At 60.1% G+C, this 115,343-nt stretch carries 94 protein-coding genes, 3 tRNA genes and 1 riboswitch (1 of these 98 running past the window's edge); of the genes, 64 read left to right on the forward strand and 33 right to left on the reverse strand.

Features of this window, described 5'->3' with window-relative positions; all coding sequences use genetic code 11:
- On the forward strand, positions 1–411 hold a 411-nt coding region (locus HMPREF2999_RS01035), incomplete at its 5' end, for a hypothetical protein (RefSeq protein WP_168165988.1).
- Positions 412–513: 102 nt separating this feature from the next.
- Here the strand turns inward: HMPREF2999_RS01035 and HMPREF2999_RS01040 are convergent.
- Positions 514–601: transfer RNA gene (locus tag HMPREF2999_RS01040), tRNA-Ser, on the reverse strand.
- A gap of 125 nt (positions 602–726) precedes the next feature.
- On the opposite strand from HMPREF2999_RS01040, the gene HMPREF2999_RS01045 reads away from it, so the two are divergent.
- The 3 genes from HMPREF2999_RS01045 (at position 727) to HMPREF2999_RS01055 (ending at position 3,724) form a co-directional block, all read left to right on the forward strand.
- Entirely contained in the window at positions 727–1,737 is a 1,011-nt protein-coding gene (locus HMPREF2999_RS01045) for an NAD(P)H-quinone oxidoreductase (RefSeq protein WP_070599646.1), read from the forward strand.
- Between the two features lie 248 nt (positions 1,738–1,985).
- A complete protein-coding gene (locus tag HMPREF2999_RS01050; protein ID WP_070674508.1) occupies positions 1,986–2,525 on the forward strand; it encodes a dehydrogenase in 540 nt (179 codons plus the stop codon).
- Positions 2,526–2,848: 323 nt separating this feature from the next.
- Entirely contained in the window at positions 2,849–3,724 is an 876-nt protein-coding gene (locus HMPREF2999_RS01055; protein ID WP_070674511.1) for an HpcH/HpaI aldolase/citrate lyase family protein, read from the forward strand.
- Between the two features lie 112 nt (positions 3,725–3,836).
- On the opposite strand, the gene HMPREF2999_RS01060 is transcribed toward HMPREF2999_RS01055, so the two are convergent.
- Entirely contained in the window at positions 3,837–4,103 is a 267-nt protein-coding gene (locus HMPREF2999_RS01060; protein ID WP_070674514.1) for a hypothetical protein, read from the reverse strand.
- A gap of 105 nt (positions 4,104–4,208) precedes the next feature.
- Positions 4,209–4,283, reverse strand: a tRNA-Thr gene (locus HMPREF2999_RS01065).
- A gap of 305 nt (positions 4,284–4,588) precedes the next feature.
- Here HMPREF2999_RS01065 and HMPREF2999_RS01070 point away from each other — a divergent pair.
- Positions 4,589–5,353: a DsbA family protein gene (locus HMPREF2999_RS01070; RefSeq protein ID WP_070674517.1), complete on the forward strand. Its 765-nt coding sequence runs from the start codon at positions 4,589–4,591 to the stop codon at positions 5,351–5,353.
- On the forward strand, positions 5,353–6,141 hold the full coding sequence (locus tag HMPREF2999_RS01075) for a spermidine synthase (protein ID WP_070674520.1): 789 nt from the start codon (positions 5,353–5,355) through the stop codon (positions 6,139–6,141). The genes HMPREF2999_RS01070 and HMPREF2999_RS01075 overlap by 1 nt, the downstream gene beginning before the upstream one ends.
- A 122-nt stretch (positions 6,142–6,263) precedes the next feature.
- Here HMPREF2999_RS01075 and HMPREF2999_RS01080 read toward each other — a convergent pair whose 3' ends face one another.
- The 3 genes from HMPREF2999_RS01080 to HMPREF2999_RS01085 all read right to left on the reverse strand — a co-directional run bounded on the left by HMPREF2999_RS01080 (position 6,264) and on the right by HMPREF2999_RS01085 (position 7,899).
- Positions 6,264–6,500, reverse strand: coding sequence for a DMT family transporter (locus HMPREF2999_RS01080; RefSeq protein WP_070674523.1), 237 nt, complete (start codon positions 6,498–6,500; stop codon positions 6,264–6,266).
- 10 nt (positions 6,501–6,510) lie between these two features.
- Positions 6,511–6,636 carry a hypothetical protein gene (locus tag HMPREF2999_RS09635; protein ID WP_005504454.1) on the reverse strand — a complete coding sequence of 42 codons (126 nt, stop codon included), beginning with the start codon at positions 6,634–6,636 and terminating at the stop codon, positions 6,511–6,513.
- 201 nt (positions 6,637–6,837) lie between these two features.
- Entirely contained in the window at positions 6,838–7,899 is a 1,062-nt protein-coding gene (locus HMPREF2999_RS01085) for an EamA family transporter (RefSeq protein ID WP_070674526.1), read from the reverse strand.
- Positions 7,900–8,172: 273 nt separating this feature from the next.
- On the opposite strand from HMPREF2999_RS01085, the gene HMPREF2999_RS01090 reads away from it, so the two are divergent.
- Positions 8,173–9,054 carry a di- and tripeptidase gene (locus HMPREF2999_RS01090; protein ID WP_070674529.1) on the forward strand — a complete coding sequence of 294 codons (882 nt, stop codon included), beginning with the start codon at positions 8,173–8,175 and terminating at the stop codon, positions 9,052–9,054.
- Positions 9,055–9,172: 118 nt separating this feature from the next.
- Here HMPREF2999_RS01090 and purB read toward each other — a convergent pair whose 3' ends face one another.
- Positions 9,173–10,606, reverse strand: coding sequence for an adenylosuccinate lyase (purB, locus tag HMPREF2999_RS01095; protein ID WP_070674532.1), 1,434 nt, complete (start codon positions 10,604–10,606; stop codon positions 9,173–9,175).
- A 291-nt stretch (positions 10,607–10,897) separates the two neighbouring features.
- Between purB and HMPREF2999_RS01100 the strand changes: the two genes are divergently transcribed.
- The 7 genes from HMPREF2999_RS01100 to HMPREF2999_RS01125 all read left to right on the forward strand — a co-directional run bounded on the left by HMPREF2999_RS01100 (position 10,898) and on the right by HMPREF2999_RS01125 (position 19,455).
- Positions 10,898–11,491 carry an ABC transporter substrate-binding protein gene (locus HMPREF2999_RS01100; RefSeq protein WP_070674536.1) on the forward strand — a complete coding sequence of 198 codons (594 nt, stop codon included), beginning with the start codon at positions 10,898–10,900 and terminating at the stop codon, positions 11,489–11,491.
- Between the two features lie 19 nt (positions 11,492–11,510).
- On the forward strand, positions 11,511–13,604 hold the full coding sequence (locus HMPREF2999_RS01105) for an extensin (protein ID WP_246823053.1): 2,094 nt from the start codon (positions 11,511–11,513) through the stop codon (positions 13,602–13,604).
- A gap of 219 nt (positions 13,605–13,823) precedes the next feature.
- On the forward strand, positions 13,824–13,958 hold the full coding sequence (locus tag HMPREF2999_RS09640) for a hypothetical protein (protein ID WP_256370701.1): 135 nt from the start codon (positions 13,824–13,826) through the stop codon (positions 13,956–13,958).
- A gap of 236 nt (positions 13,959–14,194) precedes the next feature.
- Positions 14,195–15,322 (forward strand): histidinol-phosphate transaminase, encoded by a 1,128-nt coding sequence (locus HMPREF2999_RS01110; protein ID WP_070674539.1) that lies wholly within the window; start codon positions 14,195–14,197, stop codon positions 15,320–15,322.
- Between the two features lie 402 nt (positions 15,323–15,724).
- Complete coding sequence (locus tag HMPREF2999_RS01115) at positions 15,725–16,891, forward strand: thiamine pyrophosphate-dependent enzyme (RefSeq protein WP_070674542.1); 1,167 nt, start codon at positions 15,725–15,727, stop codon at positions 16,889–16,891.
- A gap of 2 nt (positions 16,892–16,893) precedes the next feature.
- Positions 16,894–17,880: an alpha-ketoacid dehydrogenase subunit beta gene (locus tag HMPREF2999_RS01120; protein ID WP_005504472.1), complete on the forward strand. Its 987-nt coding sequence runs from the start codon at positions 16,894–16,896 to the stop codon at positions 17,878–17,880.
- A gap of 99 nt (positions 17,881–17,979) precedes the next feature.
- Positions 17,980–19,455 (forward strand): dihydrolipoamide acetyltransferase family protein, encoded by a 1,476-nt coding sequence (locus tag HMPREF2999_RS01125; protein WP_070674545.1) that lies wholly within the window; start codon positions 17,980–17,982, stop codon positions 19,453–19,455.
- Between the two features lie 159 nt (positions 19,456–19,614).
- Here HMPREF2999_RS01125 and HMPREF2999_RS01130 read toward each other — a convergent pair whose 3' ends face one another.
- Positions 19,615–20,733, reverse strand: a complete 1,119-nt coding sequence (locus HMPREF2999_RS01130) for a hypothetical protein (protein WP_070697692.1) — start codon at positions 20,731–20,733, stop codon at positions 19,615–19,617.
- 33 nt (positions 20,734–20,766) lie between these two features.
- Positions 20,767–21,429, reverse strand: coding sequence for a sugar O-acetyltransferase (locus HMPREF2999_RS01135; protein WP_070674549.1), 663 nt, complete (start codon positions 21,427–21,429; stop codon positions 20,767–20,769).
- Positions 21,430–21,725: 296 nt separating this feature from the next.
- Here HMPREF2999_RS01135 and HMPREF2999_RS01140 point away from each other — a divergent pair, with 296 nt between their 5' ends.
- The 4 genes from HMPREF2999_RS01140 to HMPREF2999_RS01155 all read left to right on the forward strand — a co-directional run bounded on the left by HMPREF2999_RS01140 (position 21,726) and on the right by HMPREF2999_RS01155 (position 26,608).
- On the forward strand, positions 21,726–23,504 hold the full coding sequence (locus tag HMPREF2999_RS01140) for a long-chain-fatty-acid--CoA ligase (protein ID WP_083315060.1): 1,779 nt from the start codon (positions 21,726–21,728) through the stop codon (positions 23,502–23,504).
- Positions 23,505–23,826: 322 nt separating this feature from the next.
- Entirely contained in the window at positions 23,827–24,711 is an 885-nt protein-coding gene (locus HMPREF2999_RS01145) for a MetQ/NlpA family ABC transporter substrate-binding protein (RefSeq protein ID WP_070674552.1), read from the forward strand.
- Positions 24,712–24,856: 145 nt separating this feature from the next.
- The gene (locus HMPREF2999_RS01150; protein WP_070674554.1) at positions 24,857–25,912 is read left to right on the forward strand and encodes a methionine ABC transporter ATP-binding protein; all 1,056 of its coding nucleotides are present in this window, start codon (positions 24,857–24,859) and stop codon (positions 25,910–25,912) included.
- Entirely contained in the window at positions 25,913–26,608 is a 696-nt protein-coding gene (locus HMPREF2999_RS01155) for a methionine ABC transporter permease (RefSeq protein WP_070674557.1), read from the forward strand.
- A 135-nt stretch (positions 26,609–26,743) separates the two neighbouring features.
- Here HMPREF2999_RS01155 and HMPREF2999_RS01160 read toward each other — a convergent pair whose 3' ends face one another.
- The 3 genes from HMPREF2999_RS01160 to HMPREF2999_RS01170 form a co-directional block, all read right to left on the reverse strand.
- On the reverse strand, positions 26,744–27,508 hold the full coding sequence (locus HMPREF2999_RS01160; RefSeq protein ID WP_070674560.1) for an HAD family hydrolase: 765 nt from the start codon (positions 27,506–27,508) through the stop codon (positions 26,744–26,746).
- Positions 27,509–27,722: 214 nt separating this feature from the next.
- Positions 27,723–29,141, reverse strand: coding sequence for an FtsX-like permease family protein (locus HMPREF2999_RS01165; RefSeq protein ID WP_070674563.1), 1,419 nt, complete (start codon positions 29,139–29,141; stop codon positions 27,723–27,725).
- On the reverse strand, positions 29,141–30,109 hold the full coding sequence (locus HMPREF2999_RS01170; RefSeq protein ID WP_070674893.1) for an ABC transporter ATP-binding protein: 969 nt from the start codon (positions 30,107–30,109) through the stop codon (positions 29,141–29,143). The genes HMPREF2999_RS01165 and HMPREF2999_RS01170 overlap by 1 nt, the downstream gene beginning before the upstream one ends.
- Before the next feature lie 228 nt (positions 30,110–30,337).
- On the opposite strand from HMPREF2999_RS01170, the gene HMPREF2999_RS01175 reads away from it, so the two are divergent.
- The 8 genes from HMPREF2999_RS01175 to HMPREF2999_RS01210 all read left to right on the forward strand — a co-directional run bounded on the left by HMPREF2999_RS01175 (position 30,338) and on the right by HMPREF2999_RS01210 (position 41,269).
- On the forward strand, positions 30,338–31,627 hold the full coding sequence (locus HMPREF2999_RS01175) for a histidine phosphatase family protein (RefSeq protein WP_070674566.1): 1,290 nt from the start codon (positions 30,338–30,340) through the stop codon (positions 31,625–31,627).
- Positions 31,617–32,081 (forward strand): VanZ family protein, encoded by a 465-nt coding sequence (locus HMPREF2999_RS01180; protein WP_070674569.1) that lies wholly within the window; start codon positions 31,617–31,619, stop codon positions 32,079–32,081. The genes HMPREF2999_RS01175 and HMPREF2999_RS01180 overlap by 11 nt, the downstream gene beginning before the upstream one ends.
- Positions 32,082–32,481: 400 nt before the next feature.
- Entirely contained in the window at positions 32,482–33,273 is a 792-nt protein-coding gene (locus HMPREF2999_RS01185; protein ID WP_049353963.1) for a DeoR/GlpR family DNA-binding transcription regulator, read from the forward strand.
- Positions 33,273–34,223: a 1-phosphofructokinase family hexose kinase gene (locus HMPREF2999_RS01190; protein ID WP_005508167.1), complete on the forward strand. Its 951-nt coding sequence runs from the start codon at positions 33,273–33,275 to the stop codon at positions 34,221–34,223. Before HMPREF2999_RS01185 ends, HMPREF2999_RS01190 begins: the two co-directional genes overlap by 1 nt.
- Positions 34,224–34,402: 179 nt before the next feature.
- Complete coding sequence (locus HMPREF2999_RS01195) at positions 34,403–36,406, forward strand: PTS fructose transporter subunit IIABC (protein ID WP_070674572.1); 2,004 nt, start codon at positions 34,403–34,405, stop codon at positions 36,404–36,406.
- A gap of 100 nt (positions 36,407–36,506) precedes the next feature.
- Positions 36,507–38,201: a phosphoenolpyruvate--protein phosphotransferase gene (gene ptsP / locus HMPREF2999_RS01200; RefSeq protein ID WP_005504505.1), complete on the forward strand. Its 1,695-nt coding sequence runs from the start codon at positions 36,507–36,509 to the stop codon at positions 38,199–38,201.
- 234 nt (positions 38,202–38,435) lie between these two features.
- Positions 38,436–38,714, forward strand: a complete 279-nt coding sequence (locus tag HMPREF2999_RS01205; protein ID WP_005504506.1) for an HPr family phosphocarrier protein — start codon at positions 38,436–38,438, stop codon at positions 38,712–38,714.
- A 416-nt stretch (positions 38,715–39,130) separates the two neighbouring features.
- Complete coding sequence (locus tag HMPREF2999_RS01210) at positions 39,131–41,269, forward strand: threonine/serine exporter family protein (protein ID WP_070674575.1); 2,139 nt, start codon at positions 39,131–39,133, stop codon at positions 41,267–41,269.
- Between the two features lie 152 nt (positions 41,270–41,421).
- Here the strand turns inward: HMPREF2999_RS01210 and HMPREF2999_RS01215 are convergent, their stop codons facing one another.
- On the reverse strand, positions 41,422–42,093 hold the full coding sequence (locus HMPREF2999_RS01215) for a uracil-DNA glycosylase (protein WP_070642327.1): 672 nt from the start codon (positions 42,091–42,093) through the stop codon (positions 41,422–41,424).
- Between the two features lie 169 nt (positions 42,094–42,262).
- Between HMPREF2999_RS01215 and HMPREF2999_RS01220 the strand changes: the two genes are divergently transcribed.
- The 5 genes from HMPREF2999_RS01220 to HMPREF2999_RS01240 all read left to right on the forward strand — a co-directional run bounded on the left by HMPREF2999_RS01220 (position 42,263) and on the right by HMPREF2999_RS01240 (position 48,172).
- On the forward strand, positions 42,263–42,586 hold the full coding sequence (locus tag HMPREF2999_RS01220; protein WP_070633685.1) for a DUF3263 domain-containing protein: 324 nt from the start codon (positions 42,263–42,265) through the stop codon (positions 42,584–42,586).
- A 261-nt stretch (positions 42,587–42,847) separates the two neighbouring features.
- Complete coding sequence (locus tag HMPREF2999_RS01225) at positions 42,848–43,438, forward strand: LytR C-terminal domain-containing protein (protein WP_070674578.1); 591 nt, start codon at positions 42,848–42,850, stop codon at positions 43,436–43,438.
- A 397-nt stretch (positions 43,439–43,835) separates the two neighbouring features.
- Positions 43,836–45,458 (forward strand): chaperonin GroEL, encoded by a 1,623-nt coding sequence (gene groL, locus HMPREF2999_RS01230; protein WP_005504512.1) that lies wholly within the window; start codon positions 43,836–43,838, stop codon positions 45,456–45,458.
- Positions 45,459–45,665: 207 nt separating this feature from the next.
- Complete coding sequence (gene rlmC / locus HMPREF2999_RS01235; protein ID WP_070674581.1) at positions 45,666–46,802, forward strand: 23S rRNA (uracil(747)-C(5))-methyltransferase RlmC; 1,137 nt, start codon at positions 45,666–45,668, stop codon at positions 46,800–46,802.
- Positions 46,803–46,867: 65 nt separating this feature from the next.
- Positions 46,868–48,172 carry a hypothetical protein gene (locus HMPREF2999_RS01240; protein ID WP_141757025.1) on the forward strand — a complete coding sequence of 435 codons (1,305 nt, stop codon included), beginning with the start codon at positions 46,868–46,870 and terminating at the stop codon, positions 48,170–48,172.
- Positions 48,173–48,328: 156 nt separating this feature from the next.
- Here HMPREF2999_RS01240 and HMPREF2999_RS01245 read toward each other — a convergent pair whose 3' ends face one another.
- Positions 48,329–48,841: a mycothiol transferase gene (locus tag HMPREF2999_RS01245; protein ID WP_070674587.1), complete on the reverse strand. Its 513-nt coding sequence runs from the start codon at positions 48,839–48,841 to the stop codon at positions 48,329–48,331.
- 194 nt (positions 48,842–49,035) lie between these two features.
- On the opposite strand from HMPREF2999_RS01245, the gene HMPREF2999_RS01250 reads away from it, so the two are divergent.
- The 4 genes from HMPREF2999_RS01250 to HMPREF2999_RS01265 all read left to right on the forward strand — a co-directional run bounded on the left by HMPREF2999_RS01250 (position 49,036) and on the right by HMPREF2999_RS01265 (position 53,405).
- Positions 49,036–50,445 (forward strand): FAD-dependent oxidoreductase, encoded by a 1,410-nt coding sequence (locus HMPREF2999_RS01250; RefSeq protein ID WP_070674590.1) that lies wholly within the window; start codon positions 49,036–49,038, stop codon positions 50,443–50,445.
- A 306-nt stretch (positions 50,446–50,751) separates the two neighbouring features.
- Positions 50,752–51,453 carry an isochorismatase family protein gene (locus tag HMPREF2999_RS01255; protein WP_070674593.1) on the forward strand — a complete coding sequence of 234 codons (702 nt, stop codon included), beginning with the start codon at positions 50,752–50,754 and terminating at the stop codon, positions 51,451–51,453.
- Complete coding sequence (locus HMPREF2999_RS01260; protein WP_070507203.1) at positions 51,450–52,217, forward strand: SDR family oxidoreductase; 768 nt, start codon at positions 51,450–51,452, stop codon at positions 52,215–52,217. The genes HMPREF2999_RS01255 and HMPREF2999_RS01260 overlap by 4 nt, the downstream gene beginning before the upstream one ends.
- A gap of 84 nt (positions 52,218–52,301) precedes the next feature.
- On the forward strand, positions 52,302–53,405 hold the full coding sequence (locus tag HMPREF2999_RS01265; protein WP_070674596.1) for an isochorismate synthase: 1,104 nt from the start codon (positions 52,302–52,304) through the stop codon (positions 53,403–53,405).
- 108 nt (positions 53,406–53,513) lie between these two features.
- Here the strand turns inward: HMPREF2999_RS01265 and HMPREF2999_RS01270 are convergent, their stop codons facing one another.
- Positions 53,514–54,518 (reverse strand): 4'-phosphopantetheinyl transferase family protein, encoded by a 1,005-nt coding sequence (locus tag HMPREF2999_RS01270; RefSeq protein ID WP_070674599.1) that lies wholly within the window; start codon positions 54,516–54,518, stop codon positions 53,514–53,516.
- Between the two features lie 175 nt (positions 54,519–54,693).
- On the opposite strand from HMPREF2999_RS01270, the gene HMPREF2999_RS01275 reads away from it, so the two are divergent.
- A complete protein-coding gene (locus HMPREF2999_RS01275) occupies positions 54,694–56,142 on the forward strand; it encodes an RNase H family protein (RefSeq protein ID WP_070674602.1) in 1,449 nt (482 codons plus the stop codon).
- Positions 56,143–56,375: 233 nt separating this feature from the next.
- Here the strand turns inward: HMPREF2999_RS01275 and HMPREF2999_RS01280 are convergent, their stop codons facing one another.
- The 4 genes from HMPREF2999_RS01280 to HMPREF2999_RS01295 all read right to left on the reverse strand — a co-directional run bounded on the left by HMPREF2999_RS01280 (position 56,376) and on the right by HMPREF2999_RS01295 (position 59,618).
- Positions 56,376–56,666: a WXG100 family type VII secretion target gene (locus HMPREF2999_RS01280; protein WP_005504526.1), complete on the reverse strand. Its 291-nt coding sequence runs from the start codon at positions 56,664–56,666 to the stop codon at positions 56,376–56,378.
- Between the two features lie 398 nt (positions 56,667–57,064).
- Positions 57,065–58,564 carry a sensor histidine kinase gene (locus HMPREF2999_RS01285; RefSeq protein ID WP_070674607.1) on the reverse strand — a complete coding sequence of 500 codons (1,500 nt, stop codon included), beginning with the start codon at positions 58,562–58,564 and terminating at the stop codon, positions 57,065–57,067.
- Position 58,565: 1 nt separating this feature from the next.
- The gene (locus HMPREF2999_RS01290; RefSeq protein WP_070674610.1) at positions 58,566–59,270 is read right to left on the reverse strand and encodes a response regulator transcription factor; all 705 of its coding nucleotides are present in this window, start codon (positions 59,268–59,270) and stop codon (positions 58,566–58,568) included.
- A gap of 75 nt (positions 59,271–59,345) precedes the next feature.
- Complete coding sequence (locus tag HMPREF2999_RS01295) at positions 59,346–59,618, reverse strand: hypothetical protein (RefSeq protein ID WP_005504529.1); 273 nt, start codon at positions 59,616–59,618, stop codon at positions 59,346–59,348.
- A gap of 141 nt (positions 59,619–59,759) precedes the next feature.
- Between HMPREF2999_RS01295 and HMPREF2999_RS01300 the strand changes: the two genes are divergently transcribed.
- The 3 genes from HMPREF2999_RS01300 (at position 59,760) to HMPREF2999_RS01310 (ending at position 62,896) form a co-directional block, all read left to right on the forward strand.
- Positions 59,760–60,524, forward strand: coding sequence for a DUF3027 domain-containing protein (locus tag HMPREF2999_RS01300; protein ID WP_246823054.1), 765 nt, complete (start codon positions 59,760–59,762; stop codon positions 60,522–60,524).
- 208 nt (positions 60,525–60,732) lie between these two features.
- The gene (locus tag HMPREF2999_RS01305; RefSeq protein WP_070674616.1) at positions 60,733–61,437 is read left to right on the forward strand and encodes an iron-dependent transcriptional repressor DtxR; all 705 of its coding nucleotides are present in this window, start codon (positions 60,733–60,735) and stop codon (positions 61,435–61,437) included.
- A 609-nt stretch (positions 61,438–62,046) separates the two neighbouring features.
- Positions 62,047–62,206, forward strand: a riboswitch (cyclic di-AMP (ydaO/yuaA leader).
- Complete coding sequence (locus HMPREF2999_RS01310) at positions 62,207–62,896, forward strand: C40 family peptidase (protein WP_070674619.1); 690 nt, start codon at positions 62,207–62,209, stop codon at positions 62,894–62,896.
- A 167-nt stretch (positions 62,897–63,063) separates the two neighbouring features.
- Here HMPREF2999_RS01310 and HMPREF2999_RS01315 read toward each other — a convergent pair whose 3' ends face one another.
- Positions 63,064–64,092 carry a DUF4031 domain-containing protein gene (locus tag HMPREF2999_RS01315; protein WP_070674622.1) on the reverse strand — a complete coding sequence of 343 codons (1,029 nt, stop codon included), beginning with the start codon at positions 64,090–64,092 and terminating at the stop codon, positions 63,064–63,066.
- 105 nt (positions 64,093–64,197) lie between these two features.
- Here HMPREF2999_RS01315 and HMPREF2999_RS01320 point away from each other — a divergent pair.
- Positions 64,198–64,270: transfer RNA gene (locus tag HMPREF2999_RS01320), tRNA-Arg, on the forward strand.
- Positions 64,271–64,380: 110 nt separating this feature from the next.
- Here HMPREF2999_RS01320 and HMPREF2999_RS01325 read toward each other — a convergent pair.
- Entirely contained in the window at positions 64,381–65,241 is an 861-nt protein-coding gene (locus HMPREF2999_RS01325) for a VOC family protein (protein WP_070674625.1), read from the reverse strand.
- 143 nt (positions 65,242–65,384) lie between these two features.
- On the opposite strand from HMPREF2999_RS01325, the gene HMPREF2999_RS01330 reads away from it, so the two are divergent.
- The 4 genes from HMPREF2999_RS01330 (at position 65,385) to HMPREF2999_RS01345 (ending at position 72,111) form a co-directional block, all read left to right on the forward strand.
- Positions 65,385–68,372: a UvrD-helicase domain-containing protein gene (locus tag HMPREF2999_RS01330; RefSeq protein ID WP_070674628.1), complete on the forward strand. Its 2,988-nt coding sequence runs from the start codon at positions 65,385–65,387 to the stop codon at positions 68,370–68,372.
- 461 nt (positions 68,373–68,833) lie between these two features.
- On the forward strand, positions 68,834–70,000 hold the full coding sequence (gene sucC, locus HMPREF2999_RS01335; protein WP_005504561.1) for an ADP-forming succinate--CoA ligase subunit beta: 1,167 nt from the start codon (positions 68,834–68,836) through the stop codon (positions 69,998–70,000).
- A 29-nt stretch (positions 70,001–70,029) separates the two neighbouring features.
- Positions 70,030–70,947 (forward strand): succinate--CoA ligase subunit alpha, encoded by a 918-nt coding sequence (gene sucD / locus HMPREF2999_RS01340; RefSeq protein WP_005508195.1) that lies wholly within the window; start codon positions 70,030–70,032, stop codon positions 70,945–70,947.
- A 237-nt stretch (positions 70,948–71,184) separates the two neighbouring features.
- On the forward strand, positions 71,185–72,111 hold the full coding sequence (locus tag HMPREF2999_RS01345; RefSeq protein WP_070674631.1) for an amino acid oxidase: 927 nt from the start codon (positions 71,185–71,187) through the stop codon (positions 72,109–72,111).
- Between the two features lie 161 nt (positions 72,112–72,272).
- Here HMPREF2999_RS01345 and HMPREF2999_RS01350 read toward each other — a convergent pair whose 3' ends face one another.
- The 4 genes from HMPREF2999_RS01350 to HMPREF2999_RS01365 form a co-directional block, all read right to left on the reverse strand.
- Positions 72,273–73,487, reverse strand: coding sequence for a VIT1/CCC1 transporter family protein (locus HMPREF2999_RS01350; protein WP_070674634.1), 1,215 nt, complete (start codon positions 73,485–73,487; stop codon positions 72,273–72,275).
- Between the two features lie 374 nt (positions 73,488–73,861).
- Positions 73,862–74,359: a Dps family protein gene (locus HMPREF2999_RS01355; protein WP_070674637.1), complete on the reverse strand. Its 498-nt coding sequence runs from the start codon at positions 74,357–74,359 to the stop codon at positions 73,862–73,864.
- A gap of 315 nt (positions 74,360–74,674) precedes the next feature.
- Entirely contained in the window at positions 74,675–75,331 is a 657-nt protein-coding gene (locus HMPREF2999_RS01360; RefSeq protein ID WP_070674640.1) for an HAD family hydrolase, read from the reverse strand.
- An 18-nt stretch (positions 75,332–75,349) separates the two neighbouring features.
- Positions 75,350–76,033 carry an NAD(P)-dependent oxidoreductase gene (locus HMPREF2999_RS01365; protein WP_070674643.1) on the reverse strand — a complete coding sequence of 228 codons (684 nt, stop codon included), beginning with the start codon at positions 76,031–76,033 and terminating at the stop codon, positions 75,350–75,352.
- A gap of 285 nt (positions 76,034–76,318) precedes the next feature.
- Between HMPREF2999_RS01365 and clpB the strand changes: the two genes are divergently transcribed.
- The 10 genes from clpB (at position 76,319) to HMPREF2999_RS01415 (ending at position 90,008) form a co-directional block, all read left to right on the forward strand.
- On the forward strand, positions 76,319–78,928 hold the full coding sequence (clpB, locus tag HMPREF2999_RS01370) for an ATP-dependent chaperone ClpB (protein WP_070697693.1): 2,610 nt from the start codon (positions 76,319–76,321) through the stop codon (positions 78,926–78,928).
- Between the two features lie 159 nt (positions 78,929–79,087).
- Positions 79,088–80,056 carry a Sir2 family NAD-dependent protein deacetylase gene (locus tag HMPREF2999_RS01375; RefSeq protein ID WP_070674649.1) on the forward strand — a complete coding sequence of 323 codons (969 nt, stop codon included), beginning with the start codon at positions 79,088–79,090 and terminating at the stop codon, positions 80,054–80,056.
- 153 nt (positions 80,057–80,209) lie between these two features.
- Positions 80,210–81,409: an excalibur calcium-binding domain-containing protein gene (locus tag HMPREF2999_RS01380; protein WP_070674652.1), complete on the forward strand. Its 1,200-nt coding sequence runs from the start codon at positions 80,210–80,212 to the stop codon at positions 81,407–81,409.
- A gap of 315 nt (positions 81,410–81,724) precedes the next feature.
- The gene (locus HMPREF2999_RS01385; protein ID WP_070674655.1) at positions 81,725–82,795 is read left to right on the forward strand and encodes an excalibur calcium-binding domain-containing protein; all 1,071 of its coding nucleotides are present in this window, start codon (positions 81,725–81,727) and stop codon (positions 82,793–82,795) included.
- Positions 82,796–83,109: 314 nt separating this feature from the next.
- Positions 83,110–83,826 (forward strand): DUF4956 domain-containing protein, encoded by a 717-nt coding sequence (locus tag HMPREF2999_RS01390; RefSeq protein WP_070674658.1) that lies wholly within the window; start codon positions 83,110–83,112, stop codon positions 83,824–83,826.
- Positions 83,827–83,944: 118 nt separating this feature from the next.
- On the forward strand, positions 83,945–84,865 hold the full coding sequence (locus tag HMPREF2999_RS01395; protein ID WP_070674661.1) for a polyphosphate polymerase domain-containing protein: 921 nt from the start codon (positions 83,945–83,947) through the stop codon (positions 84,863–84,865).
- Between the two features lie 227 nt (positions 84,866–85,092).
- A complete protein-coding gene (locus HMPREF2999_RS01400; RefSeq protein WP_070674664.1) occupies positions 85,093–86,799 on the forward strand; it encodes a carbohydrate-binding domain-containing protein in 1,707 nt (568 codons plus the stop codon).
- A 430-nt stretch (positions 86,800–87,229) separates the two neighbouring features.
- Positions 87,230–87,439 (forward strand): DUF3073 domain-containing protein, encoded by a 210-nt coding sequence (locus tag HMPREF2999_RS01405; protein ID WP_005504588.1) that lies wholly within the window; start codon positions 87,230–87,232, stop codon positions 87,437–87,439.
- Positions 87,440–87,747: 308 nt separating this feature from the next.
- Positions 87,748–88,818 (forward strand): phosphodiester glycosidase family protein, encoded by a 1,071-nt coding sequence (locus HMPREF2999_RS01410; protein ID WP_070674667.1) that lies wholly within the window; start codon positions 87,748–87,750, stop codon positions 88,816–88,818.
- Entirely contained in the window at positions 88,815–90,008 is a 1,194-nt protein-coding gene (locus HMPREF2999_RS01415; RefSeq protein ID WP_070674670.1) for a bifunctional glycosyltransferase family 2/GtrA family protein, read from the forward strand. The genes HMPREF2999_RS01410 and HMPREF2999_RS01415 overlap by 4 nt, the downstream gene beginning before the upstream one ends.
- Before the next feature lie 217 nt (positions 90,009–90,225).
- Here HMPREF2999_RS01415 and HMPREF2999_RS01420 read toward each other — a convergent pair whose 3' ends face one another.
- The gene (locus HMPREF2999_RS01420) at positions 90,226–91,944 is read right to left on the reverse strand and encodes a S8 family peptidase (RefSeq protein WP_070674673.1); all 1,719 of its coding nucleotides are present in this window, start codon (positions 91,942–91,944) and stop codon (positions 90,226–90,228) included.
- A 605-nt stretch (positions 91,945–92,549) separates the two neighbouring features.
- Here HMPREF2999_RS01420 and HMPREF2999_RS01425 point away from each other — a divergent pair.
- The gene (locus tag HMPREF2999_RS01425) at positions 92,550–94,493 is read left to right on the forward strand and encodes a S8 family peptidase (protein ID WP_070697694.1); all 1,944 of its coding nucleotides are present in this window, start codon (positions 92,550–92,552) and stop codon (positions 94,491–94,493) included.
- A 104-nt stretch (positions 94,494–94,597) separates the two neighbouring features.
- Here HMPREF2999_RS01425 and HMPREF2999_RS01430 read toward each other — a convergent pair whose 3' ends face one another.
- From HMPREF2999_RS01430 to HMPREF2999_RS01450, 5 genes are all read right to left on the reverse strand, one after another.
- The gene (locus tag HMPREF2999_RS01430) at positions 94,598–96,559 is read right to left on the reverse strand and encodes a S8 family peptidase (protein ID WP_070674679.1); all 1,962 of its coding nucleotides are present in this window, start codon (positions 96,557–96,559) and stop codon (positions 94,598–94,600) included.
- Between the two features lie 641 nt (positions 96,560–97,200).
- Positions 97,201–98,346, reverse strand: coding sequence for a phosphoribosylformylglycinamidine cyclo-ligase (purM, locus tag HMPREF2999_RS01435; protein WP_060824316.1), 1,146 nt, complete (start codon positions 98,344–98,346; stop codon positions 97,201–97,203).
- Positions 98,347–100,098: an amidophosphoribosyltransferase gene (gene purF / locus HMPREF2999_RS01440; protein ID WP_070674682.1), complete on the reverse strand. Its 1,752-nt coding sequence runs from the start codon at positions 100,096–100,098 to the stop codon at positions 98,347–98,349.
- Positions 100,099–100,338: 240 nt separating this feature from the next.
- The gene (locus tag HMPREF2999_RS01445) at positions 100,339–100,806 is read right to left on the reverse strand and encodes a sterol carrier family protein (protein WP_141757026.1); all 468 of its coding nucleotides are present in this window, start codon (positions 100,804–100,806) and stop codon (positions 100,339–100,341) included.
- 2 nt (positions 100,807–100,808) lie between these two features.
- On the reverse strand, positions 100,809–101,936 hold the full coding sequence (locus HMPREF2999_RS01450) for an asparaginase (RefSeq protein ID WP_070674685.1): 1,128 nt from the start codon (positions 101,934–101,936) through the stop codon (positions 100,809–100,811).
- Between the two features lie 570 nt (positions 101,937–102,506).
- Between HMPREF2999_RS01450 and HMPREF2999_RS09565 the strand changes: the two genes are divergently transcribed.
- The 7 genes from HMPREF2999_RS09565 (at position 102,507) to HMPREF2999_RS01485 (ending at position 109,997) form a co-directional block, all read left to right on the forward strand.
- Positions 102,507–102,848 carry a hypothetical protein gene (locus tag HMPREF2999_RS09565; RefSeq protein ID WP_171840176.1) on the forward strand — a complete coding sequence of 114 codons (342 nt, stop codon included), beginning with the start codon at positions 102,507–102,509 and terminating at the stop codon, positions 102,846–102,848.
- Between the two features lie 149 nt (positions 102,849–102,997).
- A complete protein-coding gene (gene purD / locus HMPREF2999_RS01460; protein WP_070674688.1) occupies positions 102,998–104,281 on the forward strand; it encodes a phosphoribosylamine--glycine ligase in 1,284 nt (427 codons plus the stop codon).
- A gap of 267 nt (positions 104,282–104,548) precedes the next feature.
- Positions 104,549–105,475, forward strand: coding sequence for a phosphoribosylaminoimidazolesuccinocarboxamide synthase (locus HMPREF2999_RS01465; RefSeq protein ID WP_005508230.1), 927 nt, complete (start codon positions 104,549–104,551; stop codon positions 105,473–105,475).
- 258 nt (positions 105,476–105,733) lie between these two features.
- Positions 105,734–106,636, forward strand: a complete 903-nt coding sequence (locus HMPREF2999_RS01470; protein WP_070674691.1) for an adenylate cyclase — start codon at positions 105,734–105,736, stop codon at positions 106,634–106,636.
- Between the two features lie 210 nt (positions 106,637–106,846).
- Entirely contained in the window at positions 106,847–108,061 is a 1,215-nt protein-coding gene (locus HMPREF2999_RS01475) for a peptidoglycan-binding domain-containing protein (RefSeq protein ID WP_070674694.1), read from the forward strand.
- A gap of 1 nt (position 108,062) precedes the next feature.
- Positions 108,063–108,839 (forward strand): ABC transporter ATP-binding protein, encoded by a 777-nt coding sequence (locus HMPREF2999_RS01480; RefSeq protein WP_070674697.1) that lies wholly within the window; start codon positions 108,063–108,065, stop codon positions 108,837–108,839.
- Positions 108,840–109,997 carry an ABC transporter permease gene (locus HMPREF2999_RS01485; protein ID WP_070674700.1) on the forward strand — a complete coding sequence of 386 codons (1,158 nt, stop codon included), beginning with the start codon at positions 108,840–108,842 and terminating at the stop codon, positions 109,995–109,997.
- A gap of 109 nt (positions 109,998–110,106) precedes the next feature.
- On the opposite strand, the gene HMPREF2999_RS01490 is transcribed toward HMPREF2999_RS01485, so the two are convergent.
- On the reverse strand, positions 110,107–110,970 hold the full coding sequence (locus HMPREF2999_RS01490; RefSeq protein WP_070674704.1) for a FadR/GntR family transcriptional regulator: 864 nt from the start codon (positions 110,968–110,970) through the stop codon (positions 110,107–110,109).
- 222 nt (positions 110,971–111,192) lie between these two features.
- Entirely contained in the window at positions 111,193–112,866 is a 1,674-nt protein-coding gene (locus tag HMPREF2999_RS01495; RefSeq protein ID WP_070674707.1) for an L-lactate permease, read from the reverse strand.
- Between the two features lie 843 nt (positions 112,867–113,709).
- Here HMPREF2999_RS01495 and HMPREF2999_RS01500 point away from each other — a divergent pair.
- Together HMPREF2999_RS01500 and HMPREF2999_RS01505 are read left to right on the forward strand one after the other, a co-directional pair.
- A complete protein-coding gene (locus HMPREF2999_RS01500) occupies positions 113,710–114,504 on the forward strand; it encodes a (Fe-S)-binding protein (protein WP_070674710.1) in 795 nt (264 codons plus the stop codon).
- Positions 114,505–114,520: 16 nt separating this feature from the next.
- Positions 114,521–115,343 carry the 5' portion of a lactate utilization protein B gene (locus tag HMPREF2999_RS01505; protein WP_070674713.1) on the forward strand. Its footprint extends 806 nt past the window's final position, so the window shows 823 of its 1,629 coding nt (coding positions 1–823); its start codon is at positions 114,521–114,523; its stop codon lies off the right edge, out of view.

The raw sequence follows: 115,343 nt of genomic DNA on the forward strand, positions 1-115,343 counted from the left end.
GATTACAACCCCGAATACGCCAAGCTCTACCAGGGAACGGGCAACGAGCAACTCGATGCTGACGATACGGACAATGAGTTGCTACCTGCGAGCGAGCTACCTCCCGACGTGCAGAGGGAACAAACCGGTAAAAGAGCAGCGAACTTCTCCCTACTTTTTGCCTTCCTCGGCCCGCTGTCCTTCGTTCTAGGGTTCTGGGGTTTTGTCCAAGGTCTTGAAGAAAGTGCTCTGCTGGTAGCTATCCTTGCCCCAATCCTGAACATTCTGGGCATCTGGCAGGGGTTCGTGGCACGACGGTACGGTGTCCGTGCCATCGGCGGTCTGATTCTCAACGGTCTGGGGCTATGCATTTTCATCGGTATTGCCGCCCTTATCATGCTGATTGTGAACGCATTGTCACACATCCACTAACGATGCTCCCGGTAACTCAAAATGGCGTATGCAAAGAGCCCCGCTCCTCAATACGAGGAACGGGGCTCTTTGCGCTCCACACGTGGAGCAGAAGCTAAAACGCGGATGGTAAGGGATTTGAACCCTTGAGACGGGGTTACCGCCTACTGGTTTTCAAGACCAGCTCCTTCGGCCGCTCGGACAACCATCCATACGCACCAGAGACCGGCATTTTATGGCAATACCGTGCCGCAGGGCACTACGAGATTATCTCATGCGATAAGCTTTCTGTAAATCGCGCACCAACGATGGTGCTTCCGGCAATGAGGAGGACTCATGAGAGCAATTATTGAGAACAGTCACGGTGGACCTGAGGCTCTGACAATCAGCGAAGTCCCCGCCCCCGTACCCCGATCCCACGAAGTTCTCATCCGTGTTCACGCCGCCGGAATCAACCGCGCCGACGCCCTGCAACGCCGCGGATTCTACCCGCCGCCCGCCGGCGCGAGCGCCATCTACGGCCTCGAAGTGGCCGGCGTTATCGAAGCGGTCGGTGAAGGTGCCTCCGTAGAGAACCGCGGAACCCCCGTCATGGCGCTCCTCGCTGGAGGCGGCTACGCCGACTACGTGACCGTACCGGTCGACCACGTGCTGCCCGTACCCGAACAGCTGAGCTTCGCCGAAGCCGCCGGTATTCCCGAAGTCGCGGCAACCGTCTACTCGAACCTGGTGCTCACCTGCGGTATGAGCATGAACCCCGCCGAAAACCTCAAGGAAGACGGCGAACCCGCGGTGGTGCTCATTCACGGCGGTACCGGCGGTATCGGTGTGCACGCCATCCAGCTGGCGCTCGCCGTAGGTACCCGCGTGTTCGCAACCGTGGGCACCGAGGAAAAAGCAGAATATGTGCGCTCACTAGGCGCGGAACCCATTATTTATACCGAACATTCGTTCTGTGAAGTTCTGCTGGCTGAAACTGGCGGACGCGGCGCTGACTACATCCTCGACGTCGTGGGCGGAAAGTACCTGGACGACAACCTGCACACCCTCGCCGACGGCGGGCACCTGTGCATTATCGGTCTGATGGGCGGTGCCAAAGCAGAAGTGAACCTGGGGTACATGCTCTCCCGCCGCCTGTCGGTGCACGCTACGAGCCTGCGCACCCGTTCGGATCAGCAGAAGGCTGAGATTCTGCGCGGTGTACGCGAACACGTGCTGCCGCTCATTGAATCCGGCAGGATTGGCGTGGGTCTGGACCGTATCTTCGACATGGAGGAGGCGGCTGCCGCCCACGAGTACTTCGACTCGGGTCAGCATCGCGGCAAGATTGTGCTGCGCATGGTCTAGAAATCGCTGTGCCCCCGCGGTGCTATTTTAGGCCGGCGCCATTTTAGGCTGGCGCTGCGGGGAGCGTCGCGTGAGCGGCGTGAAGAAAATCTGGGTTTGAAATAAACAGCTGACTGCTGACATCTCGTCACTAAAAGAAATTTAGGGTAACCTAAGCATAGGGAGGTTTGCGGGTCACCGCAGAGCCCATCACCGGCAACCTCCACCGACCAACAAACACGGCACACACACCACGCAGAGGAGGACATATGGGACTTAAAAGCTACCTGCAATCGCGCCGCGACGACGCCGAACTCGGCAAAGGCATCTGGCGCCGATCCCACGACCGGTTCATTCGCGGCATTGACCGCTTCCACCAGGTCCTCGAACGCCTAGCGGCAACCGATTCGTCCGCCTCCATGATTGAGCTCATCGTGCCGGACGCAAACGCGCTCGCCGACCTGATTCCGCGCGTGCGTGCAGTCGCTATGGAAGCGCACCGCCTCGCCCCCAGCGACGGCGATATTCCCGCCTCCCCGTTCGGCACCTACTCCGACCTGAACCGCGCCCTCTCCAAGGCAGGTAACGCCGTGGCACTCTGCGCCGAAGCGCTCGCCATGGCACGTTGCTTCGGCAACTGTGCCACCGGATGCGACCGCCAGGTGAGCGTGCACCGTCGCGTGGAAACCGTCATCCAGCACATTGAAGACGCCGAACGTCTGATTCAGCGCGCCCAGAAGGAAGCCGCCGGCGAGCTGACCTTCGACGACGGTATTCCGGTGGGCCGCACCCAACTGGTGGAAGCCTAATCGTAAACTTCTGAACTGCCCGCAGTATCCGCACCGGATGCTGCGGGCAGGTTCGTTGACAATGCAACCCAACCCGCACCCTGACCCGCGTCCGCCACGTGAGCAGGGCAAAGTCGAACGGTGACTAACAGGCGAGCTAGTTTGATGTGCACCTCAACAGGCGATACGCTTAAAGAAGGGGTGTAGGACACTTCTTATGCGGTTCCGTCACAATGGAGGTGACGACACAATGCGATGGTACGCGCGGAAGAACCGCAGACTTTTTCCTGCCCCTCTACGGCACAACCTAATGCACCAATAATTCACGGAAGAAGTCACACACCATGTTTGAATTCCACCGCAACGAGCGCGCACGTCAGCTGCGCCCCAGCCTCTCTCGTTCCTGGCTCCTCGTGCGCGCCAACTCCACCGAAGAAGTTTTTGAAGAAGCCTTCGAATCCGAGGCTGACTCCATCATCATCGACCTCGAAGACGGTTGCCCCGCTGAAGAGAAGGACGCAGCCCGCGAACAGGTCGTCCGTATGCTCAACTCCGGCGTCGTCGCATGGGTGCGAATCAACGCCATCACCACCGAACACTGGTGGAAGGACGTCAAGGCCCTCAAGAACGTGAAGGGCCTGCGAGGCGTCATGCTCGCCACCGCAGAGCACGCCACCGACATTGACCGCACCGCAGCCGAGCTGCCCCCCGGAACCCCCATCATCGCGCTGATCGAGTCCGCACTCGGCGTGCACCACTCCGTCGAAATTGCGCGCGCAATCGGCACTTTCCGCCTCGCATTCGGCGCAGGCGACTACCGCCGCGACACTGGCTCCTCCGCAACCCCCATGGCGCTCGCCTACGTGCGTTCGCAGCTGGTCATCGCCTCCACCCTGGGTGGTCTGCCCGGCCCCATCGACGGCCCGACCCTCGGCGCATACGGTGCCGACCTCTCCAAGGCATGCGGCTACGCGAACGACCACGGCATGACCGGTAAGATTACCCTCGACATCCGCCAGACCGAGACCATCAACGCCGCATTCTCCCCGAGCGAGATCGAAATCGAAGAAGCACACCAGATGCTCGACGTGCCTCTCGACGGCCCCCGCGACGGCTCCTACCTGCCGCGTTACCTGCGTGCAAAGAAGGTCAAGGAACTCGCCAAGGTTTACGGCCTGTGGGGCAAGACCGACAGCGACTTCCAGCGCGCATCCAAGTAAGGCGCTGGTCTAAAGTACACGCGTAAAAAGCCGCGCATCCGAACCCCGAACGGGGAACCGGATGCGCGGCTTTTGTATGCTCTAAAACCTCTGGCGCGCTACAACTTAGATGCTAGTTGCGGGGTGACTTACCGCCCGTCAACGCATGAGCACACACATACGAAGTTACCAAAGAAATCACAATCGGCACCAGGAACGAGGTGTCATCCTCATACACGGAACGGTAGAAGAACCACACCGCCAGGGAAACAACCAACGCCAGCACGTACACCAGCGCAAAACGCATCGTGGGGCTCATCGAACGCGAAGAACCCGCAGCGGTACGACCAGCCTGCGAACGATTCTGCAGGCGCTGAGTATTTGAGGAGTGAGAAGACATGAGAATCTCCTAAAGTTCGACGGTGACATCTTCGAGAAAACGACAACTCTCAGATGCTAAAAACCGCCGCAACACACCGGAAACCGGCACGCGTTACGGCGGATGTGGAGCCCCCAGTGGGATTCGAACCCACGACCTTTTCTTTACGAGGGAAATGCTCTACCCCTGAGCTATAGAGGCACATATGCTGTCATCCGTAGCCGCCTGAAAGCAACTGACGAACAGTGCATACCCCGCAATAGTACCAAAAAGGCGGGGGAGAGGCTAATTACTTTCAGCACCGAGACCACAGGCGCAAGTAGGCGCCAGGGATCCTATGGCGTGCACTGCATTCACCCCGCAAACCCGCCCGCAGATAGGGAATGTTCAGGGCAGAGGCATACAATAAACCCTATACCCACGGCGGCTGACAGCGCCTCACCGCGCCCAACAACCACTGGCACATCAACCACAGACGGCCGCCACCCATAGAGAGAGGAACCACCATGACTTCACCCCTCAACCGCCGCACCCTGCTACTGGGCGTAGTACCCGCCGCCGCCCTGGGGCTGAGCGCATGCGGTTCCAGCTCCTCCCAGTCTTCTTCGACCGCCTCGGCATCTGCGAGCGGCTCCGCAAGCGCATCCGCTACCTCGTCGAGCGCCACCGCGAGCGCTTCGGCATCCGCTGCCCCCTCGGGCTCGGCTACTGCTTCCGCGACCGCCGATGACGGCTACGTCGGCTACCGCCTCAACCGCGAAGTACCCGGCGCAGGCACCGCAACTCTGTACACCGACTACCAGTGCCCCTACTGCGCCAAGGCAGAACCCAAGTTCGAAGAAGCAGCCAAGAAGCTCGACGGCGTGCTGAACGTGACCGTGCGCCACATGCCGCTGAACATGCACGTCAACGCCGTACCCGCCGCCCTCGCCGTGGAAGCAGCCGAGGCGCAGGGTAAGCACCTCGAAATGGCGAACAAGCTCTTCAACACCCAGAACGACTGGAAGAACATCAAAGAGCGCGACAAGCTGCGCACCCTCTTCAACGACTACGCCAAGGAACTGGGCCTGAACGTCGAAGAATTCGACAAGGTCCTGCTCGCCTCCGACACCGTCAAGCCCATCCAGCGCGACTACGAGCACGCCGTGAAGATCGGTGTGAAGGGCACCCCCACTTTCGTCGTGAACGACAAGGTCGTTGAGGGTCTGGATTCTTCCTCCTCGGTGGATGACCTGGTCAGCACCTTCAAGCGTGAAGCTGGCGTGAAGTAGTGGCACACATTCAGCTCTCCGGCGGGCAGCGCGCCGAAATTCACCCCGACGGGTTCAGCGACCACGGCCACGTCCTCGAAATCGGTGGCGCCGAGCAGTCCCACGTGGACGTGCAGAACCCCGACTACGTGTTCTACGAGTACCTGCGCCGCATCGCAAACGCGGTGGATGCGCTCGCACCCGCCGGCGAACCCATCACCGCCGCACACCTGGGCGCCGGTGCGCTCACCCTCGTGCGCTATATTCAGGCAACCCGCCCCGGCTCCCGCCAGGTTGCCGTGGATATTGAACCCGAGCTCATGGGCTTCGTAACGGACCGCCTGCCGCTACCCGCCGGAACCGACTGCCAGCTGGTGGTCGGTGACGCCCGTGAGCAGCTGGCGAACCTGCCCGAACTGCTGGGCGTACCCGGCTTCGACGCGATCATTCTCGACATCTTCACCGGCATGGACGCACCCGCCCACCTGGCGAACCGCGACTTCTACCGCGAACTCAAGGACGCCCTGAGCGAGCGCGGCATGGTCGCCATCAACGTGGGGGACGACGCGGGTCTGCCCTTCTTCCAGCTGCAGGCAACCGCCATGCTGGAAGTCTTCGACCACGTGTGGTGTCTGTGCGAAAGCTCCATGCTCAGCGGGCAGAATGAGGGCAACCTCGTGCTGGTCGGTACCGCCCGTGAGCTGGACGAGGACACCCAGGACTGGCTGTACGCCCTGGGTCCGCATCCGGCGGAGGTGCTCACCACCGATGAGCTACGCGACCTGCTGAACAAGCTGGCTGAGAGCTAAACCTGACATACAAAACCGTTGAGGCGGGTACCAACCAGGTACCCGCCTCAACGGTTTTCTCTATGAGTTTTCTATAGGGGCTTCCTATACGCCGCGCGCCGTACGCCGGCAGAATTTGGATATTACTCAGGTAGTGGCACGGGGACGGGGTCCTTGCCGCCATCCTTCTGCTGGGGAGAACCACCCTTCGTGGTGGTCAGCGTAATGCCCACACTCGCAGTCATCAGCAGGAAAATTGCCACCCAACGAATCGGGCCGGTCTCCTGATTCAGCAGCGCCCAACCGGCAATCGCCGCAATAGCGGGCTCCATACTCATCAGCACACTAAATACGCGCTCCGGCAGGTTGCGCAGAGCCATCAGCTCCGCGCTATAGGGAATCACCAAACAGCGGGAAGAGCGTCACCGCGAACGCGGCACCGAACTGCAACGACGAGCAGGATATCAGCACAAACATAATGCCCAGCGCGGGGCGTTGAGATGAAGTATGCGGCATGATTCTCCTTCCTGCGCCTCACAAGGAGGCGGTGCGTCTCTCAAGGCGTACAGGTGACGTATCGATTCGGGCGGAGGGGGCAAGAACCTGACCAGCGCAGTTAAAGGCAGTTAAAGAGCGCACCCCCGGGCAACACGAGATACTATCCTACTCGTTACCCGGGGGTGCTAGAAACCGTTGATACGGCTACCGTTCAGCAGATTAGAGGCCCTTCGCCTCACGGTCAGCCTTAATCTGCGCAGCCGACGGAAGCGTAATGGAACTTGTTGCCATCTGCGCAATATCAACCGCGTGGGCATCCACCGCGCCGGGCAAGTAGCGATCGGGATCCTCCAAAGTGCCCTCCTCCTGCGCCTTCTTCTGTGCGCGAGCGTGAGAAATTGAAATGCCGATACTCGCAGCCACCAGCAGAGCAATAGCAACCCAGCGAACCAGGCCGGTAGCCTCACCAAGCATCACAATACCCACAGCCGCCGCAATCGCAGGCTCCAGGGACAGCACCACGCTATAAATATGCGCGGGCAACAGACGCAGCGAAGAAACCTCACCCAGTGCCGGCAGAGCAGAAGCCAGCAGACCCATCAGGCAGCCAATAGCCAGCAGGTTCACATCCTGAGTGACCTTCAGCAGGTTGTTGCCGCTAATAAGGAACGGGAACGGCAGAACCAGCAGAGTAGAGACAACGTTACCCATGACCATGCCGCCCATGCCCGGGATGAGTGCGCCCACCTTCTCAGTCGCCAGAATATAGGCGGCACGAGAAACAGCGGTCAGGACCGAGAAAATCACACCCATCAGGGCGAAATCTTCAGGCTTCGCCTGGGACTCAGCCGTCAGAATCGCCATGCCCGTAAAGGACAGCGCAATCCACACCAGGTCCAGCTTGCGGCGCGACATAACCGTCGCCAGCACCAGCGGACCCATAAACTCAATAGCCACCGCAATCGCCAGCGGAACCTGCTCAATCGCCACATAGAAGAACGCATTCGCACCGGTCAGGGCGACACCGAGAACAATGACCGTCATCCATTGTTGACGGGTCCACGAACGAATCTGCGGACGGAAGAACGCCCACAGCAGGATAGAAGAAGTCAACAGGCGCAGAGTCACCACGCCCCAAGGGCCCAAATCGCCCATCAGCTGCTTAGCAAGAGCCGCACCGAACTGCGCCGAAATAATCGCGCCGGTCGCGTACGCAACACCCAGCCCCTGAGTCGCCAGGGGAGAACGCGCAGCATTGGGCGTATGGGTGGAAGAAGTCATAGCAATCCTTATTAGTCCAGAAGAGGTGTCAGCCGCTATCTGTCATCAGGCGCGACCCCGAATCGTCGTGAAACAGGTCACGCACTATGCAAACAATGAATAGTGTGTAATCTAGGACAATTTTACGCGCTTTAAAATTGGGCGCAAATAGAGACCAAAACACCCTAACAACCCCTCAAAAACCTCCACGCCCTCGGTGAAATTTCACCCCCACACCCCACCCCAACCCCCTATATCCAGGAAATATTCACCAAGCCATGATTTACTGAGAGCATGCTTGACCCGAAGAAGTCTCTATTCGATGAAGACGGCAACCCCCGTCCCGCGCTAACCACCACCCTCGACAACGTACTGCGCATGCAACGACCGCTCGCGCTGTCCATCGTCAAAAAACTCCGTGAAGCGCACCCCGACGAAACCCCCGAACAAATCCACAAGCGCCTCGACCGCACCTACCTGCGCGACATCACCGCCATCGGCGGCGTCACCGGCGCATCCGCATTCGTGCCCGGCGTAGGTACCGTCACCTCCATGAGCCTGTCCGCGCTCGCAGTCGGCGGCTACCTCGAACGCACCGCCCTCTACGCCCAGGCAGTCGCAGAATTGCACGGCGTGCACGTACACGACGCCGAAACCGCCCGCTCCATGGTCATGGCAATCATGCTCGGCGACGAAGGCTCCCAGCTCATGAACACCGTGCTGCTGCAGACCGGTAAGGCAAACGGCGTCTCCAACAAGTGGGGCATGCTGCTCGGCAACTCCTCCGGCGGCAAGATGTTCAGCGTCGAGCGCACCATCCGCAATATGTTCATCCGCCGATTCCTCACCCGCCAGACCGGCGCACTGCTCGGCCGCGCCCTGCCCTTCGGCGTCGGTGCAGTCGTTGGCGGCGGCGCAAACCTGACCCTCGGCAAGGACGTCGTGCGCAACACCCGCCGTGCCTTCGGCGACGCACCCGCCTACTTCCCCGCAGAGCTCATGATTACCCCGCGCGCACCCCGCGTACAGGGCGGCGACGGCTCGGAAAGCTCCTCCGGCGTGGCTGGTGCCCTCCTCAAGGGCGTCAAGGACGCAGGAAAGGCGGCAGGCAAGGTCTTCACCCGCGGCAAGGGCAACGACACCGAAACCGGCCACCGCCGCATGCTCGGCCGCTAAACCCGCTGGTCATAAAACCAGAACATAAAAAGACCCAACACGCTAAAGACCCCGGATCCCTAAGTTAGGAATCCGGGGTCTTTAGTGTTTAGCTTTGTTGATTAGCGGGCGCTACAGGCTACGCGTTCTTCGCGTGATCCAGCAGCTGAGCCGCAATACCGTTGTAGGTGTGCGGAGTCAGCGCCGACAGACGCGCCTCAGCCTCAGGGGAGAGACCCAGAGTAGCCACGAACTCCTTCAGACGAGCGGCATCCACGCGGTGACCGCGAGTCAGCTCCTTCAGACGCTCGTACGGGTTCTCCATACCGGGAACACCCGCGATAGCCTCCGCACGCATCACCATCTGGATAGCCTCAGCCAGGACCTCCCAGTTGGAATCCAGGTCAGCGGAAATCACGTCGGTCGCAATATCCAGACGCTGCAGGCCCTTCACCACGTTAGAGATAGCCAGCACCGAGTGGCCGAACGCCACGCCAATGTTGCGCTGAGCCGAGGAGTCAGTCAGGTCGCGTTGCCAACGAGAAGTCACCAGGGTCGAACCCAGCGAATCCAGCAGAGCGTTGGAGAGCTCCAGGTTAGCCTCCGCATTCTCAAAACGAATCGGGTTCACCTTGTGCGGCATGGTGGACGAACCGGTCGCACCGGCCACCGGAATCTGGCGGAAGAAACCAATCGAAATGTAGCTCCACACATCGGTGCAGAGGTTGTGCAGCACGCGGTTGAAGTGTGCGATATCCGAGTACAGCTCGGCCTGCCAGTCGTGCGACTCAATCTGAGTGGTCAGCGGGTTCCAAGTCAGACCCAGGTGCTCCACAAAACCACGAGAAATCTTCTGCCAATCAGCGCTAGGCACCGATGCATAGTGAGCAGCGTAAGTGCCGGTCGCACCGTTAATCTTGCCCAGGAACTCGGTCGCCTTCACGTGCTTGACCTGGCGCTTCAGGCGGTAGGCGAGCACGCCCATCTCCTTGCCCAGGGTGGAGGGGGTTGCCGGCTGGCCGTGAGTGCGGCACAGCATCGGCACGTCGCGGCCGTCCTCAGCCAGATTCAGCAGAACCTCAATCAGCTCCTCAGCGGCGGGGATCCACACGTTCTCAACGGCGTCCTTGATACCCAGCGCGTAGGAGAGGTTGTTAATGTCTTCGGAGGTGCAGCCGAAGTGAACCAGCGGCACCAGGTGACCCAGGCCCAGGCCCTCCAGGCGGCGACCGATGTAGTACTCGACCGCCTTCACGTCGTGAACGGTGACTGCCTCAATCTCAGCCAGCTCCGCCACAGAATCAGCGTTGAAATCGGTCACGATGGCGCGCAGGCCCTTCTTCTGCTCCTCGCTCAGCGGGGACAGACCCGGCAGCACCTCGTGCTCGCACAGGTAAATGAACCACTCAACCTCAACGTGGATGCGGTCGCGGTTCAGAGCCGCCTCAGAAAGGTAGTTGGTCAGGGGCGCGGTTACGGATGCGTAGCGTCCGTCGAGGGGGCCCAGCGCAAGTTCGCCGGTGCCCAGGTCAATACGGCCAGAAGGCAAGAAGGTGTTATTGGTGTGAGACATAGCTCTATTTTTGCATGAATTCGCTGAAAAAAAGAGGCGGGAAGAGCATATGGACGTGAGAGGCGGCTCGGTTAGTTACAGAAATATGACAAAACGAGGTGCTGCGGAAGGGGTATTTTTCGGGTCTTGAGGGGTCAAAACGTGCGAATTTTTCGAAACAAGCCTGAGTTATCCACAGGTTGGCGTACTCAGCCTGCACGGTCACCGCGGCAGATTTAGCCTAAAACAAACCCGAACACAGGACAGAAATAGGCACACAAACAACCAGTCCAACCACCGAAAGGACGCCCCGTGAACACAATCGTCGACACCGCACCGCCTCCCGCACCCCAGCTGCCCCGCATCGAACCAACCGATATCCTCCGCGCAGCAGGACACATGGGCATCGGCACCGCCGCCGGCCACGCCCTCGCCGAACAGCTCATGGCAGCCGCCACCCTCGCCCGCGCCAAAGGCGCAGAACTCTCCCACAGGATGCGCACCGAAGCCCAAGAAATCCGCACCGCACACCAACGCGCCAACGAACTCAACGGCGACCACTGGGCATCCGAAGCCGGACGCGCCTACCGGCGACAACTCGAAGAACACCGCGAAAAAATCCGCAACCAAGCCGAACAAGCCGAAGGCACCGCCGCCATGATCGCCGCCGCCGGTGAAGAACTCGCCAACGACCTCACCGGCAAAGCGCAGGCTATCAAAGCCGCCGCCTCCGCCGTAGATAACCTACTCGGCAAACTCGCCGACGGTGCCGCCGACGCCCTCGAAAAACTCAACCCCGGCGAAATCATCGCCCGCTCAGGCGTGCAAAAAGCCCAGTCAACGCTCGATTCACTCATGCACGTGAACCTGCCCGACGGGCTGAGCTCGCTCATCCGAACCCACTAACCTCACCCCAGGAGACACCATGATTACCGGACCCACCGTTGCGCTCATCGGTGACCTCAGCGACTCTGCAGGGCCCACCGCAGGTACTATTAGCGTCGCCCTTGAAGAAATGCCCGCCATCGCTGACGGGCTCGATACTGTCAGCCGCACCTGCGCCGACCGCACCATGCCGATTCTCGGTATTGCCGCCGAAACCCGGTTCTTCCTCGGCATCAACGGACGCGCCCAGCAGGCTGCCGCTATTTGCGGTGGCCTCGCTGCAGAGCTCGGTATTAGCGCCGCAAAGTTCGGTGCCACCGCAGCCGCTGTCCGTGCCGCCCACAGCTCCTACCTGCAGGTTGAAAACACTGTCGCAGGCTGGTTCGAATCCATGGGCATCGCAAAGGACGGCAAGCTACCCGACGGACGCAGCACCCGAGACCACCTGCGCGGACTCATCGCTGGAGAACCTGGCGAAGCTAACTACCTCTTGAAGCTCACCATTCCCGAGCTTGGGTACTTCTCGGCATCTCGGACGCTACCGTATTCGCCTATCATTGCGGGTATTCTCTTCGGCGCTACCGCCTACTTTGACGCCAAGTGGAATCCCGAAATTGCTCGTCAGCGAACAATTGACCGCGTTGCAGACATGTTTGGTATTCCGCGAGGATTCGTTCGAAAGGTACTGGGTGGTGGCCTATTCGGCATCATTAAATCTGGAATCGATACCTATCTTGGTACTAAGGCTCATAATATTCGGACCGCTTCTGCCGACGAATACGGTATTGCTGCGCACCGCGGCGAGAAAAACCAGCTCTCTGTAGGCGCCAGCTCGGAACGTCTGATGGCAGCTGCTAAGGCGCAGGATCAAGAATTTGAGCGTTCCCGACAGAGTCCTTTGACCGCTGAACGTAGTGCCGTGCTCGTCACCGTCATGTATGAAGCAGGGCACGAAGGCGACCCTGCCCATGCCCTATACGTCGTGAGTATTCCGGGTACTAACTTTGATTCCTGGGGTGGATCTATCATAGATATCGTTGGTATCGGACGCGAAACATTGGGCAAAGATACTCTGGAGAACCCCGCCTATCAGATGGTTTTGCAAGCCCTCCGCGATGCTGGTGCTCCCAAGGGTGCTCGTGTGTACCTGGAAGGTTTCAGCCAGGGAGGCATGATTGCCCACAACATGGCGAATAGTACTGAAGTCGCCAAAGAAATCAACATTGTGGGTGTCTACGCTCAAGCCTCCCCACTACGAGGTCTACCGGCTAAACGCCGCGACTTTGGAGTGGACTACGTGGAAGGAGAAGGAGACCCGGTTCCTGACTCAGCAGTGAATCCTCTTGCCCAAATTTTCGGGGGAACTTGGCAGCCTGATGAACGCGATACGGTAATCACCGTCAATAACCCTGAACATCATGGTGAGAATTACCACGAGGCACTACAACGTGAAGGGCATAGTAGCAAGGTGCCTGGCGGCATGCACACCGCAATGGACGGTAAAGAGTATGTGCTGGGGGAACAGAAGGTAACCTCAGCCTCAAGCCTGCCGGACGGTATGCCTCCTGCTGCACGAAGCAGCATAACAGCCGGACGTATCGGAATCTACGGTCGCACTGCCTGGGATTCAGGAACTAGGCCTGGTGTCTTGGGTATAGCTGAGTTCGCTGATGGGCAGACAGGGGGGCATTTGGCTAAAGCAAAGCCTGCTGTGCAAGCCGGTATCGAAAATACTCGGCAGAAAATCGAAGATACCGTTGCAGATGCCCAGGTGGGCATGGAGATTGCCAAGCAGAGGGCCGAGGGTCTCCAGCGAGAAGCTGGAGAAACCGTACAGGCGGCTGCTAAGCAAATCCCCGCCGTCATCGAGGGCGTCAAAAAGACCATCCCTCACCCCGAGCCGACTCCGCAGGAATCTCAGAACCCGCAGCCTGCATGGCCCGAAATGCCTGTGCCGCAGATGCCCAAGGTGCCCCTCCTGCAGGGATACAACCCGCAGCATCTGCCGCCCGCCATCAAGATGCCGAGCGACCTGAGCCGCCCCGAGCCTGCCCCCATCAAGATGCCGAGCGACCTGAGCCGTCCGGAGCCTGCGCCCATCAAGATGCCCACTCGAATCGAGGCAGAGGGGTAGCTACCCCCTGCAGGTCTAATCCCGCCGGATATTCTGCCCAAACCTGCAGATCTGCATACGCACATCGAAAAGGCTGTTACTCAGCCAATTATCGATCAGCTGCAGCTCCCTAACGCTGGTTCTGCGCTCAGGGACCCGTTCACCGGGCCCCGACAGGGTGGAGACTACGACGGTAGCGAGTCGCTCATCCCGACTCTGCCGGATCTGAAACCTGCGCCCATGCTCCCGCCTAAGAGCATTGACCCCGGGTTCCTCGCGCCGACTCCGCCCGAGAACATCGACCCCGGGTTCCGCGCACCAGGTCCTCCCGAGGACCTGACTCCCATCGAGGAGCGTGAACCCCTGATGGTCTAAACACCGAGTCTAAAAGTACCAATCTCAAGGACTCGGTGGAGGGTGGAGGGGACGAGTAGAGTAGAGAAGAGAAAAGGAGGGGCGCTGCCGGGAACAACCCCGGCGGCGCCCCTCCATCTTTGCGTACAGCGCCCGCGGCTAGTATCTGCTGCCTGCACAGCTACAGTTTGCTCGCGACCTGCTCTCCAGGTGAGAAGCGTTAGCCTCCGAGCCGCCCGCAGGCACATACTGGAACCATGAGCCAGCCAGCCGAACACGCCAATATCCCGGTCCGCCCCGTCTTTAGCACCCTGCCCAGCTACGCGGCAGGCAAGCCGCCCGCACCCGTTGAAGGCCTCACCCAGTACAAGCTCTCCTCGAACGAGAACCCGCTGGGCCCCGTACCCGAGGTTGCGCGCGTCCTCGCAGAGTTTGCGACCGTGCACCGCTACCCCGACCCGCTCTCTACCGCCCTGCGCGACAAGCTCTCCGCCCGACTGGGCGTGGACGCTGACGACATCGTCACCGGTGCCGGAAGCCTCGGCGCGCTCAACCAAATCCTCAAAACCTTCGCCGGCGTAAACGCCGACGGCGTGCAGGACGAAGTCATCTACGCCTGGCGCTCCTTCGAGGCATACCCGATCCTCGTCGGCATTATGGGCGCTCGCAGCGTGCAGGTGCCGAACCTGCCCGACGGCTCACACGACCTGGACGCCATGGCGGCAGCTATCACCGACCGCACCCGCCTGATCCTGGTCTGCACCCCCAACAACCCGACCGGCCCCGCCGTCACCGAAAGTCAGATTCGTGCGTTCCTGGCGAAGGTGCCTGCCCACATCCCCGTGGTCATTGATGAGGCGTACTTCGAGTTCTGCGCCGCCTCCACCGTGCCGGACGGTGAAGAAGCCCCGCTGAACGGCATGGACATCTACCGCGACTACGAGAACGTCATCATTCTGCGCACCTTCTCCAAGGCGCAGGGCCTGGCGGGTCTGCGCGTGGGCTACTCGATTTCGCACCCGCAGATTACGCAGCACCTGCGCGTGGCGGCAACCCCGTTCGCCGTGACGGCGCTGGCTGAGGCGGCGGCTATCGCCTCCATCGAGCATGAGGGTGCAGTGATGGAGCGTGTGAGCCACCTGGTCGCTGAGCGTGAGCGCGTGACCGCTCGACTGCGGGAGCTGGGCTACGATTTCCCGAGCACTTACGCGAATTTTGTGTGGCTGCCCCTGGGGGAGCGCACGGGTGAGTTTGTGCAGCTGATGTCTGAGCATGCGCTGTCGGTGCGTGCGTTCGGTACCGAGGGCGTTCGCGTGAGCATTGGTGAGGTGGAGGCGAATGACCGTTTCCTCTCGCTCTGTGAGGTCTTCGCGAAGGGGCTCTAGAGCGTCTTGTGAAGGGGTGGGGGCACCCACTCGACCCTAATTGAACAATGTATTATTTTCCCTTGTCGAGGTTTGTTTGGGCTTTTCAAATGGTTCTCGCGCGGGAAAAATGATGGCCCGAAAAAGCTCTCAATAGTTAAATTAAACCTCCCATATATTCTCGAAAAAGAATATATGGGAGGTTTAATTTAATGATGTTCAAATAGTGAATGACAGGGCATAATACACTGCGTTATCAGCGTAACTGCCGCGAGATAAAGCCGAAAAGAGTAGACTGGTAACTATATATGCCCAGACCCTCACAGGCTTGCCGGAACACCTCAAACCTTGCACCATCAGGTGAAAGTTGAGACTAAAACCCAAGCCGCTGAGGGCCAAGCCCTCGTCACGTGTGGAGGTTAGATGCACGAGAACGACAAGTACCCCGGAGTGCCCGAACGCATCCAGCTCATGGATGAAAACGGCACCGTACACGAACACCCCACCTACAGCCGGTACATCGAAGACGTCAACGCAGACACCCTGCGCGAGGCATACCGCCTCATGTACACCACCCGCCGATTCGACGACGAGGCAACCGCCCTGCAGCGCCAGGGTCAGCTCGCCCTCTGGGTACCCAGCCGAGGCCAGGAAGCCGCACAGGTCGGCTCCGCACTCGCCTACGCACCCAACGACTACATCTTCCCTTCCTACCGCGAGCACGCCGTCGCCCTGACGCGTGGCGTGGACTTTCGCGACCTGATCACTATCTTCCGCGGCACCACCACCCACGGCTGGGACATGAAGGCACACAACTTCCACACCTACACCAAGGTGCTTGCCGCCCAGACCCTGCATGCAGTCGGCTACGCCATGGGTCTGAATTTCGACGCCGACATCGAGGCTGAAACCGGCACCCGCCGCGCCGGTCAGGGCCAGGCAACCGACCCCACCGAGGACACCCAGAAGCCCGCCGTGGCGGTCTACTTCGGTGACGGCTCCTCCACCGAGGGTGACGCGCACGAATCCATGGTTTTCGCCGCATCCTATAACGCGCCGGTGCTCTTCTTCGTGCAGAACAACCGCTGGGCTATCTCCGTGCCCTTCGAGGTGCAGTCCCGCGTGCCGGTGTCCACCCGCGCCGCAGGCTACGGCTTTGAAGGTATTCGCGTGGACGGCAACGACGTTCTCGCCGTGCTCGCCGCAACCCGCTACGCCATGGAGAAGATCCGCGCCGGTGAAGGTCCCGTGCTGATTGAAGCTGAGACCTACCGCCTCGGCCCGCACACCACCGCGGATGACCCCACCAAGTACCGCACCGATGCCGACCTGGAAGGCCCCCTGCGCCGTGACCCCATGTTGCGCCTTGAGAAGCACCTGCGTGAGCAGGGCTACGCCGACGATGCCTTCTTCGAAGAGGTTGCAGAATCTGCGCAGCAGGTCGCGAACGGCGTGCGTGAGGCAGTGCTGAACTCTGAGGTCGCCGACTTTGAGCGTTTCTTCGACCGCGTCTACGTGCAGGAGCATCAGCAGGTGGAAGACGACCGCGAGTTCTACCGTAACTACGTTGCAGGCTTTGAAGAGGAGTAAGCATGAGCGAGAAAATTGAACGTTTGACCCTCGCCAAGGCGATTACCCGCGGCCTGGAAGACGCCATGGAAGCCGACCGCACCGTCGTCATGCTCGGTGAGGATATCGGCAAGCTCGGCGGTGTGTACCGTGTGACCGAGGGTCTGCAGGCGCGCTTCGGCAACCGCCGCGTCATGGATGCGCCCCTGGGTGAGTCCGGCATTATCGGCACCTCCATCGGTATGGCGTTGCGTGGCTACCGCCCCGTGCCGGAGATCCAGTTCGACGGCTTCGTGTTCCCCGCCTACAACCAGATCACGAGCCAGCTGGCGAAGATCCACAACCGCACCGATAAGCAGTACACGGTGCCGGTGACTATCCGCATTCCGTACGGTGGCGTGATTGGTTCGGTGGAGCACCACTCCGAGTCCCCGGAGGCGCTGTTCGCCCACACCGCGGGTCTGCGTATTGTGACCCCCTCGACTCCGCACGAGGCGTACTGGATGACCCGCAAGGCGATTGAGTGCCCCGACCCGGTCATTATTTTTGAGCCGAAGCGCCGCTACTGGCTCAAGGGTGAAGTGGACTTTAGCGACACTTCCTTTGATCCGTTTAGCGCCCAGGTGGTGCGTGAGGGTACGGATGCGACCATCGTTGCGTACGGTCCGCTGGTTCCGGTTGCTCTGGCTGCTGCGGAGGCTGCCGTGGAGGATGGCCGCTCGATTGAGGTCATTGACCTGCGCTCGATTTCGCCGCTGGATGTGCCGACCGTTGCCGCTTCGGTGGCGAAGACTGGCCGCCTGATTATTGCGCACGAGGCGCCGACCTTCGGTGGTATGGGCGGTGAGCTGGCTGCGGCGATTACGGAGCGTTGCTTCTACAGCCTGCAGGCACCGGTGATTCGCGTGGGTGGCTACTACATGCCGTACCCGGTGTCCCGTGTTGAGGAAGAGTACGTGCCCGATATTGACCGTATTCTTGAGGCGGTCGACCGCGCTTTTGACTACTAGGCATTCCCTGATCTGACGTATCAGCGTGTTGCGCTATGGCGGGTTGCGAGCCCGCACAGAATATTCCATATAGGGTATATGCCCTAGTGAGAGGTAAAAATGTCCCAGATTTTCCCGCTCCCTGACGTGGGCGAAGGCCTGACCGAAGCAGAAATCCTCAGCTGGAAGGTGGCAGTCGGCACCGAGGTCGCCATCAACGACGTCCTCGTCGAAATTGAAACCGCAAAGAGCGTTGTGGAACTTCCTTCGCCCTTCGCCGGCACCGTCGAGGCGCTACTCGTTGCCGAAGGCGAAACCGTTGAGGTGGGCACCCCGATCATCAGCATCTCCGGTGGCGACAACGCACCCGCCACCCCGGCTGCACCCGCCGCGGCAGAGGCTGAGTCCGGCACCGCGCTGGTTGGTTCCGGCCCCAAGGCGGACGCTGTGAAGCGCCGCGCCCGCAAGCGCCCCGCCTCCGCAGCCCAGTCCGCACAGGCTGCTGCGGCACCGGTCGCACCGGCTGTTCAGGCACCCGTGGCGCACACCCCCGCCGACTCGGCAAACCGTAACCAGGGCCTGCTGAGCGAGCTGGCTGAGCGCGCCTCCCGCTTTGTGGAGAACACCCCGCTGAACTCGGTGGTGCAGCGTCTGGCGCCCGAGCCCGCAGCGGCTCCCGCGCCGACTTTGGCTCCCGAGCAGGTTCCGCACCGCCCGACCCTCGCGCCGCCTCCGGTGCGTCTTGCCGCAAAGGAGCTGGGTGTTGACCTGGCGAACGTGACCGCTACCGGTGCGCGCGGCCAGGTGACTAAGCAGGACCTCATGAACTATGTGGCGCACCTGAGCGACGTGCAGCATAGCGGCGCCCGCCAGCCGTTCTGGCAGCCCGCAGCCACCCCCGGTGACCGCATTGAGCGCATCCCGGTGCGTGGCGTGCGTAAGGCTACCGCGAAGGCGATGGTTTCTTCGGCGTTTAGCGCCCCGCACGTGTCCATCTTCGTGGATGTTGATGCCTCCCGCACCATGGAGTTCGTGAAGCGCTTGAAGAAGTCCCGCCACTTTGAGGGCGTGAAGGTCACCCCGCTGCTGGTGCTTGCCGCCGCGGTCATTTGGGCTGCTGAGCGTAACCCGCAGGTCAACGCGACCTGGACCGATAGCGAAATCCAGATTAAGCACTTCATGAACCTGGGTATTGCTGCGGCGACCCCGCGCGGCCTGATGGTTCCGAACATTAAGGACGCTCAGGAGCTGTCCCTGCGTGAGCTGGCTATTGCGCTGAACAACCTGACCACTCGCGCCCGTGAGGGTAAGACTCAGCCCGCTGAGATGGCGAACGGCACCCTGACCATTACGAACATCGGTTCGCTGGGTATTGATACGGGTACCCCGATTATTAACCCCGGTGAGGTGGCGATTGTTGCCTTCGGTACGATCAAGCAGAAGCCGTGGGTGGTTGATGGTGAGGTTATTCCTCGCTGGGTGACGACCCTGGGCGGCTCCTTCGATCACCGTGTGGTGGATGGCGACCTGTCGGCTCGCTTCATGGCTGATGTGGCTGCGATTCTTGAGGAGCCTGCATTGCTGCTGGACCACTAGGCGGCATATTTTGGCTAGTCAGTGTCGTATTGCTGGGTAGCTGAGGCCGTTTAGGATACAGATACTTAGATACAGAAAACCTCCGGTACCTTACGTAAGGTACCGGAGGTTTTCTGCACGTTTTATCCCTATCGCAACGAGGCGCAGATGCTTAGAAGCCTATGCGTCTTCGCGTGCCACCTGGTCGCTCGGGTACTTGTCCACGCGGCGGTGGTACAGGCGTCCGCACAGGCCGCCGAGGATAGCGCCGAGGAAGCTCAACGCCAGAACCAGCAGAACCGCGAGCAGACCGTTCGCGAAATCGCCCGCAATCAGCTTCTGCAGGGACAGGGACGCGACACCGTTCTGGAACAGCTGAGGCGCGAGGAAGGTCGCCAGGGACCCGATGATGAGCGCCATAATCTGCCAGAGCCACACGGCAATGCCCTGCTTCGCGCCGGCGAATCGTGCCATGCGTCCCGCCGCGTAACCGCCCACCAGGTAGGCGAAGAAGATGAGCACACTCAGCGCGACCGCGACCGGCACGGCGTTTGATGCGCCGCTGAAGAGGCGGGAGACCACCGAGGCGTACTCGATGGACTCGCTCTGACCGGTCAGGGTCAGCCACGACTGGATAGCCCACAGGCCACCGTCCATGAGGGAGATGGTGATTAGCCAGCCGAGCAAGCCGGGCAGCAGGTGCATGCGGGAGTAGCGGCTCTTCTGCATGGACAGTGCGGTTGCGGCGGTGAGGACGGGCTCTGCACCTGCCGCGCCTGCGGTACCGGCGGGGGTGGGGGTGACGAAGTGGTCATCATCCGCCGGATTAGCCTGCGGGGTACTGGGTGCCGCATGGGCGTTGCCGGGTGCGGGCACCTCGTAGCTTGCCGCAGCGGTAGGTGCGGTAGCGGGGGCAGGCGCGGTAGTGGGGGCTGCGCCGCCGCGCACATTGTCCGCGCTGGGAGTTACAGGCTTGTCGAGCCAGCTGAGGTTGTCGGTAGCGGGTTCGCCCAAGTCAGCACCGGATTCCGCGCCCTGTGAGGTAGCGCTGGGGGAGAGGAGCGGCTGGGTTGCGGTAGCCGCCTCGGTGAGGGGGCGGGTCGCATCCTGCGAGGACTGTGCCGAAGAGCTCGACTCGCGCGCCTTTTCGTGGGCGCGGCGTGCGGCGTTCAGGTCCTCATCGGTCAGAACCACGGTGGGGTCGTCGGAGGAGAATGCCGCCTCCCACAGGTCACTTTCGGTGGGGGAGGACGCCGCGGCGGCCGGGCGCTGCTGCGGGGTGTTGTTCTGTGCGTTCATTAAATCCTTTGGATTCTAGTCCTGGGTGCTGATTTAGCGGTTGCGGTCAGCGTAGAAGGCGCGTGCTTCTTCCAGGGCTTCTGCGGAGTAGGTGTGCGGGTATGCCGGGCGTTCGTTCTCGTCCAGAGTGCGGATGACGCGGCCGGGGTTGCCGACCACGAGGGAGTTAGCCGGGACGTCCTTGGTGACGACGGTGCCCGCGCCAATCACGGAGTTCTTGCCGATGGTCACACCGCCCAGGATGATGGCGCCGCCACCGATCCAGACGTTGTCTTCAACGGTGATGGGCTCGCCACCTTCCCAGTATGCGGCGCGGTCGACCGGGTTGAGCGGGTGGGTGGGGGTGAGGAACTGTACGTTGTTGCCGACGAGCACGGTGGAGCCGATGCGGATCGGGCAGACGTCCAGGAAGACACAGCCAAAGTTGAAGAAGGAGCCGTCACCAATGTAGGTGTTCACGCCGTAGTCGAAGCGTGCGCCGGGGCGGATGTGGGAGTGCTCGCCCAGGTGACCGAGGTGTTCACGGTAGACGTGCATTGCCTGTGCCTGCTCGCCGCGTGCGTAGTGTTCTTCGGCGAGGACGGTTGCAGCGTAAATACGCTTGAACTGTGCGGCGCATTCAGTGTCGGGCATGTAGACGGAACCGTTGGTCATGCGGTTGAAGGTCTCGCCGGTGGGGCGCTGCGGGGTGTGCATTAGTGGGCTCCTCCCAGAAGGTAGACTAGCGCGATGATGGCCATTCCGAACAGGATGACGACTCCTCCGGCGATAGCGAATCGTTTGGAAATTTCGCGGAGGAGCTTCTTGAACTGTTCGTCAGTGATGTCTTGCTGTCGTTTACTCATGCTTTAAGTATCCCAGAGTTGCTTGGGTTTACCTTAGTGTTTCGGCGTTTATTGCGGTATCTGGGGTGGGTGTACGGCGTGATTTTCAGTGTGGGAAGAAGCGCTGCTGAGTTGAAGCGTGAGGGTGTGGGAAGGCACAATCAATGCATGACTGAGGCTCAGAAGAACACGAACCTGCAGGATGCGGCGGCACCTGCATCCCCCGCTGGCGCGTCGGCTGGCACGTCTGCTGGCGCGCATCCGTTGGCGCATCGCCCCTGGTTGAAGAATTATTCTCCGTGGACTGCCCGCGATATTGAGCTACCCGAGACGTCGCTGAGCCACCTCATTGACGAGGCGGTTCGCACCGTACCCCACAAGGTAGCGCTGGAGTTCTTTGGGGCGACCACGACCTACGCCGAGTTGGGGGACCAGATTGAGCGTGCTGCGGAGGGTCTGCGTGTGGCGGGTGTGCAGGCGGGTGACCGTGTGGCGCTGATTTTGCCGAACTGCCCTCAGCATATTGCGGCGTTCTATGCGATTTTGCGCCTGGGCGCGATTGTGGTGGAGCATAACCCTCTGTACACGGGCGCGGAGTTGCGCCACATGTTTGAGGATCACGGCGCGAAGGTCGCGATTGTGTGGGATAAGATCGCCTCGCATATTACGGGTCTTCCGGCGGATATCCGCCCGAACCATATTTATTCGGTGAACATGATTTCTGCGATGCCTGCGCTGATGCGTACCGCGCTGAAGCTGCCGTTGAAGAGCGCGCGTGCTTCGCGTGAGAAGCTGACCGGTCCTGCGCCGGGTACGGTGTCGTGGGCTCAGCTGGTGAAGAGTGAGCGTATTGACCCGTCGCATCGCCGTCCGACGGCGCACGATATTGCGCTGCTGCAGTACACCTCGGGTACGACCGGCCTGCCCAAGGGCGTGATGCTCACGCACCGCAACCTGGAGTCTAACGGCCGTATGGGTGAGGCATGGATTAACCCGGGTGATGACGAGGTGATTTACTCGGTTCTGCCGCTGTTCCACGCGTACGGTATGACTCTGGGCGTGACGATTGCGTCGTTGTGCCGTGCCCGCCTGGTGCTGTTCCCGACCGTGGACATGGATCTGATTTTGAAGGCGATGAAGAAGACCCGCCCGACCATTCTTCCTGCGGTTCCGCCGGTGTATCGCCGTCTGATGGATGAGGCGAAGAAGCGCGGCGTGTCCCTGGAGGGTATCCGTTACGCGGTCTCCGGTGCGATGAACCTGCCGCCTGAGCTGGTTGCCGAGTGGGAGGAAGCGTCCGGCGGTTTCATGGTGGAAGGCTACGGCCTGACCGAGTGCGCGCCGTTGGTGTCCTGCAACCCGCTTAATGGCACTCGCCGTGCCGGTTTTATTGGTGTTCCGTTCCCCTCCACCGATATTCGCGTGGTGGACCCGGAAACCGGCGAGGACGTGCCCGAGGGTGAAGAGGGCGAGCTGTGGGTGAAGGGTCCTCAGCGTTTTGCCGGCTACTGGAAGCGTGAGGACGAGACGGCGAAGACCATCACCCCCGATGGTTGGTTGCGTACCGGCGATATTGTGCGACTGGACGAGGACTATTTCATTCAGATTGTCGACCGTATTAAGGAAGTTATTATTACCGGCGGTTTCAACGTCTCCCCGACGGAGGTTGAGGTCGCCCTCAAGCAGCACGACATGGTCGCGGATGCGGCGGTAGTCGGTATTCCGCTGCCCGCCGGTGGTGAGATGGTCGTTGCCGCTGTGGTTGCCGCCCCGGGCCGGGTGGTGCAGGAGCATACTCTGCGTGAGCACTGCTATTCGAAGGTGACCCGTTATAAGGTTCCGCGCCGCATCGTGGTGGTGGATGATCTGCCCCGTTCGATGCTGGGTAAGGTTCTGCGCCGTAAGGTGCGTGAGCAGCTGATTGCTTCGGGCGAGTTCGATCAGTAGGTTGATGCCCCGCCCGCCCGTAATGGGTGGACACTATGGACGCCGGCTTGGGTTTTGTACCCGAGCCGGCGTTTTGTGTGTGCCTGAATACACTGGCAATGACACCGTCAATGACGCTTTGTGACCTGGAAATAATCACCGCGTGACGAATTGTGACAAAATATGACGACCTTGACGTTCTGTGTCTCATGAATAGCCATTAACTTCCACACCCGCCCTTGTGCGTGCTGTAATTGTCCCATCATCATTCCCATCGGATGTGCTAGTACCAACGTGAGCACCCGGTGGAACGCATCATCATTCAACAGAAAGATTCATAGCCGTGAAGAAGTTTGCTGCTGCACTCGCAGTTGTCCCCATGGTCTTTGGCCTGGCAGCCTGCGGTTCCACCAACTCCTCCTCTTCCTCCTCTTCCGCATCCAAGAAGGTCACCATCGGTGTGGTTGGCTCTGAGAAGTTCAACAAGACCCTGAAGGAAGAAGCTAAGAAGCAGGGTATCGATATTGAGTTCAAGGAGTTCAGCGCTTACACCGAGCCGAACCCCGCACTGGACGCCGGTGACATCGATATGAACCGCTTCCAGCACATCGCGTACCTGTCCAACTACAACGTGAGCGCTAACAAGGACCTGCAGATTGTCGGCCCGACCGTCATCTACCCGATGGCTCTGTTCTCCAAGAAGCACTCCAAGTTGGCTGACATCCCCCAGGGTGGCGAGATCGTTATCCCGAACGACACCGTGAACGAAGCACGCGCGCTGAAGCTGCTGAAGACCAACGGTCTGGTTACCTTCAAGAACGCTGATGTTGACGCACCCACCATCGACGACGTGGACACCGCTAACTCCAAGGTGAAGGTCACTCCCGTCGACGCAACCCAGACCGTGGTTGGCATGGAGTCCGCTGACGGCGCAGTCGTCAACAACGACTTCCTCAAGGATGCAGGCCTGAAGCCCGCAGACGCCCTGGCTCAGGACGACCCCAAGACCGACCCCTCGGCAATCAAGTACGTGAACCTCTTCGTTGCTCAGAAGGACAAGGCTGACGACGAGACCTACAAGAAGATCGTTGAACTCTTCCACACCAAGCCCGTCATGGATGTTGTTCAGGAAGAGACCCGCGGCACCGCCGTTGAGGTCAACGTGAGCACCGACGAGCTGCGTCAGTCCCTGGCTAACGAAGAAGCCAAGCTGCGCGCCAAGAAGTAATCTTCTGAATACACGCCTCCTCTAGGCATACGCAAAGGCGGTAAGTCTAAGCACCCGATGCGGGTCACGACAGGCTTACCGTCCTTTGCGTAATGGCGTTAATGCCCTTTAGCGCCCCAACCACGACATTTACGGATACATATTTATGAGTGAACTGGCACAGAGCTTCGGCGACAGCACCTTGCCCATGGTGGTTCTGGACGGAGTCTCCAAGGTCTTCGGCAACGGCCCCAAGGCGGTAGTTGCTGTCGACAACGTCTCCCTCACCATTAATCGCGGTGAAATCTTTGCAATTATCGGCTACTCTGGCGCCGGTAAGTCTACCCTGGTCCGCCTCATCAACGGCCTGGAAACCACCACCAGCGGCACCCTGACCGTCGGTGGCTTCCAGATTTCCGGTAAGCGCGACTCCGAACTGCGTGAAGCACGCACCAACATCGGTATGATCTTCCAGCAGTTCAACCTGATGAACTCCCGCACCGTGCTCGGTAACGTCGAGTTCCCCCTGAAGATCGCCGGCTGGTCCAAGAAGGACCGCCGCGAACGCGCCCTGGAAATGCTGGAGTTCGTGGGTCTTGCCGACCGTGCAGGTCATTACCCGAACCAGCTTTCGGGCGGTCAGAAGCAGCGCGTGGGTATTGCTCGTGCGCTTGCGACCAACCCTGCCCTGCTGCTGGCTGATGAGTCCACCAGCGCGCTGGACCCGGAAACCACTCATGAAGTTCTTGCGCTCCTTAAGCGTGTGAACCGTGAACTGGGCGTGACCGTCGTGGTGATTACCCACGAGATGGACGTGGTCTCCAGCATCGCTGACCGTGTGGCCGTCATGGAGTCCGGCCGCGTGGTGGAGCAGGGCAACGTCTACGACGTCTTCTCCAACCCGCAGACCGATGTGGCAAAGCTGTTTGTGGCAACCACCGTCAAGCTTGCCCCCACCGGCAAGGAGGCGGCTGAGTTGCGCGCAAACCACAAGGGTTACCTCATCAACGTTGAAATCGTGGAGGGTAACCAGGAGCTCGGTAAGGTGCTGTCCTACCTGGGCGCCCGTAACGTCCGCTTCAACATTGTGGGCGGCGGTATTGAGACCCTGCAGGGCAAGGCGTACGGTACCCTCACCCTGGAACTCCTCGGCGAAATCACCAGCATTGATGCCGCCGTTGCTGAACTGAAAACCGTTGCCCGCGTGCAGGAGGTGCGCTAAATGTTTGCTACTACTCTTCCGCTGGCTGCGTCTAAGACGGACTGGTCCGAGTTCCTGCCCGAGAAGCTGCTCCCGGCTATCGGCGATACGTTCTACATGGTGTCTATCACCATGGTGTGCGCCGGTCTGGTTGGTCTGATTGTGGGTGCTCTGCTGTACACCACCCGTGAGGGCAACATCTTCCAGAACCGCTTTGTGTACACGGTCCTGAACATTCTGGTGAACGTGATTCGCCCGATTCCGTTCATTATTTTGATTGCGGCACTGGGCCCGCTGACGAGCGCCGTGGTGGGTACCCGCCTGGGCGTGAATGCGGCGGTCTTCGCGATGAGCTTCGGTGCTGCATTCGCTATTGCCCGTATCGTGGAGCAGAACATGGTCTCCATTGACCCGGGCGTGATTGAGGCGGCGCGTGCGATGGGCGCTTCAAAGCTGACCATCCTGTTCACCGTGATGATTCCGGAGGCGCTTGGCCCGCTGATCCTCGGTTACACCTTCCTCGTCATTGGCGTGGTGGATATGTCCGCTATGGCCGGTTACGTGGGTGCTGGCGGTCTGGGTAAGATCGCGATTGTGGACGGCTACCAGCGCTTTAACGATGAGATCACCTGGGCTGTTGTGGCGATTATTATCGTCCTGGTTCAGCTGGTTCAGTTCCTCGGTAACTTCCTGGCCAAGAAGGTTATGCGCCGATAGGCTCGTGCCCCTATAGGCACAGCTGATAAAGCATAGAAGACCCCCGGTCTGCTCCTTGAGGAGCGGGCCGGGGGTCTTTCTTGATACTGCCTATCAGGTGAGGCGGTGGCGCGGTGAGGCGTCTGCGGTACGTGCTTAGTTCTGCGCTGCCTCAGACTGCTGTGCCGCCTCAAGCTTGGCGATCCAGGTGCGTGCCGCCTCCCAGAGCTGCGGGTCATTGAACGAATCGAAGCGCCCAAAACCGGCCGGTGCCTTTGCCGGGTCGGTGCCTTCCGAAACGTAAATCATGACCTTCGTACCGGCGTCACGTGCCGCCTGCGCGCCCGCGGGGGAGTCCTCGAACGCCAGCACCTCGTGACCTTCAAAGCCGAGGCGACGTGCCGCCTCCAGGTACATGTCCGGGGCGGGCTTACCGGCCGGAACGTCGTTGCTGCTGACCCAGGTGCGCACCAGCGGGGCGTAACCGTAGCTTTCCATCTTCAGGGTCAGAATGTTCGCGGTGGAGTTCGACGCCACCGCAACCGGCATGTGCTCGCTCAGGAAGCCCAGGAACTTCTGCGCACCCTCAATCAGGTCCACGCCGGAGCTGATGACCTCGTGCTCGGTGGTGAGCAGATCCTTCATCACGCGTTCATGGTGTTCGGCGTACTCTGCGGAGGCGGTGTCCGGCTTCTGGCCGTTCTGCGCCTTGTAGGAGAGCAGTGCAAGCTCCTCGGCGACATCGGCTGCCGCCAGGCCGGTGAGGCGGTGCTCCACCTCTTCGGTGAAGGGAACAGACCAGCGGGCGAAAAGCTCACGCTGCACATCGTTCCAGACGGTCTCGGAGTCGAGGAGGACGCCGTCGCAGTCGAAGATTGCGCAGCGGGGGAACCAATCGGAGGGGACTATGTGTTCAAACATAATGCCAGTCTCTCACAGGGCTTTAGGCTATGGAAGCGGTGGCCCGGTGCGTGAGAAAACATGCAGAGCGCAAACCGGGTGAGGGCACAAAAGCACGCAGTATTAGCACGCAGTGTAAGCACGCGGCACAAACGTGGGCCACAAACGCGGACATGAAGAAACCCTCCCGCCGCGTCCAAAGCGGACGCAACGGGAGGGCAGAAGCTACAACAGCTTAGAGAGCGGACACCGGCTTATGGGTCACCTGACGCATAAACGGAATAGTCGCCAGCAGGCCCGCGTAGACCAGCGCCAGACCCAGCGCAATAGCGCCGAAGGTCAGACCGAACATCTTCGCCAGAACCTCACCGGGAAGACCCTGAGCCGCAATCAAAGCCGTCAGCGGCAGACCCAGTAGCGCAGAAATCACGCTGATGAGCACCAGCGGACCGAAGACCACGGTCAGGCGTGAAGCCTGCAGCAGCTTCGTGGGGGTACCCATCATATTCAGCGAAGAATACAGCGAACCACGCTCGTAAATGGCGGCGCTCTGGTTCAGCACTGCGGAGAGGGTGACCAGCAGGTACGAGAAGAACAGCATGAGCAGCATGCCCTGGAACATGTCCGCCATGATGGTCATGAAGGGGCCGGCGGCGGGACCGGCTTGCTTTGCGTCTTTGCTCATCTCACCCGCCAGAATCAGGATGGGACCGAAGAAGGTCACCAAGAAGGTCGACAGAGCCACACCCGAAACCTGACGCCACGCACCGCGCGGGGATTCCAGCACCGCACGATAACCCAGCAGAACCGACGCCTTCTGGGTCATACGCACACGAATCTTTGCGTACGCCCACACCAGGAAGGTGCCAATCCAGTCGATGGCAAGCATCATCAGCAAACCCGGCAGAGCAATGAAAACCGCCAGGTTCTTCATGGCGCTATCGGCACCGCCGTCCTGGAAGGGTGAGAACATGCTGAAGCCCTTGGAGGTCGATGCCAGAATCATCACGGCAATGATCAGAACAACACCGATACCCATGGCAATGTAACCTGCGGAGCCAGCCTTCGCGCGGGTACGCACACCCAGCGGGCTGATGCTGACCTTCGCCAAACCGAACAGGGAGCTTAGAGCCGCCAGGACCATACAGCCCAGGAAGCAGTAGAAAATCACGCTCACCGGCAGGAGCATATTCTCAGCACCCAGCGGAACGTTCATGAAGTGCAAAGCGCCAAAGGGGAAAATCAGCACCAGGTAAAGCAGCAGACCGATGACGAAACCCACAAGAGAGTACACCAGCGCGTCCGCAACGGACAGACCCACAATCAGGGTTGTGGAGGCACCAATCAGACGCAGGGACGCCAGACGCTCATCACGGCGGCGGGCACTCAAACGAGCAGCCGAAGCGCCCAGGGTAAAGAGCGGAACAATCAGCACCAGAGCGGCAACCCACGCCAAACCCATGTAGAGCTTCTGAATGCCCATCAGGTTAATCATTTCGTGGTCAACGTTGGCGTGCTCAAGCCAAGTACTCAGCGCCTGAACACCACCGGCAACCGTCAAAAACAGCGCCGAGGAGGCGGCAAAAGCCAGCACGGGAAGAATCGCCTGCGAACTCCATAGGGTTCGCTTGGCGAGTAGAGCATAGATTTGCATTATGCACCTGCCTGAGACTGAGCGCCGAGGTTCTGAGCACCGGGGTTCTGTGCGGGAACACCGCCCTGGTTATTGCGCTGGTCGCTCACAATCTGACCGTCCTGCAGGTACACCACGCGGGAGCACGCCGCCGCCACGTTCGGGTCGTGAGTAACCACCAGCAGAGTCTTACCCTGCTGCGGAATCATGGTCAGCAACAGAGCCATCACCTCACGCGCGGTCTTAGAGTCCAGCGCGCCGGTCGGCTCATCCGCGAAAGTCACGGGGGCGCCGTTCACCTGGGAGCGGGCAATCGCCACACGCTGAGCCTGACCACCGGACATCTCACCCATACGGCGGTCCAGCATCTGCCCCAGACCCAGACGGTTCAGCAAATCAGCCGAAATGGAACGCGCCTGCTGGCGGGGAACACCGGCAATCATCGCGGCGAGGGAGACGTTCTCCTCCGCGGTCAGCTCGGGAACCAGCAGACCCTGCTGGAACACGAAACCAAACGAGTTAGCGCGCAGGGAGGTACGCTCACGCTCGCTGAGGGACTCCACCGCCACCTGACCGGTGGGGCCATTGAACAGCACAGAACCGGCATCGAGCTTGATAATGCCCGAGAGCGCGTGCAGCAGGGTGGTCTTACCGGAACCGGAAGGACCCATAATCGCCACGGACTCGCCGGGGAAAATATCCAGGCTCACGTTACGCAGCACCGGGTTATTGCCGTACGACTTGTGCAGGTTACGGGCAGAAATAATCGCGCCGCGTGCGAAGGGCGCCTGCTGCATCTGCTGAGGTGCCTGAGCCGGGTAGCCCTGCTGGCCCTGATAGTAGCTCTGCTGGCCGGGCTGACCCTGCTGAGCGGAATACTGACCGGCAGGCTGCGCCGCCTGCGGAGGGGTCATTGAATAGGGGTTCTGAGCCTGGAACTGCGGGTTCTGGGTTTGAGGATGGTTCTGGGATTGAGGATTCTGCGTCATGACAACCTTCATTGGGTATGAACTAACGGAAGTACACTTCTATCATCTCAGCTTCTTGGCGGCTCACCCCTCCGTCTGGGGGCTGAAAAATATGGGAAAACCCTGAAAAAATTCGCCCGACCGGGCGCTCAACCACCCCGCAGCTCATACCGCGGTATGAGTGCGCTTCATGAGAGAATACGCCTCTTGCCCCCTTGAACTGCGCGGGGGCAATGCCATACTAGAAGGATGACCGACGCACAGAACACCCCCATCATCACTCCGGTAGCCGACCCCGAGGCAGGAACCCGCATCATCTTCCTACGCCACGGCCAGACCGACTGGAACATTGACCACCGCTTCCAGGGCGGCACCGACATCCCCCTCAACGACACCGGCAGGGAGCAGGTCCGCACCGCTATCGGTGCCCTGCAACAGGCCGCAGCTGAGGGCACCACCGTGGACGCTATCGTCTCCTCGCCCCTTTCCCGCGCCGTAGAAAGCGCCGAAATTGTAGCCGAAGGCCTGGGCGTACCCTACCGCGGTGCCGTTGACGGCTTCCAGGAACGTTCCTTTGGCGACCTGGAAGGACAGATCGCTACCCGCGAGCTGATCCTTGCCTCCCGCCAGTCCAATAACGCGTACAACGTGGAGCCGAAGAAGGACTTCCTCGCCCGCTCCCTCGCGGCGCTGAACCGCGTCCGCCGCGAATACGAGGGTCAGACTGTTGTGGTCGCCGCGCACGGCATGCTGATTGCCATGACCATGACCGCCCTGGTCGCTGAACGCCACCCCGAACTGCTCAACGAGGACGGCATCTACCCGATCCCCGTGAACGCTTCCCTCACCGAGGTGCCCCTGCAGTACCTGGACGACGCGATCGACCGCCTGGTCGTGCAGCATCTGGAACCTGAGCTGGGCCCCGAGGAAGTACCGGCGGGCGCCGAGAACACGACCCTCACCCTGATTCGCCACGGCCAGACCGACTGGAACAAGGCGAACCTGATGCAGGGTATCACCGACATTCCGCTCAATGACACCGGCCGCGAGCAGGCACGCACCACCGGCAAGAAGCTCGCCGATATGGGTCTGGAGTTTACCGTACTGGTGTCCTCGCCGCTGTCCCGCGCCCACGAGACCGCGCAACTGGTCGGTGAGCACTTCGACCTGCAGGTGCACAAGACCTACCCCGAGCTTGTGGAACGCGCCTACGGTGCCGGCGAAGGCCTGGACATTCCCGCCCCCGAACGCCGTGCCCCGGAACGCTACTACCCGAACGTGGAATCCGAACGTGACGTGTACATTCGTGCGGTGCGCACCCTGCGCAATATCGTGCGTGAACTCTCTGAAGCCTCGGGCGAACAGAAGATTATTGCCGTCAGCCACGGCAGCTTTATCCGCCGCGCCCTCTCCGCAGCGGCCGGTGAAGAATGGACCGTGACCGTGCCGAACGCCGAACCGCTCACGATTGACGTGCCGGGCCTGTTCGCGTGGGACTCGACCAAACAGTTTGACGAGGTGGGTCGCCTTGTTTGGTAAAGGTTGGTCTGGCGCTCGCGTATGGCGACTGATTCTCTGGCCCGTCACGGCACTGTACTGCGCGGTGGTGGCGAGTATCGTGTTCGCCCCCGTGCACGTGGACGATAACGAGATGGGCGGCCGCCTGGCGCAGCTACTGGATACCGGCCACGCCGAGGGGTGGCTGCCTGCGTTCATTACCTATTCGAGCATTGAGCAGCTTTCGAACGTCATCATGTTCATTCCGGGCGGTTTTCTTTTCGCCCTGCTACTCAAACCAAAGGCTCGCCTGCACGTGCTGTACTCGGGATTTTTGGTCAGCGCCTGCATTGAGACGATCCAGAGTTTCATGCCTGATCGTACCGGCGACCCGGTGGATGTGCTGATGAACGGTTCCGGTGCCCTGCTGGGCGCAGCGGGTGCTTTGGGTGTGCATCGTTGGCGTCGCGTGCGTCGCGAGCGTCAAGGTAAGTAAGGTTCTGTGCCCGGTGGAGGCGCTGGTTTCGAGGGTTCTCGCTGAGGATTTTCGGAGCTGGCGCCTCCACTTTTTACCCTGTGAGGGCGCCGTGTAGGTGTTGGACACTATGGGGATGGTGGGGGAGCGGGAAAACCCAACAGTTCATTAGGTCAAACAGACATAAACAGGCAGTGACCTCCGATATAGTGTGGTTTCTGTAGGGAACATTCGGGTAATATTCCGGTAAATACAGCGTTTTATATTGACTTGCCCACAAAAACCCACATAAAATCAAGTATTACCCTAAAGCGTTCTGTCGGTTCGCTGAAACCATGTCTCTCACGGTCCTGAAAGCCGAGCAGAATGCAGAAAAGAACGCACAGATTTCCTCCCACTAGCCCAAAGGAACACCAGATTTATGTTCGCAGAAGAACGCCGTGCCGAAATTGCAAAGCTTGTTGCCTCCGCACGTCGTGTCAACGGTGCTGACCTTGCGCGCCGTTACGATGTGACCATGGAGACCGTGCGTCGTGACCTCGCCGCACTGGAAGAAGCAGGTAAGCTCCGCCGTGTCCACGGTGGTGCTGTCACCATTGAGCAGTCCACCTCCCTGGAGTCCTCCATCTCCTCCCGACAGGGCATGAACACCCCCGAAAAGCGCCGCATCGCCACCAAGGCATACCAGATGCTGCGCGACTCCGAGGCGGGCTCCATCGTCCTGGACGCAGGCTCCACCATCGAAATTCTCGCCGACCACATCGGCGCTGAGAACTTCAGCCTCAAGACCGGCAATGACCGCATCGTCATCACCCATGCACTGCACATTGCAGTCAAGCTCGCCGAAGCCGAAGGCGTCACCCTCGAGCTGGTCGGTGGCCAGCTGCGCAAGATGACCTGGGCTGCTGTTGGTGCACGCGCCGCAGAGCACTTCGGCACCATGCGCCCCGACATTGCGTTCATCGGTGCCAATGGCATTGAAGCGCATTTCGGCATCTCCACCCCCGGCATGAACGAAGCCATTGTCAAGACCGCGATCTGCAAGTCTGCTCGTCGCGTGGTCTTGCTCTGTGACTCTGCGAAGTTCGGTCAGGAATCTCTGGTCCGCTTCGCTGGATTCGAGGATATTGACACCCTCATTACCGATCGCGAGCCCGAAGGTGCCCTCCGTCAGGCACTTGAGGCCGCAAACGTTGAGATTGTGATTGCCTAATGATTATTACTCTGACTGCAAACCCCAGCCTGGACCGCACCATTGAACTGGGTGCGCCTTTGGCTCACGGTGCCGTGCAGCGTGCTGTCGGTGCCGTACAGGATCCCGGCGGCAAGGGCGTGAATATTTCGCGTGCCCTGCAGGTTTCCGGTGTGCCGACCCTCGCCATTGTGCCCGGTGAAGCAACCGACCCGGTGCTGACCGCACTGCAGGCTGTGGACGTCGAGTTCGCTAACCTGCCCACCGGCGAGCCGATTCGTTCGAACATCACCGTGGTTGACCCGGACGGCACCACCACCAAGCTGAACGCCCCCGGCACCGTTTTTGATGCTGAACTACGTCAGAAGCTGGACGAGCTGGTGGTTGAGCGTTCCAAGGGTGCCGACTGGGTGGTTTTGGCTGGTTCGCTGCCTCCGGGTCTGGAACCGACCTACTACTCCGAGCTGGTTGCGGCACTGCGCGCCTCCGGCTACGAGGGCAAGATTGCTATTGATACCTCTGAGGCGCCGCTGATTGCGACCGTCGCCGGTGAGCACAAGCCCACCCTGATTAAGCCCAACTCGGAGGAGCTGGCTCAGCTGACCGGTAGCGATAACTGGGAGGAGCTGGAGGCTAGCCCCGAGCTGACCGCCCGCACCGCCCAGAAGCTGCTCGGCGACGGCATCGAGTACGTGCTTGCCACCCTCGGCGGCGGCGGTGCAGTGCTGGTCACTGAGCAGGGTATCTGGCATGCTGTGCATGAGCCGATTCAGGTTCGTAGCACTGTGGGTGCCGGTGACTCGTCGCTGTCTGGTTTCTTGATTGCTCACACCCGTGGTGAGGATGCCCCCGGTTGCCTGGTTCAGGCGGTAGCTCACGGTTCGGCTGCTGCTGCTCTGCCCGGTACTCGCATGCCTTCGCTGGAGCAGACCACTCCTGAGAAGGTCACTGTTCGTCAGCTGCAGCTCTAATTCGGGCTGTTTTCGCAACTCCAGCTTTTATTCTTAGAAGGGAATATAAGCTGGTTGCAGTACATATACGTACACACACATATACACAGGCACACTGCACACACTTTGAACTCATATAGGGGAGAAGCCCGGCACCGCTGAGCGAATCCCCGTCCTAAACACATACCCGAGGAGGGAATATGTCTGATCTGATCACCGCAGATCTCGTCCTGCTGGATGAGAACCTCGGCGAGACCCGATTCGACGTAATTGCCAAGCTCGCCCAGGCAGTCGTAAATGCCGGACGCGCTACCGACTTCGAGCAGCTCTACGCGGCTGCCGAGGCACGCGAATCCAAGACCGACACCGGTATCCCCGGCGGTATTGCGATTCCGCACTGCCGTAGCGCCGCCGTCACCGAGCCGACCCTGGCAATGGCACGCCCCAACCCGGCAGTTTCCTTCGGTGCAAAGGACGGCCCCGCCGACCTGATTTTCTTCATCGCTGCACCCGATGGTGCTGACCAGGCTCACCTGAAGCTGCTGTCCACTCTGGCACGCTCCCTGATGAAGAAGAGCTTCACTGCGTCCCTGCGCGAAGCCTCCTCGGCCGAAGAGATTGTTGAGCTGGTCAACGGTGCACTCGGCGTGGGCGAGAAGAAGGCAGAGGCTAAGCCCGCCGAGGCTGCGCCCGCCGCCGCACCTGCCGCCTCCGCTCAGGAAACCCCCGCCGCTCCGGTGAAGAAGATTGTTGCTGTGACCGCATGCCCCACCGGCATCGCTCACACCTACATGGCTGCGGACGCCCTCAAGTACGCTGCTGAAGAGCTCGGCTACGACCTGAAGGTTGAAACTCAGGGCTCCTCGGGTAATGAGAAGCTGACTCAGGCTGATATTGACGCCGCAGACGCCGTGATTTTCGCGGTGTCCGTGAACGTGCGTGAGCGTAACCGCTTCGCGGGTAAGCCCTTCGTTGAGTCTCCCGTCAAGCGCGGTATTGACGAGCCGAAGGAAATGATTGCGGAGGCTCTGGCTGAGGCTGAGAACCCCAACGGTGCACGCGTTGCCGCTGCCGCATCCAGCGGTGAGGATAGCGCAGGCGCTACCGAAGGCGCTTGGGGCTCGCGCATCTACAAGGCCGTGATGACCGGTATCTCTTACATGATTCCGTTCGTTGCTGCCGGCGGTATTCTGGTCGCCCTGGGCTTCGTTTTCGAGGCAATTACGGTGCCGAACCTTGGTGATGTGAACACCAAGGCGATTCTTGACTCGGCAACCCTGTTCAACCTCGGTGATGTGCACTGGACCCTGTACCTGGGTGCTGTTCTGCAGACCATCGGTGGTTTCGGTCTGAGCCTGATGGTTCCGGCTCTTGCCGCGTACATTGCGTACGGTTTGGCTCAGCGTCCCGGTATTGCTCCGGGCTTCATCGCCGGTTCGGTGGCTCTTGCGGTGAACGCGGGCTTCCTTGGCGGCATTGTTGGCGGTATTCTCGCCGGTCTGATTGCGTACGCTCTGGGCACCCTGAAGCTACCCCGCTGGCTTGGCTCGATGATGCCCGTGGTCATCACCCCGCTGGTGACTTCTCTGGTTGCCGGCCTGGCAATGTACCTGCTGCTCGGTGCGCCCCTGGCGTGGGTTATGACCACCCTGCAGGATTGGCTGACCTCCATGTCTGGTGGCTCCGCTCTGCTGCTGGGCCTGATCCTGGGTGCCATGATGGCTTCTGACCTGGGTGGCCCCATCAACAAGGCTGCTTACCTCTTCGCAACCGCTGGCTTGTCCTCGGGCGCGACCGTGAACCAGGAAATCATGGCTGCCGTCATTATTTCCGGTATGGTTCCGCCGCTGGCTATGGCTCTGGCAACCACCCTGCGTCCCAAGCTGTTCAACGAGAACGAGCGTGAGAACGGTAAGGCTGCGTGGCTGCTGGGTGCATCCTTCATCTCTGAGGGTGCTATTCCCTTCGCTTCGGCTGACCCGGTTCGCGTGATTCCTTCGACCATTGTTGGTGGTGCTATCGCCGGTGCAATCTCCATGGGTGCGCACGTGGCTTCCCCGGCTCCGCACGGTGGTATTTGGATTATTGGTCTGGCACAGAACCCGCTGATGTTCCTGGCGGCTGTTGTTGCCGGTACCGTCGTTTCGGCGCTGCTGTACGTGGTGCTGAAGTCCCTGGGTGCCCGCTCTAAGGCATCCGCGTAAAGGCCGTATAACCTCACCTTCATTTGATCGTCTGTTTGCAGGCATGAGCGTGAAAAAACACGTTACACTGTAGACAAACCACAGATAGGACATGAACTCTATGACTACCTACAAGGGCGTCGGCGTATACGCCGGCCGCGTTATTGGCCCCGTTCTTCAGATGCCTAAGCCCATCGAGGAACCCAAGGATGGTCTGCGTCTGAGCGGTGAGACCGCTGAGGCTGCAGCGCAGCGCATCAAGGACGCTTCGGTCCGCGTGAAGGAAGACCTGCTCGCTCGTGCAGAGCACGCTAGCCGTGACGGCAAGGCTGTTCTGAAGTCTACCTCTCAGATGGCTACCGACCGTGCACTGATTAAGAGCGCTATTAAGCTGGTTGAGACTCAGGAGATGGCGCCCGAGCGCGCAATCTGGGAGGCTGCAACCTCCTTCGCTGACCAGATGGCTGCCCTGGGTGGCTACATGGCTGAGCGCGTCACCGACATCCACGACGTGCGTGCCCGCATCGTTGCTGAGCTGACCGGCCAGCAGGCTCCCGGCATCCCCGTTTCTGATGAGCCGTTCATCCTGGCTGCTATTGACTTGGCACCGGCTGATACCGCGACTCTGGACCCCGAGAAGGTTATCGCTCTGATCACCTCTGACGGTGGCCCCCAGGCACACACCGCTATTCTGGCTCGCGGCCTGGGCCTGCCCGCTATTGTGGCGGCTAAGGGCGTGACCGAGATTGCTGACGGCACCGTCGTCTACGTGGAATCCAACGAAGGCATCGTTGATACCGAGCCGACTGACGCTGACCGTGAGGCAGCAATCAAGTACGCAAACCGTAAGCCCGTCGCTGACTTCGACGGTCAGGGTGTGCTGGCTGACGGCACCCGCGTTGAGCTGTACGCAAACGTTGGTGACGGCAAGTCCGCTGAGAAGGCTGCAAGCCTGAAGGCTGAGGGTGTTGGCCTGCTGCGCACCGAGTTCGGCTTCCTGGGCCACGACTCTGAGCCTTCTATCGAGACTCAGGCTAAGACCTACAAGTCCGTGTTTGACGCATTCCCCGGCAAGCACATTGTGGTTCGTACCCTGGACGCTGGCGCTGACAAGCCCCTGCCGTTCCTGAACGTGAACCCCGAAGAGAACCCCGCACTGGGTGTTCGCGGTTTCCGTACCGACTGGACCGTTCCGGGCGTTCTGACCCGCCAGCTGGAGGCTATCAAGGCTGCTTCTGAGGACTCCGACGCTGACATCTGGGTTATGGCTCCGATGATTTCGACCACCTCCGAGGCACGCAACTTCGCGAACATGCTCAAGGAGATCGGCCTGCCCGTTCACGGTGTGATGGTTGAGACCCCCGCAGCTGTGATGAACGCTGAGGCAATCCTGGGCGAGGTCGACTTCGTGTCCATTGGTACCAACGACCTGACCCAGTACACCATGGCGGCTGACCGTCTGCTGGGCGACCTGGCACACCTGAACAACCCCTGGCAGCCTGCAGTGCTGAAGATGATTAAGATGACCGTTGAGGGTGCTCAGCGTGCATCGGTCACCGCGGGTAAGAAGAAGTACGTGAGCGTCTGTGGTGAGGCTGCGGCTGACCCGGCTCTGGCTGTTGTTCTGATTGGTCTGGGTGTTGACACCCTGTCCATGAACGCTGGCGCTATCCCCGCTGTGGCTGCGGTTCTGAAGTCTGTGACCAAGGAGAAGGCACAGCAGATTGCGGCTATCGCTCTGCAGCAGATTTCTTCTGCTGAGGCGAAGGAGAGCGCACGCAAGGCTCTGCCGATTCTGGATGAGCTGGGCCTCTAAGCCTTAAAACGATTTCGGTGTTGCCTGCCGCTCCTTGATGGGGTGTGCTGGGCGGTGCCTGAGTCCATAAAAATGCCGGGTGTAGAGTTTTATTTCTGCATCCGGCATTTTTGGTACTTGTTAGCGTATGGCTGAACGGTACAATTTATAGAGTAAGGGCGGGTCCTGAAGCGCCCCGTTCATTTAGAATAGGTACTGATATATTTTCGGTTCCTTGATCAAAGGAGAAACATAATGGCAGAGCGCGAAGCCACTATTGCAAGCCGTGTTGGCCTGCACGCACGTCCGGCAGCTATCTTCGCTGAGGCAGCTGGCGACCTCCCCGTTGAGGTGACCATCGCTGCTAAGGGTGAGCCCGCAGATGAGGCTATGGACGCTGCATCGATTCTGTCCCTGATGTCCCTGGGTGCAAAGCACGGCGACGTTGTTGTCCTGCGCGCTGAGGGTGAAGGTGCTGAAGAGGCTCTGGACTCGCTGGTTAAGATCCTCGAGACCGACCACGACGCTGAGTAATTGACTTTCGCCTCTGAAGTGACCCCGAGCGGTGCGCTTCGGATGCTGTGAAGGCTACAGCCTTAAAGCGTGAATATCCCGTCACTTCGGTGGCGGGATATTTTTTTGTTATGAATAATTCATCTTTTATTGAGGTGTGAGTGGGGGTAGATGGGGGATATTTCTCTGCAAATCTTAATGTATATATAACCTTTATTTTTCCTCGAAAATAGCTCTAGAAATATCTCCCAAAATATCTTCTGTGCAGTAATGACCTGGATTTCTCTTCATATCAATGAACCTTACTGCCGTAAGTTCCGCAGAGCGCTTTTGCTCACAAAATCACCGGGCAGAAAAGTGATATTTCTGCTCTCCAGTGCTACCGCAGAATCGTGCCCTTGTTAGACTAAAAAGGCACTGTCTATCTGGGAGGGACATTGGCAGAATCGAGGAACACCCCCGCGACCCCCACATCGCGGGAAGCTTCGCATGCAGGCGAAGCAAACACTGCCGCAACGGAAGGAAGCGAGCAGAATACCACCGCTGGCTACATCGCCGGTAAACGCGGTTTTCCCCTGGTTTCACTAGACCAGGTCACCGACGAGAAATTGCGCCGCGTGCTGGCTCAGCATGCCGCCTCCGCGACAAGCCAGGAGGGCACCGTCGCTGCAGAAGCTGTCAGTGATGTACTGCAGGAAGCCGCAGTGGATATGGGTATCACCGCGCAGGAGCCAGTTGAGCTCACCAGTGACCCCGAACTGACCCCTAACGGCCACGGCGCGCGTACCGTCATTGACCCCTCCCTCGTGCCTGATGACGACCTGGATGCGTACCGTGAGGACCCTAACCCCGTCACATCCAGCAACTTGGTAACTGAGGCGGCGCTGACTCGCCCCTCCCAGCCGGTGCCCATGACCGGCATGATTCCGCAGGTGCCCAACTCTCACGCAGCCCGCCGCTTCGGCGCGGATCCTACCGCAATGCCGAAGACCGGGCCTGTCTCGATGCCCACCACCTCCGTACCGCTGGTTGAGGGCGGCTCTCGCGGCTTATTTGGGCGCGGTAGCGGTGGTCGCTGGGGTTCGCGTCGCTTCCGCTCCTTTGTGCGCACTGAGGAGGCGGCACCCGCCGCCCCGCGCGGTGCCCAGCGCATTGCGCAGCGCCAGTTCGTGCCGACTATCCGGTCTGACGAGCATGAGCGCCGTGAGGCGTTCCGCCGTGAGAAGGAGTACGCCCGCGATACCCTGAACTTCACTCTGCGCCTGGCGGAGGCGATGTTCCACTACGGTGCGGACGCAATGGACGTGGACTCGGCGATTATTGCGGTGTCTTCGGCGTACGGGCTGGACTCGGTGGAAGTCGACATTACGAACCAGTCGGTGACCATCAACTACACGTCGGACCCCGATATTTACATGGAATCCCGCATCGCCAAGCGCAATGCGAACGCTGACGAGCGCTTTACCCATACCCTGGTGCGTGTGGTGCGTTCCTCTACGGAGAACTACGAGGCGCTTTCTGAGGTGTACGGCCTGATTTATAAGATCACTCGGGGCGGTATGACTCTAGAAATCGCCGATTTGAAGCTGAACCAGATTACGCACCGGCCCAAGCCGTTCCCGCCTCTGGTAGTGTGGTTGGCGAACCTGGCGTGTGCCGGAACCCTGACGGCGGCGCTGGGTGCAAGCTTTGCGACGGCGTTGAGCGCGGCGATTATTTTTATTCCCGTGTACCTGCTGATTCAGTGGTTGAGTTCGATTGGTATTCCGGCGTTCTTCCGTATGGCTGCTAGTGCCGGTCTGATGACCTTCTTGGCGATTTGGCTGGGCGGTGAGGGATCCATTCTTTCGGTGTTGCAGCGTCAGGGGGAGGCGATTTCGGCGCCTCTGGTGGTGGCTGCGGGCATGATTATGTTCTTGCCAACGCCGCGTCTGGTGGGTGCCGTGCAGGACGCGATTAATGGCTTCCCGGTGACGGCTGCGGGTCGTTTCGTGTCTACGGGCATGAGCTTCTTGGGGCTGGTGGTTGGTATTGCGACCGCGGTGAGTGCGATCAATATTTTCAACGGCCCGACCCTGGATATTGAGCAGCTGCGTTTTGAGCCGACGACCCCGCTGGTGGCGTCGTTCTTCTTCCTGGTGGCGATTGCGACCTTTGCGATTACCTTGCAGACGAAGCTGGTGAAGGTCGGGTGGCTGATGGTCATTACGGGCTGCGGTCTGGCGGCGTATTACGGTTATGAGCTGCTTGCTGGCCCGAGTACTGGTCGCGGTCCGACGGCGTGTGCGGCGGTTGTGATTGGTGCGTTGAGCACATATTTTGCGTACCGTCTGCATGTGCCCCAGGCTATTTTCTCGATTCCTGCGATTACGTTCTTGCTGCCGGGTCTGTCGTTCTTCCGCGGCATGTATTTGTTGACGGTTGAGACGGACGTGATTCTGGGTATGCAGAATATGATTACGGCGGTTTCGATTGTGGTGGCGATGGCTTCGGGTGTTGCGTTGGGTAATTACACGATGCAGTATGCGCTACAGCGTTTTACGACTCCGCGAAATGTGGAACCGGCTGATTCTTAGCCGTTTTTCAAGGGTATATAGCCGATATTGCATATATTGGATGTTGGGAGGGGGCGGTAGCCTGCGAGGTGAACTCACAAGCTACCGCCCCTTCACTATGCCTATTGCGCCAGCTCTCATACTGGCTCTTATGTTGCGCCTAGCGGACCGTCCTAGCGAACCGTCCAATCCACCGGCTCCGCGCCCTGCTGTACCAGCAAAGAATTCACCGTCGAAAACGGGCGCGACCCAAAGAAACCACGACGAGCAGATAGCGGCGAAGGATGCGCCGACTCCACGCTCGGGTACGGCTGCAACATGGGTGCGCACTTGCGCGCATCCGCACCCCACAGCAGACCCACCAGCGGCTGGTTACGCGCCACCAGTGCACGGATAGCGCACTCGGTAATCTCCTCCCAACCCTTGCCGCGGTGCGAACCCGCATCAGACTCGCGCACCGTCAAAACCCTGTTGAGCAGCATGACGCCCTCATCAGCCCAACAGGACAGGTCGCCGTGATCAGCCGGGGCGATACCCAAATCGTCCTGCAGCTCCTTGTAAATATTGTTCAGTGAACGAGGCAACGGCATACCGCGGTGCACCGAGAACGACAGACCCATCGCATTGCCCGGAGTAGGGTAGGGGTCCTGGCCAATAATGAGGACCTTCACCTGGCTCATCGGGCGGCGGAACGCATTGAAAATATCGGCGGCAGGCGGGAAAGTACGGTACCCCGCCGCGTGCTCTTCACGCAGGAAAGCGCCCATGGCGTGAATCTGCTCTTCGACGGGGGCGAGTGCTGCCGCCCAATCCTCGCTCATAATGCTGCTGAGGGGCTGGTTCATGAATCTCCTCGGGAATCTCCTGATGCTGATGCGACCCGGACGGTGACGGAACCGGGCGCGGGATGAACGTTTCTCCTCTAGACTGAGTTTCTCTTCTAGACTAGGGGATGACGGATACACGCGCTAGGAGACGCCAGCCGCGGCAGGCGAGCTGCAGACAGGAGGGAACGTGTCAGAACGGGAACGAGCTGAAACCGCGCAGACCCAGCCGGAACAGCAGACCCAGCCGGAAGCACAGAACCAGCCGGAAGCACAGAACCAGCCGGAAGTAGGGAGCCAACCCGGTGGCCTGACCCCGGTGGAGCGCCGCATCCTTGAGGTGGAGCGCCGCCGCTTCAAGCACCAGGGCTCCAAAGAGAAGGCGATTATCGCCGCCGGATTCACGCCCATTGCCTACTACCAGCGCCTGAACGTGATGCTGGACGATGAGCGGGTACGCGCCGCAGCGCCGCAGATAATCGACGTTCTGCGCGCCCGCCGAGACACTGACTAGGGGCTCAAACTGGGAGAGCCGTGCGAGCTTTCCAACTCCTGCTTTTAGCCCTGCGCACCTCAAGTTCAACCAGAGATTGAACACTGTGCGGTGTCCGTCTCTTTCACAGCCGGTTGCGGGGCGTTCACGTTGGTTCTCGCTAGTTGAGACGGTACTCTAGGTACTAGAACACCAAGACCGCACCTTCCGCAGCCGCGCCCGCGCGCCCGGTAGGGCGGTACGGTACCAGCCGGTAAACAGAGACCCGTGAAATGAGGATAAATGAGCTACCCCCGCGACGAATTTGACGAGGTAGACGAAAACACCGCCCGCCGCGGAACCTACCGCGCGGTCAACGCTGACCCGGCAAAGAGCCCCAAGGGCGCTATCCCCCTGGTAGCTGCAGGCGTAGTTGGTCTGCTCATCGGCGGCGCAATGTACGTGTACGCGCCGCGCACCGCCTCCCCGCAGTATTCGGCGTCCACCGCGAAGAGTAGCTCCGCCCCCGCAAGCGCCTCTGCGTCCTCTGCGCCGGCTAAGGCTTCCGCCTCGGCAAGTGCTACGAAGACCGGTCTGGCTGAGTCCATCTCTGTGGCGGTCTACAATGCGGCGGCTCCGGCGGGTAGTGCATCTCGTGCGGCGGCTCTGCTGACCGGCTACACCATCAACGAGACGGCAAACTACACGGGTGCGGCACCGGCAACCAGCGTGGTCTACTACGCTGAGGGCTACCAGTCGCAGGCGCAGAGCATCGCCTCGAAGCTGGACATTTCGCAGGTGCGTCAGGCGACCGCCAACGTTGAGATGGGCAACCACGAGGTTATCGTGATTCTGTCGTCGGATTACACCGGCTCCGCTACTGCCGCGGAATAGGTTCAGGCGGTTGCCGGGGTGAGTCTAAGCCCGCGCCAGCTGTTTCAACCATAGTGACTTCTACTCAACCCCATCCGCGCAATTCCACTAATGCGCCGGGTGGGGTTGATGCTTTTAACACCCCTCCCGCACTCCCGGCGGGCACACCGGTAACGCCCCTTTTGACGGGGTTGATGAGCGCAGATTAAGCACTGGGCGATTAACCCTTCAACCTTGGGCTTAAACGTTTGCTCCATGCCGGTGCGGGTGCCACAATTGATGTAGCGTTCGGGTGTTTTATGCCCTACTCTGCCCGCGCCTCCGTAACGGGGGCGCTGTGGAGGGGCAACCACCCGATTTTAGATGTACCGCACCCGCAGGGGTGAAGGAAAAAATCCGATCGTCCAGGAGGACACTTATGGCAAAGCTCATTGCTTTTGACGAAGAGGCACGCCGCGGCCTTGAGCGCGGTTTGAACACCCTCGCCGATGCAGTGAAGGTGACCCTCGGCCCCCGCGGCCGCAACGTTGTGCTGGAGAAGGCGTGGGGCGCCCCCACCATCACCAACGACGGTGTCTCGATCGCGAAGGAAATCGAGCTGGAGGATCCGTACGAGAAGATTGGTGCGGAGCTCGTCAAGGAAGTTGCTAAGAAGACTGACGACATCGCAGGTGACGGTACCACCACCGCTACCGTTCTGGCTCAGGCACTGGTCCGCGAGGGCCTGCGCAACGTGGCTGCTGGCGCTGACCCGCTGAGCCTCAAGCGCGGCATTGAGAAGGCTGTTGAGGCTGTGACCGAGGCTCTGCTCTCCTCCGCGAAGGAAGTTGAGACCGAGGAAGAGATCGCTGCAACCGCGTCTATTTCCGCTGGCGACGCTGAGATCGGCAAGCTCATTGCTGAGGCAATGGAGAAGGTCGGCAAGGAAGGCGTCATCACCGTTGAGGACTCCAACACTTTCGGTCTGCACCTCGAACTGACTGAGGGTATGCGCTTCGACAAGGGCTTCCTGTCGGGTTACTTTGTGACCGACCCGGAGCGTCAGGAAGCAGTCCTGGAGGACCCCTACATCCTGGTTGTGAACCAGAAGATTTCGAACGTTAAGGACCTCGTTCCCGTCCTGGAGAAGGTCATGCAGTCCGGCAAGCCGCTGCTGATCGTTGCTGAGGACGTTGAGGGTGAGGCTCTGGCTCTGCTGGTGCTGAACAAGATGCGCGGCTCCATCAAGTCTGTTGCTGTGAAGGCTCCGGGCTTCGGTGACCGCCGTAAGGCTCAGATGGCTGATATCGCTATCCTGACCGGTGGCCAGGTCATTACCGAAGAGGTTGGCCTGTCCCTGGACGCAGCAACCCTGGACATGCTCGGTTCCGCCCGCAAGGTCGTTGTGACCAAGGACGAGACCACCATCATCGAGGGTGCAGGCGACGCAGCGGCTATCGAGGGTCGCGTTGCTCAGATTCGCGCAGAGATCGCTAACTCCGACTCTGACTACGACCGTGAGAAGCTGCAGGAGCGCCTGGCTAAGCTCGCCGGTGGCGTTGCTGTGCTGAAGGCTGGTGCCGCAACTGAGGTTGAGCTGAAGGAACGTAAGCACCGCATTGAGGATGCTGTGCGTAACGCTAAGGCTGCTGTTGAGGAGGGTATCGTCCCCGGTGGTGGCGTTGCTCTGATTCAGGCTGGCGTGAAGGTCTTCGACAAGCTGGAGCTGACCGGTGACGAGGCTACCGGTGCGAACATTGTGCGCGTGGCTATCGACGCACCGCTGAAGCAGATCGCTGCTAACGCTGGCCTGGAGCCGGGCGTTGTGGTTGATCGCGTTCGTTCCCTGCCTGCTGGTACCGGCCTGAACGCTGCAACCGGCGAGTACGAGGACCTGATGGCTGCCGGTATTGCTGACCCGGTGAAGGTGACCCGTTCGGCTCTGCAGAACGCTGCGTCTATTGCTGGTCTGTTCCTGACCACTGAGGCTGTTGTTGCGAACAAGCCGGAGCCCGCTGGTGCGGCTGCTCCCGGTGCGGACGGCATGGCAGGCATGATGTAGTAGAAATTTATCCCTGATGGGGTAAATTTCTACGGAATCCGTGGCACGCGAAGCGTGACCCGGTGGTGACCTAACGCTGGTACCCAAACCGGCGCAGGTCCACGCATCCGTATGAGGCGGGGGCGGCTACCCACAAAGGGTGGCTGCCCCCGCTTTTGTGTGCCCACGCGTCCTGTCCCGCCGGTGGAGGCGGTAGAATGGCTCCTTATGGAATGCGCCTATTTTCGTGATGACCTCTGCTCCTCCTGCCCCAGCATTGAGACCGCCTACACCGCGCAGGTGCAGGCGAAGCAGGAGCATGCCCGCGCCCTGCTTGCCGCCCACCCTCAGCTGCAGTGGCTGGACCCGGTGACCAGCGCGGAGGCCGGCTTCCGCAACAAGGCGAAGCTCGTGGTGGGCGGTTCGGCGAAGAACCCGACCCTCGGCATCGTGGATTACCGTACGGGCGCCTCCACTGATCTTGGCGAATGCCCGCTCTATATGGAGCCGATTCAGGCGGCTATTCCGGTGCTGCGTGAGCTGATTCAGCGCGCGAACCTGACCCCTTATGACATTCCGAATCGTCGCGGTGAGCTGAAGAATATTCTGGTGACTGCTTCGGCGGCGGGTGAGCTGATGGTGCGTTTCGTGCTGCGTTCGAAGAAGCTGCTGGTGCCGATTCGCCGCCAGATGGACTGGCTACAGGAGCGGTTGCCGAACCTGGCGGTGCTGTCGGTGAACCTGCTGCGTGAGCCGGTGGCGCGCGTTGAGGGTGATGAGGAGATTATCCTTTCGGAGCGTCAGACCCTGCCGATGCAGGTGAATGACCTGACCCTGCATTTGCGTCCGCAGAGCTTCTTCCAGACGAACACGAAGGTCGCTGAGGCGATGTACGCGCAGGGCCGCGAGTGGGTGCGTGAGGTGGCTCCGCGCTCGCTGTGGGACCTGTACTGCGGTGTGGGTGGTTTTGCTCTGCATGCCGCTTCGGTGATGGGCGGCGGCTCGGTGACGGGTATTGAGATTAGCGCGGAGGCAGTCGCTTCGGCGCAGCGCACGGTGGCTGAGTACGGCCTGGAGGGTGTGGACTTTTCGGCTCAGGATGCGCCGGAGTTCGCGGTGTCTTCGGGCACGGTGCCGCAGATGCTGGTGGTGAATCCGCCGCGCCGCGGCATTGGTGAGAGCTTGTGCGCGTGGATTGAGGGTTCGGGTATTGACCGTGTGGTGTATTCGAGCTGTAATGCGGTGACTTTGGCGAAGGACCTGGAGCGCATGCCTTCGTATGCGCCGGTGCAGGGCCGCGTGCTGGACATGTTCCCGCATACGGACCACTACGAGGTCATGGTGCTGCTGCAGCGGCAACTATGATATTAAAAAAATTTTGATAGACGAGTAATGTAATCATAATAAAGTTCGGGGGATGAATAATCTAAATGAGATTTCCAAGAGTTGTTAGGCTGGCTATACCTGTGGGTATATTATTGCTTGTTTTAAGTCTATTTTTGGGAAATGTAGAATTAGCTTGGTCTAATATTATATCCAGTCTTGGAATGAATTCTAGTAATTCCTCTTTATTTGAATTTATGCTACCTCTATTGCAGCCCCTGTCTATTTTATTTATATCTCTAGGATTGTATGAACTTATTCTAGTTGGTTTGGATACATTGTTTTTTTATATTTTTGACAGTAATTCCTGGAAGATGATTCTTAAAGGTCGTACTGAAATTGCTCTGTGGAGAGTGAGAATTACATATCGCTGGGATAAGTTGTATCGATTTTTGAGGCTGTGGTGGTTGCCTATCGCTACTGGAGGTGGGAATGAAGTTTGGAATGGCCTGCATGGAAAAGTGCTTCCTTCATGGTTAAGAAATATAGTTAAAGATATGCTGGTCTTGACTATATTTTTACTTTCGATTCATATCTATCTATCCCTGGGGGTAAATAATCCAATTAAGATTACAGGTAAAGATATTGTGGAAAATTTCCTGAACCTTAAGCTGGATGTGGCTGGGATTTTCTCGAGTCTGCCCCTTGCACTTACTATAATCACATTGCTACCAACTATTTTCTTCTTTTATTTCTATAGTCAAAAAAGAGATATTCGGAAGATTGTAAGTAAGGAGGGTAATAAGCGCCTTGAGGAATCTGTTCTACTGTATGAAGAATTAATGGCGTGGATTGATCAGAACCTGTATAGAATATCAGAAAACTATAACTGTGCTATTTTGAATCAGGAGCATATAGTTGAGTTGAGATTGAAGAAGGTTTTTTCAAACTACTCGTCAGTTAAAAAAGGTTATTCTTATGGAATTTCTAGAATCGATAATTATGGATTTCAAGATATTGATGGAGTGGAAGACATTTCGCAAATTGTTAATAGATTACGGGAGGATAGATTAATTGAATATTCTTGGTTGATTGCGGTACAAAAACATGATATTTGGCGCTTTTATATTGATTTGATACTCCTGGGCGATCCAAAGATTATTAATCGTATACTTTATACGCGTTCTGGAATGGTTGATGATATGTCCAGAAGATCCCGATTCTTGCAAGAAGCTACGGAAGAAATATTAGATGCAAGAAGAAAAGATTCACGTGATGATTTAGCACGGGAGATATATGCAAACCTTAAAAGAATATACGTATTGAAGCGTGGAAGTGATGCCATTAGGAAGTACCTTTACTCGTCAAGGACTGAGAAAGTTCTTGTAAGGGTTCTTCAAAAGGAAAAGTAGCGAGACACCTGACCTCAGATGGAAAATGTCATTCATGTCCATAAGCGAATATAAACTGGCCTCTTAGGAGAGACTACGTAAAAAGCGGTGGCGCCTCGGAAATAATCATCCGAGGCGCCACCACTTTTTTGTGCCGTTATTGATGAGCGCAAAATTTTAGCCCTGCGCCGCGAGAATACCCGCCGCGTACGCCGCCTGACCCACGTGCTGCGCCGCATCGTCAATCATGCTGACCAGGCGCACACCGCGGGTCACCGGTGGAGTCCAGGAGCGGTCAATAATCTCACTCAAATCAGCCTCACTCAGCGTCGCCGCGTAGTCCGCGAGCGCCTCGCCGGTCGCCACAAGGTACTCCACTAGAAGAGCCGAATCCTCAACCACAATCGAGCGTGCCTGCTCGGGGGTGTGGCCGTAACCCATGGTGTCGCCCAGCTCGCCCAGGTTGAAACGCTCCCTGAACCCCTGAGTCTCCCAGACCTGCGGCTGACCGCTCAGGGCAGAAAGCTGCATGTCCATCTGCCGTCCGGCGTGCCAGAGCAGCCACGCAATAGAGTTCGGGTGCCCGCCCGGATGCGCGTTCAAAGCCTCGGCTGACAGCCCCTTGACTGCCACGGCGGCTTCGATGCCGGGGCGGCTGGCGGCGTCACGCAGAATGTCGTGGGTTTTCATGGAATCCTCCTGAAGATGCTGGCTCCTCGCAGGGGCCGGGTAGTTTCAGTCTACGCCCGCGTGTTCGCCGCCTTGAAAGAGTCGCCTTGAAAGAGCCGGTTTGAAAGAAAAAATGTGGCGCACGGGAATAATACTCATTTCTTTCCGTTGAACTCTGTGAAGACATCATCATCTAAAATTCACAGGAGAATATTATGACCACCCCCGCTCAGCTGCACTTTGACATGGTCGTCATTGGCTTCGGCAAGGGCGGCAAGACCCTCGCTGGCGCATACGCCAAGACCGGCAAGAACGTTGCCCTCATCGAGCAGTCCTCAAACATGTACGGCGGCACCTGCATCAACATCGGTTGCGTACCCACCAAGGCGCTCGTGCACCGCGCCGACGAGTTCCGCGCCAGCGGCGAGCGCACCCTTGAAGAGGCAAACGCCGCCTACGAATCCGCCGTGGTTTTCCGTGACAAGCTGACCGGCATGATGCGCGCCAAGAACCGCGAGATCCTGCTGTCCAACGAGACCGCTAAGCTCATTGACGGTCACGCACGTTTCATCTCCGACACCGAGGTTGAGGTCACCGCGGGCGAGGACACCCTGCGCGTTACCGCCGACTACTTCATCATCAACACCGGTGCCGTGTCGGTTATCCCGCCGATTGAGGGCATCCGCGAATCTGAGCGTGTGCTCACCTCCACCGAGCTGCAGAAGCTCACCCCGCGCCCCAAGCGTCTGGGCATTATCGGTGGCGGCCCCATCGGTGTTGAGTTCGCCGGTATTTTCTCCTCCTACGGTACCGAGGTGACCATTCTGGACGGCGCACCCGCCCTCTTCGGCCGCTACGACGAGGATGTTGCCCAGGTTGCCCGCGAGATTATCGCAGACCAGGACACTACCGCTCACACCGGCGTGCGTGTGCAGTCCTTCAAGGACGGCGCTGACTCGGTGACCGTGACCTACCTCGACTCCGAGGGCGCTACCCAGCAGCTGGAGGTGGACTACGTGATGGTTGCGACCGGCCGCAAGCCCGCCACCGAGGGTCTGGGCCTGGAGAACACCAGCATCGAAACCAACGACCGCGGCGCAATTGTCGTGGATGAGCACCTGCGCAGCACCGTGCCGAACATCTTCGCGCTCGGTGACGTGAACGGCGGCCCGCAGTTCACCTACATCTCCATGGATGACTACCGTGTGGTGCTCTCCCAGCTGGTCGGTGACGGTTCCCGCTCCACCAAGGACCGCAAGGCAGTGGCTTCGACCATTTACATGAACCCGCCGCTGTCTTCCGTGGGCCTGACCGAGCGTGAGGCAATCGAGGCTGGCCACAAGGTGAAGGTCGCTTCGAAGCCGGTTGCCGCGGTTGCCGCGATGCCGCGTGCGAAGACCCAGGAGAACCCGCGCGGCATCATGAAGTTCGTGATTGACGCGCAGACCGACCAGATTCTGGGTGCCCAGCTGCTGGTAATCGAGTCCATGGAGGTTATTAACCTGGTGGCTCTGGCGATGCGCCACGGCATTACTGCTTCGCAGCTACGCGATGAGATTTACACTCACCCCTCGATCACTGAGGGCCTGAATGAGGTTCTTGCCGTCGCGGCGCCCGTGAACTAGTTGAACTAGAATCGCGTCTGGATTCGCGGTTCGTATAGCGTTTCTGCTTGTCTGAGTGCTTCCCTGCCCATTCCGCCCGTTGTGCTGTCAACGGGGGTGCGGGCAGGGAAGCATTTTTGTTAAGGCTCATATATACCTAGTCGCTAAGCATGCCCTAAGATGGTTATGAGATAAGCGCAAGCTCACCGGTTGGGTGGTCAGCGCGAGAGGGCTCGGAGGAGACACCCACTCGCGGCTACACCCACCACAGCGCACCGCCTGCGCCGCGCATACAACCGAAAACCAAAGGCACGAACCGGGAGAATCATGGCACTGCCCAAAATTAAGCCCTACACCTACGTCGACCGTGAACACAGCAATCGCGTGAGCTGGCCTGTGGACCCCTCCCGCGCTGTACTGCTCGTGCACGACATGCAGGTACACTTCGTCCAGGCTTTCGAAGGCGCCAACCTGGGTGAGGGTAACGATAACCCGGACGCACAGATTAACATCGCCATTCGGAACCTGCGCCGCCTCATTGACGCCGCCCACGCCGCCGGAATCCCGGTCTACTACACCGCGCAGCCGCCGCGCCAGAACCCCGAAGATCGCCGCCTGCTCATCGACTTCTGGGGCGACGGCCTGCAGAACGATGAGTCCGCCCGCGTGCTCGACGAACTGGCACCCACCGACCGCGACACCGTGCTGACCAAGTGGCGCTACTCCGCGTTCGTGCGCAGCCCCTTCGAGGACCTGCTCAAGGAGTCCGGTCGCGACCAGCTCATTATCGGCGGCGTGTACGCGCACATTGGCTGCCTGACCACCGCCCTGGAAGCGTTCATGCGTGACATTCAGCCGTTTATGGTTGCGGATGCGCTCGCCGACTTCTCGGAGGAGGAGCACCGCATAGCGTGCGAGTACGCTTCGGGTCGTTGCGCCCGCGTGCTGAACACCGCCGATGTACTCGCCGACCTGCAGTCCGCAGAAGGTGCTGAGAAGGCTGAGACTGCTGAGGAGGCGCGCGCATGAGCTGGGTCATTGTGACCGGCGCGAACGGTGGTATTGGTGAGGCAACCGTCCACCAGCTCATCAAGAACGGTTATTCGGTGTTTGCGGCTGACCTTGCAGAGCAGCCCATTGCCTCCTTCGGCACCTACGGGGACGCAATCTTCCGCTACCGCGCCGTAGACGTGACCAGCGAAGAGTCCGTCACCGCCCTCGCCAACGCTGTAGCGGCACTCGACGAACCCATCACCGGCGCGGTGCTCGCCGCGGGCATCGCCCACAGCCAGCCGCTACTGGAAACCAGTTTCGCCACATGGAAGCGTCTGCACGCGGTCAACTCCGACGGCGTGTTCCTGTGCCTGCGCGAATTCGCGCGCATCATGATTGACCAGCAGGAGTCCGACCCGGCGAACAGCCGCTCCCTGGTGACGGTCGCCTCCAACGCGGCACGTGTGCCCCGCGCGGAGTTTGGTGCCTACGGTGCATCGAAGGCGTCGGCGGCGCGCGTGAGTTCCAGCTTCGGTCTGCAGCTTGCCGCGCACGGTATTCGCGTGAATTCGGTCTGCCCCGGCACTACCCGAACCCCCATGGTGACCGATGCCTGGGAGGGGGAGGACCGCTCCGCCCTGCCGGTTGCCGGTAACCCGGAAACGTTCCGCCTGGGCATTCCGCTGCGCCGTATTGCCGACCCGGCGGATATTGCGGCGGTCAACGCTTTCCTCATTTCTGAGGCGGCACGCCACATCACCATGCAGGAGATTGTTGCCGACGGCGGTGCGACCCTCTAATGGCACCCCGCCTGTAATATACCCGCGCCCGCACTGCACTCTAAATGCTTCCGGCGCGAACCCCACACCACTGATAGAAGTACGATGACGAACCTTCCCGACTTTATCTTTGCCACCGGCACCCGCGTGCTCCGCGCCGCAGGTTCCATGACCCCCGTAACCTTCGAGAACGCCCAGGAGGAGGCGAAGCGCGCCGGCACCGCCGTCGTGGGCCTCATCCCCTTCGACCCGGAGGCCCCCGCCTACCTCTTCGTCCCCGAACGCTTCGAGGAAGAGGAGGTGCCCGTCCCCGAGCACACCGTGAAGCTGGCCGAGCCCGTGTCGGTGACCGGCCGCCAGAACGATTCGTTCCGCACCGCCGTGGCCACCGCCGTGGAGCGCATGAAGGCCGGCGAGCTGAGCAAGATCGTGCTCTCGCGCGTGCTTACCGCCCGCTACGCCCCCGGCGCGCTGGACCTCGATGCGTTGTACAGCAACCTGCGCGCCCAGCAGCGTTCCGCGTTCAACTTTGCGGTGCGCCTGCCCGACGGTGAGCGCGGCATGAACGGAAGCTACCTGATGGGCGCCTCCCCGGAGCTGGTGTTCCGCACCGAGGGCCGCGCCTTCAAGACCCACCCGCTTGCCGGTAGCGCCCCGCGCATTGCCGAGCCCGGTAGCGCCGAGGACGAGGCGATTCGTGACCGCCTGTTCGCCTCGCCGAAGGACCGCCACGAGCACGCCTACGTCATTAACGATATTGCCAAGCGCCTGGCCCCCATCGCCGAGGAGCTGAACGTACCGCAGGTGCCCTCGCTGCTGCAGACCCCGCAGCTTTGGCACCTGGCGACCCCCATCGACGGTGTGCTGAAGGAGGGTTTGACCTGCCTGGACGGTGCCCGCGCGATCCACCCGACTCCCGCGATTTGCGGTGCCCCCACTGAGAAGGCGCTGGAGCTGATTCGCCAGCTGGAGTCTTTCGAGCGCCGCTACTTTGGCGGCCTGGTCGGCTACATGGACGCCGAGGGTAACGGCGAGTGGGCGCTGGTGCTGCGTTGCGCCCAGGTCAGCCCGGACGAGGCGGTGCTGTACGCGGGCGCGGGTATTGTGGCTGAGTCCGACCCGGAGCTGGAGCACACGGAGACCGGCACGAAGCTCGGCAGCTTTGGCCGCGCCCTGGGCGTCGATACTCTGGGCGAAGACACCCCGTAGGCTTCTATCTTGAACGCCTTGACGAGGCAGAATAAAACGACGGAACGCGCTCGCTGGCATGGCGGGCGCGTTCCGTCGTTGTATCAGGTGTTCGGGGATTGAGCGCGGCTAATCGGTGAGCAGGCGCTTGAGCTCCAGGGGAGTAGCCACCGGCAGAAGCTGAGCCTCAACCTGCGCGGGCTCACCCTCAGCAGGGTTCTCCACCGCCAGGGCGATGAGCATCTTCTGCGCGTGCTCGGGGTTCTCCGCATCGGGGAGCGCCACGGGTACCCACTGCAGGCTAAAGCTTCGCTCGGCAGCCTCGCCACCCTGATTACCGCCCTGATTACCGACATGGGGCGCGCTAAAGGTAGCACGCGCGGTCAAGCTGTCCTGAGTCAGTACGCGCAGGGCGCCAGGCTCGGGGGTGCCACCGCCCAGAAGGTCCCCCGGGACCTCCTCGTTCATGGCAAGTTCGAGCGCATCCAGCAGGCCATCGGTGAGCTGCACCCGAACCAGGGACGGCACTACGCTCAGGCCGTGGCCGGTCGCCTTGAGTACCGCCTCCTTAGCGGTCCACAGCGCCACAGAGAGCAGGTGCAGTACGGGCGCGGGGCGTTCCTGCGCCACCCGCTCATAGAACGTGCGTTCTTCATCGGAGAGCGCCAGGCGCGCAAAACCGGAGAACAGACGCGCATCCAGGGTTTCAACATCCACGCCGAGCACCGCCGAGGAATTACGACTAAACGCACCCACCACCAGCGGATTCACCTGCGACATATTGAAATTTACGCCCGCAATACGCGGCTTGCCGTGCTTCTTACCGCTGGTGCACAGGGTGCAGGAACGATCCACCTCAATCTCAGAAGCGGCACTGGACGGCACATCCAGACGCGCCGCCGCCATGGCACGCATGAGCGCCTGAGTGCTCAGGTAGCTGACCGCCGCCGTGGAGGTCGGCAACTGCGCCGCATGCTGCTGCTCAGCAAGCCCCAGGTAGCTCAACCAGCTAAAACGCAGGGAACCGTACATCGTGCGGGTGGGAAGAGCGAAAATCTGCACGCGCTCGCTCGGGCGGGCGGTAGAGCGCTCCGGGCGCTGTGCGCTGGGTGTTTCGGGGGCAGAATAGCTCATAGGTTTAGTGTACCCGCCCGGCATTACGGCAATGGGCGCGTCTGAGGCTGCTTGAGGTTGTCCACAGCTGCGACCGCGCGCTACGCACCCTCGCCGCCTGTGCGGTAAAGTCATCACAGACATCATTACGGACTGCCGCCCGCACAATAGAGCGGCGGCGTAGAAAGAAGGTACCGTGAACAGCACGCAAGAGATCATTGCCGCCGCAGACGGCTCGGCGCTGGGCAACCCCGGACCGGCGGGCTGGGCATGGTATATCGACGACGACCACTGGGCGAGCGGAGGCTGGGCGCACGGCACCAACAATATGGGTGAGCTCAAGGCTGTCCTGGACCTGTTCGAGGCGACCGCATCCCGCCCAGAGGCGAAGCTGCGCGTGTACTGCGATAGCCAGTACGTCATTAACTCGCTGACCAAGTGGATGCCCGGCTGGAAGAAGAAGGGCTGGAAGAAATCCGATGGCAAGCCCGTGCTCAACCGCGACCTTCTGGAGGCGCTGGATCAGGCGCTGACCGGCCGCGACTACGAGTTCATTTGGGTGAAGGGCCACGCCGGTCACGAGCTCAACGAGAAGGCAGACTCCCTGGCGAATGGTGCTGCGCGCGCCTATCAGGAGGGTCGTGAACCCGCGCACGGCCCCGGCTTCGGCGCGTCTGCTGAACCCGCTACTGCGGCTGTGGAGCCTGCGGTTGTGGAAGCCCCGATTGTGAACGCTCCGTCCGCAGAACCTGCACTCTTGGACGTTGCCCTCCCTGAGGTTGCGCTCTCTGAGCCGGCGCCCTCCGAGTCTTCCGCGGACGCCCACCTGCCCGTACAGGAATTCACCGCAGCCGAGATTGAGAACGCCCAGCGCGGCGTGGAGAGCCTGCGCCTATCAGGTCTGCTGCGCCCCGCCTCCGCGGTGAACGCCCCCGATCCGGAGGCGGTTCGCACCCGCAAGGAACAGCTGGCGCTCGCGGCAGAGCGTGCCGCCGAGCGTGACGCAAAGGCGCTGGCGCGCCAGCAGGAGACCGCTCAGCAGGCATCCAACGCCGCGCAGGCGGAAGAAGAGGATGACCTGACCGGTCTGGAAGAGTTCGCGGGTATGGACCCGAATGATGTTGACCCGGCGGAACTGCTGGGTGAGACGGAAGAACATGCAGAAGAGCAGACGGTAAATCCGGCCGCGGAGCCCGTTCAGGATGCTCCCGCTCAGCCTGCTCCTTCCCAGCCCGCTGAGCCTGCGCCCGTTGCTCCCGCCGCGCCTGCCCCGAACCCCGTTGTCCCGAACCCGGTTGTCCTGAATCCTGAGGAAGCCGCCGCCGCAGAACAACTACTCGAAAGCCGCGGCTCCGTAATGGAGGCGGCGCAGCTGGAGTCCATGTTGCACGAGCGTCTGGTGTGGGTGACCGCCACCGGCAAGTCGGTGTCCCGCTCCTCGGTGCTGCAGTACCGCGAACGCGCCTTCACCCAGCAGGATGCCCCGCTCAAGCAGGGTGTGCAGGTGCTGGATTCTTCCAGCGTGCTGGTTATGGCGGCGGTTGCGACCGCGCGTGGTCGCGTGAGCCGTTCGAGCATCTGGCATTACGACGCTGAGCGCGGCCTGTGGCGTCTGCGTTTCCGTCAGGAGACCCCTGCTTCCTAAAGCCCGCCTCCTATAGCTCAGCTCCTAAGGAATGGGCTCTTGGGCGCAAAGATTTCCGTGCAATAAACCCCCGCCGCATCCTCACTTTCGAGGATGCGGCGGGGGTTTTCTCAATAGATGTTCGCCGCCTTCTGGCAAATCTGGCGGGCGGTGTGCTGTGCGGCCGGGACCTTTTAGCTGCCCGGTCTGCCGCCTGCCTGCGGGTGGGCCTTAGAATCTGTAGCCCTGACCCCTTAGCCGACGAACATGGAGGCGTTAGCCTGCTCGGTGTCTGCGTAGTTCACGCCTGCGCGGGTGAGCGCCTCGTTGATCTGGGTGATGGATGCTTCGACCTGGCGCTGAGTTGCGTGCCACTGGTCCAGCACGCCCTGGAAGTTAGCGGATGCGGAGCCGGTCCAGGAGCTCTGCAAATCGTGCAGGGATGCGGTCATACCGTTGACGTCTGCGGTGATGGATGCGACGTAGGATCGTGCCTGTGCGCTCTTGGCTGCGATGACTTCGGAATCGACATTGAACTGTGCCATGGTTTTTCTCCTTTGAGATTAGGTGGGGTGGGGCGGTTGCCCCGTGGTGGCGCTTGGGGTTTGGATCTCTGGAAGGGTTGAGTTCCTGACCGGAAGCTTGTTATCACTATATATTTCAAAATGCATCAAATGGGCTGAAAAATAATGATTTAATAAATCTGTGGATAAACCCGCCAGATTCACTCCAGCATCTCGAAAAAATCGAAAACCCACCCGAAAATGACGCCGCCATGACGCGCGCTCGGCTACTCCCGCTGTTCTTTAGCCTCGCAGCTTCTTCTCACTCGTGCTCTTGTTACTGGCGCCGCCGCGAGTTATCATGCCGCTTCCGGCGCACAGCAAAACCCCCGAACCGTAGAACACTCAAGTTCCACAATCCGGGGGTTTATGCATCAGCGCTACTTCATCAGCTGATCGTCCGAGACGGGCGGCGGGTAGAACGGCAAAGAAATCACGAAGGTAGCGCCGCCACCCTCGGTCTCTTCAATGTGAATCCTGCCCTCGTGCTGCTCGATAATCGCAGCCACAATGGACAGACCCAGACCCGTACCGCCGGTCTCACGCGAACGCGAGGTGTCGGTGCGGTAGAAACGCTCGAAGACGCGCTCGCGGTCCTCGCCGTGAATACCGGGGCCGTGGTCGCGCACCTCCAGCACGGACAGCGGGAAGCCGGGAACCTCTTCGCGCACGCCCACCGCAATCTCCAGGGGAGAGCCGTCGGGGGTGTAGCGCATGGCGTTGGTCAGCAGGTTCGCCACGACCTGACGCAGGCGTGATTCGTCGCCGAGCACGGTTGCGGAGGTCGGCGCCACCTCTTCGTTCAGACCCACCAGGGATACTGCACGGTCGGGTGCCGTAGCGTAGGCGTCGTTGCTAGCGTCCACCGCGAGGTTGAACAGGTCGAAGGGTGCCAGCTTGGATTCGCGGCGCTCATCGATACGCGCCAGGGTCAGCAGGTCTTCCACGAGCTGACCCATACGCTTGGACTCCGATTCGATGCGGCTCATCGCGGTAGCGACGGCCTCGTCGGTCGGTAGCGCTCCCTGACGGTACAGCTCCGAGTAGCCTCGAATACTGACCAGCGGGGTGCGTAGCTCATGCGAAGCGTCACCCACGAAGCGGCGCATTTTCGCCTCGCTCTTCTCGCGGGCTTTGAAGAGCATTTCAATCTGGGTGAGCATCGTGTTCAGCGAAACCGCGAGGTTACCGATCTCGTTGCTGGGGTTGTAGTCCTCAATACGCTGAGAGAGGTCACCGGCAGCGATCTTGGCGGCGGTCTGCTCCACGCGAGCCAGCGGCTCGAAGGTGCGGGTCACAATCACCCAGGTCATTGCAATCGCGGAGGCGAGGGTCGCCAAACCAAACGCGAAGGTCAGCACACCTACGAGGGCGACCACCTGGTTCGTTTGTTTCAGCGGCATGGCAATAACCATGGATGCTGCCTCCGTCAGCCCAGAAGAATCTTTCGATTCAATGGGTACGGCGAGCACGCGCCAATCGGAGGAGCTGCCCACCGAATTGACGGTGACCGCCTCTTCGTTTTGCTTGCGAACCTTCTCTTCGGTCCAGCCTTGCAGTGCCGGCTCGCTGAACTGTTCGCTGTCCTCGGACTTGAGCGAGTACAGTACGTTGCCGTCCTTGTCGAGCAGGTACAGGCGGTAGGTGCTCAGGGATTGTTCCTGATTGCCGGAGGGGCGCACGGTCGCCAGCTGCACGAGTGAGGGGGCGCTGTTCTTCATCTCTTCGTCCAGCTGGTGCACCATCTGGGCGCGCAGAGCGGAAATCGCTACCAGGCTCGTCACCGCAATGGAGAGGGCGATGAGCATGGAGGTGATGAGCACCAGCTGGGTGCGAAGGGAAAGAGACTGGGGGATCCGGTCGAGGGGTTTGAGCGCCACGTTAGCCTCGAGAACCGCGAATCATGTAGCCCACACCGCGCTTGGTGTGGATGAGCGGCTCGTGGTTTTCACGGTTGTTGTCGATCTTGCGGCGCAGGTACGAAATGTAGGACTCAACGATGGAGGAGTCGCCGTTGAAGTCGTACTCCCACACGTGGTCGAGAATCTGCGCCTTGGACAGCACACGGTTGGCGTTGAGCATCAGGTAGTGCAGCAGGTTGAACTCGGTGGGGGAGAGGTCAATCTCTTCGTCACCGAGGAACACTTCGTGGGTGTCCACGTTCAGGGTGAGGGCGTCAACGCGCAGTACGGCGTCGTCCTCTTCCTGGACGCTGCGGCTACGGCGCAGAATGGCGCGGATGCGGGCGATCACCTCGTCGAGGGAGAAGGGCTTGGTGACGTAGTCGTCACCACCGGCACCCAGACCAGTCACCTTGTCTTCGGTGGCGTCCTTTGCGGTCAGGAAGAGCACGGGGGTGGTGGTGCCGTTTTCGCGCAGGCGGCGGGTCACCTCGAAGCCGTCCATGCCGGGCATCATGACGTCCAGGACAATGAGGTCGGGGTTTTCGGCGTGCGCCTTTTCGAGGGCTTCGCGGCCGTTGCCGGCGGTAACTACTTCAAAACCGGCGAAACGCAGGGAGGTGGCGAGCAGTTCAAGAATGTTGAACTCGTCATCGACGACTAGGAGTTTTGCTTCAGTAGACATACTCTATCTTTCTCTCTGAATGGCAGGCTGTACTTGATAAGTGAATGATGTGTGTGAGCTTGCGGCTCAAAATCTTTATGCCTTGTTGCGGCGCATGACCGACAGGATGAGTGCGGCCATGAGGGCGATAAAGGCGACGGGGAGGAGGACCAGCGGAATCTGGCTCATGAGGGCGGGCGGCGCTGCCCCAACCCACTTCATCACGAGCATGGCGACTCCGGTGAGCAGGCAAATCAGGGCGAGAAGCGCACCTGCCGCGCCGAGCCAACGGATAGCTCCGGCATAGGGAAGGGGCGCGGGCGCCTGGTCTGCGGTACTGCGCGTGTCCTGTACGGGTTCATTACTCATAAATTTAACCGTATCAGCTCACACACAGCTGTTAATGGGGGAAGCCCCAGATTTAGCGGTTTGAGACTCAAATTCACAGCGTATGCGAAGCTTGGGGCGGGCGCCGCAATGTTTGCGCACGCGAGATGCTTTAATAGGGGTATGTCTGAACAGGTTATTGAACTGCTCCCCGAAACTACGCCCGCTACTGATGCGCCCGCAGAGTCCGTTGTGCCTTCTGCCGCGCCTGAGAGCACCGACGAGGGTAGCGCTGTACCTGCTGAGACTCAGCCCTCCGTGAACGCTAAGGAGACTGAGGCGGCTGATACGCCCGCTGAGGAATCTACCGCTGAGGAATCTGCTGCCGGGGAATCTGCTGCCGAAGAAACCGCACAGAACGAAGACTCCACCCCCGACCCCTTCACCCCGCTGGATGAAGAGGTGGGTGCCCCCTCCCTGGGTGTTCCGCACAAGCTGCGCCGCACCTCCAAGGTGGATGAGATTCTTGCCGCCGCCAAGGATGTGGCTTTGCAGGGCGTTCAGGAAATCGCCCCGGCACACGCTATCGGCCTGGTGCACCACGTGCGCGCCGAGGAAGAGCGTCTGAGCACTCACCTTTTCGAGTGCACCCTGCCCGGTTACCGCGGCTGGTTCTGGTTCGCGACCCTCTCGCGTGCGCCTCGCTCCCGCGTGGCAACGATCTGCGAGGTGGGCCTGCTGCCCGGCGACGATGCGCTCATCGCGCCGGATTGGGTTCCGTGGGCTGACCGCGTTCGCCCGGAAGACCTGGAGGAGAATGCCGCGCAGGAGAACGCAGAGTCTGCTGAAACCGCTGAGGCAGAGGAATCTGCTGAGCTTGCAGAGAACAAAGCGGAAGAGAACGAATCTGCCGTGGAAGAAACCGCTGAGGCTGAGTCCGCAGAGTAAGCCTACCGTCTACTCCTCTTAATAAGGGGTGGGTTAGCAAAAGCGTATATATAAGGTGTCTTGAGTCGTCCAATGAGTTTTCATTGGGCGACTCAATGACTTAAGCCGTGGCAAAAGCCGCTGAAAAAGTACATAATAGATTATTGAATAAGTAACGACTTAGGCAGTGCTATCTAAGTACTGTTGCGGTGAAAGCTGGGAGAGATATATGACAGACCTCATCGATACCACAGAGATGTATTTGCGCACCATCCTCGAACTGGAGGAAGAGGGCATTGTCCCCATGCGTGCGCGCATCGCTGAACGACTCGAGCACTCCGGCCCGACCGTTTCCCAGACTGTGGCACGCATGGAGAAGCACGGCCTGCTCACCGTTGAGCCGGACCGCCACCTCGAACTGACCGAGGAAGGTCGCCACAAGGCGGTCGAGGTAATGCGTAAGCACCGCCTGGCTGAGCGCCTGCTCTCCGACATCATTGGTCTGGAACTTGAGTACGTGCACGAAGAAGCATGCCGCTGGGAGCACGTCATGAGTGACAAGGTGGAGAAGCGCATCCTGGAGATGCTCAAGGACCCCAAGTTCTCCCCGTACGGCAACGCTATCCCCGGCCTGGAGGATTTGGGCCACACCAGTGAGAAGAACGACGAGCGCACCGTGCCCATGTCTCTGGCTGCGCGCGACTCCGGCCCCGAGGACCGTTTCACCATTTCTCGTTTCCCTGAGTCCATTCAGACTGACGTTGAGTTGCTGAAGTTGCTGGCTGACGCAGGTATTGTCTACGGCGCATCGGTGTCCGTGGTTGCCGGTGAGAACGATGACGTGATTGTTCACGCCGACGGTGAAGAGGACACCCTCTCCCTGGATATGGACGTGGCAAACGCGATTGTGGTCAAGCGCGGCGGCAACCTCTAAGCTCTCATTCTGAGAGTCCGCTAACCCAGTTCACGCTCTAAACGGTGGTATCGCCTTCCTTGGTGGAGGCGGTGCCACCGTTTTTGTGCGCGTGTTAGGGCTGCTCGGTCTTGCGGGGAGGTTTTGGGGAGCTGAGGTGCCTAGTGGGTGGGGTATTTCAGAGTTTGGTCATGTGCGCGGGCGCATATACTCCTCTCTCAGGGTTTTAGCAACTGCGCTTGAGTGCATTTTTCGGGTTTTTCGCTTAAATCTAAGGTTGAAACTGAGGGAAACGCCGATGTTTGAGCAATCTCTGAGAATGGACACTTAAGAGATAAGGGTCATTTTTAAGAGTTTTGAACCCTGTCCTTAAGGGGTGCTGGCGTATTAAAAGCGAATGTGCATCCTTGTGAAATGCCTAGTCAAGTGCCTTAAAAGGTAGATAAGGATTTCGTTGGGAGGGGGTCAAATGCCTGGGGTGCCAAGTTTTCCCCCCAGGGTGAAAGTCCAAAATTTAAGCCCGAATGAAGTGACAACTGGGAGTTTTCTGTGTATTCTCGTTTCTGTGCCCAAATCCTAATCGTAAGAGGGCACCGTCGAAGCGGTTCCGCTGAGTTCTGCCAACGCTTCGATGTACGTCTACCCAATATGGCAGAAGCGGGGGACCCAATCCCCAAGCTGGGATACGGCTTCTCAATCGAGAGGCCTCGGGGCTAAGTCACTTCGGTGGCCGAGCGAATCCATGCTCGAGCCCGACAGCTCACCTCGTCAGGCAATGGAGGAATTACCAATGGCTAAGAAGATCGTACGTACCGCAGGTGCAACCCTCGCAGCAGGCGCAATCCTGCTCGGCTCGACCGTTCCCGCGAACGCATTTGCACAGATCCCCGCTGCAGCTGATCTGTCCTACGACTACACCAACTACGAGTTCGACTACACCAGCTACAACACCCCCGCAACCACCTACGTTGCACCCCAGGCTCAGGCACAGCAGACCTACGTTGCTCCCGCAGCAGCTCCGGCACCCGCAGCTGAGACCACCTACGTAGCACCCCAGGCTGAGGCACAGCAGGCTTACGTTGCACCCGTTGCAGCTCCGGCACCCGCTGCTCCCGCAGCTTCCTCCGCTTCCACCGGTAACGCATCCCGCGACGCAATCGTTGCAACCGCAATGAGCGGCCTGGGCGGCGCATACGTTTGGGGCGGCAAGACCTTCGGTGCATGGGACTGCTCCGGCTTCACCTCTTGGGTTTTCGCTCAGCACGGCATCAAGCTGACCGCTTTCACCTACGCAATGAAGAACGAGCTGCGCCCGACCGCTAACCCCCAGCCCGGCGACATCGTCTTCCAGAACGGCTACAGCCACGTTGGTATCTACCTGGGCGACGGCAAGATGATCTCCGCTCTGAACCCCACCAACGGTACCCTGGTGCACCCCACCTCCTGGATGTCCGTTGACGGCTACTACACCGCTCTCTAAGCCTTAGCGCATAAGAGCTGGGTCTAGCCCAACATACTTCTCAAAAGGCGCCTACCCCACACGGGGTGGGCGCTTTTTGCGTACCCGAGAGATTCTATGAAAATACCGCCGAGAATGCGCCTTAGTACGGGTGCATTCTCGGCGGTATGTGTTTTAAGTGTATGCGGCTAGGACGCGAGAGCCTGCAGAAGCCCCTGCGGGTCCTGCGCCCACTCGCTGAGCTCTGCCTGCAGATTAGCCCGCGCGGGCTCCTCCCAAAGCTTGAGAGCCTGTTCGGAGAGGAAGATGCGCTCACGCCCCAGGATCGAACGCAGGAAGGTCGTACGACCGGTGCGGAACGCCTCATCGTCAAAATGGGAATACTCGCTACGCACCCCGCGCAGGTAGCGGCGGTAGCGTGTCGAATCAGCCGCCAGGATAGCCATATCGGCATCGAGGAAAAACTGAATATCCGCCCGCTCATAGCCCGCCGGTAGGTCGGCAGACTCGGGCAGCTCGTGGGTTGCCGTGGCACGCACCAGAAGGCTCACCATCTGCAGCTCGTCACCATCGAACAGGCCCGCGGTAACCAGCGACTCCAGGGAGGCGTTCGCCAGCTGCTCGCTACGGCGCTCATCCTCACCCGGCGCGCCCTCATAGACCGCGTCGTGGAACCACGCCGCCAGAACCAACGCCAGGGGAGTGGAACCCTGCGTGCGGTGTGCGTAGAGGCGGTCTAGATTGGCAAGCATCTGCGAAAGGTGCCCGCTGTGGTGGTAGGCGCGGTGCGGCTGCTCCCACGCCTGTAGCAGGCTCTCACCCAGCTCCGCCACCTGCGCCGTGAGTTGAGCTTGGCTCATGGCAGGAGCCTCCACATGCTTGAGGCGGGGTGTATTGAGACGGGGCGCAAACGCCGCCTCCCAGGCGCGCAGCAGACGCGGGCGGATCTTCTCGGGGCGTTCCTTCAGGGGAATCCGCAGACCGCTGGCAATGAGCGTGCGAGTCAGCTGTGCACCGCTGAGCTCCTTTGCGCCCGCCCGTACTAGATTCACGTAGAGGTGCGCCGGAACATCGTAGTGGTCGCGGTCGAAGGCGCGCTCACTGATGCCCGCTGCTGCGGCGAACTCGTGCAGTTCCGCCAGAGATGCATCGGAGATGAGGTGCGAGAAGACGGTGCCGTGTGCGGGCCAGGTGGGCGGGTCAATGTAGATGCTCATTCGTACATTGTAGGAGCGGTTCTGCCGCCGGGTGCGGTTGTCCTCAGGCGGTGAACACGGGCTGTACCGACTCGCGGTGCGGGGTGCTTTATACTGGATAGGTACGCCCTCGTAGCTCAGGGGATAGAGCACTTCTCTCCTAAAGAAGGTGTCGGACGTTCGAATCGTCTCGGGGGCACACAGAACCGGTAGTCACGCCGGTACGAGAAAACCGCCCGTCGCTTGCATTAGCAGGCGCGGGCGGTTTCTCTGTTTCTGCACGTAACGAGTACTCAAGAAAACACGTTGTTATAGCTGAGACAGGTCAATCTTGCCCATCAGCAGGATCTTCTCGCGAGCGGCCTTATCCGCCATCAGCTCAGCAATATTGTGCGGGACAACCTGCCAAGAAATACCCCAGCGATCTACACACCAGCCGCAACACTCCGCCTCAGGTATAGCCGAGAGCTGCTCCCAATAGTAATCAATCTCCTCCTGAGTACGGCACGAAAGAACTACCGAAACCCCCGGCGTGAATGTGAAATCGTGGAAAGTGCCGGAATCAGCAACCGCCATCCAGGTGCCGTGCAGGTTGAAGTCGGTAAACATGACCGCATCTGCCTCAAAGGGGCTACCTTCCGGATAGTGGTACAGGGTGCCGCGGCGGGCATCATCAAACATGGAAATCCAGCCGTTGGTGGCTTCCTCTGCATTGCCGTGATTCGTGCCGCCAAACATGAAAGAAGGCACGACGAAGGGTCGCGGGTCCCCTGCAGGATTGGTAAGCATCAGCTGCCAGGTCATACCAAAACGATCACGCACCCAGGCGTAGCGTGGGGAGAAAGGATACTCACCCAGTTCCATCAGCACACCGCCGGTACTTAGCTCTTCGTAGAGTTCATCGAGGTATGCTCGCGCTTGCGCCTCACCACCGAAGAGGAGCGGGTCAAAGTTTAGGATGCAACTGATGGACTGGTTCGGGACGTACCGGTCATCACCGTTAATGAGTGAGAGCTGGAAGCCATGGATGCTTAGAGCCGTCGTAAGTCCGGGTACTTGTTCAACGATAGAAGCATCGCGAAAAACCCTGGTATAGAACTGTGCGGCTTCGTCGGCTGAGCCATTGCACCATAGGGCTATTGAGAGGCTCGGAGGTAAGGTCTGGGTCATGCGGTCATCCTAGCATGACTATTCTGTCCCACCGGTGTGCCGTTGCCGATATAGGACGTGCGGCGGATGACCGAGCGGGTGGGAGCCGCGGAGTAAATGCGGTAGCATGGAATATCGAACGTGTATTCTAGGCAGCGAGGTAGATGATGAGCGACAAGCCCGAACAGCAGAAGCAGCCCTTCACCGAACAGGACGGCCTGTTCGCCGCCGAACTCGTCACCCCTGCAGTACCGGTAGCGGATGATGAGCCGCCCTTCGACCCCTACTACGACGTACCCCCTGCCGAGGACGACTACTACGCCCCTCCTATGGACGCCACAGTGATGGATGCTCCGGTGATGGAGGCGCCCGCACAGGACGTACCCGCTGTCCTGCCCACCGGTATGCCCGCCTACGGTGCCCCTGCTACCAGCGCGCCCGTTCCTGAACCCGGCGCACCCGCAGCCTTCACCGCCGCAGACCCGCTCGGCGACTTCATGCCGCCCGCCTACCGAGTCGGCGGCTACGGCGAGGACTTCGACCCCGCCGACCCCTACGGCGAACGCGCCCACAACCTCAACGCGGTGGACCCCGCCTCCCTCACCGCCGGACTCAACGAACGCCAGGAAGAAGCCGTGCTGCACTCCGGCTCGCCCCTGCTCATCGTCGCGGGCGCCGGCTCCGGCAAGACCCGCGTGCTCACCCACCGCATCGCCTACCTGCTCGCAACCCACCGCGCGACCCCCGGCCAGATTCTCGCCATCACCTTCACCAACAAGGCTGCCGCCGAAATGCGTGAACGTATCGAGGCGCTGGTCGGTCCGCGTGCCAAGCACATGTGGATTTCTACTTTCCACAGCTTCTGCGTGCGCGTGCTGCGCCGTGAGGCCGCCGCGCTGGGTCTGAAGTCTACCTTCACCATCTACGATTCGACCGACTCACAGCGCCTGCTGAGCCTGATCATTAAAGAGCTCAACCTGGACACCAAGAAGTTCACCGCCAAGGCCGTGGGCAACCGCATCTCCGCGCTGAAGAACGAGCTGGTCAGCGCCGAAGCGTACGCATCCCGCGTGGCGAGCGATAACCCGTACGAGAAGACCATCTCGCAGATCTACACCGTCTACACGCAGCGTCTGCGCGCCGCCAACTCCCTCGACTTTGACGACCTGATTGGCCGCACCGTCTTCTTGCTCAAGAAGTTCCCCGAAATCGCGAACTACTACCGCCGCAAGTTCCGCCACATCCTCGTGGACGAGTACCAGGACACCAACCACGCCCAGTACCAGCTGGTGCGTGAACTGGTCGGCGCCCACACGAAGGCACCGGCTGACCGCGGCCCCTACCCGGACGCCGTGCCCCCCGCCGAGCTGACCGTGGTGGGTGACTCCGACCAGTCCATCTACGCCTTCCGCGGCGCCGATATCCGCAATATTACGGACTTCGAGAAGGACTACCCGAACGCCCACACGATCCTGCTGGAACAGAACTACCGTTCCACGCAGAACATCCTCTCCGCAGCGAATGCGGTCATTGAACGTAACCCCGACCGTCGCCCCAAGAAGCTGTGGACCGCCTCCGGTGCGGGTGCGAAGATTATCGGTTACGTTGCCGAATCCGAGCACGCCGAGGCACGCTACATCACCCGCGAAATTGACCACCTTGCCGATGAGCACGGCGTGCAGCCCGGTGACGTCGCAATCTTCTACCGCACCAACGCGCAGTCCCGAACCCTTGAGGACATGCTCATGCGTGCCGGCCTGCCCTACCGCGTGGTTGGTGGCACCCGCTTCTATGAGCGTAAGGAAATCAAGGACGCTCTGGCGTACCTGCGCGCCCTGAGCAACCCCGATGACGACGTGAACGTGCGCCGCATCCTCAACGAACCCAAACGCGGTATCGGCGCCAAATCTGAGTCCGTGGTGGCGGAGTACGCGAGTGCGAACCGCATCTCCTTCTACGCCGCCGCCCGCCAGGCAGCAGACATCCCCGGCCTGGGTGCCGCCGCGGTCAAGAAGTACGCCGAGTTCGTACGCCTCATGGACGACCTGGCGCAGATTGCCCGCACCGAACCCGCCGCAACCTGCCTGGAAGCGGTCCTGGAGCAGACCGGGTACCTGGCGGCTCTGCGCGCTTCCAAGGACATTCAGGATGAATCGCGCGTGGAGAACCTCTCCGAGCTACTTGACGCCATGGTCGAGTTCGAGACCGAGAACCCCGGCGCCGACCTGGAGCAGTTCCTCGAACACGTGGCTCTGGTCGCTGATGCCGACTCAATCCCGAACCGCCCCGCCAGTGCGGAGGGCGAGAACGCCTCCGCCGCACAGATTGCCGCCGAAGCCGCCGAGGCGAAGGCGCAGGGCATGGTCACCCTCATGACCCTGCACACCGCCAAGGGCCTGGAGTTCCCCGTGGTGTTCCTGACCGGCATGGAGCACGGTCTGTTCCCACATCAGCGTGCCCTGACCGATGAGAAGGAAATGAGCGAGGAACGCCGCCTGGCGTACGTGGGTCTGACCCGCGCCATGGAGCGCCTGTACCTGACCCGCTCGGAAACCCGCACCATGTGGGGTAAGAGCCAGTTCAACCCGCCCTCGCCCTTCCTGGATGAGATTCCGGAGGAGCTCATCGAGTGGAAGCGCACCGCCGGTTTTTCGGGCTTTGGTGCCTCCGGTATGGGTGCGTATGGCGCTCGCGGTGGAGGTTCCTATGGCGGCAGCTCCTACGGTAACTCGTACGGTGGCGGCTATTCGGGTGGTTCTCGTTCCGGCTACGGTTCCGGCGGCTACTCGGGTGGTTACAGCTCGGGCGGCTATGGCTCGAGCGGGTACAGTTCCGGTGGCTCGCGCGGCTCATACGACCCCTACGAGTCTCGCCTCGCACGCCGCTCCGAGCCGTCCACCGCGGATATTAACGGCTCGGCAAGCTACGGGCTGGCGGCGGCCACCTCGAAGGTGACGAACCGTTCCCGTGTGCACCAGAGCAAGGAAATTCCGACCCTGGCGGTCGGCGATACCGTGCGCCATACCAAGTTCGGTGAGGGGCGCGTGCTCGCCGTTGAGGGTAGCGGCGATAAGACCGTGGCGAAGGTCCGTTTCGGTTCGGAAGAGAAGCGCCTGCTGCTGCGTTACGCGCCGCTGGAGAAGGTGAGCTAACGCGTCAGGCGTGCGAACCTAACAACGCCGATGGAGGGGCGGGTACCTGAGGGTGCCCGCCCCTCTTTTATGTGCTGTACCGGGCGTGTTGTCCGCCTGCTGAGAAGGTGGCCGGGGCTTTGCAGAGCACGGCGGTAAACGCCGCATTTTCGCCGGTATTTCGCGGCGGATCGGGGAGCGTGAGTTCGGGTTAGTTACCCGGTGCACAGCCTTTGGGTGGAATGTACCCAAAATATTTGTGAGCTGAGTCGCTAAAATCTCAGATTTGGGGCTCTGTGAGTGCGAGCTCACGCCGAATCCGATAGAGTAGAGACGAGAGAAATTCCCCGCGTCAATGATGCGTGTGCGCCGGGTGCGAGAGACCCCTATCGCACCGTACTGACCACACGGGGGAACCTCCTCTAATGAGACCAGGCCGAGTGCACCAGTACTCGGCACCACTTCGAAGAAGAAGGACACCTGTGGACCTTTTCGAATACCAGGCGCGCGAGCTCTTCGCAAAGCACGGTGTACCCGTGCTCAAGGGCATTGTTGCGACCACCCCTGAAGAAGCAAAGGCAGCAGCTGAGGAAATTGGCGGCCTGACCGTCATTAAGGCTCAGGTTAAGACCGGCGGCCGCGGTAAGGCTGGCGGCGTTAAGCTCGCAAAGTCCCCCGAAGAAGCTTACGAGCACGCTAAGGCAATTCTCGGCATGGACATCAAGGGCCACACCGTTCACCGCGTGCTGGTCGCTGACGGCGCAGACATCGCCGAAGAATACTACTTCTCCCTCCTGCTGGACCGCGCAAACCGCTCCTACCTGGCAATGTGCTCGGTAGAAGGCGGTATGGAAATTGAGCAGCTCGCTGCTGAGCGCCCCGAGGCACTGGCAAAGATCGAGGTTGACCCGCTGGTCGGCCTGGACCAGGCTAAGGCTGAGGAAATTGCTAAGGCAGCAGGTTTCTCCGCAGAACTGCAGGAGAAGGTTGTTCCCGTTCTCGTCAAGCTGGGCGAAGTCTACACCAAGGAAGATGCAACCCTGGTTGAGGTTAACCCCCTCGTTCTGACCCCCGAGGGCACCATCCTCGCCCTGGACGGCAAGGTCTCCCTGGACGACAACGCAGAATTCCGCCAGCCCGAGCACGAGGCTCTCGTGGACAAGTCCGCTGAGAACCCGCTGGAAGCTAAGGCAAAGCAGTTCGACCTGAACTACGTGAAGCTGGACGGCGAGGTCGGCATCGTTGGTAACGGTGCAGGTCTGGTTATGTCCACCCTGGACGTCGTTGCATACGCTGGTGAGAACCACGGCAACGTCAAGCCCGCAAACTTCCTTGATATTGGTGGCGGCGCGTCCGCTGAGGTTATGGCTGCCGGCCTGGAAATCATTCTGGGCGACGAGCAGGTCAAGAGCGTTTTCGTGAACGTCTTCGGCGGCATCACCGCATGTGACGCAGTGGCAGACGGTATTGTGAAGGCTCTGGAGATTCTGGGCGACGCAGCAACCAAGCCCCTGGTTGTGCGCCTGGACGGCAACAACGTTGCTGAGGGCCGCCGCATCCTCTCCGAGGCGAACCACCCGCTGGTTGTTCTGGCTGAGACCATGGACTCCGGCGCTGACAAGGCAGCAGAGCTCGCTCACAAGGCGTAATCGCCAGCAAAGGATTTCAAGGAAGTAATATGTCTATCTTTGTGAACAAGGACTCCAAGGTCATCGTTCAGGGCATCACCGGTGGCGAGGGTACCAAGCACACCGCACGCATGCTCGCAGCAGGCACCAACATTGTGGGCGGCGTGAACGCTCGCAAGGCTGGCACCACCGTCACCCACAAGGCGAAGGACGGCTCCGACATCGAGCTGAACGTGTACGGTTCCGTAGCTGAGGCTATGGAGAAGACCGGCGCGAACGTCTCCATCGTCTTCGTTCCCCCGGCCTTCACCAAGGCAGCAGTTCTCGAGGCTATCGAGGCTAAGATCGGCCTCGTCGTCGTCATCACCGAGGGCGTTCCGGTTCAGGACTCCGCAGAGTTCTGGGCAGCTGCTAAGGCATCCGTGGACGAGAACGGCAAGCAGATCACCCGCATCATCGGCCCCAACTGCCCCGGCATCATCTCCCCCGAGGAGTGCCTGGTTGGTATTATCCCGGCGAACATCACCGGCAAGGGCAAGATCGGTCTGGTCTCCAAGTCCGGTACCCTGACCTACCAGCTGATGTACGAACTGTCCGACATTGGTTTCACCACCGCTATCGGTATTGGTGGCGACCCCATCATCGGTACCACCCACATCGACGCTCTGGAAGCTTTCGAAGCTGACCCCGAGACCGAAGCAATCGTCATGATTGGTGAGATCGGTGGTGACGCTGAGGAGCGTGCTGCAGAGTACATCAAGGCAAACGTGACCAAGCCCGTCGTTGGTTACATTGCAGGCTTCACCGCTCCTGAGGGTAAGACCATGGGCCACGCAGGCGCTATTGTCTCCGGTTCCTCCGGTACCGCTCAGGCGAAGAAGGAAGCTCTGGAAGCAGCAGGCGTGAAGGTCGGTAAGACCCCCTCCGAGGCTGCAAACCTGATGCGCGAAATCTTCGCAGCGAAGTAAACAGCATAGTATTGCGGCAGATGCCGGTAGTCGAAAGACTGCCGGCATCTGTGCTTTTAACGTCCCCCGCTGGCACCCGCAAATATTGCACTAGAAAGTAAGCTTGTGCACACAGTGCCACAAAAAGATGTAAGTACGACCATAACCTTTGTATACTTGAGGACATCGAGCCTAGTCAGAATGATTCTCTAACCAGGTTTCAAGAAACACCACCACTCACAGGAGATCACTACACTCATGACCCAGCCTATCTCTCGCCGCACCATCGCCAAGGCAGGCGTCTGGTCCGCACCCGTCGTCGCAGCCTCCGCAGCAGTGCCCGCCTACGCAGCATCCAAGGAAACCCCCGGCGTGCAGTACGGCGTGTACGTCAGCGTGCAGAACAACGGCGGCTACGTCGGCTACGCATCCTCCAACAACACCGGCACCATCAACCCGGCAAGCCCCGAGGCACACTTCACCGCCTCCGGCACCCCCGACTCCGACATCAACTGGGACGACGCAACCTCCAAGCCCAAGAGCGCAACCTACGTTAACGGCGAAGGTAAGTTCACCCCCGTCACCAACTCCCAGACCGGCGCAAACGGCGCGTACATGTCCTCCAGCGGCTTCTGGTGGTCCGTACCGACCAAGGACACCGCAACCGGCACCGGCTACATCCCCGGTAGCAGCGTCACCCTCGCAGCGGGTGCGACCTTCGTGACCGAGGTTGAGTACACCGTCTCCGCCAGCGCCCAGTCGCTCACCAAATTCGGTAAGATCAACGGCCAGGCATGGGCCCCCTCCGGTCGCAAGCTGACCGGTAAGACCACCGAGCTTGTCGCATCGGCAAGCCAGGCAAAGTACCTGTCCGTCGCACAGACCGCCGGCACCTGGACCGCAGAAGTACCGACCGTCACCAAGAACTCCGACGGCACCTACACCTTCAAGGGCCGTATCGTCTACACCACCAGCAAGGCGTACACCATGAAGCAGTCCGGCACCAAGTACTACAGCCAGACTAACTTCATGCCGGCGCAGCTGCGCTTCCCGGCAGATAACGGCTGGGTCTCGTACAAGCAGACCTCCACCGTGCAGGTCGCAAACCTGACCTACTCCGGCAACGGCGCAACCGGTTCGGAGAGCGTTTCCGGTCAGGCCACCACCGCAGAGATTCACCCGTAATAGGGCAACCCCTCATGCAGGGTAAGAACATATAGAAAACCCCCAGCGGATGATTCACCCGCCGGGGGTTTTCTATGCCCAGGAAGCAACCTCCACAGGAGAGTGAAGAGCATTCCGTAATGGCTATATAGGCTTGTCTAAAGCATATTCAGGAATTGGAATTAGCTGACCGTCGTGCCGAACGCCAGACCCAGCAGGTAGGTTACGAACGCTGCGCCGAAACCAATTAGAATCTGGCGAATACCGCGCTTGAGCGGGGAAGCGCCCGAAAGCAGGCCCACCACGCCGCCGGTGAAGCCCAGCGCCGCACCCACAAACAGCAGGGACAGCACCATCGCGAACACGCCCGAAAAACCGAAAATATAGGGCAGAATCGGAACCAGTGCACCCGAAGCAAAGAACGCGAACGACGCAGCGGCGGCACCAATATCGGTACCCAAAGCCACATTCTCCTCACGATCCTCATCCTCGCGGTGAGACAGCGACGGATCGCAGTCACAATCCAGGTAGCCGAAGCGCTCCATCGCACGGTGATGCGCCGCGTCCGGCTCCATGCCGCGGGCACGGTAAATGAGCTCCAGCTCGTTCGAGTCCAAATCCAAATCGTGTGCAACACGCAGGGTCACCTGGGTCGGCTGGGAGGCATCCAGCAGTTCACGCTGAGAACGCACCGACACGAACTCACCCGCCGCCATCGACAGTGCACCCGCCAGCAGACCTGCAATACCCGAGAGCAGAACCATCGAGCTGGATGCGCCCGAGGCGGTAATACCCATAATCAACGCCAGGTTTGACACCAAACCGTCGTTAGCGCCAAAGACCGCCGCACGGAAATTACCCGATAGCTTCTCCCTGCCGCTGGTCGCCAGGGCACGGATAATTTCCTCGTGAATTGCCTCGTCAGCGGCCATTTCCTCGGTGGCGTCCGGATCCTCAGCGTAGGGGGATCGGGACTCAGCGCGCTGCGCCATCGCCAGAATAAACACCGAACCGAAGTTCTTCGCCAAGAACTGCAGCACCAGAGACTGCATGGACGGGCGCACGTGCACATTCGCGTGTTCGCCGAGCATATCACGCCAATGCTGCTGGTGACGCTTCTCCGCCTCGGCAACCTGCAGCAAGATTTCGCGGTCGGTGCCCTCGGCGCGGCGAGCCAGGTAACGGTAGATGCGTGCCTCCGACTCCTCGTCGGCCAGGTAGCGGCGCCAACGCTTAATCTGCGCGGGGGAGGGGGAAGTAACCGCACTGTGGCGGGTCGGCTTGTGCTCGGTCGCCTCAGCTGCGGTCCTTTCAGCCTCGGCCGCGTCAGCCTGAAGCTTCTCGGTCTGCTCACCGTACGTGTCTTCGCCGTGCTCGTTCGGGGCGTGCGTGCTCATATCTCTCTTTCCGCCGGATGCGGGTCGCGCCGGGTATCTCCCGGGCGCTCAATCATGCGTTCAATCTGTGTGTTCTGAGTTGATCAGTGAACCACTGTAGAGCACTCCGAACAGAAAATCTAGGACGGCCTAACCCGGTGTTAATGTTCGCCTCAACGTACTTTGTGATACCGCACGGACGAGGACTCAAGTGCCGGGAAAGGTAAAAGAGGTTGGGAATAAGCAGGGCAGCTTCGAGCATAAAAAGCTGGGCGGGTGCACCCTCCATAAGGAGAGCGCACCCGCCCGGCTTGTGACTCTAAAAGCTAACGCCTATATAACTTGCCGCCATAGGTAGGCTGCAGTTTAGAGGCTACAACTTAGATGGTTGCGGCTTAGATGTTGCCTTCGCCGTTCTCCAGGAACGCGCGGATGAACCACTGGAACTTCTCCAGCTCAGCGGTCTGACCGATCAGCAGGTCCTCGGTGACGGGGTCGGACTCACCGGCAAAAGCAATAGCCTTGCGGTGGGCCTCAATCACGCGGGTGTAGACGTCGTTCAGGGCACGCAGGTGAGCGGCGACGGGTGCGCGGCCAACTGCGTAGTCCTCGACGGTGCGCTGTGCGACCAGTGCGCCAGCCAGACCGTTGGGGGTTGCGCCCAGGGTTGCCATGCGCTCTGCGATGGCGTCGACGAACTCGCGGACGGTGTCGACCTGGGGGTCAATCATCTCGTGAACGGCGATGAAGCCGGGGCCGGTCACGTTCCAGTGAGCGTGCTTCAGCAGCAGGTGCAGGTCGTTCAGGTCGTGCAGACGTGCCTGGAGAACCTCGGAAATGCCCTTGCCTTCTTCGAGGGTCAGGCCGGGTGCGGTGTAGTTTGCGAATGCCATGATGGTCTCCTTCATGATGCTGTGATGCTTGTGGTTCGGTGGGGTTTGTCGCCCCGCCGAATCGTTATTATGAGTAAATCATTTTAAGGAACCGCTGTCAAGGTTATTTTGAGTAATTCGTAATAAATTGTCATCTGCGTGTCGCGCCGCACTTAAAAGCTTCTGCCCAAACGTGCCAGCCCCAAATGCCCGCGTGGCTCACCGCCCAGGCGCGCACAAAGGGTGGGATGCGCGATATCTCATCTTGTGCATCCCACCCTTTACGGTGAAGTGTATTCAGTTTTCTGTAGAGCTTTCAGTCTGCAAACTACGCGGCTACGCCAGCGCGCGAACCGCCTCCAGGGTCAGCTCCTCATGCTTGAGGCGCACGGTACCCAGCTCCGCCGGAACGTCCAGCTCGCCCGGCACAACAATCACGCGCATACCCGCCGCGGTCGCACTGCGCACGCCTGAAGGGGAATCCTCGAGAGCCACGCACTGAGTCGGGTCAACACCCAGACGCTCTGCCGCCAAAAGATAAGGCTGTGGGTCCGGCTTGGGGTTGGTGGTCTCATCGTTGCCAATAACCACTGAGAATGTGCCCTCGGGTGCCGCGTTCGCGGTGCGGCGAGCCACGGAGGTGGTGGCGTTCGTGACGATGGCGGCCGGAATCTGCGCATCGTGAACCTCCGAGAGGAAGCGCTCAATGCCGGGCAGGAATTCGACTGGCTGTTGTGCCAGGGCCTCGCGCACCTTCGCCACCAGTCGATCGTTAATCTCCTCGTCCGGCAGGTTCACGCCGCGCTCGCGTAGGCGATCCAAGGTGAACTGCATGGACAGGCCTAGGCAATCGAGGGTGTCCTGCTCAGTCCAGGTGCCGCCAAATTCTGCGGTGAGAGCAACCTTTGCGGCAGCCCATACGGGTTCGGTGTCGACGAGGGTTCCGTCGTGGTCGAAGAGAATGGCGGCGGGGAAGGTGTTCGTAGTCGTCATGTCATTAAGCCTACCGGTTTATTTCTGGCGCGAGCGTAGGGCAACGTCCCCAATCGTCACCAAAAAATCTGTGCCCGCGTTCTGGGGGTTCTTGGCGATAGTAAGCAGCGCATCGGCAACGTCTTCACGGGCAATCGTCGGAATGCCCGGAGTTCGCTCGACACTCGCCATATCAAACACCTTCACCCCGCCCTTACCTGGCTTATCGGTCAGCCTGCCCGGATGTGCACGCGAAATATACGGCTGATATTCGGCAACCAGGGCGTCTGCCTTAACCTTGTCGGTAAAAATGCCGCGCATGATGACCTTGCATACCAGGCGCATGGGCAGGGACGCGGTCCGTACCGTATCGCCCACACCGTAGGCGCTCATCAGAACGCAATGCTTCACGCCTGCGCCCGTGACCGCCTCCATGATGAGGGGTAGGCGCTCCTGCATGAACGTGGAGGAGAGAAATTCTCGCACCGTGGCTTTCTGTCCCAGGATGCTCACCATGACGTCCTGCCCGGAAGAAGCTTCGGCGAGTCGCTCGGCATCGTCCAGGGCTCCCGGAACGATAGTGAGATTTTGGTGCGCCCCCAAAAGTGTTAGCGCCTTGTCGGGGTTGCGCACGTAGGCGGTGACGGTGTGCCCCTCCTCTAGGGCTTTGCGGGTGAAGAGGTAACCGGTGCGGCCGGTTGCGCCTAGAGCCAGTATTTTCATGTGGGTCCCCATTTGTGACTGTGATTGTTGTGGGAACTCGCAAGCGCCCAGCCTTACATGTACCCAGCGTGGTCACTATAACAATAGGGCTTTTGGGTGGAGTTTTTGGCTGGAGTTGGTGCTTTCGCCGCTTTATTCGTGCGAAGAACCCTTAGCTGTTGCGGAAATTTTAATCTCAAAAAAACCTTGGTTAACCTCTTGTGTAGAATAATTGAGTGTAGTAGACTCAAGTTATGTAATGCAGGGGCGCATAGGATAAGCCCCTCGAAATACGAAAGGAACACCATGGACAACAAGTTCACCACCAAGAGTCAAGAAGTCATCTCGGCGGCAAATACTAACGCTCAAACCGCCGGCAACCCCACTATTGAAACCGCGCACATCCTCAAGGCCCTCATGGACCAGCGCGAAGGCGTCGCCGTAGCAGTCCTCAAGGCTGCAGGCCTGGATGTGGACGCTATCTCCGAGGCGGCATCCGCTGAAATCAAGAAGTTGCCGAAGGCATCCGGTGCCTCCGTGCAGAACGCTTCCCTCAGCCGTGCCGCGCTTTCCGCTCTGCAGGCAGCGCAGACCCGCGCCCAGGGCTTCGGAGATACCTACGTTTCTACCGAAATGATTCTGCTGGGCATTGCCAGCGGAACCGATAGCACCGCAACCGCAATGCACAAGCTCGGCGCTACCGCAGAGCTCATCGCACAGACCATTCCCAACGTCCGAGGAGACCGCACCGTGGACACCCCCGACCCCGAAGGCACCTTCCAGGCACTCGAAAAGTACGGTACCGACCTGACCGCTATTGCTCGCGCAGGCAAGCTCGACCCGGTCATCGGCCGTGACTCTGAGATTCGCCGCGTCGTGCAGGTGCTCTCCCGCCGAACCAAGAACAACCCCGTTCTGATTGGTGAGCCCGGCGTCGGTAAGACCGCCGTCGTGGAAGGCCTGGCACAGCGCATGGTTTCCGGCGACGTGCCCGAATCCCTGCGCGGCAAGACCCTGATTAGCCTGGACCTGGGCTCCATGGTCGCGGGCGCAAAGTACCGCGGTGAATTCGAGGAGCGCCTGAAGGCAGTCCTCGAAGAAATCAAGAAGTCCGAGGGTCAGATTGTGACCTTCATCGACGAAATTCACACCGTCGTCGGTGCTGGCGCATCCGAAGGCTCCATGGACGCAGGCAACATGCTCAAGCCCATGCTCGCCCGAGGCGAGTTGCGCCTGATCGGCGCGACCACCCTCGACGAGTACCGCGAGAATATCGAGAAGGACCCCGCACTGGAGCGCCGCTTCCAGCAGGTGTACGTGGGTGAGCCCAGCGTAGATGACACCATCGGTATTCTGCGTGGCCTGAAGGAACGCTACGAGGCACACCACAAGGTGCAGATCGCTGACTCCGCGCTGGTTGCCGCAGCAACCCTGTCTAACCGTTACATTCCCTCCCGTCAGCTGCCGGACAAGGCAATTGACCTGATTGACGAGGCAGCATCCCGCCTGCGCATGGAAATTGACTCCGCACCGGAGGAAATCGACCAGTTGCGCCGCGCTGTGGACCGCCTCACCATGGAGGAACTGGCACTTGCCGATGAGACCGACCCCGCATCCGTGGAGCGTCTGGAAGCGCTGCGCAAGGACATGGCTGACAAGAAGGAACAGCTCGACGCCCTCAACGCTCGTTGGGAGGCCGAGAAGGCTAGCCTGAACCGTGTGGGTGACATCAAGACCCAGATTGACGAGCTGCGTTCCCGCGCAGAGGTTGCACAGCGCGAGGGTAACCTCGCTGAGGCATCCCGCCTGCTGTACGGTGAGATTCCCGCAAAGCAGGCTGAGCTGGAAGAAGCACAGCGCGCCGAGGACACCGCCAAGAGCGAGTCCATGGTCTCCGAAGAGGTCACCGCGGACGATATTGCCGAGGTGATTTCCTCCTGGACCGGCATTCCCGCAGGTCGCATGATGCAGGGTGAGTCCGAGAAGCTGCTCGAAATGGAGAAGCGCATCGGTGCCCGCCTGATTGGTCAGGAAGCCGCAGTGGTCGCTGTCTCTGACGCTGTGCGCCGCGCCCGCGCCGGTATTTCCGACCCGAACCGCCCGATTGGTTCCTTCCTGTTCCTGGGCCCGACCGGTGTTGGTAAGACCGAGCTGGCTAAGGCACTGGCTGAGTTCCAGTTCGATGACGAGCGTGCCCTGGTGCGTATCGACATGAGCGAATACTCCGAGAAGCACACCGTTTCCCGCCTGGTCGGTGCCCCTCCCGGATACGTCGGCCACGAAGAGGGTGGTCAGCTGACCGAGGCTGTACGCCGTCGCCCCTACTCGGTGGTCCTGCTCGACGAGGTTGAGAAAGCACACCCCGAGGTCTTCGACATCCTGCTGCAGGTACTCGATGACGGCCGCCTGACCGACGGCCAGGGCCGCACCGTGGACTTCCGCAACGTCATCCTGATTCTGACCTCGAACCTCGGTTCGCAGTACCTGGTCAACCAGGACCTGCCCTTCGAGGAGCGCTCCGAGAAGGCACTGGAGGTTGTGCACCAGGCATTCCGCCCCGAGTTCCTCAACCGACTGGACGACATCATCATGTTCCAGCCCCTGTCGGCTGAGAACCTGGGCCAGATTGTGGGCCTGCAGATCAAGAGCATGGCTAAGCGCCTGGAGGACCGCCGCCTCACCCTGAACGTGACTGAGGCAGCCCTCGAGTGGCTGGGCAAGACCGGCTACGACCCGGCATTCGGTGCCCGCCCGCTGCGCCGCCTGGTTCAGCGCGAGATTGGCGACCGTCTGGCTCGCGGCATCCTCTCCGGTGCTATCCACGACGGTGACACCGTGACCGTGGACGTGAACCCGGACGTTGCTAGCGACGGCCTGTCGGTGACCTCCGAACGTGAGCAGAAGGCTGAGAACTAAACTCAACCGGCTGGGCGGACTTAGCCTGTGGCTGAGTTTGCACATTCGAAACCATAAGAAATAGGCTGTGGGGTACCCTCGAAAGGGGGTGCCCCACAGCCGTTTAACGCGTTAGAACCGCGCTGAACGGCACTAGTACACAGAGCATTGAGGAGAAGAATGGACCGCTGGACTGACCACCAGAACTTCGCCGCCGCCGGTGAGCAGCGCGAAGAAATCGCCTCCGTGCACCGTGCCGCAATCCGCTCGATTCAGCGCGTTGTCTCTGAGAACACCATCCCGCACGACGAAGAATACGCCTCCGCGGGTGTTGCCGAGCTGCTCAAGGCCGGTAAGGTTCTCGTGCTCACCGGCGCGGGAGTGAGCACCGAATCCGGCATCCCCGACTACCGCGGACCCGGCGGATCCCTGCACGACCACCGCCCCATGACCTACCAGGAATTCCGCTACGATGACGCCGCCCGCCAACGCTACTGGGCGCGCTCCTACGTGGGTTGGCGCCGCATGCGCCGCGCCGAACCGAACCGCGCCCACTATGCGCTCGCCGAGCTGGAGCAGCTGGGCGCCGTGAGCGGCGTGATTACGCAGAACGTGGATGGGCTGCACGCCCGCGCTGGAAGCTCCCGCCTGCTGGCGCTGCACGGTGACCTCTCCTGTATTGTGTGCCTGGACTGCGGGCAGGATGAGGGCCGCGAAAGCCTGGATGCGCGCCTGGACGCGGCGAACCCCGGCTACCTGGCGCGCCTTGAAGACGAAGACCTGCGCGTGAACCCTGACGGTGACGTGGAGCTGGACGAGCGCTATATCCGCGATTTTCAGATGGTGCCCTGCATTGCCTGCGGTTCGACCCGCCTCAAGCCGGATGTGGTGTACTTTGGCGAGTCCGTGCCCGCCGAACGCAAAGCACGCAAGGACGCCATGCTCGCCGAGTGCTCGGCGCTACTGGTGGTGGGTTCCTCGGTGGCGGTCATGAGCAGCTACAAGATTGTGCTGGAGGCTCTGCGCGCCGGCAAGCCGGTCGCCGTCATTAACGGTGGTCCGGGTCGTGCCGATGCGAAGGCAACCTACCTGTGGCGCAGTGGCGTGGGTGAGGCACTGGAACTCATGCTCGACGAGATTGACGACTAGGTAGCGCTAGCGCCCGGCGAATTTTGCCGCGCGTGCACTGACCTGTAGATGACCCGCTGTTAACTGCACGAAAGTGCTATTTTGTGTTGCAAGTCATTGCAAATAGCCCCTGGACAGGCGGATACGCCCACCACGCGGGGATAAAATGATGGGATGGACATTCGACACACTATCACTCGCTTCGGTGCCACCGCCCTGATTGGTTGCGGTCTGGCGGTCACCGCAATCCCCGCAACTTTCGCTCAGAACGGTGAAGAGTCCGTCACCCACGTCTACTCTGACAAGGCTGCTTCCCACATTTCTGAGGTCTGGTACAAGGGCGAAACCCTGAAGATTACCGGTGAGGGCTTCCTGACTCAGGACGGCACCTCCGGTTCCGTTATCGCCATTAAGCTGAACAAGGGCTCCGTCAAGATTGACGGCAAGGACTACCTGGAAGTTCAGGCTGATGAGAAGGGCAACTTCTCCGTCTCCATTCCCTGGCAGAGCGACCTGGACGAGCGCATCTCCGTGGACGTCTACCTGCTCTCCGGCTCCCTGAAGGACAACGACACCTCCCGCGGCGGTAAGGCTGCAACTGTGAAGATTGAGGCTCGTTCCGTTCAGGAAGCAACCCCCTCCGCTACTGCAACCGCTTCTGCAACTGCGAGCGCTTCGGCGTCCGTGACGGCTTCTCCTTCTGCGTCTGCTACCCCCTCCGCTACTCCTTCTGCTTCGGCTACTGCCGCTGATGAGGTTGTTGCCTCCGTGGATGCAAAGATTAAGGACCGCGCCGATGAGAAGGCTACCGCTTCGGTGAGCCCCTCGGCTACCGCATCGGCTTCCGCTTCTGTGGTGGCTACCCCCTCCGCTTCGGCAACTGCTTCTGCGAGCGCATCGGTTTCGGCTGCTGCTGATCAGAACGCAGCCGTTGCGAACGAGGCGAAGGATCAGCTGGGTGATTCCAGCTCCGCTACCGAGCAGGTGACCGCTTCTGCTGAGAGCACGCGCTTTGCGAACTGCGCAGAGGTCGCGGCTGCCGGCCTGGCACCCATTCACAAGAGCCACCCGGACTTCCGCCAGAAGTTCGACAACGACAAGAATGATTGGGGCTGCGAGGTTATTAACAGCGAGGTAACCGACGGTTCCTCCTCCAACAGCTCCTCGGGTTCTTCGTCCCGCAACTCTGGTGGTCTGGATAACCTGGGCGGCGACTCCTCCTCTTCGAGCAGCTACACTTCGAGCCGTGCTCAGCGCTCTTCCCTGGCTAACACCGGTGCTTCTAACGCCTTCACCGTTGCTGGTATGGGCCTGGTGGCTCTGGGCCTGGGTGTTGCTGGCGTGACCGCTGTGCGTAACCGCAAGAACTCCTAAAACTATCGTCACCGCCCGGTGCGGTGCGTGAGAGTCCCCTCTTCTGAACGCTTTTGAGCGTTTGGGCGGAGGGGATTCTTGCGTTTAAGGGGGTGGTTTTTGTTGGCGTGTTGTGTCGGTAGGATGGTGCGTGTACTTGCTGGTTTATTCAAGTCTCAATTGAGACTTTAGGGGTGCACTGCGGTGTAAAAGGTCTCTATAGTTCAACCACGCCTTCAATAAACCTTCAAGGAAACCCCGGTTTGTGAGTCAGGTCATGGCAAATTGGCGTCTTGGGAGCCGGTATCCCAAGCTTCGCTCGTTAGAATGGGGGGCATGAACATTCGAAACAACATCGCACGCATTGGTGCCACCGCCCTCATTGGCTGTGGCCTCGTTGCTACTTCCGTCCCCGCGACCTTCGCTGTTGAAGGCGCGGCTCAGACCGTTCACACCTACGCAGACTCTGCGCAGTTCCTTGCCCCCGACGTATGGGTTGAGGGTCAGGAACTGAACATTGCTGGTGAGGGCTTCAAGACCGCTGACGGCACCTCCGGTTCCGTTCTGGCACTGAAGCTGAACAAGGGCGCCGTTAAGATTAACGGTCAGGACTACCTGGAAATCCGCGCTGACGAGGCCGGCAACTTCTCCGTCGCTATCCCCTGGCAGGCAGAGCTGCACGGTAGCGTTTCCGTTGACATTTACCTGCTGTCCGGCTCCCTCAAGGATGGTGACGTTCCCCGTGGCGGTAAGGCAGCTACCGTGACCATTAAGGTCGCAGAGCAGCCCGCACCGGCTCCTTCGGAAGACCCCACCCCCGCTCCTTCTCAGGACCCGACTCCGGAACCCACCCAGGATCCCACTCCCGAGCCGTCCAAGGACGCAACCACTGAGCCGACCACCGAGGCTCCCAAGCCTGCTGACGAGACCTCCGCTCCCGCAGTTGAGGACGCTAAGGAAACCAAGCCCGCAGAGGACCAGAAGCCTGCCGAAGAGCAGAAGTCTGAGGATCAGAAGTCCGATGAGCAGAAGTCTGACAGCGAGCAGCACTTCCGTTTCCAGAACTGCGCCGACGTTGAGGCTGCAGGCCTGGCACCGATTCACAAGGATCACCCGGACTTCCGCCCGAAGTTCGACGCTGACGGTGACGGCATCGGTTGCGAGCAGCCCGTTGACTACGAGAACTCCAAGAAGTCTGACAGCGTTTCGCTGAGCTCCGGCTCGAATGACAACCTGGGTTCCGGCGACAACCTGGGCTCCGGTTCCTCGAACGCATCCTCCAAGAGCTCTTCTTCCCTGGCTAAGACCGGTGCATCCGGTGCAATGACTGCTGCTGGCCTGGGTCTGATTGCTCTGGGTGCAGGTGGCGCGACCATCGTGGCAACCCGTATGCGCAAGAAGGCTTAATAACGCCTAGTCGCTAAGCTATTAGCTACTTTTATGGGCTCCCTCCATATCGGAGGGGGCCCATTTTTTGTGCTTTTTGAGGCTGTGGGATGCTCCGTCAAGGACGCGAGAAAAGAGAAAAATTACGATTGAATAGCGCCACGATAAGGGTATTTATTAGAGACATATAACACTTATCTATAAGTTAAGGCGAGCACAGGGTAAACACAGGCTTGCACGGGAATCTAGATACTACAAAGAACGCACAGCCCGAAGCTGAAGAACAGACAGCAAAGAGCACCGCGAACATCACGACACGATACCTGGAGCACCCAATGACTATTCTGACCATGGCACTCGCCGACGCTATAGCCATCGCAGCTCTCTGCGCCCTCTACATGGTGCGGCACCGCAACCGCGAACTGATGATTTCCTACGCGGTCATCAACGCCGGCATCTTCACCGTCTCGGTGGCGCTGGTATCCGCCGGATCGAACGCATCCGCTATGGGTATGGGCCTCTTCGGTGTCCTGTCGATTATCCGATTGCGTTCCACCGCCTTGAGCCAGCGCGAGGTGGGTTACTACTTCGTGGCTCTCTCGGTCGGCATGATCGCAGGTGTGAACATTAGCCCGGCGTACATCGCCTTCGGCCTCATGGCTACCCTGGTCGCCCTGATCGCGGTCCTCGACTCGCGTAGCGCCCCGGTCTCTACCGATCAGACTCAGACCGTTACCGCCAATCGTGCGATCAGCGACGAGGAAGAGCTCAAGGCATACCTGAGCGCTCGCCTGGGTTACACCGTCACCTCGGTCAGCGTTACCGAGCTGGACATGGTGAACAACCTGACCCGCGCCACCGTCACCTACCAGCCCAAGGAACCCACCGAGGGCGGCACCCCCGCGGCAGTGGAGGGGGCACAGCCTGTAGCCGCTCAGCCAGTAGCACCGCAGATGACCGCAACCCGCCAGCCTGTAGCACCCACCGCCGAGGCACACGCCACGCTGGACACCCGGATGGTTCCGCTCCAGCGCACCCTGGTGGGCAAGTAAGACCAGTCGGTATAAAAGCCTCCGATTCACTCCAACTGCACAAACATCTCCGATACCCACGACACGCCGCCCCCAACGCACAGCACGCAGGGACGGCACCCCAGAAGGACGAAGACCCATGACGAACGCAGCCGCAAACATCATCCCCGCAGAGTGGAAGAGCATCAGCCTCGAAGCCATGAACGAGAAGGCAGCCATGCAGACCCGCGTGGACCGCAAGTACATTGTCGACGCAGAAACCGCCGCCAAGGTACTCTCCACGCTCGACGCAGACGCCTCCGTCATGGAAATCAAGGGCCAGCGCGACTTCGCCTACGACTCGGTCTACTTCGACACCCCGCAGATGCAGAGCTACCACTCGGCAGCCTACAGCCGCGACGACACCTTCAAGATCCGTACCCGTAGCTACCTGGACTCGGAACTGACCTTCCTGGAGGTCAAGACCGACGGTGAGCAGGATATGACCGTCAAGAAGCGTATCCCGTACACCTTCGAGAAGCGCGATACGCTCACCGCGGAAGGCCACGAGTACATCACCGCAGCACTCGGCGATATCCTCGCCGGCCCCGTGCACAAGCTGGAGGCGGTTCTGACCACCGGCTACCGCCGTACCACGGTCTTCCTGCCGCAGAGCGAGAAGAACCCGGTCGCCTCCCGTATGACCGTAGATAACGCCCTGACCTGGACTCCTCTGTCCGAGAACATCCTCATGGCGGGCGTGAACTACCGCAACTTCCACGGCAACCTGGTCGGCACCACCTACGGCCTGCCGAACGCGGTCATCATCGAAACCAAGTCCGGCGTAGAGCCCTCCGTGGCAGACCAGCACCTCTGGGATGCGGGCATCACCCCCGCGAAGATTTCCAAGTTTGCAACCGGTATGGCGGCGTTGAACCCGCAGCTGGCAAGCAACAAGTGGGAAGAAACCCTGAAGAACTGGATGCACCTGGAACCGGTCGACGGCACCCGCCTGAACGTGGATGACATGACCGAAGAGGATTACCAGAAGCTGCTGACCGAGCATTTCGCAGCCGCCTAAAACGGCAACCCGCCTAAACGGCAACCTGGGATGCGCGGGTAGGGTAGTGCACCTACCTTACCCGCACCCCCAGCCCCTCATCTATATCCCCCGAACCAAGCACAACATCGGCTTTATTCGCCCCACACAGGCAATAACCGCTCTCGCACATATTCACATTTCACATACGACTTACCCCTGTGGCGCTGGCTCTACGCGAGTAGTCACCCAAACACAAAGGAAAACCCGTGAAAAAGAGCAATATGATTAAGAGCGCAACCTCCATTACCCTCCTGGCAGCCTTGGCGTTGACCGGCTGCTCGGCAACCTCGGCATCGAATGCCAGCGCATCGAGCGCAACCAGTACCTCCGCTTCGAGCACTTCGGGCACCACGTCGAAGGTGGCAGACTCCTTCTCCACCGACGTGAAGAGCGGCGCGAAGCTCGCCGAGGACACCCACTACTCCGCAAAGGACGTCACCTGGGATTCCTCCAGCGAAGTTACTATCGATCTTTCTAACCCGACCGCGACTGACGGCGTGACCGTCAGCGATGGCGTCATCACCATCACCAAGGCGGGCAACTACAAGCTCACCGGCACCTACGAGGGCCAGATTAAGGTTGAGGCCGCCGACAGCGACATGGTCCGCCTGATCCTGGACAACGCGACGATCACCAACTCCACCGGCGCGGCAATCAACGTGGTTGAGGCTGATGAGGTCGTTATCTACACCGCCTCGGGTACCACCAACACCGTCTCTGACGGCTCCTCCTACTCGGATACCGCCAGCGGCAGCCCCGACGCAGCCATCTACTCCAAGAGTGACCTGACCCTTGCCGGCGAGGGCACCCTGAAGGTTGAAGGTAAGTACGAAGAGGGTATCCACACCACGGACGGCCTGGTCATTGCCTCCGGCACCCTGGAGGTGAACGCGGCAAACACCGGCATCAAGGGTAAGGACTACGTTGATATCCTGGACGGCACCATCACCGTGACCGCCACCAAGGACGGCATCAAGGCAACCAATGACACCGACGGCAACCGCGGCTGGGTACGCCTGAGCGGCGGTACCGTAAACATCTCCGCAGGTGACGACGGTTTCAAGGCCGAGCGCGTGCTTGAGATTTCGGGCGGTACCCTGAACATTACCCAGTCGAATGAGGGTATTGAGGCGCAGTACATCAACATCCTGGACGGCACCGTGAACGTGACCAGCTCGGATGACGGTATCAACGCCTCGTACAGCACCACCAGCACTAGCTCGACCGGTACCGAGTCGACTTCGACCTCCACCACGCAGACCACCCAGACTGCGCAGACCAACCAGACTGCACAGGGTAACGCTGCACAGGGCGGCCAGGCTGGTCAGGCTCCCTCGGGCGGCCAGGCACCCTCCGGTACCATGGGTCAGCCCCCGGCTGGCGGTGGCGCAGGCGGCGGTGCGGGCGGTGGCGGCGGCACCTTCGAGGTCGTCGACGCAACCATCAACATCACCGGCGGTACCGTCACCGTGAACGCGAACGGCGACGGCATCGACTCCAACGGTACGGCAGCCCTCTCGGGCGGCACCCTGGTCGTGAACGGCCCCTTCACCGGTGGTAACACCTCCCTGGACACCAACGGTGACCTGCTGCTCAACGGCACGACCGTGAGCGTGGCGAACTCCGGTGACATGTTCGAGGCGCCCGCAACCTCCTCCACCAGCGGCTACGTGAAGATTAGCAACGTATCGAACCTGAGCGCCGGCACCACCGTACAGGTGACCGACTCCTCCGGTACCGTGGTGGCGAACTACAAGGTGACGAACTCCAGCACCGCGTTGATCCTGGTCTCCAGCTCCAAGATCACCAAGGGCCAGAGCTACACCGTGTACACCACCACCGATAGCGTGGATGCCTCCAGCACCACCCTGGCTTCTAACGCCACCTCGCTCGGTTCTTTCACCGCAAGCTAGCAGCTCCTTCACTGCAAGCTAGTAGTTCCCTTGCCGCAAGCTAAGCGGTAGGAGCGGCCCTCCCTAAGCTCCGTGCGGGATGTCATGACCTGCACGGTACCCTCTCCGAACCCGGTCTTGTGAGTGAGCCGGTAGGAGAGACACTCGCCCCGCATTGGATGTAGCGATACGTCCGGTGCGGGGCTACGTGTTATCTAGGGAGTTATTATCTAGGGAGTAGGCGTCTGGGGTATAAAAGGCTACCGGTGCAAAATAAAACGGTTGTTCCGGTGCGAAGAAGTGCTCTGATACGTAAAATAGGTGCCGCTGAGCGAGACATTCAGGGCTGAAACAGGGTACTCTATAGTGTAGTAAAGACTGTTGAACGATCCGAGAGCGATGCGCCGCGCGTGCTGTTCGCCTCGGACAGGATGAAAGAGGGGGTCACGCCATGGGGCGCGGCCGTCAGAAGGCTAAAGCAACAAGGCAGGCTCGGGAGATGAAGTACTTCAGCCCCGAGACCGACTACAGCGCACTCGAGCGCGAGCTCAGCAGCGCGAAGAAAACTAAGTCCTCCGATTCGTCCCGCCGTCGCTATGACGACGAGGACGACTACTCGGCATACGCAGAAAAGTACGCGTCCTACGAGGATGAGGCATAGGAATACGCGGAATGATTCGGTGCATATCGACCGAACGTATTCGATAGATGATGAACCGGCTTGAGGCCCCGCACGGGGTGCTCAGCCGGTTTTTTCGTGCCTTCAGAGGTGTCTGTGGGCCGGGGTATCTGGCGCCCTCAAATGCTTGGTACACAAAGCCAATAAACATGTTTATACATGGGTGTGCATAGCATCTTCTGGTAATAAAGCATGGGCAGTAATAAAAAAGTTTGAAATGAATAAGCATACATAGCTTCTGCACAGCTTAGTCATGCCTGGCGCAGAGAATAGCCCGGCATTCTAGAGACATGAACAACGAACAGAACATGACTCAGAACATTGACCAGGCCTCCCAGACCGCAGCAGAACAAGCTAACGCAGCGCAAACCGCTGCAGAGCAGAAGCTAGCCAAGAAGAAGCTCACCCGTCGAATTTTCATCGGCGGCGGCCTCGGCGCACTCGCAGTAGTCGGCGGCGGCGCAGGCTGGGCATACAACCGCTACCTGGCAGAGCACACCGAAATCGAAGACACCACCGCCTACGAGGCGGCAGCAGCTCAGGCAAACGCAAGCGCCTCCGGCTCCGCCACCGCAGACCCCACCGAACTGACCGGAGTGAAGGTCAACGGCCAGAGCCTCACCGCTAACGAAGGCTCGATCACCATCACCTCCAACACCACCGGCAGCGGCTCGGATGCGGTCGTCTCCTTCGTAGCAGACATCAAGCTCGACAACGCAACCCTGCTGCGAAGCGCCTTCGCCAACAACAAGTTCGGCCAGAACATCATCGACACCCCCTCGAACATTGCCTCCGAACACAACGGCATCTGGGCGATCAACGGCGACTACTACGGCTTCCGTACCACCGGCATCGTGATCCGAAACGGTGTTGTCTACCGTGACTCCGGCGCTCGCGAGGGTTTGGCCTTCTACCGCGACGGCTCCGTCAAGCTCTACGACGAAACCGCAACCAACGCCCAGACCCTCGTCAACGAAGGCGTATGGAACACCCTCTCCTTCGGCCCCGCACTGGTCAAGGACTCCGCGGTTGTCGACGGCATCGACAGCGTCGAAGTGGACACCAACTTCGGTAACCACTCCATCCAGGGCTACCAGCCGCGAACCGGTGTGGGCGTGCTCGGCACCAACCACCTGGTCTTCATCGTGGTCGACGGCCGCTCCACCAACTACTCGCGCGGCGTGACCATGCCCGAGTTCGCTCAGATGTTCAAGGACCTCGGCTGCGTGAGCGCCTACAACCTGGACGGTGGTGGCTCCTCCGCCATGGTCTTCAACAACAAGCTGGTCAACCGCCCGCAGGGTGGCACCAAGGAACGTGGCACCAGCGACATTCTCTACATTGCAGGGAGCGCATCGTGATTATCCTGATACCAGCCTATAAGCCGGACCAATCACTGGTCCGCCTTGCCCGGGCCCTGCGCGAACAGGACCCGCATGCCGAAATCCTCGTGATTGACGACGGATCCGGCAGCGCCTACGCACCCATCTTTACCGAACTGCGCATCGACGGCGTGACCGTGCAGACCCACCCCGCCAACAGGGGCAAGGGTGCGGCACTGCGCACCGGCATCGCCTGGGCGAAAGCAAACCGCCCCGGCGAGGTCATCGTCACCGCCGACGCGGACGGCCAGCACCTACCTCGGGACATCTTCCGTGTGGGCGTGCGCACCGAAACCGCCGCGGTGGCAGGTCAGCGGAGCATCATCCTCGGCGTGCGTACCAAGCCCGACCCAAACGCCGGCGAAGAAGGCACCAAGGTGCCGCTGCGCTCCAAGATTGGCAACAGCACAACCGTAGGCTTCTTCGCCCTGGCGACCGGCGCTCGCGTGGCAGATACCCAGACCGGTCTGCGCGGCTTCACCCCGCAGATCCTGGACTGGCTGTTGCAGATTCCCGGCGATAAGTACGAGTACGAGTTCTCCATGCTGCTACGCGCAACCCGCGCAGACGTGGAACTGGTGCAGGTGCCCATCGTGAAGGTCTACGAGCCCGGCAACCCGACCAGCCACTTTAGGCCTCTGCAGGATTCGGCGCTCATTTACGCACCGCTGCTTGCCTTCTTGGCATCGTCTTTCCTGACCGGCTTCCTCGTGGATGCTATCGCCCTCTTCGTCCTGGTGGGCATGGGCGCTCCGCTACTGGCAGCCGTGGTCGGTGCCCGCATCATCTCGGCGCTGACGAACTTCACCGTCAACCGAATGCTCATGCACGACGGAGGCGCACGCCCCTCGGCATCCTCCTCGCTGGTACGGTACACCGTGCTGGCGGTGGGCATCCTCGCAGCCAACGCGGCTCTGATGGAAGCTTTGACCGGCCTGGGCGCGTCCCTGCTGGTCGCCAAGATCCTGACCGAACTGATTCTGATCCCGATCAGCTTCGCGGTCCAGCGCCGCTGGGTTTTTCTACCCACCCAGCGTCAGGAAAATACGCGAGAAAAGACTCAGGCAATCGCCGCCTCTTCCGGCTTGCGCGCGGTGAGCTACGAGTCCACTCGCATGGAGGCTGCCGGTATCCGTACCGGCGTGCGTGCCTCCCAGGTACGCCCCTAGCTCGTCTACCCTAGCGTCCAACAGGCTCGGGGCGTACCCCAAGATTTCTCCCACCTGTCAGTCGTGAGGGTGGGTGGGAGAAGCAAGCTGCAGCCCCAAAAGCCGCAGCATTCTGTTCACGAAAAACCCCCGCTGAAAACTCAACGGGGGCTTTTTGTATATATCGGCCTTTCAGAAGCCTATTGGCTCACCGGCTTCCGAGCTGGCAACATGCCGATTACTGACCGGGAATCAGGCCGTGAGCAGTAATCAGGAACGGCGGGTTGTGGTTAACAGCCGGGTTAGTTACGTAACCAACACGAGCCGCACGGGTCGGGTGCTTGGGTGCACGCTTCGGCCAGGGCTTTGCCTGCGGGTTCGGGTCCTTCTTGCCCTGCACCATAGCCAGTGCGCTCGCGGCGTTCACAATGCCGGAACCGCAACCGTTCACATCGCAGGTGAGCGGCTTGGAGCTCTGCTTCAGAATCTGCTTTGCACGCTCAGCGTTCAGCGAGGGATCCACGGACTTCATTAGAGCAATCACGCCAGCAACCTGGGGTGCCGCCATGGAGGTGCCGTCGTACTCGGTGTAGCCTGCGCCGGTGGACACGGTGGTACCCAGGTCCACGGTGGACATGATGTTGCTGCCGGGGGCGCTCACATCAACAATCTTGCCGTAGTTGGAGAAGTCGCTGCGCTTACCCTCCTGGTCGGTAGCGCCCACCACGATCGAACCGCCGCAGTTAGCCGGAGCAACCTTGGAAGCGTCCTGACCGTCGTTACCAGCTGCGACAACGAGAATCGCGCCGCGCTTGTTCACCTCAGCAATAGCCTTGGAGTAGGTTGCAGGGCAGGTGCCCTCGCCACCGAGGGAGAGGTTAATGATTTTGGCGGGGTTGGAGTTCGCAGGAACGCCCTCAACGGTGCCGCCGGCTGCCCAAACCATTGCATCCGCAATGTCGGAGTCGTAGCCACCGCACATGCCCAGGGCACGCACGGGCAGAATCTTGGTGGAGGGCGCCACGCCGACGATACCGCGCTTATTGTTCATGATCGCCGCGATGGAGCCGGCAACGTGGGTGCCGTGCCAGTTCGACTCGCTTGCCTCAGAGTCAGCATCGCAGACGCCCGCTTCTTCCCAATTGCCCTGGTCGGTCGGGTCGGAGTCGCGGCCGTTGCCGTCACGGGCAATGGAGGGCTCGGTGATGAAGTCGTAGCCGGGCAGGACGTTAGCGTCCAGGTCGGGGTGCTTGACGATGCCGGAGTCAATCACAGCAACGGTCACGCCGGCACCCTGGGTGGTCTTCCATGCCTCGGGCGCGGCCAGACCCTTGGTGCCGTGCAGGTTCCACTGCTGCGGGTAGAGGGTGTCGTTCGGCGCCACAACCTGGTTCGATGCCTGAGCAGCCTGAGCTACCTGAGCAACCTTGGAGGTCGCGGCGGTACGGGTGCGTGCGTTGGAGCGGCGCAGCAGGTCGGGCTCAACCGATGCGACGGAGGGGTTAGAGCTCAGCGCTGCCATGTACTTCTCTGCCTGCTCTGCGGTGAGCTTGGAGGAGAGGGTCACCACGGTTGCCTTCTGGGCGGTGGTGCGTACGTAGTTGGTCTTGATTTTGAAGAGGTCATCGACGCTCTTCACCTCGGAGGTGAGACCCTGGTAGAGGGCGTCGTTCCAGGTGGCGACCTGGGTGCCTGCGGGGCTTGCCCAGTTAATGCCGCCGGCGTTCAGAGCGCTATCGGTGTAGGTGATAACGAATCGGTTGAAGCCTGCCTTCTGCTGCTCGGAGCTGAGGGAGGAAATGGTGGTGTGCGCCTTGGCGCGCTCGGCTCCGTTAGCCTTGGCGGGGGCCGCGAAGGATGCAGGGGTGCCCAGGGTTGCGACGAGTGCTGCGGCGGTGCCCAGGCTCAGCGCGGTGCGTGCGACGCCGCGCGCTGAGGGGTGAGTGGTAAAAGACATCGGGGTCCTTTGCGTATGTGAGTGCCGGAAGCGGCAAGTGGGTTGGTCATCCACCCACATAAATGCACTTTTGAGAAAATATTTACATTCTTTTGCATATTTGCTTGTGAGAGCGAATGGAAAAAGAAAATGCACATCACTGCATTGATGTGTATTTTTCTCTAAACCCCCGTGCGGGAGTTCATCGGAAGTAGTTTATGTGGTGAGATATCGCTATCCTAGCACCTTTTTCTATGTTTGGCGGGGCTAAAACTCGATAGTGTGGCGTAAATAATGAGATTTTTCTTTCATGTAAATGCAGATAAAGAAATGCCTAGTCGGAATACTCTCGCGACTTAAAGTAGTGATTTAAGTTTTGCTCATCTATGCATAAAATGACCTGCATCACAAAGGTTATTTTATTCATAAAGTAACTGAAAAAGGGTGCTAGAGTATCTCACGGTGCGTACCCGTGCACGCACATTGTGGAACCACTTCACCGCACACAATATGCACCAACACCTCACTCTTCCGTATTCACTCGTACCGAGCACACGCCCTCAACGCGAGACGGCAACGCTACGCCGCATCGTGCGCACCCGGTACCACTCACCTCAAGGACGTCCATGCTTCGCATTGCTCGCCCCTCGCAGGCACGCTCCTCACAGCGTTCCCTGCTGAGCTTCGTCACCGCAACCTGCCTGCTCTCGGCAAGCGTGATCCCCGCCGTGGCGGCACCCACCGCGCAGGCTACCCACGCAACCCAGGCTTCTGTGGCGACACAGGCTTCTAACACCACCCAGTCCGCGCCCGTGGCATACAACCGCTTCATCATCACTTACACCGATGAGGCGAAGAACGCCGCCTCCGCTGACGCCACCGCAGATCAGATTGACTGGTCCGCGGCCGCCGGCACCCAGCAGGCAACCTGGAACGACGCACTCTACGCGGGTATCACCTCCGAGGTGCAGAGCATTGACGAGCTGCTGAACATTAAGACCAGCTACGTCCGCTCCACCGCGCTGGATGCCAGCGTGGTCACCACCTCCGCGGAGCTCACCCCCGCTCAGGCCCAGCAGTACATGGACGCCCTGAGCGCGAACTCCAAGGTCGCCTCCGTGTCGCCAGATATGCGCCGCTACGCCACCGTGGATAACACCTCGGAGACCGTCAAGATCAACGACCCGAAGATGAACCGCATGTGGTCCCTCACCGGTGAGAAGGGCGTCTCCGCGTTGGAGGCGTGGGGCACCACCCGTGGCAAGGGTGTGACCGTGGCGGTGCTAGACTCCGGCATTACCGCCCACCCGGACCTGGACGCTAACGTGCTGCCCGGCTACGACTTCATTGCCGAGTCGGCGTTCTCCAACGACGGTAACGGCCGCGACTCCGACCCGACCGATGCCGGCAACTGGACCGTAGACAACCAGTGCTTCACCGGTTCGAAGGCGACCGCCTCCGACTGGCATGGCACCCACGTGGCGGGCACCATTGCTGCTATCGCCAACAATAACGAGGGCATTGCCGGTGTGGCACCCGAGGCGAAGATTGTGCCCGTGCGCGTTCTGGGCGCCTGCGGCGGCTTCGACTCGGACATCACCGACGGTATTATTTGGGCTGCCGGCGGTAGCGTGCGCGGCGTTCCGGCAAACCAGAACCCCGCCCAGGTTATTAACATGTCCATCGGTAGTGAGGGCACCTGCACCACCCCGTACCGTCAGGCGATTGCTCAGGCGAACAAGCGCGGCTCCATTGTGGTCGTCGCAGCGGGTAACAACAACTTTGATGCCTCGAAGTCCAGCCCCGGCAACTGCGAGGACGTCATCAACGTGGGCGCAACCGATAAGAACGGCAAGCGCTCCTACTTCTCCAACTACGGCTCCCGTGTGGACGTGAGCGCACCCGGTGGCGACCGCCGCTACTGGGGCGGCGGTATTCTCTCCACCCTGAACGCCGGTAAGACTGCTCCCGGTAAGGCTGACTACGCCGAGTACCAGGGCACTTCCATGGCGGCACCGCATGTTGCCGGTATTGTGGCGCTCATGAAGGCGGTCGACCCGAAGCTGACGTACGCCCAGGCGAAGAAGGCCCTGCAGTCCACCTCTCAGAGCGTTGAGTGCGACCAGTCCGCGTGCGGTTCCGGCATTGTGAATGCGGCGCGCGCGGTTCAGCAGGTCCGCTCCGACCGCGAGGCTGCGGATGCTGCCGCGGCTGAGGCAGCACGCAAGAAGGCTGAGGAGGAGGCCGCACGTAAGAAGGCGGCTGAAGAGGCGGCACGCAAGAAGGCTGAAGAGGACGCTAAGCGTCAGCAGGCCCCTGCACCGAAGGTAACCCCTGCACCGAAGGTAACCCCTGCACCGAAGGTGACCCCGGCTCCGAAGGCCAGGACCCGCCCGTCCCGCCCGGTGACTCGCCCCTCCTACCCGTCGCGTCCGCGTCACGGCCACACCCCGCGTTACCGCTCCTGGTACGGTGGTGCATCTGCGAACACCTACCCGAGCAGTACTTACCCGAACAATGGCTACCTGAACAATGGTTACTTGGGCTTCGCGACCGGTAATCACCGCTAGTCAAAACTGATTTTAGATACGAAAAGCCCCCGATGAGTTCTCTCATCGGGGGCTTTTACTATGCGCTGTCGACTGGGCCTGGTGCGAAGCCGGTAGCGGATAGCTTATTGTTCATTGACCTCGCGGGGCTTCTGGGCGGGGTTGGTGACCAGCGGTTCGTCCTGGGTGATGGGCTCGGCGTCACCGTTCAGGTCGTAAACCTGGGCATCTTCGGGGATTGCCATGGCGGGAGCGCCGGGAATCCGGTCGTAGTCACCGGTGAGGCTCTCGCCGTTGGCTCCTGCCGTGAGAGCTTCTGTGGTTGCTTTGGCTGCCTCGGCGGCGGCGGCTCTATCGGCAATCTTGGTGTTAGACGCGCCTGCGCTCAGTCCCTTAGAGATCACCTTGATCGTCTTGCGCGGTCGTAGGTAGGTCACCCTACCGTTCGCGTCCAGGTTTCCAGCCTGTTTAGCCAGTTTGAAGCTGTTGATAATGCCTCGTCCACAGAAGTACTTATCGCATTTGATGCGGTTCGTCCCCATGAGAGTAAACGCCTCCTCGACCTGCTTAGTGGTCATGGAGGTGCCGTTGACCAGCTGCTGCGCCAGCAGAGCGGAGACGTGCGGTGCCGACATGGAGGTGCCGCTCTCATAGTCGTAGCTGAACTTAGTATTATCAGGGCGGTCGAGGCTGTTCATGGACAGGGTGAGGATGTTTTCACCCGGTGCCAAGATGTTAACCCTCGTGCCGTAGTTCGAGAATGATGCTCGCGTGCCAGCCTTAGTGGTTGCGCCAACCGTGATGACGCCCATGCAGTTGGCGGGCGCGTACTTGGAGGCCTCCGTGTTGCCGTTACCCGCTGCTGCGACCACGATTGCGCCCTTGGAGCGTGCAATGTTGATGGCGCGCTGGTAAGCGGCGGGGCACTGGGTTACGGTGCCGATGGACATGTTGATAATCTTGGCGGGGTAGGTGTTATCAGGCACCCCGTCGACGTGTCCGCCGGCTGCCCAGATGATGGCGTCGGCAATGTCTGAGGTGCGGCCACCGCATCGGCCCAGCACGCGCACGGGCTGCACACGGGCGAGGTCGGCGGTACCAACCATGCCCATGCCGTTGTTGCCGCGGGCGCCGATAATGCCGGCAACGCTGGTGCCGTGCCAGGTGGAGGTGTGGGCGTTCGCTTGATCCTTGCAGAGGTTGTAGGGCGCGTAGTCGCCTTCATCCTTGGGGTTGGGGTCGCGGCCGTCGCCGTCGCGGGCGCTGAGGGGGTCGCTGACGAAGTCGTAGCCGTTCGCCATGCCGGTGACCAGGTCGGGGTGCGGTACGTAGCCGGTGTCGAGTACGGCGACCTTCACGTATGCGCCGCGGCGCAGGCGTGCGTTACCGGTGTTCTGAACGCCGGTGGTGGGGTTGGTGAGGTTCCACTGCTTGCTGTACTGCGGGTCGTTGTACTGGAAGGTGATGTCGCCTTCTGCGGCGGGGTAGTTGATGTAGTCGGGTTCGACGGAGGCTACGTCCGGGTCGGAGGCGACCTTCGCCATGAACTCCTTCGCCTCGTTTTTGTTGAGGGTTTTGGAGGTCTGGATGACGGCGTCATCGGTGGAGGTACTGCGCAGGATTTGAGTGTCAACGTTCAGAGATTCACTGGCAACATCAACGGTGTCTTTAACGTCATTAGCAATGTCTTGGATTGCATCCCGATTGCCTTCGTTCTGCTGCTTACGCTGCTTGGCTTCGTCGGTGTAGGTGACGATGAATCGGTCGAAGTTCTGCTGGGGAAGCGTGCCGGGGGCTGCCGCGGTGGGGGTGGTGGGGCGTGCTACGCCGTTGCGTGTGAGGGTGAGGGGGCTGACGGGGCCTTCAATCTGGGGCGCTGCCTGAGCTGCTGCCAGGATGGCTTCGTCGCTGGGTGCCTGCGCGAGGACGGCGGGTAGGTCGCCTCCGAAGAGGAGTGCGCCGGCGGCGAGCAGGCTCAGTGCTGCGCGTGCGGGGCGCTTGCGGCGGCGGTTATCGATGCAGTGGTTATCGATGCGGGGGCGAGGAGGTGTTTCGGTGCGCTGCGCACCGATGTATGGAAGCCTCATCTGGTTCTCCTGATGTAGGTGGTATGCGAACTGTGTGATGTGTACTGGTGTTTCCGTCTGTAGGTGCACGAGGTGCGCATAGGGTTTTTGCGGGGCGGCAAAGGGGCCTGTTTTTGGGCGCGCTGAAGTAATGAATGGGGTGAGGGAATAGTGTTTTGTAGACCCTTTTTCGTACCGAAAGAACCCTTTTTGGACGGTGTGCAACGTACATTTCTAAGGTATCACTTCAAGGTGAACTTGAGGGATTTTTGAGGTGCTTTTCACGGGTTAATGTGCAGAAAATCAACCTCTGGAGGCTGAATAGCGCCCAATGATTGAGAGTTTATGTAAGTAAAGCTTGAGGGTTGGAATATGCGAGGTAGGATATGCGGCACCTCTTGCTGACAGGGGAGAAAAATAAATGTTTTAACACTATGGTGTAAGCACTAGAATGCATTAAAAATGCAGTTGATAGCAAAAAATAAAAATAGCCCAAAATACGCGTGAAAATAAATAAAAAGCTGGCATCAAACACACGGGACAGCACGCCCCGCCGGTAGACACACAAAGACCGGGGCGGCCACCGCATGGGTGACCGCCCCGGTCTATAGAATCATCAGCACCAGCAAGCTGGCGCTCGCTACCTACTGGAGAAAGCGTCCTTAGGAAGCGTAGGAGCCCAGCAGGCGAACCGCGCCGCCGTCCACGCCCTTAGCGCCCTGCACGTAATCGGGGTTGTTAGCCTCGGGCTCACCGGCGGCAACAACGTCACCCATAATCCAGGAGGGGATACCGCGGTCGTTCAGACGCTTGGTAGCAGCCTCAGCCACGGAGGGGTCAACGATAGCGATCATGCCCACGCCCAGGTTCAGGGTGCGCTCCAGGTCGGCAAGGGGCACGTTGCCCAGCGAACCAATCAGGGAGAAGATGGCGGGAATCTGCCAGGTGGAGCGGTCCACGCGACCCTCCAGGCCCTGGGGCAGAACGCGAGCCAGGTTAGCAGCCAGGCCGCCGCCGGTCACGTGCGAGAAGCCGCGTACACCGCTGCCGGTGGTGCCGTCTTCGCCGTTGACGGGGAATGCTGCCGCCAGGTCCAGGCAGTCTGCAGCGTACACGCGGGTGGGTTCGAGCAGTTCTTCACCGATGGTGCGGCCCAGCTCGTCCACCTGGCGCTCCAGACCCCAGCCGGCAACGTTCAGAACCTTGCGGACCAGGGAGTAGCCGTTGGAGTGAATACCGGAGGATGCCATAGCAATCAGCACGTCGCCCTCACGCACGCGGTCCGGGCCGAGCAGCTCGTCAGCCTCAACCAGACCGGTTGCCGCGCCCGCAACATCGTACTCGTCTTCTGCGAGCAGGCCGGGGTGCTCAGCGGTTTCGCCGCCAACCAGGGCGGTGCCAGCCTGAGCACATGCGCCAGCGATACCGCGCACAATGTCAGCGATACGCTCGGGCACGACCTTGCCGGTGGCAATGTAGTCGGTCATGAACAGCGGCTTAGCGCCGCACACGACGATGTCGTCCACGACCATGCCGACCAGGTCGTAACCGATGGTGTCGTGAATATCGAGTGCCTGCGCAATAGCGACCTTGGTGCCCACACCGTCAGTGGAGGTGGCAAGGTAGGGCTTGCGGTACTTGACCAGCTCGGAGACGTCGTACAGGCCCGCGAAGCCGCCCACGCCACCAACGACGGAGGAGTTGTGGGTCGCCTTGATAGCGCCCTTCATCAGCTCAACGGCGCGATCGCCAGCCTCTACGTCAACACCTGCGCTCGCGTAGGTTACGGTGGTGGTGTTCTCGCTCATTTAGGATTCCTTCGGGGTAGTGGTAGCGGAGGAGTTTGCGGGGGTGCGGTCCTGCTCGGTGAGCAGTGCCTCGAGGTCGGCGTCGGGGCCGGGGTTGCACATGCCCATACCGGCATCGTCTGCGGCAACCTGTACTGCGGAGGCGTCGAACTTCGTCTCGAGAGTTTCGGTGCCTTCGCGGGTTTCGATGGAGACAGCCTCGGCGTGCTCGGGCTTGGAGGGGACGGGGCGTTCCACGGTCACCTCTGCCGCCTTACCGGCGAGGGGGCCGCCCTTGCCCTTCTCTTCGGAGTCGAAGAGGGACTTGCCGCGTCGTTCCTCGCTGGGCAGCTCAATCGGGTATTCGCCGGTGAAGCATGCGGTACACATGTTTTCGGCGGGCTGCTCGGTAGCTGCCATCATGCCGTCCTGGGAGATGAAGCCGAGGGAATCGGCACCCAGGGAGGAAGCGATTTCGTCCACGGACAGGCCGTTCGCAATCAGCTCTGCGCGGGATGCGAAGTCAATACCGTAGAAGCAGGGCCACTTCACGGGCGGGGAGGAAATACGAACGTGCACTTCCTTCGCGCCGGCCTCACGGAGCATGCGCACCAGGGCGCGCTGGGTGTTACCGCGAACAATGGAGTCGTCAATAACGACAAGGCGCTTGCCAGCAACCACGGACTTGAGCGGGTTCAGCTTCAGACGGATACCGAGCTGGCGGATGGTCTGCGAGGGCTGAATGAAGGTTCGACCCACGTAAGCGTTCTTGACCAGACCGTTACCGTAAGGAATGCCGGACTCTTCGGCGTAACCGATAGCAGCCGGAACACCGGATTCGGGGGTGGGCATGACCAGGTCAGCTTCGACGGCGTGTTCGCGGGCGAGCTGACGGCCCATTTCTACGCGGGATTCGTAGACGCTACGGCCGGAGATGGTGGTATCCGGGCGAGCGAGGTAAACGTACTCGAAGACACAACCGGCGGGCTTAGCCTCAGCGAAGCGCTGGGAACGCAGGCCGTTCTCGTCAATGGTGAGGAATTCGCCGGGCTCAACTTCACGCACGAAGGACGCGCCGACAATATCAAGTGCCGCGGTTTCGGATGCGACAACCCAGCCGCGCTCCAGGCGACCGAGTACGAGGGGGCGTACACCCTGCGGATCGCGTGCGGCGTAGAGGGTGTTCTCGTCCATGAAGGTGAGGCAGAAGGCACCGCGCAGGGTCGGCAGCAGGTCGAGTGCTGCTTCTTCGAGGGAGTCGAAGTCGTGCTCCGCCAGCAGGGCGGTGACGAGTGCGGTGTCGGTGGTGTTGCCCTGTGCGAGTTCGCCGTGCTTGGGGGGCTTGCCGCCATTCTTAGCGATGACTCGGTCGTAGAGATCAGCCGAGTTGGTGAGGTTACCGTTGTGCGCCAGGCAGAGCGTGCCGTGCGGGGTGGTACCGAGAGTCGGCTGTGCGTTAGCCCAGTGGGATGCGCCGGTGGTGGAGTATCGGGCGTGGCCGATAGCGTGGTCGCCGGGCATGGAGCTGAGGGTGGCTTCGTCAAAGACCTGGGAGACGAGTCCCATGTCCTTGTACACGTGGATGCGTTTGCCGTTGCTGGTTGCGATACCTGCCGATTCCTGGCCGCGGTGCTGGAGCGCGTACAGGCCGTAGTAGGTTAGCTTTGCCACGTCCTCGCCGGGTGCCCAGACACCGAAGACGCCGCAGGCGTCCTTGGGGCCGTGGTCAATCGGATCGAGGTCGTGAGTGAGTTTTCCGTCGGGGCGAATCAATTCACTTCTTTTCGACGTTGGGACTGCGGATGCGTCTGCGCGGGCGCGAGACGGATGTGTGTTTCTGTACTCGCACCTGCCTGTGTGTGCCATAGCCTACACCAGACCCTTAAAAGTGTACCGGGTTTCAACGTAGACGTGGTGACGGATACGCTAAATACCTCAGTATGGACCACTAGAACAGGCAACAAACACGCCAAATCGCGAAAACTGCGTGGACCTGCGGGCTCATAGCAAGTTCTAGAAGAGCGGCAACAAGCCCGAAAGGTCACTGCGCTCCCCTGAAGCGTCAAGCACCCCAGCGGCAACCGCCTGCTCCCACGAACACGCACCCAACACCAGCGCCGCCCACACGAGCGGGCGCGCCTCCACCACGGACGGCGGGGTGCCGCGCGTATGGCGAGGACCCGCCACACACTGGGTCACGCCCAGCGGGGGCACACGCACCTCCACACTATTTCCGGGGGCGAGGGTCGCCAGCTCTTCAAGGGTGAAGCGAACGAAGGTCGCACGCACCGAACGGGGGAGCGCGGCAAACGCCTGCTCCACCTCCGGGCTATTCAGCAAGTAGCTGTTCAGCAGGTACTCGCCTCGGGCGTGCGAATCCACAGGCTCGCTTGCTGCCGCACGCTGTTCCTCAAAGAAAGCACACACTTCGCGTACCGCCGCCATGCCGTCTGCTTCGGAAGTTTTACGTCGAATCGCCACGACTAGTCCTCTTCCGGGGTGCCGGGAGTCGGGTTTTCGCGGGTGAAAAGCTCCTCATGCACGCGCAGCTCGCCCACCTCAGCCGGCTTGCCGTCCACGTAGCCGCCGGTCACCGGGTGAACTACCAGCGCGAGTAGGCGCTCGCATTCTTCAGTGCTCAGGTAGCCGCCAGCGGCGAGAGCGCGCAGTGCCACGGCGTACATGGCGCGGTGCGAGCCGTCGCTCATCTTCACCACCACGGATGCACCCGAACGCAGACCAATGCAGAGCACGCCCTCCGCGCCACCCTTGATGATTGCGTCCAGTTCTTCGCTGAGCACGGTGTCGGGGGAGCCGGGTGCCTGAATCAGCTCGGGGTAGTCCACCATGGCGGTCGCGACCGTGGAGGCGCGCGCATCCGCGCCGAGGTTGCGGATTGCCGCGCCGAGGGTCGAGTAGGCGCGTGCGGCACCGGCAAGGGAGACGGCGTGCACGGGCGCACCGCAGCCGTCAACGCCGATAGCGGCTACGGGCTCGCCGGTGAACGCCTCAATTTCTTCGGTGATGACCTGCTGCAGCGGGTGTGCGGGGTTGAGGTAGTTGTGCAGGGTCCAGTTTTGCGAGCCCTCTTCGAGATCGCCGCGCTCAAGCTTGGCGGTGCACGCCCACAGGAATGCGGCGTGCTTGCCGGAGCAGGGATGCGCCAGAGTAGTAGCGGCAAGGTTCGACTGAACCATTGCCTGGCGTGCCTGCTTGTCGGAGGGGAGCGTGGGCTTGAGCGCCAGGTTTGCCGGGGTGAGCGGGTTGGTTTCGGTGCTGCCCTGGGTGAGTACGTCCTGCACGGCGCGCATTTGCTCGAAGGTGCCGCGGTGCGAGCCGCAGGCGATGGCGACCTGGGAGCCGCGCAGGGGAGCGCCCGCCTTCATGGATCCGATAGCCTGCAGCGGTTTGGCGGCGGAGCGCAGGTAGAAGGGCTCGTGAATATTGCCGAGGGCAAGCTGAATTTCGCCGTCGGGGCCCAGCAGGATGAGGCGGCCGCGGTGGCGTGCCTCAATGAAGTTGTTGCGGGTGAGCTGCGCGAGTTCTACGTCGAAGGCGCTGCTGTGGTCGGTGGTGTGAGTGGTTGCCTGTGGGGTGGTGCTGTTGGTCATTCTTCTAGTTTAAACGGGGCGTGCGGCTTGACCCTATTCGTGCTCAGCGGCGCGGAACTAGGATAAGCTGGCGCGGTCGAGGGAGAGCCCTGTGAAGAGATTCACGCCCACTACGGGTTGAAGTTATGAGTAACTCATTTTTATAATTGAAGTGTGCTCAAGCGCAACGGGTAAGACTAAGGTAAGTGAGCGAGGCACAGCCCGCACGAACCGAAAAACCCAGCACCGCATAGGACCGACCACGATCGACGCCCGACGAACCATTCCGGCGCCTCGACGTACCGCCTCATGAATACGGCGATGACCAAGGCAGCGGCAGATGAGCAAAACCCCACCCCGTCAATCGATGAGCTATGAGTGTATCCACGGTTCATCATCTCTGACATGCCCCAATATGCAGTCTGAGAACGGGCGTATGTATCCAGTTAGGAAAATGATGCGGCCCCGGGGTCCTATATCTAAGCAAAACTAGTTAGACGTGACCCGGTACGAGTATGCATCGCTTAATGCCCCTTACCCCTCAACTCACTCTTGATTGGTGAGCGGCAAACCATGTAAAGGAGTACATCCATGGCAGAGCAGAACAACACCTCCGCAAACACCTCCGCACAGAACGTCTCCCCCAAGGGTGGCGTGGGCGTGGATTCTGAATTCCACGCAAAGTTTTTCCCCATCCTGGCTCGCGTTGCTTCTGTGACTGCAGTGCTCATGTACGTCTTCTACTTCCCGCAGATTATCGGTAACCTGAACGGTCACAAGGGCGACTGGATCCAGCCTCTGGTTGCTGCTGTGAACTGCACCCTGTGGGTTCTGTACGGACTGTGGCGCCCCAAGAAGGATGTTCCGATTATCATCGCGAACCTCCCGGGTATTGTCTTCGGTGGTGTGGCTGCTATTACCGCCCTCATCTAAGGTTTAGCTTGATTCGGTAGCTTCGGTTACCGCGCTGTGCGGCTCTTCTCTAGCGTGCATTCTTGCGAATGTGCCGCTACATGAGAAGGGCCGCATTTTTAGTGTGCTCAGCTCACATTTTTGAGAGGGTACCGGGTACCCTAAATACTATGAAGGTTTTGGTACTGGGCCCCGGCGGCCGCGAACACGCAATTATTCGAGCGCTTCTGCGCGACCCTGAGGTAACCGAGGTGCACAGCGCCCCCGGCAACGCCGGCATTGCCCAGGATGTTCCCGTCCACGCAATTGATGCGAATGACCCCGCCCAGGCAACCGCCCTGGCACGCGAACTGAACGCCGACCTGGTCGTTATTGGCCCGGAGGCGCCCCTGGTCGCAGGTGTCTCCGATGCACTGCGTGAGGCGGGCTTTGACGTTTTCGGCCCCTCCGCAGCTGCCGCACAGCTGGAAGGTTCCAAGGCCTTCGCTAAGCAGGTCATGGAAGAGGCTTCTGTACCGACTGCCCGCGCCTACGTGGCATCGAACGCCGCTGAGGCGCAGGCGGCGCTGGACGAGTTCGGTGCACCCTACGTGGTGAAGGACGACGGCCTGGCTGCGGGTAAGGGCGTTGTGGTGACTGAGGACCGCGCCGCGGCACTGGAGCACGCTCAGGCTTGCTTCAACGCTGGCGGCACCGTGGTCATCGAAGAGTTCCTGGATGGTCCCGAGGTGTCCCTTTTCGTCATCTCTGACGGCAAGAACGTTCTGCCGCTGTCCCCGGCTCAGGACTTCAAGCGCATTTTCGACAACGACGAGGGCCCGAACACCGGCGGTATGGGCGCCTACACCCCGCTTCCCTGGCTGCCCGAGGGCTTCGTACAGGAGGTCGTGGAGAAGGTTGCCCGCCCGACCGTGGCTCGTATGGCTGAGCGCGGCACCCCGTTCGTGGGCGTGCTTTTCTGCGGTCTGGCTGTGACCAGCCGCGGCGTGCGCGTTATCGAGTTCAACGCACGCTTTGGCGACCCGGAAACTCAGGCGGTTCTGGCGCGTCTGCGCACCCCGCTGGGTCAGCTGTTGCGTGCGGCTGCTCGCGGTGAAATTTCTGAGGGTACCGAGCTGGATTGGGATCCCCGCACCGCGGTTGACGTGGTTATGGCTGCTGAGAACTACCCGGGCACTCCCCGCAAGGGTGACGTCATCTCCGGTCTGGATGAGGCGAACGCCCTGGAGGGTGTGCACGTGATTCACGCGGGCACCGTGGTTTCCGGCGAGGAAATCCACACCGCCGGCGGCCGCGTGCTGGCCGTCGTGGCGCTCGGTGAGAACCTGGGCGCCGCCCGCGACGCCGCCTACGAGGGTGTTCGCGCTATCTCCTGGGCTGGCGCGCAGTACCGCACCGATATTGCGCTGAAGGCTGTGGAGAACCGCATCCACATTCCCGCTCCGCGCGGCTAAAACCTAAGGTGACCGGCTTCCCCGCTTGAGGGTGGGGGAGCCGGTCGCTTCTTTGCCACTCGCTTCTTTATTCCTCGCCGCCTCAGCTTTTCCCAGGTTCATTTCCTCGGCTCGGGGTGCTGGCGGCGGCGACCGGGGTAGGTTGGGCTCTCAAGATTGTGCCGTATTGATGACTGATGGCACTATCGGTAGCCATGCCTGTCGCGGTATTGTAATTACACAGACTTTTTGCATCCACATCACACCACCTCATCAGGAGAAATTCTCATGACTTCTCGTTCTAACCCCGTGGAAATCCCGGGCTGGACTCACATTTATTCCGGTAAGGTCCGCGACCTGTACGTTCCGAATGAGGAACGTTTTGACGCTACCGGCTTGACCGTCAATGATGACGCTGAGCTGCGTGCCGGTTCGGTTATGGTTGTTGCCTCGGACCGTATTAGCGCGTTTGACCGTATTCTGCCCACCGAGATCCCGGATAAGGGCAAGATTCTGACTCAGATGTCCCTGTGGTGGTTTGAGCAGCTTAAGCAGGTTCCGAACCACGTGCTGTCCACTGACGTTCCGGATGTTGTGGCTGGTCGCGCGATGATTTGCCGCTCCCTGAACATGTTCCCGGTGGAATGCATTGTGCGCGGTTACCTGACCGGTTCGGGTTTGGCTGTGTACAACGAGACTGGTGAGATTGCTGGCGTGAAGTTGCCTGCGGGTCTGGTGGATGGTTCCCGCCTGGAGACCCCGATTTTCACTCCGACCGGTAAGGCTGAGGTGGGTGAGCATGATGAGCTGGTGACCCGTGAGGAGCTGTACGCTGAGGTTGGTCAGCCGGTGGGTGAGCGCCTGGAGGAGCTGAGCCTGAGCCTGTACACCACTGCGGAGAAGATTGCTCGTGAGCAGGGCATTATTCTGGCGGATACCAAAATGGAGTTCGGTACTGATTCGTACCGCGGCGAGATCACTCTGGGTGATGAGGTTCTGACCCCGGATTCTTCGCGTTTCTGGGACGCTCAGCAGTACGAGCCGGGTCGTGCGCAGCCGAGCTTTGATAAGCAGTATGTGCGTGACTGGCTGCGTTCCCCGGAGGCGGGTTGGGACGGTTCGGATAACGTGCCGCACCTGCCTGAGGAGGTTGTGGAGAAGACTCGTGCCCGTTACGTTGAGGCGTATGAGCGTCTGACCGGCACGAAGTTCTAAACTCAATATTTCGGCTGAAATAAGTCTTTGCGATAGCTAAAGGGCGGTGCCCCGGAAGGTCATTCTTCCGGGGCACCGCCCTTTAATCCATAAGCTCTTTTACCTGCATTCTTATAGGTGCTATACGTCATAAATACATCTTGTGTGTCTATTGTACGGGGGGGGGTTGTCCTCTATCATACTTAGTAATCGGCTCATGATACGCTCGTATCACTGCCGGTTCTCGCCCATCAATGATGCTTGAGAAAGGTGAAGTCCATGGCAAAGAAGCCCTTCACACCCCTCGTCCTTATCGGTATTGCCTGCTGCCTGGGCGTATCGAGTTGCTCCACCACCGTTGAAGTTAAGCAAGACATTCGCAATGTCCTGGCAAGCTACGAGAATCCCTCCCCGGATATTAACGTGGCCCTCGTCAACGAGGTCAAAAAGTGTATGAGCGAGAAGTCCTTCACCTACTCCGGTAGCCAGAACATTATTGACGGCTCCTCCGTTCATGAACTTGCGATGAGTGGCGCCCACTTCGCCAACGAAGAAGCGGCCACCCAGGGATACTGGTCCACCCGGCAGGGCAACGCTAGCTCCAGCAATGCACCCGCGATGGAAAACCCGGCATATCGGAAGGCGTTCCTAGGCGACCCTCAAGCCCCAGACAGCAAAACTGTCACCATCACGATGAGTAACGGCGCTCAGTTCGGCATGGCAACAGATTCATGCCTCGGACGTGCGGCAGAAGCTGTCTTCGGCTCAGCAGAAAACTACCTCAAATACACCAACTTCGTTAACGAACTCAACACGGGCGGATCCAAAAACAACGCGGTAGAAGAAATGGGGAAATACTACCGTAATGACACCACCTACGGTGCATGCATGAAAGAAAGCGGATACGCCGATATCCAGCACTTCGGAGATGCTCCCAGCTACGCAGAGAAAACCTGGGGTAAGTACAAGGCAGCCAATGTAGCCGCCAATGCGGAAGAGCAGTCCCTAGCTCACGCCGACTACAACTGCCAAAAGTCCACTGGAATCCTGACTAAGGCACAGAATATCTACTACGAAAAGGCTGCGACCTGGCTCAATGAGCATGAGCCGCTCATCCTTGAAGTACGCGATATCGAACGTCAGGCCCAGGAGCGTGCCGCAGCTCTACTCAACGGCAACTAGCCAAGGGCAACTAGCCGACGGCAAATAGTAAACGCTGATTCCTCGTTGGACATTTTCTAGCGAGATTTTTCTACCGATCCTCTGCTCTCAACCGCTTTCACCAGCGGATGAGGGCAGAGGATACAGCCCTTTATTCAGTCCCCGCCACGTTGTTTCCCTCAGCAATTACCTCTAGTCCCGCCCCATATTTCACCGCAGAAAGGTGAACCCATGAACACGCAGCAGAGTTCAGAAAACCCCCGCCGCGCCGCTACGACGGCAACCATACGCGCCTACCTGGCTCCGGTGCTCGTCATTCTGCTCGTCATCACCGGCGGGTTCTCCATCTACGCGCTCAACACGGGGCTACGCACCAATGTTGAATCCAATGCGCAGCCGTCCCGCGCCGCGCAACTAACAACCCGAATCAGCACGCAGACTGTTACCCGCACCTACTCGGGAGAAGTCAGCGTGTCACCCGCTCGAAGCTACACCGTAGGAACCCCTCAAGGAGTGGTGACCAGGGACGGCGCCAAGGCGGGTACCCAGCTGAGTAACGGCTCAATTATCACTACTATCAACGAGCGTCCCATCATTGCGTTCAAGGGTAGTATTCCCGCCTACCGCGACCTTGCCGTAGGCGCTCGCGGCGATGATGTTAAACAGCTCCAAGAAGCTCTGGAATCACTCGGCTACAGTATCTGGGATGAGGAAGGAAACTACGGTGAAGCAACCGCCAACGCTGTCTACCGTTTCTACCTGGACCGTGGCTACTACCCTCCCGGGGATACTGACCGAACCGAAGAAGGACGCTACAACACCGCCCTGCCGCTCTCTGAATACCTCTTCGCTGACGGCAATGAATACACCGTAGACAACAGCTGCGGCACCAAAGGCCAAACCTCAACTCCGGCGCTGTGCACCCTATCCGCGGGTGGGTACCGTCTGGTACTCTCCGCGGACGGTAGCGCTCTCAGCAATGAACTCGCTGAAGGACAGAAAGTCCAGATTCTTACCGATAACGGAGGTCCGCTCGAAGGCACTCTGGGCGCGGCCCTCACACCCGAAGGCTCAACTAACGCTGACGGCGGCGCTAACGCAGGTGCCTCCAACGGTGCGCAGAACAGCGCGCGACCTAACAGCGATACCTCCGCACCGGGAGCTACTGCGCGGAAACGCTACCCCATCACAATCGACTTGCCGGAAAACACGACGGCATCAACACGTTTTCAAGCAACCGTCACTCTCAACCGAGGCGCTGAAAACGCCCTCGCGGTGCTCGAAGCAGCCGTCAAAACCGAAGAAAACGGAACGCACTCCATCACCCTGGATAACGGTCAGAACGTCCCCGTCACCCTTGGCGTGTGCTCCGCCGGAATCTGCGAGCTCGTCAACCCCGCTGCAGAACTCAAGGCAGGTACCGTCGTGAAGCTGAAGGAGCGCTAAAATGCCTCATCACGAGACAGAACGTGCCCTCCCCGCGAGCGCTACCGCCACAAAACCTAATATCGAGTGCCACAATATTGCGCGTTTCTTCCCGCCCTCCACCTGGGCGCTAAAAAACGCAACCCTCAGCATTCATGAAGGCGAATCAGTGGCCATTACCGGCGCCTCCGGAAGCGGAAAATCTACGCTTCTCTCTATCATCGGGCTACTCGATCAGCCCTCCGAAGGTGAGCTGAAAATATTGGGACAAAACATGGGCACCGCCAGCGACGCCGAGCGAACTGTAGCACGCCGTGAGCACATCGCTTTTGTCTTTCAGGCGTACCACCTCATTGCTCACCTGAACGCCACCGAGAACATTGCCCATACCCTCCGGATGCGCGGCGTACCGGGCCGTCAGGCACATCAGCGTGCGTTGCAGGCACTCGAACAGGTGGGTTTGGGGCACCGTCTGGAGGTTCTTCCACGCAATATGTCCGGTGGTGAACAGCAACGAGTCGCGGTCGCACGCGCGTTAGCCTGCGCCCCGCGCATCCTACTGTGCGATGAGCCTACAGGAAACCTCGACACTGAAAACTCTCACAAGGTGTTGGATCTGCTCCTCGCCGGCCGTGCGGAGAAGCAAAGCCTGGTCATCATCACCCATGAACCCGATATCGCGGCTCGCTGCGACCGGCAGTTACACATGGTCGATGGGATGCTCGTTAGCCCCGAACTCACTCGTCCCGAAGAACCGGCTCATCAATCGCTCAAAGAACCCGTTGTCAGGGGAGGATAGATGCTAAGGAACAACCTTCACTACGCTCTCCTTGCAGTTGTTCGCCGTTGGCGCCGCAACCTGCTCACGGTATTGGCGATGCTCGCGGGAACAACCACCATCATTATGCTGGTGGGCGTCAGCGAGTCGTCAGCGCTCAATACGAGCTCGCAGCTGGCCAGTTACGATTCCACCCGGCTCGGTGTGCGCCTCCAGCCGCAGACCTGGGATATACCGGAGGATGAACTGCTCTGGCGCGTTAACCAAGTTCCAGAGGTCAAAGCTGCCGGTACAGTCACCATCGATACGCAGACAACGCGTCCGCAGGTCAACAGGCCGGGGTATGAGGGCCAACAGACACCCCTCGCAATTGTTTCAGAAGCAGGTTTGAAAGCACGAGGCGCGCACATTGTCGAAGGGCACTTTTCGGAGCCTGCCCGCGAACGCCCCGGTGAGCCTACCGTCTATCTGGGTGTTGCCCTCGCGAAAGAGCTAGGGGTCAGTACTGAGCCCGGGCGGAACATGATTGAGGTCAACGGAATGCGAGCTTACGTGCTCGGCATTATCCGTGACGGCGGCAAAAACGCTGCTCTCAGTAGCGCTCTTATCCTGCCGACCACCTCCACTTTCTTGCCGCAAGCCCACACCCTGCAACGCGGTATGGACGTTATCGTGAATCCAGGAAGTGCAGATACGGTCGCGGAACAGCTCAAGCAGGTACTCGATCCGCAGCGCGCCCCCGTTGATACAAACATTGAGATTCCGCCTTCACCGGTGACTCTTCGTGCTTCCTTGACGAAGGATAGCCGAGCTCTTACGACCATTATTCTGGTGGTTCTTATCGTCTCGACAAGCTTCGGCATTGTGATGACCATGCAGATTTCGGTCTGGGAACGCCGCAGGGAAATCGGCATTAACCGTGCGCTAGGGTTGGGACGGCGAGATGTGGCGGTGAGCTTCCTGGCAGAGGCGGCTCTCCTCGGGGCCCTGGGCGCTCTTGGAGGCTTCATCCTCGGTGTTCTCGGTTCCTGGGTTGTGTGCCTTCTCAACGGATGGGCGCTATCTCTACCACCCCTTATCCTCGGGATTCCTTTCCTCGGCTTGGTTGTGGGTATCGTAGCGGGCGCATTGCCCGCCTACGCGGCAACGAAGGTTCAGCCGCTTGAGCTGCTACAATAACTGCCCCGCTGAAATAATTGTTCGGCGCATAAGGGCGGTGCCCCGGAAGGTCATTCTTCCGGGGCACCGCCCTTTAGCTATGTGGGTTTATGAGGTTGAGGGGCGAAGCCTAGCCGGCGTGAACGTCTTCATCGTGTACGTTCTCATGGCACAAATCCTCGTGCAGAATATCCCGCGCCGGATGCTGCTGCGCCCGCTCCTCCGCAGCACGGTCAGACAGCGAATAAAACCACGTAATGTGCTCGCACACCCGCTCATAGGCTGTCTGCTCATCGTGAGAGGCAATCGCCTCAATAATGCCGTAATGCTGCTGCTGCAACGTGCGCTTGACCGCCTCCCAATCCTTTAGGAAAGGAACCGCCTCCTGCACATAACTCATCGTCGCCATGTGCAGAGAGTCAATCACCGTATCAAGCACAATATTGCCGCCGAGCTTCGACAGCTCATAGTGAAAACGCGTATCGCAGAAATGGAAGCGCTCATCGCTGATCTGCTCATCCATCTCCGCCAGATGCACACGCGCACGCTCCAGCGCTGCCGCACGCTCCGGGGTGTCCGGCGCGGCAGCCGCCGCACGCGCCGCAGGACCCTCCAGCAGCAGGCGGGTTGAGACAACGTCCTTCACCGGCAGGCTACGGGTCGCAATGTGCATGCGTAGCGCCCAGCTGAGCGCATCCGACGGCTCCGAAATGATAATCGCGCCCGACTTCGGCCCCGAACCGGTGCTGGAACGAATCAGACCCAGCGCGTTCAGAACCCTCAACCCCTCACGGACCGAGGGGCGGGAAATGCCGTGCCGTGCCGCCAGCTCACGCTCGGAGGGGAGCTTATCGCCCACACGCAACTCACCCAGGCGCAGGCGCCGCTCAAAGGTCTCCAGAATGATGCTGTAGCTACGGTCCGCCAGAATCGGCTGGCGCTCAACCACAGGGGGCGCCTCTGCAGGCTGGGTGTCGTCAAAAGAACGAGGCATACTCTCTCCTGATAACGAGGCGGATAACGAAAAGAAGTCTCGACTCAGCATGTTCCCCCAAACTATTGGGGCAACCTATCGAGTCATAAGGGGCATAAAAAGCGGGGCGGCAGAACCGAGAAGGTTCGCCGCCCCGCCGTGGCCACCGGAAAATACCGGGGCGAATGTCCTATGGTCCTTGAGGCTTTCACCTCAAGAACTCTCTAAGGGGTGAGCCTCAGATTAGGGAACCAGGAAGGACAGAACGTTGGTCTGCAGGAAGACCAGGACGCAGACGACCACGAGCATAGCGAAGGACCAGGGGAGGACAGCCTTGAGGATGTCGGATTCCTTGCCTTCCATGTCCACGGAGGTAGCAGCAATAGCCAGCGACTGCGGGGAGATCATCTTACCGACCACACCACCGGTGGTGTTAGCAGCCAGCATGAGCTCGGGGGTTGCGCCGTGGATACCTGCGTGCTGCAGGTTCTCAGCAGCAGACACCTGCAGCTTGGAGAACAGTGCGTTCGCGCTGGTGTCCGAACCGGTCACAGCGGTACCAATCCAGCCCAGAGCCGGTGCGAGGAACGCGTAGACGGTGCCCAGGCCTGCCAGGAAGGTACCCATGGCAATGGTCTGACCGGAGAAGTTCATGACGTATGCCAGTGCCAGAACCGAAGCAATGGTCAGGATGGACCAACGCATGCGGTAGACAACGGAACCGAACTCGGTGAAGATTGCCGGGAACTTGAAGGCGTAGCGGCCCTTCTCGTTGAAGAAGAAGTAGACGACAGCAACAACCAGACCGGAGATGATCAGCAGGGTGCCGGGGTTGGACATCCACGCGAAGCTGTAGACAGCGTCCTTGACGGGCTTGCCGTCAGCGGTGACGAGGCGGGAGCTCAGAGCCTGGATATCAATCTTGATGACGAAGCTCTTCAGCCATGCCTTCAGGCCAGCGTGCAGGTTAGCAACACCGAAGATTGCAACGACGATGACGTAGGGCAGCAGTGCCATCCAGACGCGAACGGCGGGCAGAGCTTCCTTTTCCTCAGCCTGTGCGGGCAGACCGTAGCGTTCACGAACGCCTGCGACGCCGCGCGGCTTCCAGAACTGCAGGAAGACAACAGCAACACCCATGGAGACGATGCAAGCAACAACGTCGGTCAGGTTGAATGCGGGGGTAGCAGCGGTGACCCACTGTGCAATTGCGAAGGAGACACCGATGACCAGTGCGGGCAGCCAAGCGTCCTTCAGACCCTTCATACCGTCAAGGATGACGAGCAGGATGAGCGGAACGAGCATTGCCAGGAACGGAGCCTGGTGACCAACGATGGTTGCGATAACGTGTGCGTCCTTGCCGCCAACGTCAGCTGCGGTGGTAATCGGGACAGCAACCGCGCCGAATGCCACGGGGGCGGTGTTAGCGAGCAGAACGGTAATAGCAGCCTTGAGGGGCTTAACGCCCAGGGCGAGAATCATGGTTGCGGTAATTGCAACGGGAGCGCCGAAGCCAGCCAGTGCCTCGAGCAGACCGCCGAAGCAGAATGCGATGAGGATAGCCTGGATGCGCAGGTCGCCGCCGCCGAGGCGGTCGAAGACGCGGCGCAGATCTTCAAAGCGGCCGGAGAGGACGGTGAGCTGGTAGAACCAGATTGCACCGAGGATAACCCAGCAGATGACCAGGCCGTAGATGCCACCGCGGACGGCGCCCAGACCGGCGAGGTCAGCGGGCATGTGGAAGCCCAGGATTGCTACGAGGATGGATGCTGCCAGTGCCACGAGTGCGGACCAGTGAGCGCGTGCCTTAACGCCCAGTAGCATCACAAAGAAGGTGAGGAGGGGAATGGTTGCCACGAGTGCGCTGAGGCCGAGGCTACCTCCCACTGCATTGGTTACAGCGGTATAAGTTTCCACTGGAACTCCTTTGGTTCAGGGTGTGTCTTGTGTGTGGTCAGACCATAGATAATCCCGCCGGGGAACGAGTCGTTGTTTCCCATGCGGGGATGTGGTCAGACCATTGATCGCATGTTTAGAAGAGTACCGGATAGTGTGGTGATTCACCAAAAGTGATCTGACTCATTTTCGCAGCTAAGGGGTGCTTGGTGGGGTTGGGCCCTGTGAATTTACCGAAATATTGCGGCTCTGACAGTTAATGCCAGGTTCTGAAACTCGAATATTTCTGAAGGCGTAAAGAATTGGGTGTATGAGTGGCTGGTTTATTCGTTAAGGAACCTTCAACTGTGGGCACATTCTTGAAAAGAATGTTGCGTTAAAGAGGGGTCGCCCCACAAAACAATCATTAATGCTTCAGAAAGGCGGATTTCTAGGGGGTTTAGCCGCCGAAGATGTGCGTTTGATAAACGTTCAATAAATAAAGAGGTATAGGGGGTGGGGTGAGGCTGAAAACTAGATGAGGTCACATGTACCGGAAGGTAGGGAAATATACCTTAAGGTCAGGTTGACCTAACCGGTTATTTAACAAGGAAAGTATGTGCTATTCCAACTAGAGAAAAGCCGCCCAACGGTGTTAAATGGCTAGAAAGATAAAAGACATCACCACGGTTTCTGATCCCACCGCATCCCACCTCCACTTGGGGCGCGCACATTAGCCGGAACCATCCGGCCCAGCTTCCCCGACTCAATACATCTGAGTCGCTTCTTTGGAAGACCGAACTTGTTCGGACTGTGCCCCGCCTGCCCCAGACGCAGGCGGTGAGACCGAGAAACTCTGAACACAGAGGAAAGGACGGACAAGTCATGCGCATTGCACTCTTCTCCACGTGCATCGTTGACGGCATGTACCCCCGCGTAGCACGCGCCACCGTCGAAATTCTTGAGCGCCTGGGCCACGAGGTTGTCTTCCCCCCGAACCAGACCTGCTGCTCTCAGATGCACGTCAACTCCGGCTACTTCGATGACGGTTACGAAGTCATCAAGAACCACGTTGAAGCTTTCGACTCCTGGGACTGGGACGTAGCTGTTGCACCCTCCGGCTCCTGCGTTGCTTCCCTGCGTCACCAGCAGGCAATGGTCGCACGTAGCCGCGGCGACGAAGCGCTGGCTCTGAAGGCAGAGCAGATTGCTTCCCGCACCTTCGAGCTCTCCCAGCTGCTGATCGACATCCTCGGCATCACCAACGCAGCTGAGCAGCTCGGCTCCTACTTCCCCGAGCACGTCACCTACCACAGCTCCTGCCACGGTATGCGTATGCTCGGCCTGGGCACCCGCCAGCAGGACCTGGTCCGTACCGTCGAAGGCATCAAGTACACCCAGCTCGAGGGCATGGACCAGTGCTGCGGCTTCGGTGGTACCTTCTCCTTCAAGAACGCTGACGTCTCCGGCGCAATGGTCAACGACAAGGCAGACAACGTTGAAGCAACCGGTGCCTCCGTCTGCAGCGGTGGCGACTGCTCCTGCCTGATGAACATCGGCGGTGCGCTGATGCGTCGCGGCTCGGACGTTCAGACCATCCACTTCGCTGAGATCCTCGCATCCACCAAGGAAAACCCGCTCAAGATCAACTCCGAGCGTGTTGAGCTCTCGATCGGCTAAGGAAAGATAAGACCTCATGACCGCTATTCAGCTTGGTATGCCCAAGGTCGTTCACTACGGCGAGGGCAACATTTTCGAAGAAACCCCCTTCCCCAAGTACGCGAAGGAAGAGCTCAAGAACGAGCAGCTACGCGCCAACCTGCGCTTCGTGACCCACGCGATCCGTAACAAGCGCGCCAAGGTCACCGCTGAGGTGCCCGACTGGCAGGACCTGCGTGACACCGGTGAGTCCGTCAAGAACTACGTTCTGGCAAACCTCCCCGAGCTGCTCGAGCAGTTCGAGCGTAACTTCACCGCCGCAGGCGGCCACGTGCACTGGGCACGCAACGCCACCGAGGCAAACCAGATCGCTCTGGAACTGATTCGTGAGCAGGGCGTGGACGAAATCATCAAGATTAAGTCCATGGCAACCGCAGAGACCGGCCTGAACGAATTCCTCGAGGAAAACGGTATCAACGCTATCGAGACCGACCTCGCGGAAGAAATCGTCCAGCTCGGCCACGACCGCCCCTCCCACATTCTGGTGCCCGCAATTCACCGCAACCGCCGCGAAATCCGCGACATCTTCCTGCGCGAAATTGAGGGTATCAACCCGGACATCACCGATGAGCCGGCAGAACTGGCAGAGGCATCGCGTAACCGTCTGCGCAACAAGTTCCTGAACACCACCGTGGCAGTCTCCGGCACCAACTTCGGTATTGCTGAGACCGGTACCCTGACCATCGTGGAGTCCGAAGGTAACGGCCGTATGTGCCTGACCCTGCCCGACACCCTCATTACCTTCATGGGTATTGAGAAGATTCTGCCCACCTTCCAGGACTACGAGGCATTCCTGCAGC

Origin of the sequence: Rothia sp. HMSC066H02 (genome assembly GCF_001814995.1) — a bacterium.
Taxonomy (GTDB): domain Bacteria; phylum Actinomycetota; class Actinomycetes; order Actinomycetales; family Micrococcaceae; genus Rothia; species Rothia mucilaginosa.

Coding starts and splice junctions, on each gene's coding strand:
- HMPREF2999_RS01150 (WP_070674554.1), top strand. CDS start 24,857: ATGAGTGAACTGGCACAGAGCTTCGGCGACAGCACCTTGCCCATGGTG.
- HMPREF2999_RS01450 (WP_070674685.1), bottom strand. CDS start 101,936: ATGACCAACAGCACCACCCCACAGGCAACCACTCACACCACCGACCAC.
- purD (WP_070674688.1), top strand. CDS start 102,998: ATGAAGGTTTTGGTACTGGGCCCCGGCGGCCGCGAACACGCAATTATT.
- HMPREF2999_RS01280 (WP_005504526.1), bottom strand. CDS start 56,666: ATGGCACAGTTCAATGTCGATTCCGAAGTCATCGCAGCCAAGAGCGCA.
- HMPREF2999_RS01060 (WP_070674514.1), bottom strand. CDS start 4,103: ATGTCTTCTCACTCCTCAAATACTCAGCGCCTGCAGAATCGTTCGCAG.
- HMPREF2999_RS01420 (WP_070674673.1), bottom strand. CDS start 91,944: ATGTCTTTTACCACTCACCCCTCAGCGCGCGGCGTCGCACGCACCGCG.
- HMPREF2999_RS01405 (WP_005504588.1), top strand. CDS start 87,230: ATGGGGCGCGGCCGTCAGAAGGCTAAAGCAACAAGGCAGGCTCGGGAG.
- HMPREF2999_RS01120 (WP_005504472.1), top strand. CDS start 16,894: ATGAGCGAGAAAATTGAACGTTTGACCCTCGCCAAGGCGATTACCCGC.
- HMPREF2999_RS01105 (WP_246823053.1), top strand. CDS start 11,511: ATGATTACCGGACCCACCGTTGCGCTCATCGGTGACCTCAGCGACTCT.
- HMPREF2999_RS01070 (WP_070674517.1), top strand. CDS start 4,589: ATGACTTCACCCCTCAACCGCCGCACCCTGCTACTGGGCGTAGTACCC.
- HMPREF2999_RS01360 (WP_070674640.1), bottom strand. CDS start 75,331: ATGACGACTACGAACACCTTCCCCGCCGCCATTCTCTTCGACCACGAC.
- HMPREF2999_RS01500 (WP_070674710.1), top strand. CDS start 113,710: ATGCGCATTGCACTCTTCTCCACGTGCATCGTTGACGGCATGTACCCC.
- HMPREF2999_RS01165 (WP_070674563.1), bottom strand. CDS start 29,141: ATGCAAATCTATGCTCTACTCGCCAAGCGAACCCTATGGAGTTCGCAG.
- HMPREF2999_RS01300 (WP_246823054.1), top strand. CDS start 59,760: ATGTCTGAACAGGTTATTGAACTGCTCCCCGAAACTACGCCCGCTACT.
- HMPREF2999_RS01140 (WP_083315060.1), top strand. CDS start 21,726: ATGACTGAGGCTCAGAAGAACACGAACCTGCAGGATGCGGCGGCACCT.
- HMPREF2999_RS01125 (WP_070674545.1), top strand. CDS start 17,980: ATGTCCCAGATTTTCCCGCTCCCTGACGTGGGCGAAGGCCTGACCGAA.
- HMPREF2999_RS01240 (WP_141757025.1), top strand. CDS start 46,868: ATGAGATTTCCAAGAGTTGTTAGGCTGGCTATACCTGTGGGTATATTA.
- HMPREF2999_RS01305 (WP_070674616.1), top strand. CDS start 60,733: ATGACAGACCTCATCGATACCACAGAGATGTATTTGCGCACCATCCTC.
- HMPREF2999_RS01115 (WP_070674542.1), top strand. CDS start 15,725: ATGCACGAGAACGACAAGTACCCCGGAGTGCCCGAACGCATCCAGCTC.
- HMPREF2999_RS01050 (WP_070674508.1), top strand. CDS start 1,986: ATGGGACTTAAAAGCTACCTGCAATCGCGCCGCGACGACGCCGAACTC.
- HMPREF2999_RS01175 (WP_070674566.1), top strand. CDS start 30,338: ATGACCGACGCACAGAACACCCCCATCATCACTCCGGTAGCCGACCCC.
- HMPREF2999_RS01260 (WP_070507203.1), top strand. CDS start 51,450: ATGAGCTGGGTCATTGTGACCGGCGCGAACGGTGGTATTGGTGAGGCA.
- purM (WP_060824316.1), bottom strand. CDS start 98,346: ATGAGCGAGAACACCACCACCGTAACCTACGCGAGCGCAGGTGTTGAC.
- HMPREF2999_RS01215 (WP_070642327.1), bottom strand. CDS start 42,093: ATGAACCAGCCCCTCAGCAGCATTATGAGCGAGGATTGGGCGGCAGCA.
- HMPREF2999_RS01365 (WP_070674643.1), bottom strand. CDS start 76,033: ATGAAAATACTGGCTCTAGGCGCAACCGGCCGCACCGGTTACCTCTTC.
- HMPREF2999_RS01085 (WP_070674526.1), bottom strand. CDS start 7,899: ATGACTTCTTCCACCCATACGCCCAATGCTGCGCGTTCTCCCCTGGCG.
- HMPREF2999_RS01080 (WP_070674523.1), bottom strand. CDS start 6,500: ATGGCTCTGCGCAACCTGCCGGAGCGCGTATTTAGTGTGCTGATGAGT.
- purB (WP_070674532.1), bottom strand. CDS start 10,606: ATGTCTCACACCAATAACACCTTCTTGCCTTCTGGCCGTATTGACCTG.
- HMPREF2999_RS01355 (WP_070674637.1), bottom strand. CDS start 74,359: ATGGCATTCGCAAACTACACCGCACCCGGCCTGACCCTCGAAGAAGGC.
- HMPREF2999_RS01485 (WP_070674700.1), top strand. CDS start 108,840: ATGCTAAGGAACAACCTTCACTACGCTCTCCTTGCAGTTGTTCGCCGT.
- ptsP (WP_005504505.1), top strand. CDS start 36,507: ATGACTACCTACAAGGGCGTCGGCGTATACGCCGGCCGCGTTATTGGC.
- HMPREF2999_RS01190 (WP_005508167.1), top strand. CDS start 33,273: ATGATTATTACTCTGACTGCAAACCCCAGCCTGGACCGCACCATTGAA.
- HMPREF2999_RS01205 (WP_005504506.1), top strand. CDS start 38,436: ATGGCAGAGCGCGAAGCCACTATTGCAAGCCGTGTTGGCCTGCACGCA.
- HMPREF2999_RS01390 (WP_070674658.1), top strand. CDS start 83,110: ATGACTATTCTGACCATGGCACTCGCCGACGCTATAGCCATCGCAGCT.
- HMPREF2999_RS01290 (WP_070674610.1), bottom strand. CDS start 59,270: ATGTCTACTGAAGCAAAACTCCTAGTCGTCGATGACGAGTTCAACATT.
- groL (WP_005504512.1), top strand. CDS start 43,836: ATGGCAAAGCTCATTGCTTTTGACGAAGAGGCACGCCGCGGCCTTGAG.
- rlmC (WP_070674581.1), top strand. CDS start 45,666: ATGGAATGCGCCTATTTTCGTGATGACCTCTGCTCCTCCTGCCCCAGC.
- HMPREF2999_RS01480 (WP_070674697.1), top strand. CDS start 108,063: ATGCCTCATCACGAGACAGAACGTGCCCTCCCCGCGAGCGCTACCGCC.
- HMPREF2999_RS01385 (WP_070674655.1), top strand. CDS start 81,725: ATGAACATTCGAAACAACATCGCACGCATTGGTGCCACCGCCCTCATT.
- HMPREF2999_RS01250 (WP_070674590.1), top strand. CDS start 49,036: ATGACCACCCCCGCTCAGCTGCACTTTGACATGGTCGTCATTGGCTTC.
- HMPREF2999_RS01375 (WP_070674649.1), top strand. CDS start 79,088: ATGGACCGCTGGACTGACCACCAGAACTTCGCCGCCGCCGGTGAGCAG.
- HMPREF2999_RS01055 (WP_070674511.1), top strand. CDS start 2,849: ATGTTTGAATTCCACCGCAACGAGCGCGCACGTCAGCTGCGCCCCAGC.
- HMPREF2999_RS01295 (WP_005504529.1), bottom strand. CDS start 59,618: ATGAGTAATGAACCCGTACAGGACACGCGCAGTACCGCAGACCAGGCG.
- HMPREF2999_RS01090 (WP_070674529.1), top strand. CDS start 8,173: ATGCTTGACCCGAAGAAGTCTCTATTCGATGAAGACGGCAACCCCCGT.
- HMPREF2999_RS01430 (WP_070674679.1), bottom strand. CDS start 96,559: ATGAGGCTTCCATACATCGGTGCGCAGCGCACCGAAACACCTCCTCGC.
- HMPREF2999_RS01245 (WP_070674587.1), bottom strand. CDS start 48,841: ATGAAAACCCACGACATTCTGCGTGACGCCGCCAGCCGCCCCGGCATC.
- HMPREF2999_RS01345 (WP_070674631.1), top strand. CDS start 71,185: ATGACCCAGCCTATCTCTCGCCGCACCATCGCCAAGGCAGGCGTCTGG.
- HMPREF2999_RS01325 (WP_070674625.1), bottom strand. CDS start 65,241: ATGACCCAGACCTTACCTCCGAGCCTCTCAATAGCCCTATGGTGCAAT.
- HMPREF2999_RS01155 (WP_070674557.1), top strand. CDS start 25,913: ATGTTTGCTACTACTCTTCCGCTGGCTGCGTCTAAGACGGACTGGTCC.
- HMPREF2999_RS01170 (WP_070674893.1), bottom strand. CDS start 30,109: ATGACGCAGAATCCTCAATCCCAGAACCATCCTCAAACCCAGAACCCG.
- clpB (WP_070697693.1), top strand. CDS start 76,319: ATGGACAACAAGTTCACCACCAAGAGTCAAGAAGTCATCTCGGCGGCA.
- HMPREF2999_RS01315 (WP_070674622.1), bottom strand. CDS start 64,092: ATGAGCATCTACATTGACCCGCCCACCTGGCCCGCACACGGCACCGTC.
- HMPREF2999_RS01225 (WP_070674578.1), top strand. CDS start 42,848: ATGAGCTACCCCCGCGACGAATTTGACGAGGTAGACGAAAACACCGCC.
- HMPREF2999_RS01425 (WP_070697694.1), top strand. CDS start 92,550: ATGCTTCGCATTGCTCGCCCCTCGCAGGCACGCTCCTCACAGCGTTCC.
- HMPREF2999_RS01350 (WP_070674634.1), bottom strand. CDS start 73,487: ATGAGCACGCACGCCCCGAACGAGCACGGCGAAGACACGTACGGTGAG.
- HMPREF2999_RS01265 (WP_070674596.1), top strand. CDS start 52,302: ATGACGAACCTTCCCGACTTTATCTTTGCCACCGGCACCCGCGTGCTC.
- HMPREF2999_RS01395 (WP_070674661.1), top strand. CDS start 83,945: ATGACGAACGCAGCCGCAAACATCATCCCCGCAGAGTGGAAGAGCATC.
- HMPREF2999_RS01470 (WP_070674691.1), top strand. CDS start 105,734: ATGGCAAAGAAGCCCTTCACACCCCTCGTCCTTATCGGTATTGCCTGC.
- HMPREF2999_RS01310 (WP_070674619.1), top strand. CDS start 62,207: ATGGCTAAGAAGATCGTACGTACCGCAGGTGCAACCCTCGCAGCAGGC.
- sucD (WP_005508195.1), top strand. CDS start 70,030: ATGTCTATCTTTGTGAACAAGGACTCCAAGGTCATCGTTCAGGGCATC.
- HMPREF2999_RS01255 (WP_070674593.1), top strand. CDS start 50,752: ATGGCACTGCCCAAAATTAAGCCCTACACCTACGTCGACCGTGAACAC.
- HMPREF2999_RS01330 (WP_070674628.1), top strand. CDS start 65,385: ATGATGAGCGACAAGCCCGAACAGCAGAAGCAGCCCTTCACCGAACAG.
- HMPREF2999_RS01045 (WP_070599646.1), top strand. CDS start 727: ATGAGAGCAATTATTGAGAACAGTCACGGTGGACCTGAGGCTCTGACA.
- HMPREF2999_RS09635 (WP_005504454.1), bottom strand. CDS start 6,636: ATGCCGCATACTTCATCTCAACGCCCCGCGCTGGGCATTATGTTTGTG.
- HMPREF2999_RS01490 (WP_070674704.1), bottom strand. CDS start 110,970: ATGCCTCGTTCTTTTGACGACACCCAGCCTGCAGAGGCGCCCCCTGTG.
- HMPREF2999_RS09640 (WP_256370701.1), top strand. CDS start 13,824: ATGCTCCCGCCTAAGAGCATTGACCCCGGGTTCCTCGCGCCGACTCCG.
- HMPREF2999_RS01475 (WP_070674694.1), top strand. CDS start 106,847: ATGAACACGCAGCAGAGTTCAGAAAACCCCCGCCGCGCCGCTACGACG.
- HMPREF2999_RS09565 (WP_171840176.1), top strand. CDS start 102,507: ATGGCAGAGCAGAACAACACCTCCGCAAACACCTCCGCACAGAACGTC.
- HMPREF2999_RS01380 (WP_070674652.1), top strand. CDS start 80,210: ATGGACATTCGACACACTATCACTCGCTTCGGTGCCACCGCCCTGATT.
- HMPREF2999_RS01135 (WP_070674549.1), bottom strand. CDS start 21,429: ATGCACACCCCGCAGCGCCCCACCGGCGAGACCTTCAACCGCATGACC.
- HMPREF2999_RS01185 (WP_049353963.1), top strand. CDS start 32,482: ATGTTCGCAGAAGAACGCCGTGCCGAAATTGCAAAGCTTGTTGCCTCC.
- HMPREF2999_RS01410 (WP_070674667.1), top strand. CDS start 87,748: ATGAACAACGAACAGAACATGACTCAGAACATTGACCAGGCCTCCCAG.
- HMPREF2999_RS01465 (WP_005508230.1), top strand. CDS start 104,549: ATGACTTCTCGTTCTAACCCCGTGGAAATCCCGGGCTGGACTCACATT.
- HMPREF2999_RS01195 (WP_070674572.1), top strand. CDS start 34,403: ATGTCTGATCTGATCACCGCAGATCTCGTCCTGCTGGATGAGAACCTC.
- HMPREF2999_RS01270 (WP_070674599.1), bottom strand. CDS start 54,518: ATGAGCTATTCTGCCCCCGAAACACCCAGCGCACAGCGCCCGGAGCGC.
- HMPREF2999_RS01130 (WP_070697692.1), bottom strand. CDS start 20,733: ATGAACGCACAGAACAACACCCCGCAGCAGCGCCCGGCCGCCGCGGCG.
- HMPREF2999_RS01160 (WP_070674560.1), bottom strand. CDS start 27,508: ATGTTTGAACACATAGTCCCCTCCGATTGGTTCCCCCGCTGCGCAATC.
- HMPREF2999_RS01110 (WP_070674539.1), top strand. CDS start 14,195: ATGAGCCAGCCAGCCGAACACGCCAATATCCCGGTCCGCCCCGTCTTT.